Origin of the sequence: Rhodovarius sp., from assembly GCF_040399605.1 — a bacterium.
Lineage (GTDB): Bacteria > Pseudomonadota > Alphaproteobacteria > Acetobacterales > Acetobacteraceae > Rhodovarius > Rhodovarius crocodyli_A.
This window is the reverse complement of the sequence record NZ_JBBARU010000008.1, coordinates 1-86,153: the sequence shown is the minus strand read 5'-3', so window position 1 is coordinate 86,153 and position 86,153 is coordinate 1. Positions and strand designations below refer to the sequence as shown.

General features: G+C 66.6%; 87 protein-coding genes and 1 pseudogene. 45 read left to right on the top strand and 43 right to left on the bottom strand.

The genetic code is table 11. The annotated features are described in order from the left end of the window. Nucleotides 1-46: 46 nt before the first annotated feature. The 6 genes from ABWP84_RS04595 to uraH form a co-directional block, all read right to left on the bottom strand. Complete coding sequence (locus ABWP84_RS04595) at nt 47-1,009, bottom strand: tripartite tricarboxylate transporter substrate binding protein (protein ID WP_353210818.1); 963 nt, start codon at nt 1,007-1,009, stop codon at nt 47-49. Nucleotides 1,010-1,023: 14 nt separating this feature from the next. Further along, nucleotides 1,024-1,605, bottom strand: a complete 582-nt coding sequence (leuD, locus tag ABWP84_RS04590) for a 3-isopropylmalate dehydratase small subunit (RefSeq protein WP_353210817.1) — start codon at nt 1,603-1,605, stop codon at nt 1,024-1,026. 4 nt (nt 1,606-1,609) lie between these two features. Next, complete coding sequence (gene leuC / locus ABWP84_RS04585) at nt 1,610-3,016, bottom strand: 3-isopropylmalate dehydratase large subunit (protein WP_353210816.1); 1,407 nt, start codon at nt 3,014-3,016, stop codon at nt 1,610-1,612. Then, nucleotides 3,013-4,161 carry an iron-containing alcohol dehydrogenase gene (locus ABWP84_RS04580; RefSeq protein WP_353210815.1) on the bottom strand — a complete coding sequence of 383 codons (1,149 nt, stop codon included), beginning with the start codon at nt 4,159-4,161 and terminating at the stop codon, nt 3,013-3,015. The genes leuC and ABWP84_RS04580 overlap by 4 nt, the downstream gene beginning before the upstream one ends. Before the next feature lie 124 nt (nt 4,162-4,285). Continuing rightward, a complete protein-coding gene (locus tag ABWP84_RS04575) occupies nt 4,286-5,473 on the bottom strand; it encodes a urate hydroxylase PuuD (protein ID WP_353210814.1) in 1,188 nt (395 codons plus the stop codon). After that, nucleotides 5,473-5,814, bottom strand: coding sequence for a hydroxyisourate hydrolase (uraH, locus tag ABWP84_RS04570; RefSeq protein ID WP_408904236.1), 342 nt, complete (start codon nt 5,812-5,814; stop codon nt 5,473-5,475). The genes ABWP84_RS04575 and uraH overlap by 1 nt, the downstream gene beginning before the upstream one ends. A 399-nt stretch (nt 5,815-6,213) precedes the next feature. On the opposite strand from uraH, the gene ABWP84_RS04565 reads away from it, so the two are divergent. The 3 genes from ABWP84_RS04565 (at nt 6,214) to ABWP84_RS04555 (ending at nt 9,846) form a co-directional block, all read left to right on the top strand. Further along, nucleotides 6,214-7,482 carry a M20 family metallo-hydrolase gene (locus ABWP84_RS04565; RefSeq protein ID WP_353210812.1) on the top strand — a complete coding sequence of 423 codons (1,269 nt, stop codon included), beginning with the start codon at nt 6,214-6,216 and terminating at the stop codon, nt 7,480-7,482. Then, complete coding sequence (serA, locus tag ABWP84_RS04560) at nt 7,479-8,720, top strand: phosphoglycerate dehydrogenase (protein ID WP_353210811.1); 1,242 nt, start codon at nt 7,479-7,481, stop codon at nt 8,718-8,720. Before ABWP84_RS04565 ends, serA begins: the two co-directional genes overlap by 4 nt. A gap of 586 nt (nt 8,721-9,306) precedes the next feature. Beyond that, entirely contained in the window at nt 9,307-9,846 is a 540-nt protein-coding gene (locus tag ABWP84_RS04555) for a hypothetical protein (RefSeq protein WP_353210810.1), read from the top strand. Between the two features lie 117 nt (nt 9,847-9,963). Here ABWP84_RS04555 and ABWP84_RS04550 read toward each other — a convergent pair whose 3' ends face one another. Next, nucleotides 9,964-10,986 carry an amino acid ABC transporter substrate-binding protein gene (locus ABWP84_RS04550; protein WP_353210809.1) on the bottom strand — a complete coding sequence of 341 codons (1,023 nt, stop codon included), beginning with the start codon at nt 10,984-10,986 and terminating at the stop codon, nt 9,964-9,966. A 115-nt stretch (nt 10,987-11,101) separates the two neighbouring features. Here ABWP84_RS04550 and ABWP84_RS04545 point away from each other — a divergent pair, with 115 nt between their 5' ends. Beyond that, nucleotides 11,102-12,127, top strand: a complete 1,026-nt coding sequence (locus ABWP84_RS04545; protein WP_353210808.1) for a putative sulfate exporter family transporter — start codon at nt 11,102-11,104, stop codon at nt 12,125-12,127. A 100-nt stretch (nt 12,128-12,227) separates the two neighbouring features. Here the strand turns inward: ABWP84_RS04545 and pdxY are convergent, their stop codons facing one another. The 4 genes from pdxY to ABWP84_RS04525 are packed head-to-tail and all read right to left on the bottom strand — an operon-like array spanning nt 12,228 to nt 17,669. After that, entirely contained in the window at nt 12,228-13,073 is an 846-nt protein-coding gene (pdxY, locus tag ABWP84_RS04540) for a pyridoxal kinase PdxY (protein ID WP_353210807.1), read from the bottom strand. After that, nucleotides 13,070-14,011: a tripartite tricarboxylate transporter substrate binding protein gene (locus ABWP84_RS04535; RefSeq protein WP_353210806.1), complete on the bottom strand. Its 942-nt coding sequence runs from the start codon at nt 14,009-14,011 to the stop codon at nt 13,070-13,072. The genes pdxY and ABWP84_RS04535 overlap by 4 nt, the downstream gene beginning before the upstream one ends. Next, the gene (locus ABWP84_RS04530; RefSeq protein ID WP_353210805.1) at nt 14,008-16,044 is read right to left on the bottom strand and encodes a hydantoinase/oxoprolinase family protein; all 2,037 of its coding nucleotides are present in this window, start codon (nt 16,042-16,044) and stop codon (nt 14,008-14,010) included. The genes ABWP84_RS04535 and ABWP84_RS04530 overlap by 4 nt, the downstream gene beginning before the upstream one ends. Then, the gene (locus ABWP84_RS04525) at nt 16,041-17,669 is read right to left on the bottom strand and encodes a hydantoinase B/oxoprolinase family protein (protein ID WP_353210804.1); all 1,629 of its coding nucleotides are present in this window, start codon (nt 17,667-17,669) and stop codon (nt 16,041-16,043) included. The genes ABWP84_RS04530 and ABWP84_RS04525 overlap by 4 nt, the downstream gene beginning before the upstream one ends. A 79-nt stretch (nt 17,670-17,748) precedes the next feature. Between ABWP84_RS04525 and ABWP84_RS04520 the strand changes: the two genes are divergently transcribed. The 8 genes from ABWP84_RS04520 to ABWP84_RS04485 all read left to right on the top strand — a co-directional run bounded on the left by ABWP84_RS04520 (nt 17,749) and on the right by ABWP84_RS04485 (nt 25,340). After that, nucleotides 17,749-18,660: an SMP-30/gluconolactonase/LRE family protein gene (locus tag ABWP84_RS04520; protein ID WP_353210803.1), complete on the top strand. Its 912-nt coding sequence runs from the start codon at nt 17,749-17,751 to the stop codon at nt 18,658-18,660. 34 nt (nt 18,661-18,694) lie between these two features. After that, a complete protein-coding gene (uvrB, locus tag ABWP84_RS04515) occupies nt 18,695-20,902 on the top strand; it encodes an excinuclease ABC subunit UvrB (protein WP_353210802.1) in 2,208 nt (735 codons plus the stop codon). A 264-nt stretch (nt 20,903-21,166) separates the two neighbouring features. Further along, the gene (locus ABWP84_RS04510) at nt 21,167-21,289 is read left to right on the top strand and encodes a hypothetical protein (RefSeq protein WP_353210801.1); all 123 of its coding nucleotides are present in this window, start codon (nt 21,167-21,169) and stop codon (nt 21,287-21,289) included. A 13-nt stretch (nt 21,290-21,302) separates the two neighbouring features. Then, complete coding sequence (locus tag ABWP84_RS04505) at nt 21,303-22,661, top strand: cytochrome P450 (RefSeq protein ID WP_353210800.1); 1,359 nt, start codon at nt 21,303-21,305, stop codon at nt 22,659-22,661. Nucleotides 22,662-22,693: 32 nt separating this feature from the next. After that, on the top strand, nt 22,694-23,380 hold the full coding sequence (locus tag ABWP84_RS04500) for a fumarylacetoacetate hydrolase family protein (protein WP_353210799.1): 687 nt from the start codon (nt 22,694-22,696) through the stop codon (nt 23,378-23,380). A 109-nt stretch (nt 23,381-23,489) separates the two neighbouring features. Then, nucleotides 23,490-24,296 (top strand): exodeoxyribonuclease III, encoded by an 807-nt coding sequence (locus ABWP84_RS04495; RefSeq protein ID WP_353210798.1) that lies wholly within the window; start codon nt 23,490-23,492, stop codon nt 24,294-24,296. A 1-nt stretch (nt 24,297) separates the two neighbouring features. After that, complete coding sequence (gene tsaB, locus ABWP84_RS04490) at nt 24,298-24,912, top strand: tRNA (adenosine(37)-N6)-threonylcarbamoyltransferase complex dimerization subunit type 1 TsaB (protein ID WP_353210797.1); 615 nt, start codon at nt 24,298-24,300, stop codon at nt 24,910-24,912. After that, nucleotides 24,909-25,340 (top strand): GNAT family N-acetyltransferase, encoded by a 432-nt coding sequence (locus ABWP84_RS04485; protein ID WP_353210796.1) that lies wholly within the window; start codon nt 24,909-24,911, stop codon nt 25,338-25,340. Before tsaB ends, ABWP84_RS04485 begins: the two co-directional genes overlap by 4 nt. Here ABWP84_RS04485 and ABWP84_RS04480 read toward each other — a convergent pair. Beyond that, nucleotides 25,327-25,473, bottom strand: coding sequence for a hypothetical protein (locus tag ABWP84_RS04480; protein WP_353210795.1), 147 nt, complete (start codon nt 25,471-25,473; stop codon nt 25,327-25,329). The two genes, ABWP84_RS04485 and ABWP84_RS04480, sit on opposite strands and share 14 nt — an antisense overlap. Before the next feature lie 184 nt (nt 25,474-25,657). Here ABWP84_RS04480 and ABWP84_RS04475 point away from each other — a divergent pair, with 184 nt between their 5' ends. The 3 genes from ABWP84_RS04475 to ABWP84_RS04465 all read left to right on the top strand — a co-directional run bounded on the left by ABWP84_RS04475 (nt 25,658) and on the right by ABWP84_RS04465 (nt 27,482). Next, on the top strand, nt 25,658-26,086 hold the full coding sequence (locus ABWP84_RS04475) for a MucR family transcriptional regulator (RefSeq protein WP_353210822.1): 429 nt from the start codon (nt 25,658-25,660) through the stop codon (nt 26,084-26,086). Between the two features lie 95 nt (nt 26,087-26,181). After that, nucleotides 26,182-26,688, top strand: coding sequence for a Fur family transcriptional regulator (locus ABWP84_RS04470; RefSeq protein WP_353210821.1), 507 nt, complete (start codon nt 26,182-26,184; stop codon nt 26,686-26,688). Continuing rightward, a complete protein-coding gene (locus tag ABWP84_RS04465) occupies nt 26,685-27,482 on the top strand; it encodes a GNAT family N-acyltransferase (RefSeq protein ID WP_353210794.1) in 798 nt (265 codons plus the stop codon). Before ABWP84_RS04470 ends, ABWP84_RS04465 begins: the two co-directional genes overlap by 4 nt. On the opposite strand, the gene ABWP84_RS04460 is transcribed toward ABWP84_RS04465, so the two are convergent. The 4 genes from ABWP84_RS04460 to ABWP84_RS04445 are packed head-to-tail and all read right to left on the bottom strand — an operon-like array spanning nt 27,430 to nt 31,191. Then, a complete protein-coding gene (locus tag ABWP84_RS04460; protein WP_353210793.1) occupies nt 27,430-28,491 on the bottom strand; it encodes a glycosyltransferase family 4 protein in 1,062 nt (353 codons plus the stop codon). The two genes, ABWP84_RS04465 and ABWP84_RS04460, sit on opposite strands and share 53 nt — an antisense overlap. After that, on the bottom strand, nt 28,488-29,501 hold the full coding sequence (locus ABWP84_RS04455) for a glycosyltransferase family 4 protein (RefSeq protein WP_353210792.1): 1,014 nt from the start codon (nt 29,499-29,501) through the stop codon (nt 28,488-28,490). Before ABWP84_RS04455 ends, ABWP84_RS04460 begins: the two co-directional genes overlap by 4 nt. Continuing rightward, the gene (locus tag ABWP84_RS04450) at nt 29,498-30,259 is read right to left on the bottom strand and encodes a glycosyltransferase family 2 protein (protein ID WP_353210791.1); all 762 of its coding nucleotides are present in this window, start codon (nt 30,257-30,259) and stop codon (nt 29,498-29,500) included. Before ABWP84_RS04450 ends, ABWP84_RS04455 begins: the two co-directional genes overlap by 4 nt. After that, the gene (locus ABWP84_RS04445) at nt 30,256-31,191 is read right to left on the bottom strand and encodes a glycosyltransferase family 9 protein (protein ID WP_353210790.1); all 936 of its coding nucleotides are present in this window, start codon (nt 31,189-31,191) and stop codon (nt 30,256-30,258) included. Before ABWP84_RS04445 ends, ABWP84_RS04450 begins: the two co-directional genes overlap by 4 nt. Before the next feature lie 53 nt (nt 31,192-31,244). Here ABWP84_RS04445 and ABWP84_RS04440 point away from each other — a divergent pair, with 53 nt between their 5' ends. After that, a complete protein-coding gene (locus ABWP84_RS04440; protein WP_353210789.1) occupies nt 31,245-32,051 on the top strand; it encodes a folate-binding protein in 807 nt (268 codons plus the stop codon). Nucleotides 32,052-32,054: 3 nt separating this feature from the next. On the opposite strand, the gene ABWP84_RS04435 is transcribed toward ABWP84_RS04440, so the two are convergent. Genes ABWP84_RS04435 through fahA form a run of 3 tightly spaced genes read right to left on the bottom strand, consistent with a single transcriptional unit; the run spans nt 32,055 to nt 35,051 of the window. Then, on the bottom strand, nt 32,055-32,996 hold the full coding sequence (locus ABWP84_RS04435) for a tripartite tricarboxylate transporter substrate binding protein (RefSeq protein WP_353210788.1): 942 nt from the start codon (nt 32,994-32,996) through the stop codon (nt 32,055-32,057). Between the two features lie 2 nt (nt 32,997-32,998). Then, nucleotides 32,999-33,784 carry a cyclase family protein gene (locus ABWP84_RS04430; RefSeq protein WP_353210787.1) on the bottom strand — a complete coding sequence of 262 codons (786 nt, stop codon included), beginning with the start codon at nt 33,782-33,784 and terminating at the stop codon, nt 32,999-33,001. A 4-nt stretch (nt 33,785-33,788) separates the two neighbouring features. After that, a complete protein-coding gene (fahA, locus tag ABWP84_RS04425; protein WP_353210786.1) occupies nt 33,789-35,051 on the bottom strand; it encodes a fumarylacetoacetase in 1,263 nt (420 codons plus the stop codon). A 108-nt stretch (nt 35,052-35,159) separates the two neighbouring features. Here fahA and gorA point away from each other — a divergent pair, with 108 nt between their 5' ends. From gorA to ABWP84_RS04410, 3 genes are all read left to right on the top strand, one after another. Continuing rightward, on the top strand, nt 35,160-36,530 hold the full coding sequence (gorA, locus tag ABWP84_RS04420; protein ID WP_353210785.1) for a glutathione-disulfide reductase: 1,371 nt from the start codon (nt 35,160-35,162) through the stop codon (nt 36,528-36,530). Nucleotides 36,531-36,621: 91 nt separating this feature from the next. Next, nucleotides 36,622-37,968, top strand: coding sequence for a class II 3-deoxy-7-phosphoheptulonate synthase (locus ABWP84_RS04415; protein WP_408904235.1), 1,347 nt, complete (start codon nt 36,622-36,624; stop codon nt 37,966-37,968). After that, nucleotides 37,965-39,107, top strand: a complete 1,143-nt coding sequence (locus ABWP84_RS04410; RefSeq protein ID WP_353210783.1) for a nicotinate phosphoribosyltransferase — start codon at nt 37,965-37,967, stop codon at nt 39,105-39,107. The genes ABWP84_RS04415 and ABWP84_RS04410 overlap by 4 nt, the downstream gene beginning before the upstream one ends. A 4-nt stretch (nt 39,108-39,111) precedes the next feature. Here ABWP84_RS04410 and ABWP84_RS04405 read toward each other — a convergent pair whose 3' ends face one another. Genes ABWP84_RS04405 through pdxH form a run of 9 tightly spaced genes read right to left on the bottom strand, consistent with a single transcriptional unit; the run spans nt 39,112 to nt 45,617 of the window. Further along, nucleotides 39,112-39,552 (bottom strand): DUF1499 domain-containing protein, encoded by a 441-nt coding sequence (locus ABWP84_RS04405; RefSeq protein ID WP_353210782.1) that lies wholly within the window; start codon nt 39,550-39,552, stop codon nt 39,112-39,114. After that, nucleotides 39,549-39,806, bottom strand: a complete 258-nt coding sequence (locus tag ABWP84_RS04400) for a DUF3253 domain-containing protein (RefSeq protein ID WP_353210781.1) — start codon at nt 39,804-39,806, stop codon at nt 39,549-39,551. The genes ABWP84_RS04405 and ABWP84_RS04400 overlap by 4 nt, the downstream gene beginning before the upstream one ends. Then, nucleotides 39,803-40,390, bottom strand: a complete 588-nt coding sequence (locus tag ABWP84_RS04395) for a pyridoxamine 5'-phosphate oxidase family protein (protein ID WP_353210780.1) — start codon at nt 40,388-40,390, stop codon at nt 39,803-39,805. The genes ABWP84_RS04400 and ABWP84_RS04395 overlap by 4 nt, the downstream gene beginning before the upstream one ends. Next, nucleotides 40,387-41,331 carry an FAD-dependent oxidoreductase gene (locus tag ABWP84_RS04390; RefSeq protein ID WP_353210779.1) on the bottom strand — a complete coding sequence of 315 codons (945 nt, stop codon included), beginning with the start codon at nt 41,329-41,331 and terminating at the stop codon, nt 40,387-40,389. Before ABWP84_RS04390 ends, ABWP84_RS04395 begins: the two co-directional genes overlap by 4 nt. A gap of 53 nt (nt 41,332-41,384) precedes the next feature. Further along, the gene (locus ABWP84_RS04385) at nt 41,385-42,086 is read right to left on the bottom strand and encodes a pirin family protein (RefSeq protein ID WP_353210778.1); all 702 of its coding nucleotides are present in this window, start codon (nt 42,084-42,086) and stop codon (nt 41,385-41,387) included. Nucleotides 42,087-42,132: 46 nt separating this feature from the next. Next, nucleotides 42,133-42,675 (bottom strand): hypothetical protein, encoded by a 543-nt coding sequence (locus tag ABWP84_RS04380; RefSeq protein WP_353210777.1) that lies wholly within the window; start codon nt 42,673-42,675, stop codon nt 42,133-42,135. Further along, nucleotides 42,672-43,550, bottom strand: coding sequence for a universal stress protein (locus ABWP84_RS04375; RefSeq protein ID WP_353210776.1), 879 nt, complete (start codon nt 43,548-43,550; stop codon nt 42,672-42,674). Before ABWP84_RS04375 ends, ABWP84_RS04380 begins: the two co-directional genes overlap by 4 nt. 31 nt (nt 43,551-43,581) lie before the next feature. Next, on the bottom strand, nt 43,582-45,027 hold the full coding sequence (locus tag ABWP84_RS04370) for an AAA family ATPase (protein ID WP_353210775.1): 1,446 nt from the start codon (nt 45,025-45,027) through the stop codon (nt 43,582-43,584). Beyond that, the gene (gene pdxH, locus ABWP84_RS04365; protein ID WP_353210774.1) at nt 45,027-45,617 is read right to left on the bottom strand and encodes a pyridoxamine 5'-phosphate oxidase; all 591 of its coding nucleotides are present in this window, start codon (nt 45,615-45,617) and stop codon (nt 45,027-45,029) included. The genes ABWP84_RS04370 and pdxH overlap by 1 nt, the downstream gene beginning before the upstream one ends. A gap of 134 nt (nt 45,618-45,751) precedes the next feature. Here pdxH and fabI point away from each other — a divergent pair, with 134 nt between their 5' ends. Continuing rightward, nucleotides 45,752-46,549, top strand: coding sequence for an enoyl-ACP reductase FabI (gene fabI, locus ABWP84_RS04360; protein WP_353210773.1), 798 nt, complete (start codon nt 45,752-45,754; stop codon nt 46,547-46,549). A gap of 5 nt (nt 46,550-46,554) precedes the next feature. Further along, complete coding sequence (locus ABWP84_RS04355; protein ID WP_353210772.1) at nt 46,555-47,166, top strand: HAD family hydrolase; 612 nt, start codon at nt 46,555-46,557, stop codon at nt 47,164-47,166. Between the two features lie 13 nt (nt 47,167-47,179). Here the strand turns inward: ABWP84_RS04355 and ABWP84_RS04350 are convergent, their stop codons facing one another. Together ABWP84_RS04350 and ABWP84_RS04345 are read right to left on the bottom strand one after the other, a co-directional pair. After that, nucleotides 47,180-47,686 carry a YbjN domain-containing protein gene (locus ABWP84_RS04350; RefSeq protein ID WP_353210771.1) on the bottom strand — a complete coding sequence of 169 codons (507 nt, stop codon included), beginning with the start codon at nt 47,684-47,686 and terminating at the stop codon, nt 47,180-47,182. 190 nt (nt 47,687-47,876) lie between these two features. Next, nucleotides 47,877-48,206: an accessory factor UbiK family protein gene (locus tag ABWP84_RS04345; RefSeq protein ID WP_353210770.1), complete on the bottom strand. Its 330-nt coding sequence runs from the start codon at nt 48,204-48,206 to the stop codon at nt 47,877-47,879. Nucleotides 48,207-48,263: 57 nt separating this feature from the next. Here ABWP84_RS04345 and lgt point away from each other — a divergent pair, with 57 nt between their 5' ends. The 9 genes from lgt to ABWP84_RS04300 all read left to right on the top strand — a co-directional run bounded on the left by lgt (nt 48,264) and on the right by ABWP84_RS04300 (nt 56,807). After that, the gene (lgt, locus tag ABWP84_RS04340; RefSeq protein ID WP_353210769.1) at nt 48,264-49,070 is read left to right on the top strand and encodes a prolipoprotein diacylglyceryl transferase; all 807 of its coding nucleotides are present in this window, start codon (nt 48,264-48,266) and stop codon (nt 49,068-49,070) included. Further along, nucleotides 49,049-50,035: an SAM-dependent methyltransferase gene (locus tag ABWP84_RS04335; protein ID WP_353210768.1), complete on the top strand. Its 987-nt coding sequence runs from the start codon at nt 49,049-49,051 to the stop codon at nt 50,033-50,035. Before lgt ends, ABWP84_RS04335 begins: the two co-directional genes overlap by 22 nt. Continuing rightward, a complete protein-coding gene (gene pgeF, locus ABWP84_RS04330) occupies nt 50,032-50,772 on the top strand; it encodes a peptidoglycan editing factor PgeF (RefSeq protein ID WP_353210767.1) in 741 nt (246 codons plus the stop codon). The genes ABWP84_RS04335 and pgeF overlap by 4 nt, the downstream gene beginning before the upstream one ends. Before the next feature lie 58 nt (nt 50,773-50,830). Then, nucleotides 50,831-51,760, top strand: a complete 930-nt coding sequence (locus ABWP84_RS04325; RefSeq protein ID WP_353210766.1) for a hypothetical protein — start codon at nt 50,831-50,833, stop codon at nt 51,758-51,760. A gap of 87 nt (nt 51,761-51,847) precedes the next feature. Next, nucleotides 51,848-52,780, top strand: coding sequence for a ribose-phosphate pyrophosphokinase (locus ABWP84_RS04320; RefSeq protein ID WP_353210765.1), 933 nt, complete (start codon nt 51,848-51,850; stop codon nt 52,778-52,780). Between the two features lie 22 nt (nt 52,781-52,802). Continuing rightward, nucleotides 52,803-53,417: a glutathione S-transferase gene (locus tag ABWP84_RS04315; protein WP_353210764.1), complete on the top strand. Its 615-nt coding sequence runs from the start codon at nt 52,803-52,805 to the stop codon at nt 53,415-53,417. A gap of 13 nt (nt 53,418-53,430) precedes the next feature. Beyond that, nucleotides 53,431-54,048, top strand: coding sequence for a glutathione S-transferase C-terminal domain-containing protein (locus tag ABWP84_RS04310; RefSeq protein ID WP_353210763.1), 618 nt, complete (start codon nt 53,431-53,433; stop codon nt 54,046-54,048). Then, the gene (locus ABWP84_RS04305) at nt 54,045-54,620 is read left to right on the top strand and encodes a histidine phosphatase family protein (RefSeq protein ID WP_353210762.1); all 576 of its coding nucleotides are present in this window, start codon (nt 54,045-54,047) and stop codon (nt 54,618-54,620) included. Before ABWP84_RS04310 ends, ABWP84_RS04305 begins: the two co-directional genes overlap by 4 nt. Before the next feature lie 135 nt (nt 54,621-54,755). After that, nucleotides 54,756-56,807 carry a glycosyltransferase gene (locus tag ABWP84_RS04300; protein ID WP_353210761.1) on the top strand — a complete coding sequence of 684 codons (2,052 nt, stop codon included), beginning with the start codon at nt 54,756-54,758 and terminating at the stop codon, nt 56,805-56,807. Here ABWP84_RS04300 and ABWP84_RS04295 read toward each other — a convergent pair. The 4 genes from ABWP84_RS04295 to ABWP84_RS04280 form a co-directional block, all read right to left on the bottom strand. Continuing rightward, on the bottom strand, nt 56,787-57,182 hold the full coding sequence (locus ABWP84_RS04295) for a DUF2237 domain-containing protein (RefSeq protein WP_353210760.1): 396 nt from the start codon (nt 57,180-57,182) through the stop codon (nt 56,787-56,789). The genes ABWP84_RS04300 and ABWP84_RS04295 overlap by 21 nt on opposite strands. Further along, the gene (locus tag ABWP84_RS04290) at nt 57,182-58,771 is read right to left on the bottom strand and encodes a phosphoenolpyruvate carboxykinase (RefSeq protein WP_353210759.1); all 1,590 of its coding nucleotides are present in this window, start codon (nt 58,769-58,771) and stop codon (nt 57,182-57,184) included. The genes ABWP84_RS04295 and ABWP84_RS04290 overlap by 1 nt, the downstream gene beginning before the upstream one ends. Nucleotides 58,772-58,931: 160 nt before the next feature. Next, on the bottom strand, nt 58,932-59,624 hold the full coding sequence (locus ABWP84_RS04285) for a pyridoxamine 5'-phosphate oxidase family protein (protein WP_353210758.1): 693 nt from the start codon (nt 59,622-59,624) through the stop codon (nt 58,932-58,934). 40 nt (nt 59,625-59,664) lie between these two features. Beyond that, a complete protein-coding gene (locus tag ABWP84_RS04280) occupies nt 59,665-60,486 on the bottom strand; it encodes an aldo/keto reductase (protein ID WP_353210757.1) in 822 nt (273 codons plus the stop codon). 15 nt (nt 60,487-60,501) lie between these two features. On the opposite strand from ABWP84_RS04280, the gene ABWP84_RS04275 reads away from it, so the two are divergent. The 3 genes from ABWP84_RS04275 (at nt 60,502) to ABWP84_RS04265 (ending at nt 62,123) form a co-directional block, all read left to right on the top strand. Continuing rightward, nucleotides 60,502-61,119 carry a hypothetical protein gene (locus ABWP84_RS04275; protein WP_353210756.1) on the top strand — a complete coding sequence of 206 codons (618 nt, stop codon included), beginning with the start codon at nt 60,502-60,504 and terminating at the stop codon, nt 61,117-61,119. A 115-nt stretch (nt 61,120-61,234) separates the two neighbouring features. Next, nucleotides 61,235-61,435 (top strand): hypothetical protein, encoded by a 201-nt coding sequence (locus ABWP84_RS04270; protein WP_353210755.1) that lies wholly within the window; start codon nt 61,235-61,237, stop codon nt 61,433-61,435. A gap of 115 nt (nt 61,436-61,550) precedes the next feature. After that, on the top strand, nt 61,551-62,123 hold the full coding sequence (locus tag ABWP84_RS04265; protein ID WP_353210754.1) for a nucleotide exchange factor GrpE: 573 nt from the start codon (nt 61,551-61,553) through the stop codon (nt 62,121-62,123). Nucleotides 62,124-62,592: 469 nt separating this feature from the next. Here the strand turns inward: ABWP84_RS04265 and istB are convergent, their stop codons facing one another. Beyond that, nucleotides 62,593-63,420 (bottom strand): IS21-like element helper ATPase IstB, encoded by an 828-nt coding sequence (istB, locus tag ABWP84_RS18530; RefSeq protein ID WP_408904234.1) that lies wholly within the window; start codon nt 63,418-63,420, stop codon nt 62,593-62,595. A 200-nt stretch (nt 63,421-63,620) separates the two neighbouring features. On the opposite strand from istB, the gene ABWP84_RS04250 reads away from it, so the two are divergent. Then, nucleotides 63,621-64,382 carry a transglutaminase family protein gene (locus ABWP84_RS04250; protein WP_353210753.1) on the top strand — a complete coding sequence of 254 codons (762 nt, stop codon included), beginning with the start codon at nt 63,621-63,623 and terminating at the stop codon, nt 64,380-64,382. 255 nt (nt 64,383-64,637) lie between these two features. Here ABWP84_RS04250 and tssG read toward each other — a convergent pair whose 3' ends face one another. The 7 genes from tssG to ABWP84_RS04215 all read right to left on the bottom strand — a co-directional run bounded on the left by tssG (nt 64,638) and on the right by ABWP84_RS04215 (nt 73,081). Next, entirely contained in the window at nt 64,638-65,657 is a 1,020-nt protein-coding gene (tssG, locus tag ABWP84_RS04245; protein ID WP_353210752.1) for a type VI secretion system baseplate subunit TssG, read from the bottom strand. After that, nucleotides 65,654-67,402: a type VI secretion system baseplate subunit TssF gene (gene tssF, locus ABWP84_RS04240; RefSeq protein ID WP_353210751.1), complete on the bottom strand. Its 1,749-nt coding sequence runs from the start codon at nt 67,400-67,402 to the stop codon at nt 65,654-65,656. The genes tssG and tssF overlap by 4 nt, the downstream gene beginning before the upstream one ends. After that, complete coding sequence (tssE, locus tag ABWP84_RS04235; protein WP_353210750.1) at nt 67,402-67,815, bottom strand: type VI secretion system baseplate subunit TssE; 414 nt, start codon at nt 67,813-67,815, stop codon at nt 67,402-67,404. Before tssE ends, tssF begins: the two co-directional genes overlap by 1 nt. Before the next feature lie 45 nt (nt 67,816-67,860). Beyond that, complete coding sequence (gene tssC / locus ABWP84_RS04230) at nt 67,861-69,339, bottom strand: type VI secretion system contractile sheath large subunit (RefSeq protein WP_353210749.1); 1,479 nt, start codon at nt 69,337-69,339, stop codon at nt 67,861-67,863. Between the two features lie 25 nt (nt 69,340-69,364). After that, nucleotides 69,365-69,856: a type VI secretion system contractile sheath small subunit gene (gene tssB, locus ABWP84_RS04225; RefSeq protein WP_353210748.1), complete on the bottom strand. Its 492-nt coding sequence runs from the start codon at nt 69,854-69,856 to the stop codon at nt 69,365-69,367. A 23-nt stretch (nt 69,857-69,879) separates the two neighbouring features. After that, nucleotides 69,880-71,496: a TssA family type VI secretion system protein gene (locus ABWP84_RS04220; protein ID WP_353210747.1), complete on the bottom strand. Its 1,617-nt coding sequence runs from the start codon at nt 71,494-71,496 to the stop codon at nt 69,880-69,882. A gap of 112 nt (nt 71,497-71,608) precedes the next feature. Then, complete coding sequence (locus ABWP84_RS04215) at nt 71,609-73,081, bottom strand: serine/threonine-protein kinase (RefSeq protein WP_353210746.1); 1,473 nt, start codon at nt 73,079-73,081, stop codon at nt 71,609-71,611. Between the two features lie 119 nt (nt 73,082-73,200). Here ABWP84_RS04215 and ABWP84_RS04210 point away from each other — a divergent pair. The 8 genes and pseudogenes from ABWP84_RS04210 to ABWP84_RS04175 form a co-directional block, all read left to right on the top strand. Then, a pseudogene (locus ABWP84_RS04210) lies at nt 73,201-73,494 on the top strand (FHA domain-containing protein); the annotation flags it as partial. A gap of 426 nt (nt 73,495-73,920) precedes the next feature. Further along, nucleotides 73,921-74,925: a type VI secretion system-associated FHA domain protein TagH gene (tagH, locus tag ABWP84_RS04205; RefSeq protein WP_353210819.1), complete on the top strand. Its 1,005-nt coding sequence runs from the start codon at nt 73,921-73,923 to the stop codon at nt 74,923-74,925. 4 nt (nt 74,926-74,929) lie between these two features. Then, nucleotides 74,930-75,454, top strand: coding sequence for a type VI secretion system lipoprotein TssJ (gene tssJ / locus ABWP84_RS04200; protein ID WP_353210745.1), 525 nt, complete (start codon nt 74,930-74,932; stop codon nt 75,452-75,454). A 49-nt stretch (nt 75,455-75,503) separates the two neighbouring features. Continuing rightward, on the top strand, nt 75,504-76,847 hold the full coding sequence (gene tssK, locus ABWP84_RS04195; protein WP_353210744.1) for a type VI secretion system baseplate subunit TssK: 1,344 nt from the start codon (nt 75,504-75,506) through the stop codon (nt 76,845-76,847). Between the two features lie 57 nt (nt 76,848-76,904). Then, nucleotides 76,905-77,660 (top strand): type IVB secretion system protein IcmH/DotU, encoded by a 756-nt coding sequence (gene icmH / locus ABWP84_RS04190; protein ID WP_353210743.1) that lies wholly within the window; start codon nt 76,905-76,907, stop codon nt 77,658-77,660. A 33-nt stretch (nt 77,661-77,693) separates the two neighbouring features. Then, nucleotides 77,694-81,221 (top strand): type VI secretion system membrane subunit TssM, encoded by a 3,528-nt coding sequence (gene tssM, locus ABWP84_RS04185; protein ID WP_353210742.1) that lies wholly within the window; start codon nt 77,694-77,696, stop codon nt 81,219-81,221. Then, nucleotides 81,203-81,841 (top strand): type VI secretion system-associated protein TagF, encoded by a 639-nt coding sequence (gene tagF, locus ABWP84_RS04180; RefSeq protein WP_353210741.1) that lies wholly within the window; start codon nt 81,203-81,205, stop codon nt 81,839-81,841. The genes tssM and tagF overlap by 19 nt, the downstream gene beginning before the upstream one ends. Beyond that, a complete protein-coding gene (locus ABWP84_RS04175) occupies nt 81,838-82,563 on the top strand; it encodes a PP2C family serine/threonine-protein phosphatase (RefSeq protein ID WP_353210740.1) in 726 nt (241 codons plus the stop codon). Before tagF ends, ABWP84_RS04175 begins: the two co-directional genes overlap by 4 nt. Before the next feature lie 95 nt (nt 82,564-82,658). Here the strand turns inward: ABWP84_RS04175 and ABWP84_RS04170 are convergent, their stop codons facing one another. Beyond that, on the bottom strand, nt 82,659-84,194 hold the full coding sequence (locus tag ABWP84_RS04170; RefSeq protein WP_353210739.1) for a type VI secretion system contractile sheath domain-containing protein: 1,536 nt from the start codon (nt 84,192-84,194) through the stop codon (nt 82,659-82,661). 128 nt (nt 84,195-84,322) lie between these two features. Between ABWP84_RS04170 and ABWP84_RS04165 the strand changes: the two genes are divergently transcribed. From ABWP84_RS04165 to ABWP84_RS04155, 3 genes are all read left to right on the top strand, one after another. After that, nucleotides 84,323-84,655, top strand: a complete 333-nt coding sequence (locus tag ABWP84_RS04165; RefSeq protein WP_353210738.1) for a hypothetical protein — start codon at nt 84,323-84,325, stop codon at nt 84,653-84,655. A gap of 3 nt (nt 84,656-84,658) precedes the next feature. Continuing rightward, nucleotides 84,659-85,429, top strand: a complete 771-nt coding sequence (locus ABWP84_RS04160; protein ID WP_353210737.1) for a MinD/ParA family protein — start codon at nt 84,659-84,661, stop codon at nt 85,427-85,429. A gap of 135 nt (nt 85,430-85,564) precedes the next feature. Continuing rightward, nucleotides 85,565-86,068: an Hcp family type VI secretion system effector gene (locus ABWP84_RS04155; protein ID WP_353210736.1), complete on the top strand. Its 504-nt coding sequence runs from the start codon at nt 85,565-85,567 to the stop codon at nt 86,066-86,068. The last annotated feature ends 85 nt before the right edge of the window (nt 86,069-86,153 follow it).

Sequence of the window (86,153 nt, the reverse complement as noted above, 5' to 3'; positions counted from 1 at the left end):
AATCAACCCTCCGTCCGCGCCGCAAGCTTTTTAATAGGTCCTGAGCCTAGCCCAGCGTAATGCCGGCGCTGCGGATCACCTCAGCGGCATTACTGCGCTGCGCCGTCAGCCAATTGGCGAATTCCTGCGGTGAATTGCCGATCATGATGGCACCCGCCGGGTCCATCCGAGCCCGCACCGCGGCCGAGCGGGCCGAGACCGCAGCCACCGCCGCCATCCGGGCCACGATGGGCGCGGGCACGGCCTGGGCGGCGAAAAGCCCGTTCCAGTCATTCACATCGAAGCCAGGATAGCCCAATTCGGCGATGGTCGGCACATCGGGCAGCGAGGGAATGCGGGCCAGGCTGGTCACCGCCAATATCCTGGCCTTGCCAGCCCCCACCGGAGGGCGGACCGATGAGGTGGTGATCAGCACCGCATCAATGCTGCCCGACATGATGTCCCGCGCCGCATCCGCACCGCCGCGATAGGCGGCATGCACCAGGCGAATGCCCGCTGCCTTCTCAAAGGCGGCAAGAGCGATATGCGCCATCCCCGCCGCCGGCGGTGTGCCCACGCTGATGGTACCCGGATGGGCGCGGGCATGGGCCACGAATTCCGCCAGGTTGCGCGCCGGAAAATCCTGCTTCACCGCGATCACCTGCGGGAAGGAACTGATCTGGGTGACCGGCCTAAACGCGGTGAGATAGTCGAAGGGAAGGTCGCGCATCAGCAGCGGGTTGGTCAGTTGGTTCGCCGCATCGACCAGGAAGGTATAGCCATCAGCGGGCGATTGCAGCGTGGCCGAGGCCGCGACCACGGCATTGCCGCCGGTGCGGTTCTCAATGACGATGTTCTGGCCCAGCGCCTCCTGCATATCGGCGGCGATCGACCGCGCGGCAGTATCGGCCGCGCCGCCGGCAGCAAAGGCCACGATCCAGCGAATTGGGCGATTGGGCCATTCGCTTTGCCCCAGCGCCGGGGCCGCGAGCAGCGGCGCGGCCAGGAATGCTCTTCTCGATATCCGCATCTTCGTTCCTCCGTTTAAAAATTTTCCCGCCCGATACGCCGTTCGAACGCGGCGATATCTTCGGCATGGGTCAGGGTAAAGGCCAGTTCATCCAACGCTTCCAGCAGGCAGCGCTTGTTGAAGGGGTCAATCTCGAAATGATGCACGGCGCCATCCGGGCCGGTCACAGTCTGGCTGGGCAGGTCCACGGTGATCTGCGCATTCGGGTCGGCCTCGGTTGCGGCAATCAGGCTCTGCACCACCGCCTCGGGCAGCACCACGGGCAGCAGCCCGTTCTTCACCGAATTGGTGGCGAAGATATCGCCATAGGAGGGCGCGATCACCGCCCGCACGCCATGGTCATACAGCGCCCAGACCGCGTTTTCGCGCGAGGAGCCGCAGGCAAAATTGCGCCCGCCCAGCACGATGCGCGCCGCCTGCCATTCCGGCCGGTTCAGCGGGAAATCCGTCGCCTGCCGCAGGTCACGGAACAGGTATTCGCCGTGATTGTCGTTGCGCGGGCGGGCGAGGTAGCGCGCGGGCAGAATCTGGTCGGTGTCGATATTGTCGCGCGCGAAGGGCACAGCGTTCGAGGTCAGGGTCGAAAAAGCGTCCATCGTCTCAGCCCTCCAAAGCGCGAATATCGGTGATATGGCCGGCCACCGCCGCCGCCGCCGCCATGGCCGGGCTCATCAAATGGGTCCGCACGCCCGGGCCCTGCCGGCCGCGGAAATTGCGGTTGGAGGTGGCGGCGATGCGTTGCCCCGGTGTGCCGATCTCGCCATTGGTGCCCAGGCACATCGAGCATCCGGCCTCGCGCCATTCAAAACCGGCGGCGAGAAAAATCTGGTCCAGCCCCTCGGCCTCGGCCTGGCGCTTCACCGGGGCCGAGCCGGGCACGACCCAGGCCGTCACCCCCTCGGCCACGCGGCGGCCGCGGGCGATGGCGGCAGCCGCGCGCATATCCTCGATCCGGCCATTGGTGCAGGAGCCGATAAAGACGCGGTCCACCCCCAGGCTGGTCAGCGCCGCGCCGGGCGTGAGGCCCATATAGGCAAAGGCGGCCTGCATGGCGGCGCGCCGCGCCGGGTCGGGCGCGGCTTCGGGGTCGGGCAGCATGGCATCCACCGGCAGCGCATCCTCGGGGCTATTGCCCCAGGTCACCATCGGCGCGATGGCATTACCGTCCAGCACCACCTCACGGTCGAACACCGCATCGGCATCACTGGCCAGCGCCCGCCAGCGCTCCACCGCGCGGTCCCAGTCAGCGCCTTTGGGCGCGTATTCGCGGCCCTGGAGATAGGCGAAGGTGGTCTCATCGGGCGCCACCATGCCAGCACGGCCACCGGCCTCAATGGACATGTTACACAGCGTCAGCCGGCCTTCCATCGACAGGCCACGAATGGCGCTGCCGGCATATTCAATGACATAGCCGGTGGCACCCGCCGCACCAATGCTGGCAATGATGTGCAGGATCACATCCTTGGCCGTCACGCCCGGGGCCAATGCGCCATCCACCGTGATGCGCAGGGTCTTGGGCTTGCGCTGCCATAATGTCTGGCTGCCCAGCGCATGCGCCACCTCGGTCATGCCAATGCCGAAGGCCAGCGCGCCCAGCGCGCCATGGGTGGAGGTGTGGCTGTCACCGCATACCAGCAGCATGCCGGGCTGGGTCAGCCCCGCCTCCGGCCCCACCACATGCACAATGCCCTGGCGGCCATCCTTCAGGCCGAACAGCGCAAAACCGCCCTCGGCCGCATTCTGCTCCAGGCTTTCCACCATGCCGCGATATTCATCATTCTCGATGGCGGCGACATCGCGCGTGTCGGTCGGCACGTAATGGTCGGGGGTGGCGAAGATGCGCTCGGGCGCGCGCGGCTTCAGGCCACGGTCGCGCAGCATCTCGAAGGCGGGAGCAGAGCCGTCATGCACCAGATGGCGGTCAACATAGAGCAGGGTCTGGCCGTCCTCGCGCTCCAGCACGCGGTGGCGGTTCCAGATTTTCTCGAACATGGTCTCGGCGGTCATGATGCGGTTCCGTAAAAGGCGGAATGGAGGATGGCGCGGTAATCATCCTCGCGCGCCGTCCGGGGGTTGGTCAGGTGGTGGTGGTCGCGCAGGGCGGCGGCGGCGGCGGGGGCCAGATCAGCCTCGGTGATGCCCATGGCAGCCAGGCCCGGGGGCAGGCCCAGCCTGTGATTCAGCGCGGCAATGGCATCGGCCAGCGCGGCCACATCGGCGCCCGGGGGCAGGCCCATGGCCTCGGCCAGCACCGGCAACACCGCCCCCAGCACCGGGGCATTGAAGCGCAGCACACCAGGCAGCAGCAGCGCATTCAGCGTGCCGTGATGCGGGCTCACCGCCAAGGCCCCCAGCGCGTGGGAGAGCGCATGCACCGCCCCCAGCCCCTTGGGGAAGGCCAGCGCGCCCATCATCGAGGCCAGCATCATCTCCCGCCGCGCATCTGCATCGCTGCCATCTTCCACCGCACGGGGCAGGGCGGCCCAGGCGCGGCGCAGCCCATCCCGCGCTATGGCATCGGCCACCGGATTGAAGCGCGGTGAGCACAGCGTCTCAATGCAATGCGCCATGGCGTCCATCCCGGTGGCGGCGGTCAGGCCCGGCGGCAGGCCGAGTGTCAGTTCCGGGTCGCAAATCGCCGCGCGCGGGATGAGATGCGGCGAGCCGATGGAGAGCTTGCGGCCATCCGCCATCACGATCAGCGCGCCACGGCTGACCTCACTGCCAGTGCCCGCGGTGGTGGGCACGGCGATGACCGGCGCGGCGGCGGCGGTGATCCGGCCCAACCCACCCTCCACCACGGCATAGCGCGCGAGCTGCGTGGCATCATGCGTGGCGGAGAGCGCCACCGCCTTGGCGAGATCAAGCGGTGAGCCACCGCCCAGCCCCACCACCCCATCGCAGCCACCGGCGCGATAGGCTGCGGTGGCTTCCCGCACGGCAGCCTCATTCGGGTTGGGCGGCACAGCGGCATGCACCGCCACACCGGAGGGCAGCAGCGCCAGCAGACGCGCCAATAAGCCAGCCGCCACCACGCCGGCATCGGTCACCACCAGCGGGCGGGTGATGCCGGCCAGCGCCAGTTCCGCTGGCAATTCCGCCAGCGCGCCGGCGCCGAATTGCACACGGTTGATATATTGGATCAGCGCCATGCCCAGCCTTCGGGCCGGGCGCTTGCGCCAATGTGACGACAGGCCTTTGCCATGAAAATTCTTCCCTCGGCGGCGAGCCTCGCCGTTTCACCGGCGGGTGGCAAGCATGGCCGGGGGGGCGCGGTTAATCCCGCCGCGCGCCCGCCGCCACCCAGGCCAGCAAACGGCCACGCTCCTCCGCTGTCAGACCAGTGGCATTATTGGGCGGCATGGCCTCGCTGCGCACCTGCGTCACCCAGGCCTGCGCCTGGCGCTGGATGTGGGAGGGGGTATGCAGCACCACGCCCTTGGGCGGCGCGGCAAAGGCGGGGTTGGTAGGCCGGGGCTGATGGCATTCCATGCAACGCTGGCTCATGATGGTTTGCACCTCGGCAAAGGTCGGCGCCTCGCCCCGCGCCGGGGGCGCAACATGCGGCGGCGCGATGAAAACCGCCACCAGCACCACCACAACCCCGCCGGCCAGCCAGAAATCATAGACCTGGATGCCCTGATGCCGCAGATTGAAGAATTGCCGCACAAGCGCCCCGGCCAGTGCCATGGCCACCAGCAAGAGCCAGGCTTTCTCATGCTGCCAGAACATCGGGTAGTGCGGGCTGATCATCAGGAAGATGACGGGCAGCGTGGTGTAGTTGTTATGGATGCTGCGCTGCTTGCCCATGCCGCCCCATTTGGGGTCGATGGCGGTGCCATTGGCCACCGCCGCCACCATCTTCCGCTGGCCGGGCATGATCACCATCAACACATTGGCGGCCATGATGGTGCCGATCATCGCCCCCACCTGCAGATAGGCGCCGCGGCCGGAAAAAATACGGGTGGTGACGTAAGCCGTCAGCGCCAAACCCAATATGCCGATAATGGCCATGGCCATGCCATCATCGCCCAAGGGCGTGCGGCAAATCACATCATACACCGCCCATGCCGCAACCAGCAGGGCTATGGAAATGGCAATCGCCTCCCATGGCGCCAGATCGGCCACGTCGGGATCAATAAGATAGGTGCTGGCCTGGCCCCAATACATCAGGACAAAGAGCGAAAACCCGCTCATCCAGGTCCAATACGCCTCCCATTTCGACCAATGCAGCTTCTCGGGCAGCTTCTCGGGGCCGGCGATGAACTTTTGCTTGTGGTAGAAGCCACCACCATGCACCGCCCATTGCTCGCCGCGGATCAGCGGATTGCCGTCCTTGGCGGGCTTGAGCGATTGGTCGAGCCCCATGAAATAAAAGCTGGCACCAATCCAGGCCATGCCGGTGATGAGATGCAGCCAGCGCAGCAGCAAATTGGCCCATTCGGCGAGATAGGCGGTGTCCATCAGCTGCCCCGATACGTGGTGTAGCCATAGGGCGAGACCAGCAGCGGCACATGATAATGCGCCGCCGCATCGGCAATGCTGAAGCGCAGGCAGACCTCGTCGATGAAAGGCGGCTCGGCGAGGGGGAAACCCGCAGCACGAAAATAGGTGCCGATCTGATACAGCATCTCATAGCGGCCCAGCCGCAGCTCGTCCTGCGCCAGCAACCAGCCATCCGTGCGGCCATCATCATTGGTGACACCGGCCCGCAATTGCTCCCGCCGGCCATCCTCATGCAGGCGGAACAACGCAAACGCGATGCCCCGGCCAGGACAACCCTGCGCCGTGTCCAGAATATGCATCGACAAACCCATCCGCCACGCCCTCACATTGCAGTGCAACATCCCAGCAAACGCCATGACATCGCAAGCCTTGATCCTGCCCATGCGGGGGCTTACAGGCTGGCAGGAACTGGCGGCGCGAGCTGCCCGCAAGGGGGCTTTGCCCCCCTGCACCCCCCACCAAAGGCCGAAAGGCCTCTGGACACCGGGTGATCGGTGGTTGGGGAGGGGGCATAGAGGTGGTCTAGCCGAAAAGCGACCGCATAGCCCCCTCCCAACCCACCGATAGACTCATTGGGATCAAAGGGCCTTTCGGCCCTTTGCGGGGGGTGTCGGGGGGCAGAGCCCCCTGACGGGCAACCGGGCGTGCCATGTCCCACGGCCCGCAAAGCCGTCGCATTGGCAGGAGCAAGGACTGAGATGGCGGAGATGGTAGCGCCCAACCTGGTGGCGGCGGTGAGTGAGGCCAGGCAGTGGGACCGGCTGATGGAGATGGCCAAGCTGGGTGCCATTCCGGGCGACGGGGTGAACCGCGCCTGCCTGACGCCGCTGGACCGTGAATCGCGCCGCATGCTCATCGCCTGGGGCGAGGCTTTGGGGCTGAGCGCCAGTGTGGACCGGCTGGGCAATCTGTTCCTGCGGCATGAGGGCTCTGAGCCCGGCCTCGCACCGGTCCTGACCGGCAGCCACATGGACAGCCAGCCCAAGGGTGGCCGCTTCGATGGCATTTACGGGGTGATTGCCGGGCTGGAGGCGGTGCAGGCCCTGCGTGAGGCCGGCATCTCCACCCGCCGGCCCATCGAGGTGGTGGCCTGGACCAATGAGGAGGGCGGCCGTTTCGCCCCTGGCTGCATGGGTTCCATGGCCTATGCCGGTTTCGCCGGGCCGGACACTTGGGATGCGATCGAGGACACCAAGGGCGTGCGGTTTGGCGATGCCCTGGCCGAGCATATGGCCCTAGAGGCCGATATCGCCCGCCGCCCGCTGGGTGTGGTCGAGGGCCCAGCCCCGCATGCCTATATCGAGGCGCATATCGAGCAGGGCCCGATCCTGGAGACCCGCAACCTCGACATTGGTGTGGTGACCGGCATTCAGGGCAGCCGCTGGTTCAGCGTGGAGATTCATGGCCGCTCCGACCATGCCGGCACCACGCCGGTCTCGATGCGCCAGGATGCGATGCAGGACGCCATCCGCGCCATCACGGCGCTGAACCAGTTGATGCGCGACCCCACCGATGTGCTGCGCTTCACCGTGGCGCGGATGGAGGTCTTCCCCAACAGCTCCAATTCGGTGGCCGATCTGGTGCGGTTTTCCATCGATTTCCGCCACCCTGACGCCGCCGTGGTGCTGGCGCGTGGCAATGCGATCGAAGGGGTGATCCATTCCGCCCTGCAGCATTGCACGGCGGTGGTGTATGAGCGTTTCAACGCCATGCCCACCGATTTCGGCCCGGCGGTGGTCGATGCGGTGGAGCGTGCAGCCCTGGCCCAGGGGCTGGGCGCGCTGCGCATGCCCTCGGGCGCCTTCCATGATGCGCAATTCATGGTACCGCTCTGCCCGGCGGGGATGATTTTCGTGCCCTGCCGCGGCGGTGTGTCGCATAATCCGGCGGAGTATTCCGCCCCCGATCAACTGGCCGCCGGCACAAGAGTGCTCGCGCAGGTCCTGGCGGAGCTGGCCAACACATGAGCGAAAATTTCTCCCTGCCGAAAGGCCGGATCAAGATCCTGCTGCTGGAGGGCATCCACGACACGGCGGTCAATCTGCTCGAGGAGCAGGGCTATGCCTCCATCACCCGCCTGCCCAAGGCGCTGGATGGCGAGGCGCTGACCGAGGCGCTCAAGGGTGTTCACATGCTGGGCATCCGCAGCCGCACGCAATTGACGCGCGAGGTGCTGGAAGCGGCGGACCGCCTGGTGGTGGTGGGCTGTTTTTGCATCGGCACCAACCAAGTGGACCTCAAGGCCGCGCGTGAGCGTGGCATCGTGGTATTCAACGCACCCTTCTCCAACACCCGCAGCGTGGCCGAGCTGGTGATGGGTGAGATCATCATGCTGTTGCGCGGCGTGGTGCCGAAAAGCATCGCAGCCCATGCCGGCGGCTGGTCAAAAAGTGCCGAGGGCTATCGCGAGGTGCGCGGCCGCACGCTGGGCATTATCGGCTATGGCAATATCGGCAGCCAGCTTTCGGTCCTCGCCGAGGGTTTTGGCATGCGGGTGATCTATTGGGACGTGGTGGCCAAGCTGCCGCTGGGCAATGCCAGCCGCTGCGGCAGCATCGATGAGTTACTGCATTGGTCCGACATCGTCACGATGCATGTGCCCGAGACCCAGGCGACCGAGGGCATGATCGGGGAAGCCGAGATCGCCAAGATGAAGCCCGGCGCGATCTTCATCAACAATGCCCGCGGCACGGTGGTGGACCTCGATGCCCTGGCCGTGGCGCTGCGTGACGGCCGGATTGCCGGTGCTGCTGTCGATGTCTTTCCGGAAGAGCCGGCGCGCAATGGCGATATCTTCACCACGCCGCTGCAGGGCATCGATAATGTGATTCTCACACCGCATATCGGCGGCAGCACGGAGGAGGCGCAGGCGCGCATCGGCCAGGAGGTGGCGGCCAAGCTCGCCGATTATTCCGATACCGGCAGCACGCTGGGCGCGGTGAATTTCCCCCAGGTGGCGCTGCCGATTCAGGCAACCGGCGCCCGCTTCATGCATGTGCACCGCAATGTTCCGGGCATTTTGACCGGCATCAACACCATCTTCGCCAGCCGGGGCGTGAACATCGCCGGGCAGTATCTGCAGACCGATGGCGAGGTGGGTTACGTGGTGGTGGATGCCGGGGCGACGCGCGATGGCGCGGCGATTCTGGAGGAGATGCGGGCGCTGCCGGGGACGATCAGGGCAAGGATCTTGTACGAACGCTAGGCTTTTTGGCGCAGATAGGTTTTTTCTCTCTTTTTTAGTCGAAGGCATGCATAATGGCGATGAGAGGAAATCGCCATGTCACACACGGATTTGCGGGAACTGATCCGAGACCCGCAATATTGGCAGAGGAGCCCTGAGGGTGACGCGCTGCGCGCAAAGGTGGCGCGCGGTTTCGCCGAGAGATAACCTGGCCCCATGCGGCGCGATGCGACAGGCCGGCAAAGCGACAGCGGCGCTGACGGACTGTGGTGCATGTCCGCAGCTATTCCCGGCGGGAGCAGGATGGCGGGACCCACACCGTCCGCGCGCATGACCGACGGGCCGTCGCGCGCGCCTGGGAGCGCCAGCCGAATGCTGATTGGCGGGCTGAAATCGCCCGGGAGGAAAGCTCAGGCGGTTCGCGCCCCGATCATGGATACGGTTTGACCAGAGGTTCCGGGGACACCCGAGCGCTGGGCCGGTCCCAAAAGCCGGCCAATATTCCGGGTTCTCGCACCGATCTATCCGTTTTTAACGCCACCCTAGACCGGCTCACGCGCTTTTCTCAGGTTGCGCTGCCGGCGCCGGGCTTCCGATGAGAACCTGCTTGCTGATGCTCCTGGCCATCCTACTGCTGCCGCATCGCAGCGCCAAGTCTGAGGAGGTCCGGCTGCGTCTCCACACAATGCCCGCATCCATCGCTGACGCCCTTTCGGCGTTTCGCGAAACCTCTCATCTGTTTGCCGATGAGATGGCTCTAAACTTCGAGGGCGACATTCTCGGCAGGGCGGGTAGCAGGCAGTTGCCATTTAATTTCGATCCATCACGGCATTTACGGTACCGTTTGGTCGATTTTAATTCCGATGGCCAGTCTGAGGCAGTATTGGTTTTTTTCTGGGCTCAGTTTGGTTCGCGGGATGGTCTTCCGGCCGTCATCATGCAGCGCGTGCACAATGAATGGATTTTTGCGTGTGAATTCGTCTATGAAGGAAACAGAACCTTTGTTTTGAATATTCGCGATGAAGGTTGGCGACGCTTCCGGTCCGGCCCTTACTTTATGGCGTGGCGTCGCCCTGCAGGTGGGCCGGCCGCCGCGCGCGAATGCTATCCCAAGCCGCCGCGGACCAGACGGGGCACAGGCGGGTGACGCGGCCGCCATCGCGGCGCCTTCTGACGTAGAATACGAAGGATGAACCTGCCGATGGCGGACAGATAAAAATAGATGAGGGGCCCGGGGAGAATACCTTCTCCCCGGCTTCTTCCCTCACCGAATAGGCGGCGCATACATCAACCCGCCCCGGGTCCACAGCCCATTCAGCCCGCGCTGCAGCCCGATAGGGCTCCCCGAGCCCAGGTTGCGCTCAAAAATCTCGCCATAATTCCCCACCGCGCGAATGGCGTTATAGGCCCAGCGCCGGTCCAGCCCCATCATCGGCCCATGGTCGCCCGCCATGCCCAGCAGGCGGCGGATTTCTGGGTTTTGGCTGGTAAGGAAGCTGTCCACATTGGCCTGGGTGATGCCCAGCTCCTCGGCCGTCAGCAGTGCGAAGAAGGTCCAGCGGATGATGTCGAACCATTGGTCATCGCCATGGCGCACCACCGGGCTATGCGGTTCCTTGCTGATGATATCGTCCAGAATCACGTGTTCGGCCGGGTTGGGGAAGCTGGCGCGCAGCCCGGCGAGTTGGCTGGCATCGGTCGAATAGGCATCGCAACGGCCGGCGAGGTAGCTGCGCCGCGCCTCGTCATTCTGTTCGAACACCACGGGCGAGTATTGGATATTGTTGGTCCGCGCCCAGTCGGCCAGGTTCAGCTCATTGGTCGAGCCGGCCACGACGCAAATCGAAGCCCCGGCCAATTGTGTGGCGCGGGTCACGCCAAGGCTGCGGCGGAGCATGAAGCCCTGGCCGTCATAGAAGCTGATGGCGGTGAAGTTCAGCCCATTGGCGGTATCGCGCACATGCGTCCAGGTGACGGTGCGGGCCAGCACGTCGATCTGGCCGGATTGCAGCGCCGGCAGGCGGGCCAGGGTGGTGAGCGGCACCCAGCGCACCTTGGCGGCATCGCCCAGCACGGCGGCGGCGATGGCGCGGCATACGTCATTGTCGATGCCGCGATATTCGCCCCGGCTATCGGGCATTGAGAAGCCGGCCGCTCCGGTGGAGGTGCCACACACCAGCAGATCCCGCGCCCGGACCTGGGCCAGGGTGGGGCCGGGTGAGGCCATTTGCGCCGCGGCAATGCCGGGCAACAGAAGGGCGAGGATGGCCATGGCTGGCTTGAACATGCGGCGCTCCGGATGAAATGTCGGGAGAGCATGGACGGGCCTGGGGTGGCGCGCAACTTGACGGCGCGCGGGCTTGGGCGAAGTGTGGGGGCCTGACATTTTCGCTGGATTCCGCATGGCCGCCCCTATTGCCACCACCGCCCCGCAGCCCTTCATGCAGCGCATGCGCGGGCTGGCGCCGGGCCTGGCCTTTTGCTTTGCGGTGGCGGCGGTGGCGATTGTGGTGCGCAATGCAACCGGGATTGCGGCGCTGAACCCGGTGGTGGTGGCTCTGGTGCTGGGCATCGCCTGGCGGGCGGTGATGGGCCCCACGGCCAGCATGAAGCCCGGCGTGGCCTATGCGGTGCGGCCGGTGCTGCGCGCGGCCATTGTGCTGCTGGGCCTGCAAGTCACGTTGGGCATGCTCTGGGCCCTGGGGCCAGGGGCGCTGGTGCTGGCGGTGGTGGTGGTGGCCACGACGCTGCCCTTCACCATCTGGCTCGGCGGGGTGCTGGGGGTGGACCGCGCCTTGGCGCAGTTGGTGGGCACCGGCACGGCCATTTGCGGCGCCTCGGCCATTGTCGCCGCTAATCAGGTGGCGCGCGGGCGCGATGAGGATGTGACCTATGCGCTGGCGGTGATCACGCTCTGCGGCACGGCAGCCTTGCTGATCTTCCCGGTGCTGGCCGGGCCGCTGGGCCTGTCGGCGCGCGAATACGGCCTGTGGTCGGGCGCTGCGATCCATGAGGTGGTGCAGGCGGTGGGTGCGGCTGCGGCCGGCGGGCCCGAGGCCTCACAGAGCGGCACGGTGATGAAGCTGGCCCGGGTGTTTCTGCTGGCGCCGGCGGTTCTGGCGCTGGGCTGGTGGGTGGCGCGGCAGGCCGGCGGCGAGGCGGCGGCGGTGAAGGCGCCGGTGCCATGGTTCGCCTTTGGCTTTCTGGGGCTGGTGGTGCTCGGCAGCACCGGGCTGGTCCCGGCCGAGGCGGTGCAGGCCAGCCGCTTCCTTGTGCCCCTGATGCTGGCGGCGAGTGTGGCGGCGCTGGGATTTTCCACCGACCTCAAGGCGCTGAAGGCCCGCGGCGTGGCCCCGCTGCTGCTGGGTGTTGGGAGCACGCTGTGGATCACCCTGCTGGCGCTGCTGGGCGTGAAGTTGATCGGATAAAATTCCTGGATTTCCGCGTGTTGTCGTGGCATCAGCAGCGGATCATCGGGGGGTATTGCGGCCACACCGGGGAATTTGTCCGAATACGACGGTTTGCTGGCTAAACCGCTTCGGCCATAAAAACCCGGCTGGGCGCCACGAACTCCTCCTGCGCCGCCACGGTCAAAATCTCCCGCGAGCCGGCCTCCGCCGTGCGCCGCAGTAGGCCGAATACCGAGGATGCGGCGGCGGTGAGCGCCGCGGCTGCACTGCCCGTGCGCATCCGGTGCAGCAGGAACAAGGCGCAGATCGCATCCCCCGCGCCATTGATGGCAATGGGCAGCAAGGGTGTTTCCAGATGCCAGAACCCGCCACCCTCGGCCGCCACCATGCCGATATGGCCGGGCTGGCTCTCAAAACTGGTCAGCAGCACGCAGCGCGGGCCACGGGCCTGCAGTGCGGTGATGGCCGCCTTCGCATCGGCCAGGCAGGCAATGCTGCGCCCGGTCAGCCATTCCAGCTCAAAGCGGTTGGGGGTGGCGATATCGGCGAGCGCCAGGGCGCTGTCGCGGAAGAACTCGGCGATGCCGGGGCGGACATAAACGCCGCGGCCATCATCGCCGATCACCGGGTCGCAGCAATAAAGTGCCGCCGGGTTGGCGGCCTTCACCTGGGCCACGGCATCGAGAATGGCATCGCCAATATCGGCACCGCCGACATAGCCGGAGAGCACGGCATCACAGCGCCCCAGCGCGCCCCGCTCCGCAATGCCGGCAACGCATTCGCGCACGAGATCGCCAGAAAACACCTGGCCGCGCCATGCGCCATAGCCGGGGTGGTTGCTGAACTGCACGGTGTTCACCGCCCAGACCTCGGCACCCAGCCGCTGCAACGGGAACATGGCCGAGGCATTGCCCACATGGCCGTAGCTGACCCAGGACTGGATGGAGAGGATATTCTCCGTCATTCCCGCCACGGATGCTGGTTCCACAACGCCTGATAGCCCAGGCGCAAAGCCTGCAACTCCGCCAGATAGGCGGCGGGGTCGAGAAAGCGCAGCGGCAGGGACTGGCTGCGCGCGGCCTCCTGGAAAGCCGGGTCGTCCACCGTGCGGCGGACCGAAACTGCCAGGCGTGCCACCACCTCGGCCGGCAGGCCCGCGGGGGCGGCCATGCCGCGCATGCTGCCCTCGATCACGTCATGGCCCAATTCGCGCAGGGTGGGCACTTGGGGCGTCATGTCCCAGCGCGTGGCGGCCATTTGCGCCAGGGGGCGCAGCACGCCATGGCGCATATCATTCACCGCCTCGGACATATTCATGCTGCCGAGTTGGAGGGCGCGGGAGATCAGGTTCTGCTTGACCTGGGCGCTGCCGGCGAAGGGCACATGGAGGAATTTCGCCCCCGTCGCCCGCTCCAGCGCCAGCACTGCCAGATGATCGTCGGAGCCGACGCCTGTGGTGCCGTAGCTGATCGTCTCGGGCCGCGCCCGGGCGGCGGCAATGAGGTCGGCAAAGCTGCGGATATCGCTATCGGCGCGAACCCAAAGCCCGCCCGGATCATCAACGATATTGCCGATCAGCGAAAAATCCTCGAGCCGGAACCGCGCCTGGCGTTCCATCGGCAGGGTGAGGATATGCGGCGTGTTGATAAAGCCAATGGTCAGCCCATCCGGCCGGGCGCGGGCGAGTTCGGAAAAGCCGATCTCGCCGCCCGCACCGGGCCGGTTGAGCACGACCACGGACTGGCCCAGGTCACGCTCCATGAAGCGGGCGATCAGCCGCGCCGCGGCATCGGTGCCGCCGCCGGCGGCGAAGGCCACGATCATGGTGATGGCGCGATCGGGCTGCCATTGCGCATGGGCGGCACCTGCCAGCGGCAGGAGGGCGAGGTGGCGGCGTTTCATGGGCTTTCTCCTTCTGGCGGCAGGGCTACCATGAGCCAGCCTCGGCCATCCATCCGGGCCTCGTCGCCTGGCAGCAGCAGGATTGTGGTGGTGGCGCTCTCGACGATGGCGGGGCCGGTGACGCTGGCGCCATCCGCCAGCGCGCCGAAGCTGTGGACGGCAACCTCCTGCCAGCCACCGAGAAAGACGCAACGACGGGCGGGGGCCTCAGGCGGCAGGGCGGGCATGCGCCCGGCATCGCCGGACAGCCGGCCCAGGGCGGCCACGCGCGCATTCACCAGCACCACCTCGTCCTCCGGCAGGTCGTAGGTGAACAGCGCGCGGTGCTGCGCATGGAAGGCGGATTTCACCCGGGCGGCGATATCGGGCGCATCCCAATCCAGCCCGTCGAGATTGACCGAGACTTCAAACACCTGGTCGCCATAGCGCATATCCGCCGAGCGGGTGGCGGTGATCTCGCCCTGGAACCAGGTTTTCATCCGCGTCCGGGCATCGGCCTCCTGAGCGGCGAAGAGGCTGCGGATTTCGGTATCGCCCGGCATGGCATTGACGCTGCGGGTGACCTCGAAGCGCAAATCGGTGCGCAGCATGCCCCAGGCGGAAAGCCCGGCGGCGAAGAGCGGCACGGCGTAATGCCGCATGCCCAGATCGCGCGCCACGGCCGAGGCATGCAGCCCCGCGGCACCGCCGAAGGCCAGCAAGGTGGCGCCGCGCGGGTCCACCCCGCGCCGCACGGTGGCCACGCGCACGCCATCCGCCATGCGGGCATTGACCAGGCGATAAATGCCTGCGGCGGTGTCCAGTGGCGTGATGTTCAGCGCCGTGGCCAGGCTGGCCATGGCGGCATCGGCGGCCGCAACATCCAGCCGCTGCGCGCCGCCGAGGAAACTGCCGGCGTTGAGATAGCCCAGCACAAGATTGGCATCGGTGACGGTGGGCTCAGTGCCGCCGCGGCCATAGCAGGCCGGGCCGGGCCGGGCGCCGGCGCTGCGCGGGCCGACCTGCATGGTGCCGTTGGCCCCCAGGGCCGCGATGGAACCGCCACCGGCACCCAGTGTCACGATATCCAAGCTTTCGAGGGCGATGCGCTCGCCGCCCACCTCGCGCCCACGCCCCAGCGTGGCGGTGCCTTCGGTGACGAGGGCGATATCGGTGGAGGTGCCGCCCATATCGAAGGTGACGAGATTCTCCGCCATGCCGGTATGCGACAGTGCCACCGCCGCCGCAACCCCACCCGCCGGGCCGGAGAGCGCGGTGCCCACCGCCAGCCTGGCGGCATCGGCCAGCGGCGCCACGCCGCCATGGCTGAGAATGACAAAGACCGGGCCGCCATAGCCGGCCTCGATCAGCCGCTCACCCAGGCGGCCGAGATAGCGCGACACGACGGGCCCGACATAGGCATTCACCGCGGTGGTGGAGAAGCGCTCGAATTCCTTGATTTCCGGCAGCACCTCGCTGCTGGTGGTGACAAAGACGCCGGGCAGGGCAGCGCGCACCGCATCGGCGGCGGCATTCTCATGCCGGGCGTCACGCCATGCGTTGAGGAAGCAGATGGCCACCGCCTCGGCACCCTGCGCTGCGGCGATGGCAGCGGCGAGGCTTTCGGGGTCCAGCGGGGTTTCCACCCGCCCATCGGCCCGCAGCCTTTCGCGCACGCCAAAACGGCGGCTGCGCGGCACCAGGGGCGGTGGCGGGGTGTTGCGGAGATTGTAGCGCTCGGGTTTCAGCCCTTCGCGCATTTCCACCACATCGCGATGGCCCTGGGTTGTTAGCATGGCCACACGCGCGCCCTTGCGCTCCAGCAGGGCGTTGGTGGCCACTGTGGTGCCATGGACGATGCGCTCAGTGCCGGCCAGCAGGGTGGCGAGCGGGATACCGGCGGCATCGGCCAGGTTCTGCAGGCCCTGGAGCACCCCTTCGGACTGGTCCGCGGGCGTGCTGGCGGCCTTGGCCAGATAGGCCGCGCCATGGGGCGCGATGGCGACGACATCCGTAAAGGTGCCGCCCACGTCGATGCCGATGCGCCAGCTCATGCCGTGTAGCCTTCTTCGATGTCGCGTGCGGCGGCCTCGGGTAAGCGGCGCGCGCGGTCGCCCCAGCCGCCACCGCCGGCGGATTGCAGATGCAGCACATCGCCGGGCTGGATGGGCACGCCCACCTCCTTGGTGCGCAATATGCGCGCGCTGCCATCGGCGCCGCGCAGCACGTAATGATGCGGCTGGCTATCCTGCCCGCCCATCACCCCGGCCGAGCCGTGCCTTGCGCCATCGCCCGCGGTATTGGCCAAGGCGGTGCCCTCAGCCTCCACCCGCAGCCGAAGCTCAGCCCCGGTGCCGCCGCGATACTGGCCCTCGCCGCCGGAATTGGCGCGAAATTCATGGCTTTCGAAGAGCAGCGGGAAGCGGGCCTCGGCCTGCTCGATGCTGCCGAATTTCAGGCCGCCGGCGCTGTGCCATTCGCCGGCGGTGTTCCAGCCATCGCCATTGGCGCTGGCGCCGCCCCCGGGGCGGGCATGGAAGAGGTGCCAGACGAAGCTCTTGCCCCCCGGCGCGCGGCCCTGGATGGCCACGCGAAAGCGCCGGCCCCAGCCGCCCATCACCCTATCCGGGCAGGCATGCTGCATGGCGCGGATGATGGCCTCGACGATTTCATTGCCGGGATGGGAGGTGCAGAGCGTGACGGGCCGGCCCTCATTGGCCCAGACAATGCTACCCTGCCGCGCCGTGACCCGCAGCGGGCGGAAGGCGCCGTCATTCTTCGAGACATCGGCATCGAGCAGATAGGCAAAGGCCATCGCCACCGCCGAGCGCATATTGGGATAGGAGGAATTGACGAAGCCCACTGCCTCATCATCCGAGGCGCTGAGATCGATATGCAGGTCGCTGCCGGTCTTGGTGCAGGTGGCGCGGATGGCGATATTCTCCCGCCCATGGCCGTCATCATCGAGGATGGCCTCGCCGGCCCAACTGCCATCCGGCCAGGCGGCCAGGATGCGGCGGGCATGCGCCTCGGAGAGATCAAGGATCGCCTCCACCGCAGCCATCAGCGAGGAGTGGCCATGCTGCGCCAGAAGTGCAGCCACCCGCGCTGCCCCCACCCGGGCCGCGCCCACCATGGCCATCAGGTCACCCCGCACATCGCGCGGCACGCGGGTATTGGCGCAGAGCATGCGGATCAGGTCCTCCCGCAGCCCACCATCCTCGCCCAGCCGAATGGGGGGGATGCGCACGCCTTCGGACCAGATATCGGCGGCGCCGGGGTTGTAGCCGCCATGGGTCGCGCCGCCGATATCGGGCACATGCGCCCGCACCACCGCGTAAAAGCAGCGCTGCCCCTCCGAAAAAACCGGCAGCATGATGGTGAGGTCGGGCAGGTGCGAGCCGCCATTATAGGGGTCGTTGAGGAGAAAGATGTCGCCGTCGCGCGGGGTCGGAAACTGTTCCAGCGCCGCCTCCACCGCGAAGCGCAGCGCGCCGACATGCACCGGGATATGGTCGGCCTGGGCGACCAGCCCGCCATCGGCGCCGCAGAGTGCGACGGAGAAATCGCGCGAGGAGTTGAGGATCTGGCTATAGGAGGTGCGCAGCATCGCCTCTCCCATTTCCTCCACGATGGCGCGCAGGCGGTTGTCGAGGACGGCGAGGGTGACGGGATCCATGCCCGCACTGCGCCGCCTGAGGACGCTGGCGTCAAGCCACCGCCCGCGCCATGATGACGGCCAAATAGAGGAAACTGACATGCAAGAACTGTCCAATGGCCTCCGCTTCCCCGAAGGCCCGGTGGTGATGCCCGATGGGGCGGTGGCGCTGGTCGAGATCGAGGCCGGGCGCATCACCCAAATCGCTGCCGATGGCACCAAGACCACGCTGGCCAGGCTGAAGGGCGGGCCGAATGGCATGGCGCTGGGCCCGGATGGCAAGCTGTTCATCTGCAACAATGACGGCTTCATCTGGCATGAGGAGCCGGGGATGCTGCGCCCTATCGGCCAGGCGACAGATTACACCGGCGGGCGGATCGAGGTGCTGGATATCCCCACCGGCACGCTCACGGTGCTCTATGACCGCTGTGGTGACCACCGGCTGAAGGGGCCCAATGACATTGTCTTCGACCCCAATGGCGGCTTCTGGTTCAGCGATCTGGGCAAGTTCCGGGCGCGCGACCGCGATCATGGCGGGGTGTATTGGGCGGCGAGCGATGGCAGCCGGATTGTCGAGGCCGCCTTCCCAGTGCCCGGCGGCGCCAATGGCATCAGCCTCAGCCCCGATGGGCGGGTGCTTTATGTGGCGGAGACTGAAACCGGGCGTCTCTGGGCCTGGGATGTCGAGGGGCCGGGCAAGCTGAAAAAGGCGCCCTGGCCGAGCAGCCATGGCGGGCGGCTGGTTTGCCAGTTTCCTGGCTTCCGGCGGCTGGATTCGTTGGCCGTTGCGGCCTCGGGCAATATCGTGGTGGCGACGCTGGTGAGCGGTGAGATCACCACCGTCTCGCCCGCTGGCGATATCGTCCATGTGGAGAAAATGCCGGAATTGATGCCGACCAATATCTGCTTTGGCGGCGCTGATATGCGCACGGCCTATATCACGCTCTCCACCAGCGGCCGGCTGGTGGCCATGCCTTGGCATGAGCCGGGCTATCGCCTGCCGCATAGCTGATTGTTCCGCCCGGGCAGGGGCATATATTGGGGGGATGAATGTCAGCTTCACGCCGGTCACCTTCATCCCTCCGGCTCGCCCGGCGCCGGAATTCACCCGGCGGCTCGAAGTGGTCAGCCCCTTCGAGCCGAATGGCGACCAGCCCAATGCCATCCGCGAGCTGATCGCCGGCGTTGAGGCGGCGGAGAAGGATCAGGTGCTGCTCGGCGTCACCGGCTCGGGCAAAACCTTCACCATGGCCAAGGTGGTGGAGGCGGTGCAGCGGCCCACGCTGATTCTGGCGCCGAACAAGACCCTCGCGGCGCAGCTCTATGGCGAGATGAAGAGTTTTTTTCCGAATAACGCCGTCGAGTATTTTGTCAGTTATTACGATTACTTTCAGCCAGAGGCCTATGTGCCGCGGACCGATACTTACATAGAAAAAGACAGTCAGATCAACGAACAAATCGACCGCATGCGGCACTCCGCCACCCAGGCGCTGCTGGAGCGCAATGATGCGATCATCGTCGCCAGTGTCAGCTGCATTTATGGTATCGGCTCGGTCGAAACCTATTCGAAGATGGTGGTGAAGCTGGAACAAGGCGGGCGGATCGACCGCGATCTGCTGATCAAGGGCCTCGTGGAGCAGCAATATCGCCGCAATGACATGGCCTTCGCCCGCGGCTGCTTTCGCGTGCGGGGGGAGAATGTGGATCTTTGGCCCTCGCAGCTGGATGACCGCGCCTGGCGGGTCAGCCTCTTTGGCGATGAGGTGGACAGTATTCGCGAATTTGACCCGCTGACCGGTGAGATCACCGCCGAGCTGGAAAAAGTCAGCATTTACGCCAATAGCCACTATGTCACGCCGCGGCCCACGCTCAGCCAGGCGGTGCAGCGCATCAAGGCCGAATTGAAAACCCGGCTGGAGGAGCTGCACACCGCCGGCCGCCTGCTGGAAGCCCAGCGCCTGGAACAGCGCACCATCTTCGACATGGAGATGATGGAGACCACCGGTTCCTGCAAAGGCATCGAGAATTATTCGCGCTACCTCTCCGGCCGCAACCCGGGCGAGCCGCCGCCCACGCTGTTCGAATATCTGCCGGATAATGCCCTGCTGATCGTCGATGAAAGCCACGTCACCGTGCCGCAGATAGGCGGCATGTTCCGTGGCGACTTTGCCCGCAAAGCCATCCTGGCCGAGCATGGTTTCCGCCTGCCGAGCTGCATCGATAATCGCCCGCTGCGCTTCGAGGAATGGGATGCCTTCCGGCCGCAGACCGTCTTCGTCTCCGCCACCCCCGGCCCTTGGGAGATGGAACGCACCGGCGGCGCCTTCACCGAGCAGGTGATCCGCCCCACCGGGTTGGTGGATCCGGTCTGTGATATTCGCCCGGTGGAAGGCCAGGTGGATGACCTGCTGGCCGAGGTGCGGCAGGTGACCTTGCAGGGCGGCCGCATCCTGGTGACGGTGCTGACCAAGCGCATGGCCGAGGATTTGACCGAATACATGACCGAGGCCGGCATTCGCGTGCGCTACCTGCATTCCGATGTGGACACGCTAGAGCGGATTGAGATCATCCGCGACCTGCGCCGCGGCGGCTTCGATGTGCTGGTGGGCATCAACCTGCTGCGCGAGGGGCTGGATATTCCCGAATGCCGCCTCGTGGCCATTCTCGATGCCGATAAGGAAGGCTTTCTGCGCAGCGTGACCTCGCTGATTCAGACGATTGGCCGGGCGGCGCGCAATGCCGAGGGGCGGGTCATCCTCTATGCCGACCGGATGACGGAGAGCATGAAAAAGGCACTCGGCGAGACCGAGCGGCGCCGCACCCGGCAGATCGCCTACAACACCGAACACGGCATCACCCCCACCTCCATCACCCGCGACATCTCCGATGTGCTGAAGGATGTCAGCCAGGGTGATTACGTGACGGTGGAGGCGAGCGAAGGCGATGCCAGCCTCAATTTCGTTGGCAAGGATCTGCGCTCGAGCATTGTCGAGCTGGAGAAGAAGATGCGCGCCGCCGCGGCCGATCTGGAATTTGAGACAGCCGCGCGGCTGCGCGATGAGATCAAGCGACTCGAGTCGCTGGAACTCGGGCTGGGCAGCGGCGGGAGCATAACGGCCAATGAGGCCGGAAGATCGCTGCGTGAGAGCACTCCCGCCAAGCCCAACCGCGGAAAAAAAGAAGCGTGGAAACCCAAGCCCATGGGCCCTGGCGGCGGCGGGTGGGACCCAAAGAAGATGAAGAAGCGCGGATAACGAACTGAATAAACGAGAATAGACTAAGGGGGCTGGCGAGTCTATTTTTTGACAAGGCGGCTAGCGCCACCTATCACTGAACAGTCATGGCGGCTGAATGCGAATCAAGTTTTGCACTATCACGCGACCCGGGCTAAGAGAGTTGTAGCCGGCGCATTTTGAACGTCGGTGGACGATCCGGCTCCCCCGCCGGCTCGCCCTACCAATCCGTTCGGAAGTACAATAATAGGCGCTCGGCCACCCCCCTGGCCGGGCGCTTTTTTGTTGGCCTCCCGTGGCGCGGCGGAGGTCTATCTCCCCTTGGGCCGCCGGGTTATGCACGAGGCAGATGCCCCCGCCGCCCTCGCCGATGCGGGGCTGGCCCAAGCCCGGGATGATGTTGTGTGACGGACCGCCAGCCATGAGCCCTTTGACCACCGATCTGGTGCCGCCGCGCCCTTCGGTGAATGCGCGCTTCCCCGGCCCCATGCGCATCCTCACCGCCACCATTGATGACCTGTTGGGGCTCTTCCCCGAGGTCAGCTTCCGCCACCATCTGATGCCGTTGAAAACGCTGGCGCGGCGGGTGGTGGTGGTGAATGAGCCTGAGCTGGTGCGGCAGGTCTATATCACCTCGGCGGCCAATTATGAGGCCAAGAGCCAGCATTTCCAGCAGGCGCTGGTGCCGCTGGTGGGCGATAGCATGTTCGTCAATCACGGCGAGATCTGGAGCAGCCGCCGCGCGGTGATGGCGCGCCAACTGCACCCCAGCCGCATGGGCGACTTCCATCATCTGTTTGTGGAGGGGGCCGAGGCCTTGGCCGCCGGCTGGCAGGGCCGGGTGGATGTGGCGCCCAGCCTGGGTGCGGCCACAGCGCTTGCGGTGATGCGCGCGCTGTTCGGCGATGGAGCGCGCATGGCGGATGCGCAGCGCCTGGTGACCAGCTTCACCGCCTTTGAGGGCGCGGTGATGGGCGTGGATCTCGCTTATCTTTTCGGCCTGCCGCCACGGTTCTCCGGCTTTCAGTTCCGCTCGGCCAGGCGCCATGCCCGCGATGTGCGGCGCATTTGCAGCGACGCGATGGCGATTGCCGAACCGGGCGGCATTCTGGGCGCGCTGCGCGCGGCGCAAAAGGCGGATGGCGCGGCCTTGCTGGATGAGACCCAGCTGATCAGCGAGGTGGCCATGATGCTGCTGGCGGGCAGCGAGACCTCGGCCAATGCGCTGTCCTGGGCGCTGTATCTGGTGGCGCGGCACCCGCCCACCTTGGCGCGGCTGCGCGAGGAACATGCCAATGTACTGGGCGGCCGCGCGCCGACGGGCGAGGAACTCAACAAGCTGCCCTTCACCCGGGCGGTGCTGCAGGAGACGATGCGCCTCTACCCGCCCGTGCCATATCTCTCGCGCCAGGCCGCCGGGCCTGACCGCATTCGCCATATCGCGGTGCAAGAGGGCGATACGGTGCTGGCCCTGCCCTGGCTGCTGCATCGCCATGAGCGGCTATGGGATGCGCCGCATGCCTTCCGCCCGGACCGCTTCATGCCTGACGCGGCGCGAAAACTGCCCCGCTTTGGCTATATTCCCTTCAGCCTGGGGCCGCGGGTCTGCACCGGTGCGGCCTTCGCCATGGCCGAGATGGTGGTGATGCTGTCGGTGCTGCTGCAACGCCTCGATTTTTCCGCCGAGGGCTGCCCGGCGCCGGTGCCGCGGGCGAAGCTCTCGCTGCGGCCGCGCCATGGCGTGATGCTGAAGGTGACACCCCATGGCGTGGCCTGCTAAGCGCCTACAAATTCTAAGCTGAGGAAGACACTGTGCCTGATTATGTCATAGCCCCGCCCGCCATCGCCGCCCTGCCGATCAAGGGCTCGAATGCGATGTTCCCCGTCCGCCGCATTTTCTGTGTCGGCCGCAACTACGCCGAGCACGCGATCGAAATGGGTTCCGACCCGACGCGCGAGCCGCCCTTTTACTTCGCCAAACCGGCCGATGCCGTGGTGATCTCCGATGCCGATATGCCCTACCCCACCGTCACCAAGTCGCTGCATCACGAGATGGAGCTGGTGGTGGCCATTGGCACGGGCGGTTCCAATATCGCCATCGCCGATGCGCTCAAGCATGTCTGGGGCTATTGCTCGGGCCTGGATATGACCCGGCGCGACATCCAGAACGAGGCCAAGAAGACCGGCCGCCCCTGGGATATGGGCAAGGGTTTCGATAAATCCGCACCGATGGGCCTGCTGATTCCGGCGGAGGGTTTTGACCCTTCAAAGGGCAAGATCGAACTCCGCGTGAACGGCAAGGTCACCCAGACCTCTGACCTCTCCAAGCTGATCTGGTCGGTGCCTGAGGTGATCGCCAATCTCTCGGAACTGGTCGAACTGGCCCCGGGCGACCTCATCATGACCGGCACGCCCGAGGGTGTGGCCGCCGTGGTGCGTGGCGACTTGCTGGAAGGCTTCGTCGAGGGCGTGGGCACCGTCACCACCCGCATCGTCTGAGCATATCGTCTCAGTCTGTGGCGGCGCGGGGCCAACCCGCGCTGCCGAGGCTTCCCAAAGCGGCCGCGAATGGCCAAAGCTTCGGGGCCCCTTTCGCGAGTATCCGCCCTTGGCCCTTCGCATCGCCACCTGGAACATCAACTCCATCCGCCTGCGCATCGGCTTGCTGGCGCGGCTGGCGGAGGAATTGGCGCCTGACGTGATCTGCCTGCAGGAGACGAAATGCCCCGATGAGCATTTCCCCCTCGATGCAGTGCGGGCGATGGGCTTTGAGCACATCGCGATGCGCGGCATGAAGGGCTATAATGGCGTGGCCATCCTCTCCCGCCTGCCCATCGCGGTGCGGGAGCAGGACCCCAATTGGTGCGAAAAGGGCGATTGCCGCCACCTTGGCGCCATGCTGGATGCGCCTGGCGGGCCCATCGAATTGCATGATTTCTACGTGCCCGCGGGTGGCGACATTGCCGACCCCGTGGCCAATCCGAAATTCGCCCATAAGCTGGATTTCGTGATGGAGGCCACCGCCTGGGCCAAGAGCCGGGCCGGGGCACCACGGCGGGTGATGCTGGGTGATCTCAACATTGCGCCGCTGGAACAGGATGTCTGGTCGCACAAGCAATTGCTCGACGTGGTCTCCCACACCCCAGTCGAGACCACGGCCCTGAAGCGCTGGATGGCCGAGGGCGAATGGTATGACGCGATGCGCCATTTCGTGCCAGCAGACCAGAAACTCTACACATGGTGGTCCTACCGCGCGAAGGATTGGGCGGCAGCGGATCGCGGCCGGCGGCTGGACCATATCTGGGTCTCGCCCGACCTCGTCGGCAGCCTTGCGGCCTGCACCGTGCATAAGCCAGCCCGCGGCTGGACCCAGGCCAGCGACCATGTGCCGGTGATGCTGGAGATAAACCTCTAGCATGCGCATTCTGGGGCTCGATGCGGCCGGCGCGCGGCTCTCGGCCTGCCTGATTGAGGATGGCGTCGTGCTGGCCGAACAAGAGTGCCCGGCGGTGTTTGGCCAGCCTGCCATCCTGCCTCGCCTGGTGGCCGCGCTGATGGAACAGCAGGGCGGGGTTGACCATATCGCGGCCGGCATAGGCCCCGGGGGCTTCACCGGCATTCGCACCGCATTGGCGCTGGCGCATGGGCTGGCGGATGGGCTGGGGGTTGGGCTGAGTGGTGTCTCCATCCTGGCCGCGCTGCCCTTTCTGCTGGACAATCCGCAGGGGCGCGTCATCTGGGCCGCCATCGACAATCGTCGCGGCGGGATTTTTCTGCTCCGGCCAGGGGCGGCGCCGGCGAGCCTGACCGAGGCCGTATTGCCGGCGACGGAAGGCCCCACCTTGTTGGGCGGCAGCGGTGCGGCGGCGGCGGCCGCGCGTTTGTTGGCGCGCGGCGCCCCGGTGGCGTTGGGCAGCCTGCGGGGCAGCGTGGCGCGCGGCGTGGCGCTGGCGGCTGCGGCCGGCCTGCGCGCGGGCCAACCCTCGCCCCCGGCCCTGCCGCTTTATATCGACCAGCCTGCGGTCACATGACCGCGCCCGAACTCGCCACCATGGCCGAGGTGGGCGCGCTGGCAGCCATCCATGCAGCTGGTTTTCCTCCGGGCATGGCCTGGCGGGCCGGCGATATCAGCGGCCTGATGGAGATGGGGGGCTGCTTCGTGCTGTGGTGGCCAGGGGACGCCTTCATCATGTGCCGGCTGGGCGGTGATGAGGCCGAGGTGCTGACGTTGGCCACCGCCCCGCCGGCCCGGCGGCAGGGGCTTGCCGGCCGGCTGCTCGATGCCGCGATTGAGGCTTGCCGGGGCTTGGGCGCCGGAGCGCTGTTTCTTGAGGTGGGTGCGGGCAATGCCGCTGCTCAGGCTCTATATTGCGCGGCCGGCTTCACCGAAGTTGCCCGGCGGCCGCGCTACTATGCGGATGGAACAGACGCGATTGTCATGACGCTCAGGCTTTCCTGAGCAGCATGCTGCCATTGTCCTGATGCAGGATTGTATGGCCGAGTTCGATGGCCGAGCGCGGCAGGTTCCGCGCCGGTTCCTCGCCATTGAACAAAACTTCGAGGCAATCGCCTGACCGCATTTTGTCCAGCATCAGCCTGACCCGCACGAATGTCATTGGACACATCTCCTGGCGGACATCTATCGAATGCGTAGGATTTTGCGTTTTCTCTGTCATTAAGCCTCGATCTTTCTCGCTGAATCGTCCCTGCCCGATTGCGATACAGTTACGAAATATAGTATACGGGGGAAACGAGCCGATCAGGGAGAAATTTTATATGTTGGAGAATGAATTGGCACAAGATTTGCTGGGCCTGACCGCAGAAATCGTCTCTGCGCATGTCGCGAACAACCCGGTGGCCATGGCTGAACTGCCGGGCCTTATCAGCCAGGTGCATTCGGCATTGGCTAATTTGGGCAAGGCCCAGCCGGAGCCTGAGGTGAAGCGGCAGGAGCCGGCTGTGCCGGTGAAGAAGTCCATCACCCCGGCCTATATCATCTGTCTTGAGGACGGCAAAAAGCTGAAAATGCTCAAGCGCCATCTGAAGACTGCCTATAATCTCAGCCCAGAGCAGTACCGCGAGAAGTGGGGCCTGCCCTCCGACTATCCCATGGTGGCGGATGATTATGCGAAGCGCCGTTCGGCCCTGGCCAAGGAAATTGGCCTGGGCACCAAGCCGCGCGGCACCGCTGGGGCTGCCACCTGACCCTCATCCCCACAAGGATTCGGGACGCTTTGCCCTGAGGGCCTGACAATACTATGTTGTGGTCCTTCGGGCGGAGCTAGCGATCTTTGGGTATGATGCCGCAGGCAGATGAAGCGCAAGCCGCGTGCGCGGCGAAGGGCCCTCGCGTCATCTCCCGAATCGAGCGGATGTGCATCGAGCGCGGCCTGAAAATGACTGGGCAGCGCCGCACTATCGCGCGCGTCCTCAGCGATAGCGAGGACCACCCCGATGTCGAGGAGCTCTACCGCCGCGCCGCGGTCCTCGACAGCCGGGTGTCCATAGCCACCGTCTATCGCACGGTGCGGCTATTGGAGGAGAAGGGCATCCTCGCCCGCCGGGATTTCGGTGAGGGCCGATCACGCTATGACCCGACCGATCGTGGCCATCATCATCATCTCATTGATGTCGATACCGGCCGGGTGATCGAATTCGAGGATGCGGCGCATGAGCGCATCGCGGCAGAGATCGCAGCCCGGTTGGGCTTTGACCTTGTCGATGTCCGGCTACAACTCTTTGCCCGGCGCCCCGCCGTGGCACCCGTGAAAACGACCCCAGCCAAGGCCGGAAAGAAGGCGAAATGACCCTGCCCTTCGAGGAAATTCGCAGCGGCCGCCTGGGCGTGCGCGTGGCGGTGAGCCAGGACGAGATCGAGGCCGGGCAACGCCTGCGCTATCAGGTCTTCGTCGATGAAATGGGGGCGAAGCCCGATGCCGAGGCTTTGCGCACCGGCCTTGATGCCGACATGTTCGATGCCGTGGCCAACCATCTTCTCGTGCTCGATCACGACCGGGGCGAGGGTGCTTCCAGCGTGGTGGGCACATATCGCCTGATCCGCCGCGCGGCGGCGCAGAAGCTGGGCCGCTTCTACAGCGCTGATGAATATGACATCGGCCCGCTCATCCGCTTCCCGGGCGAGATTCTGGAACTCGGGCGAAGCTGCGTGAACATCGAATACCGCACCCGCGGCACGCTGCAGCTGCTCTGGCAGGGCATCGCCGCCTATGTCTCGCAGCACCGCATTGGGCTGATGTTCGGCTGCGCCAGCCTGCCTGGGCTCGATTTGGACGCCAATGCCGCCGTGCTGTCCTATCTGCATCAGCACCATCTCGCGCCCGAGGAATTGCGGCCGCGCGCCATTGCCGAGCGCTATGTGTCGATGAACCGGCTGCCGCCTGGCAGCTTTGACCAAAAGGCGGCATTGCTGGCTCTGCCGCCCTTGATCAAGGGCTATTTGCGGCTAGGGGGGTTCGTGGGTGATGGCGCGGTGCTGGATGTGCCGTTCAATACCACCGATGTCTGCGTGATCGTGAAGTCCGATCTGATCACGAAGAAATACTCGAGCCATTATGAGCGGAAGAACGTTCCAGTAGCCTGAGATAGGCCGGCAACACGGCCTCCCAGGTGAAGTCGCGCCGGGCGCGCAACTGGGCCGCAGCGCCCATGCGCTCGCGCAGGGCCGGGTCTGCCAGGAGCCTTGCCAGCCCCTCGCGCACTTCGGCGGCATCGCTGCCATCAACCAGCAGCCCGGTTTCATCCTGCAGCACCGCATCTGCCGCACCGCCGGCCAGGCCCGCCAGGCTGGGCACGCCGAACCACGCGGCCTCCAGATAGACCAGCCCAAACCCCTCCACCGAGAGCCCCTCACGGCGCACCGGCATGGCGAAGACCTCTGCCTGGCCCAGCAGCGCGGATTTCGTGGCCTCATCCACACTACCGGCAAATGCCACCCGCTGGGCCACGCCGCATTGCGTGGCCAGCGCCCGCAACCGCGCCTCATCGGGGCCCGCGCCGGCCATCGTATAGCGCGCGCCGGGCAGGCTCGGCAACGCGCGGATCACCATGTCGAAGCCCTTGCGCGCCTCCAGCCGGCCAAGGCTGACAATATGGCCGGGCTGAGGCTCACGCGGTGCGGGCAGCGGCGGGCGGATCGAGGGGTTCACAACCACCACCGCATCATGCAGCCCGGCCAGCAGCCCCGCGGTGAAACGCGAATTCGCCACCACAATATCAGCCCTGGCGAAGGCGCGGGCCATGCGGCCGCCGCGCCCGCCGCTCTGGCGCAGCAACTCATTGCCATGCGCCATCACCACCACGCGCGGGGCGCGGGCCGGCAGCGTCTCCAGCGATTTCCAGCTATCGGCCCAGACCACATCGGCGGCCAGCGCGGCCAGAGCGCGGGCCTTGCGCGCCCGCCGCCAGAAGCGCGGCCCGCCGAAGCGGCGCACCGCGAAGGGCCAATCAGGCTCGGCCATGCCGCCCCGAATATGGTCGGCCAGCACCACCACCCTATGCCCGGCCCCATGGAAGGCCATGGCCATTTCGCCCATCGTGGTCTCTATGCCGCCGCGATCGGGCGGGAAGCATTGCGTCAGCAGCGCGATCATGGCCGGGCCAGGGCGACAAATCGCGCCGCCACCTCAGCCCAATCGGGCGGTGGCGGCTGGGTGAGGGCGGCGTGGTGCATGGCACTCCATGCCGCATCATCGCGCAGGATGCGAATCGCCGCCTCGGCGAAGGCGTCATGGTCGCGGGCCACAATCCCGCTCTGCCCATCGCGCACCCGCTCGGCCACCGCACCCTCAGCGCCCAGAATGCAGGGCAGACCCATGGCCTGGGCCTCGGCCACCGCCAGGCAGAAAGTCTCCCCAGGATCACCGAGATACAGCATGGCCCGCGCCCGGGCGTAGCTTTCGGCCAGCACCGCGCGCGGCTGCGGCCCGCATAGCACGACGCCTGGGGTATGGGCGGCGCGCTCCATCACTGGGGCCGCGCGGTCGGCCAGTTTCTGCGGCCCGCCATAGACACCGGCGCCGGCATAGATATGCAGGCTGGCATCCGGCACGGCGGGCAGGATGCGCGCGGCCCAGATCGCCAGCAGCGCATCGAGATTGCGCAGCGGGTTGGAGGCGAAGACAGCGCGCGGTGCCGGCGGCCCATGCGCCGTGCCGCCGGCGGTGAAGGGTGGCGCCACCGCCAGCGGGATTTCCACCGCGGCCCCGGCGAAGAGCCGCGGCAGGCTGGCCCGGTGCGAGGGCCCCAGCACCACGATACGCGGCCGCGCCAGCAGCAGCGGGATGGCGTGGCGCGGTTTGGCGAGGTAGCGCGCGGGATTGTGCAACCACAGCACCCGTCGCCCCTTAGGAAGAATTTTAAACAGTTTTGGCGCTCGGTTGGCGATCACGAGATCAGCCGCCCCCTCGGCAGAGGGAGCCCAGAGCGCGCCATCGCCATCACGCTCCGCCGCCGCCGTGCCGGCCAGCACGGTGACCGCATGGCCCCCCTGGGCCAGGGCGCGCACCAGCATGGCGGTGGCAATCTCCACGCCGCCGCAGGGTTGTTCCAGGGCACGTTCGGCGGGCAGGCGCGGCCCTTCGGTGGCGAGGATGATCCTCACCGGTGGCGTTCCGGTTCCAGCCGGGCCTTGAGGTGGCTCAGCAATGGAAACAGCCCGGCACAAAAGGCCAGCAGCAGGCCCCAGCCACCTTCCCGATAGCCCCCGCGGGTGACCAGCGCCTTGAAAAAGCGGCTGAAGAAGCGGCGCAGATTGCCAGGCAGGGTGCCGATGTCGCCGCTCTCCAGCAAATCCGCCGCCCTGAGGCTGCTATAGCGGTCCAACCGGCGCAGCATATCGGAGATGTCGCGGTCGACATCATGTCGGATGGCGGCGGCCTCGATCTTGGCCCCTTCGGTGCCGTTCCAATCCAGGCTCGGATGCACGCGCTGCGCCCGCCAATGCTTGGCGCCGCGGCGAAACAGGATGGGCTTGGCGGTGGTGCCGAAGCTGCCGGCCCAGCCATGCCGCACCAGCCGCCCGCCAATATAATTGTCGATCGCCACACGATGGAAACCATGCGCGCTATCGGCGATGGTGGCGCGGATCAGGCTGGCGAGTTCGGGCGGCACGGTTTCATCGGCATCCACCTCCAGCACCCAATCACCGCTGCAGGCGGCGATGCCGGCATTGCGGCGGGGGCCCTCCAGGGCCCATTCGCCCTCCACCACCCGCGCCCCCGCCGCCTGGGCGATCTGCGCCGAGGCATCGGTGCTGCGGTCGAGCACCACCACGATCTCATCGGCAAAGGCGAGGCTGGCTAGGCATCCTTCCAGCCTTGCCGCCTCATTGCGGGCCACGAGCAGGGCGGAGAGCCTCATGCCACGGGCACCGGCGATAGCAGGGCTGTGGCGGCAGCAAGGGCGCGTTCCATCGGCAGGGCATCCATCCGGGCCAGTCTCTCCAATTCAGTTGCGCCGGGGGGGCTGACATGGCGGTCGGCCTCGACCACCCGGGCATGCGGGCCGGAGGGCGCGTATTCCTCGGCATTGGTGGGGCCAAACAGGCCCAGCGTGGGGGCGCCGGCGGCGGCGGCAAGGTGCATCAGCCCCGAATCATTGCCGATATAGAGGCTGGCGCGGGAGAGCAGCGCCGCGGCCTCGGGCAAAGACAGCTTGCCCACCATGTCCACCGCCCCGGGCAGGGCGGCGAGAACGGGGGCCACCATCGCTGCCTCGGCCGCGCCTGGGCCACCCAGGATGACGATGCCATGGCCCGCGAGCGCGCCGCCGGGGCTGGTCAGGGCGCGGGCCAGGGCCACGAAGCGCTCCGCCGGCCAAACCTTATACTGCCAATTGGCGCTGGGGCCGAGGGCGAGGAAGGGGCCGGTCATCGTCGCCGTGCGGGCCGCATCGGCCGCATCGAACCAGGCGAGAGGCAAGGGCGGCGGCGCGAGGCGCAGAATCTCGGCGAGATGAGCAAGCCGGTGCCCAGCGCGCCGACCGCCGCGCATCAAAGCCCGGGCGCGGGTGGGGAGCATGAACACCATGGCCGAACCGCGCAGATCCACCACCAAATCCCAGCGCTGCCGCACCGCGAACCACCACAGCCCCAGCCAATGGAGCGAAAATTTCCGCTTACGCAGCACCCATAGCCGATCCAGCCCCGGCATGCGGGTGAAAACACCCTCGGCCGCCGGGCCACAGGCCACGGTGAAGCGCGCGCCGGGGTATTGGGCCATCAAATGGCCCAATAGCCCAGTGGAGAGCACGGCGTCGCCGATGCGCGTGGAGGAGATGAAGAGGATCCGCACTCGGCGCTTGTATCATGGTTGCACCGGCGCCGCGCCCCCGCCAAGTATCAGCCATGCCGATCTCTCTTTTGCCGCATCGCGGCGTTGTCGAACTGGCGGGGCAGGACCGCGTGGCCTTCCTCCAGGGCCTGGTGTCCAATGATGTGGCGGCCGCTGCGCCAGGCCGCGCCGTCTGGGCCGCGCTGCTGACGCCGCAGGGCAAGTGGCTGGCGGATTTTTTCATCGTCCATCGGCCGGATGCGCTGCTGCTGGAATGTGAGCGCGAGCAGGCACCGATGCTCGCCGAAAAACTGATCAAGTTCCGGCTGCGCTCCAAGATCGGGTTGCGCGATGCTTCGAATGGTTTTGCCGTGGTGGCGGGTTGGGGCGATGCGCCGATGCCCGAGGGCGCGGCACCCGATCCCCGCCTGCCGGAGGCCGGCTGGCGCGCCATCATGCCGCGCGGCGAATACCCCGATGCCAGCATCGCCTACGACCTGCATCGGCTCTCGCTCGGCCTGCCCGATACCGCCGATATGCGCACCGAGCAGACCGTGCTGCTGGAGGCCGGCTTCGACGAGTTGCACGGCGTGAGCTGGGATAAGGGCTGCTATATGGGCCAGGAGCTGACGGCGCGGACGAAGTATCGCGGCCTCGTCAAGCGCCGGTTGGTGCCGGTGCGGGTGGAGGGCGCCTTGCCTTCACCCGGCACGCCGGTGCTGCGTGAGGGTATCGAGATGGGCGAAATGCGCTCGGGCCGGGATGGCCGGGGCATGGCGCTGCTGCGCCTGGGGGCGCTGGAGGGCCCGCTGGCATGTGGCGAGGCAATGCTGCACCCCGAGCCCGCCGCCTGGATGCGCCTGCCGCCGGCGCAGGGGTGAGCCCTATTCCGGCTGCACGCCCAACGCCTGCAGGATGCTGCGATAAGCCTCGAACTCGCTATTGATCATGGCGGCAAAATCGGCCCGGGGCATGTAGCGGATGATGCTGCGCGCGGTGGCAGCCATGCGCCGGACCGTCTCCTGTTCCAGCGCTTCACGGCACAGCGTGTCCAGCCTGTTGAGGACGTGCTCGGGCGTGCCGCGCGGCGCATAGATGCCCACCTGGCTGAATTGCAGCGCATCCACCCCCTGTTCGCGCGCCGTGGGCACATTCGGGAAATCGGGATGCCGCCCCGCGCTGAAGACGGTGATCAGCCGCATCCGGTCCGACAGCACGAATTCGGAGGCCGAGGCGACGACGGCGGTGGAGAAATCCAGCCTTCCCGCCAGGGTTTCGTTCAGGTGCGGCGGGTCACCACGGAAGGCGATATGGGTGAATTCCACCCCGGTGGCGCGGCTGACGCGCCAAACCCCCAACATGGGCAGCGAATTGGGCCCGGCACTGCCATAGCTGAGGTTTCGCGCCCGCCCGGCGGCCAGAAGATCGGCGAGGTTGCGGATCGGGCTGTCACTGCGCACCACGATGCCCAGATGGTTCTCATTGGTGCCGCAGACTGGCGCCACATGGCTCGGGTCCAGGCCCAGATTGCGCACCATATGCGGCTGCACCACCACGGCCGTCATTGGCGTCATCGCGATGGTGCGGCCATCGGGGTTGGAGGAGGCCATGAAGCGCATACCCACCACGCCCGAGCCGCCATCGCGGTTCACCACCGCCACCGGCACACCCAATTGCCGGCCCATATACTCGCCAATGGCGCGCATGAAGGCATCCGACCCGCCGGGGGAATAGGGGCTGACCAGGGTGATGGCGCCCTCTGGTCGCCATTCCTGCCCATGGGCGGGCAGTGCCAGCAGCAGGATCGCGAATAGAAGGCGCATCATTCTCACTCCTCGATAATGGCGACAGCGCGGACCCAGCCGGCCGAAGCACGATGGATTTTCACCGGGAAGCAGGAGACCATGAAGCCATCGCCCGGCAGGCTTTCCAGGTTGCTCAGCTTTTCCATGTGGCTATAGCCGATCTGCCGGCCGGCACGGTGGCCTTCCCAGATGATCGAGGGGTCACCCCCCTCGGCGATGCGCTTCTTGGTGGCGCTGAACGGCGCATCCCAGGACCAGCCATCGGTGCCCACGACGCGCACGCCGCGCTCCAGCAACCACATGGTGGCGGCCAGCCCCATGCCGCAGCCGCTATCGATGAAATCATCCTCGCCATAGCGGCTGCCGGCGCGGGTATTCATCAGCACGATTTCAAGCGGCTTGAGCGTGTGGTTGATGCGCTTGAGTTCGGCCTCCACCTGCTCTGGCTGCACGATATGGCCATCGGGCAAATGGCGGAAATCGAGCTTCACGCCGGGCTGGAAGCACCATTCCAGCGGCACCTCATCGATGCGCATCGAGGGCCGGCCGCCGGGGATCAGCGCCTCATCCTGGCGGGAGAAATAGTGATAGGGCGCGTCCAGATGGGTGCCGTTATGGGTGGAGATATTCACCCGTTCCACCGCGGCATATTCGCCATTCGGCAGGTCGGAAATGGCCACGCCCATATACTCGGCCATGCGCGGCGCCGATTGGTGGTGATCGATATATTCGATCTCGGGCAGCATGTTCGGCGGGTCGGATTTGATGCCCGATTTCAGGGCCACGGAAATGTCGATGATGCGTCGCATGGGATCAGGCCTTATGGGCTGGAAGGATGGTGCCGCGGCATTCGCCGAAGCCGATGGGCGTGGCGCCAGGCGCATGCGCCTGGCCGGTGAAGATGATGGTATCGCCATCCTCGAGGTAACGGCGGCTCTCGCCATTGGGCAGTTGGATGGGGCCGCGCAGCAAAAGCTCGGCGATGCAGGCCTCACCACCCTCGGCTGGGCCGGAGACGGTGCCGCTGCCCAGCAAATCCCCCGGCAGCAGGTTGCAGCCATTGGAGGTGTGGTGGGCGACCATTTGCGCCGGCGTCCAGTACATATTCTCGAACGGCGCCGAGGTGATGACATGCGGGCCTGCCATGGCGGGGGTTTGCAGCGCCGCCTGCATATGGATGCGCAGCCCATCGGGCCTGCCGCTGGTTAGATGCGGCGGGCATTGTGGCGCACCGGCCTGGCGCGGCGGCAGCGCGGTGGCGAAGGGCGCCAGGGCCTCGGCCGTGATCACCCAGGGCGAGACCGAGGTGTGCAGGCTTTTGCCCAGGAAGGGGCCAAGCGGCGGCATTTCGTAGCGCTGGATATCGCGCACGGACCAGTCATTGAGGAGACAGAAGCCGAATAGGCGCTGATCCGCCAGGCTGATCGGCGTGGGTTCGCCCTGCTCATTCTCGCCGGCAATCCAGATGCCAAGTTCCAGCTCGAAATCCATCGTGCCGGTGGGGGCGAAGACGATCTCGCCATCCTTGAAGTACTGCCCCCAGGGGCGGCGCACATTGGTGCCCGATGGGCGCACCGAGCTGGCGCGGGAGTGATAGGCCACTGGCAGATGGTGAAAGGCGGGCGGCAGCGGGTTTTTTGGGTCCCGCGCTGCGCCAAGCCGGGCGCAGTGATCATAGCTGGCCATGAAATCGGAAAAATTCCGCACCTCGCCGGGCAGGTGCATGCGAATGGCGGATTGCGGATGTAACAATTCGGGGCGCGGAGGCGCGCTGGCGGCGAGCAGGGCGGAGACATTGTGCCGGAGCTCGGCCGAGGCGGCGCGGCCCATCGCCATCAATGGCCGCAGCGAGGGGCCGGAAGCGGCCTCTGCCGCCGCCCCGCGCAGCAGGCCATGCGCCATGGCGAGGCCGATATCGAGGACCTGGTCGCCAATCGCTACACCGCCGCGCGGCGTGCCGCCGGCGATGGAGAAAATCCCCAGCGGCAGGTTCTGGATAGGAAAGTCGCAGCCGGGCGCATTGGCGCTGGCCACCCAGCTGGTCAGGCCTGAGGCGTGGGTGTGGTCTATCGGCAAGGGCCGCTTCCTCCTTATTTGCCGCCAGCTTGCCCATCTGGCGGCAAATGGGGAAGGTGCTTATGGCGGTCGACGCTACATTCCCGCAGGCTGCGAAAGGTTCCAGGCATGGCTTATGATTTCGATCTCTTCGTCATCGGCGGCGGCTCGGGCGGGGTGCGGTTGGCCCGCATTGCGGCCGGCCATGGCGCCCGGGTGGGCGTGGCCGAGGAGCGCTTCTGGGGCGGCACATGCGTCAATGTCGGCTGCGTGCCGAAGAAAATCATGGTCCAGGCCGCCGAATACGGCATGTGGGCGGAGGACGCCGCGGCCTTTGGCTGGACCTCCATGGTCAAGGGCGAGCACGATTGGGCGGTGCTGGCCGCCGCCCGCGATGCCGAGGTGGCAAGGCTGTCAGGGATTTACGGCAAGCTGCTGATGGGCGCTGGCTGCCAGGTTTTTGATGCGCGCGCGACTTTTATCGATGCCCATACCCTTGATGTCGGCGGCAAGCGCATCACCGCCGAGCGCATCGTCATCGCCACCGGCGGCCAGGCGATGAAGTTGGATATTCCAGGCGCCGAGCATGGCATGATCTCGGATGGGCTCTTCACCCTGCCAGCCCTGCCCAGGCGTGTGGCCATTATTGGCGGCGGTTATATCGCGCTGGAATTCGCCTGCCTGCTGGCCGGGCTGGGGGCGCAGACCGAGGTTTTTTATCGCGCCCCCCTGCCGCTGACCGGCTTTGACCAGGATATCCGCGAGGCATTGCCCGAGGCGCTGCAGGCCCAGGGCATCGTGATGAATGCCGGCATCATGCCCCGGGGCATCACTCGGTCAGGCGATGGATACAGCCTGGCCCTGAGCAATGACGCGCTCTGCCAGGTGGATGCGGTGTTCTTCTGCACCGGCCGCAAGCCCAATACGGCCGGGCTGGGGCTGGAGGCGGCCGGGGTTGCCATGAATGCCGCGGGTGCGGTCATCGTCGATGACGAGCACGCCACCAGCCAGGCGCATATTTTCGCCATCGGCGATGTGGTCGATAGGCTGAACCTCACCCCCATGGCCACCGCCGTGGGCCACGCCCTGGCCGATACGCTATTCGGCAAGAACCCCCGCCGCGCCAGCTACCTCAATGTGCCCACCGCCGTCTTCACCTCGCCGCCCATCGGCACGGTGGGGCTGACCGAGGCGGAGGCGGCAAGGCTGGGCCCCACCGATGTTTATGTCGCCCGCTTCACCCCCATGCGCCACACCATCAGCAAGCGGCAGGGTCGCAAGACCACGATGAAGCTCGTGGTCGATCAGGCCAGCCAGACAATCCTGGGCGCGCATATGCTGGGCGAGGATGCGGCCGAGATCATGCAGGGTATCGGCATTGCCGTGGCGATGGGCGCAACCAAGCAGGATTTCGACCGCACCATCGGCATTCACCCCACCGCGGCAGAGGAATTCGTCACCCTGCGCACTCGCACCCGGGTTGTAGGGGAGGCACAGTAGCGCCCGACACCATTCCGCCATATTCTGGCAAGCCTTAATGAGCGGAGAGAAACCAATGGCACGCGCATGGACCCCGTCCAGCTGGCGTGACATGCCGATACGGCAGGTCCCTGACTATCCGGACAGCGCGGCCCTGGCCGCGATGGAACAAAAACTTGGCCGCTTTCCGCCGCTGGTTTTTGCCGGCGAATGCGAGCGGCTGAAGGCCGAGCTGGGCCGGGCCGGCGATGGCCGCGCCTTTGTCCTGCAGGGCGGCGATTGCGCCGAGAGCTTTTCCGAATTCCGCACCGATGCCATTCGCGACACGTTTCGCGTGCTGCTGCAAATGGCGGTGGTGCTGACCTTCGGCGCCACGGTGCCCGTGGTGAAGCTGGGCCGCATGGCCGGGCAATTCGCCAAGCCGCGCTCGAGCGATGTGGAAAAGCAGGGCGATGTGACCCTGCCCAGCTATCGCGGTGACATCATCAATGGCGCCGAATTCACGCCCGAGGCCCGCATGCCGGACCCCGCCCGGATGGAATTCGCCTATCTGCAATCGGCCTCCACGCTGAACCTGCTGCGCGCCTTCGCCACCGGTGGCTATGCCGATTTGCATCAGGTGCATCGCTGGAACCTCGATTTCGTCGGCCGCTCGCCACTCACCGCGCAATATGAGGGCCTGGCCCAGCGCATTGATGAGACGCTGAATTTCATGGCCGCCTGCGGCATGAACAGCGAGAATGCGCCGCAAATCCGTGAGACCGCCTTCTACACCAGCCATGAATCGCTGCTGCTGCCGTATGAGCAGGCGCTGACCCGGCTCAGCTCCACCCATATCGGCAAGCATTACGCCTGCTCGGCGCATTTCCTCTGGATTGGCGACCGCACGCGCCAGCCCGATGGCGCGCATGTGGAATTCCTCCGCGGCGTGGCCAACCCCATTGGCATGAAGGTGGGGCCGACGATGGATGCTGGCGAGTTGGTGGCACTGTGCCAACAGCTCAACCCGGCCAATGAGAAGGGCCGCTTCACCCTGATCAGCCGCATGGGTGCAGGGAAAGTGGCCGAAAAACTGCCGCCGTTGGTCCGTGCCGTGCGCGATGCCGGCTGCAATGTGGTCTGGCTGTGCGACCCCATGCACGGCAACACCACCACCCAGGCTGGCTATAAGACCCGCAGCTTCGACGCGATCCTCGATGAGGTGCGTGGCTTCTTCGACGTTCATGCGGCGGAGGGCACGGTGGCGGGTGGAGTGCATGTCGAGATGACCGGCTCGGACGTGACGGAATGCGTGGGCGGTGCCCATCGCCTGACCGCCGCCAATCTGAGCGAAAACTACGCCACCTTCTGCGACCCGCGGCTGAATGCCGAACAGTCGCTGGAGCTCTCCTTCCTGATTGCGGAGGAGTTGAAGGCGCGGCGGGTGGGCATGGAACGTCCGGCGCGCGCCGCCGAATGAGCGGTGTCACCGATCGGGCGATCGCTGATCGCACCGATGTCTATTTCAACCGCACCCGCAGCATCGTCGAGAAATTCGGCGATGCGCGGGTGACCTACGCGGTGTTCCTCCGCCGGCCGGTGATCTCGGCGCCGCGCATCGCGGTGGATTGGTTGCGCGCCGTGGCAGCCGAGCGCGACACCGCCTTCGATATCGAATTGGTGCATGAGGAGGGCGAATGGGTCGGCGCTGGTGACCCGCTGCTCTACCTCACCGGCTCCTTCGCCAAGCTGGCGGATCTGGAGACGCTGTATCTGCAAAAGCTCGGCGCGGCCTGTGTGGCGGCGCACAACGCCTATCAGATGAGCCTGGAATTGCCACAATCCGCCTTCCTGGCGATGGATGCCCGGCACTGCGCCGGGGCCGAGATGCAGGATATGATGGCCTATGCCGCCAGCGTGGGCAGCCAGGCGGCGCAGCGCGAGGGTGCTAAGGGCTTTGTTGGCAATGCCACCAATGGCACGGCGCATTGGTTTGGCGAGAATGCCGGGCGCGGCACCATGCCGCATGCGCTTATCGGCTATGCCGGCAGCACCCTGCGCGCGGCGGAAATGTTCCACGCGACCTTCCCCGATGAGGGGCTGACAGTGCTGGTGGATTATTTCGGCCGTGAGGTGACGGATGGGCTGGAGGTGTGCCACCGCTTTGCCACCCTCGCCGCCGCAGGCCGCATGGCGCTGCGCCTCGACACCCATGGCGGCCGCTTCCTGGAGGGGCTGGACCCGGCGGAAAGCTACGCCGTGCTGGAACGCCACGCCCCGGCTGCGGTGCGCCGTTACCGCAGCGAGACGGAGCTGCGCCACCTCGTGGGCACCGGGGTTTCCGCAGCCGCCGTCTGGCGTGTGCGCGAGGCGCTGGATGCGGCGGGGTTTTCCGCCGTGCGCATCGTCGCCTCCTCGGGCTTTGGCGTGGGCAAGTGCCGGGTGATGGCCGAGGCGCGCGCACCGGTTGATGTCGTGGGCACCGGCAGCTTCATCCCCGATATCTGGAGCGAGACCTACGCCACCGCCGATATCGTCGAATATGATGGCACGCCGCGGGTGAAGCTGGGCCGCGAATTCCTGCTGCGTCACGCCGAGACGCGCGCCCGGCGCGACTGATCCTTCAGGCCGCGCGCATCAAGGCCGCCAGCCAGCGATCCACCCGCGCCCGGTTCACCCCCATATCGGACCAGCCGAACAGGCTGTGCGAATAGAGGAACAGCCCTGCCCCGCCATTGGGCACGGCCACCACCTCGGCCACGATGATGTCGGGGTAGTTCATGATCTGGCTGCGCTCCACCCATTGCGCCTGGAGGCGCTCCGGCCAGTTCCCGCGCGGATAGGTCCGGGGGAATTCCCCGGCGACCCGGCCCAGAACCTCGAAGAGCCGGGCGGTGGAGACCGGGTAGATCGGGGTTTCGAGATGCTTGAAGCCAGGATGCCAGCCCGGCGCGGCCAGGTAGGTATTGGGAGAGCGCGGCAGCACGAGGGAGGCGAATTCCAGCGGGCTTGCGGCCTCCAACCCGGTGGCGCCACGGCTGAGCAGGGCGGTGATCGAGGTCATTCAGGCTCCTTCTGGCGAATGGCGAGGCGGATGACGCCGCGCATATCCTCGGGCGCCACAGGCTTGCCCTTACGCAATATGTCAATCTGGCCCTCGGTGGCCAGGGCGGCGGCAGCCTGGCGCACCAGGGTGAGCAAGCCGCGCCAGGCGTCGGGGGCGAGCGCCTGGGCGACTTCGCTGGGGCAGATGCTTTTGCCCGGGCCGCGCGCCTCGACCTGCCGCATGATCTCTTCCGTGATGGTGGCGGGGTTCATGGCACCAGCCAGGTGGCGATGGGCTGCTGCCCCCAGGTGAAGCGCGCCCGCCTATGGCCATCAGCGGCCAGCCAGAGCCATTCCATCTCGTTGAATATCAATTGAATCACGGCAAAATTCTCTCGTCCTGACACCGCATCGGTGGGTGCCGGTGGCGGCGCTGCGGCTGGGTGGCCGGGGCCTGGGGTGATAGCGTAGCACATGCGGGAGAAATCGCGGCTCGCATTCCAGCCGGCCTCGGCCACAGCGTCATCGCAATGCAGGCTGGCCAGGCATTGCAGGCGAAGCTGGATGCGCTGCTCCGGATCATAGCCATGCAGCGAGACGCGTGGGTCGGCGATGATTTCCGACGCCTTTTCACTTCTGCGGTCGGTGTGCAGGCGCAGGCTGCGGCTGGCGGGGTCAAAGCTGCGCAGCACCAGGGTGCGCAGCCTGGGCGCGCCATCGGCGCCGATGGTGGCCAGGTTTGGCGTGTGAATGGGGCTGCGCCTATCGACCGCGCCGCGCGCCAGCAGGGCGAAGGCGGCCTCGCGCGCCGCCTCCAGATCATGCGCATGGGCGGGGCGGGGGAGTTGGATATTCATGCTATCATGGCCCGCGCCAGCGCCTGGCCGGAGAGGAAGGCCGCCTCCACCCGCCCCTCCAGGCAATAATCCCCGGCCAGGCCGAGCCCGGCCGCGCCATCCCATAGGCAGGGAAGGCCCAGGGCGCGCTCCACCAGGGAATAGCGCCAGCGATGGGTGACCTCGGTGAGTGGTGCCGGGGCGCCGAGTGCGGCGCGCAAGCCCGCCGCCACATCCCCCGCCTTGTCCTCAAGATGGGCGCGTGACCATTCCGGGCCGGCCTGCACCACCCAGGCCTCCTGCGCCTCGCGGCCCGGCTTGGCATTGTTGCGCGCTGCCCAGCCGATTGGCCCGGTCTCTGGCCGCAGCACATCAGGCAGGTCGAGCCGCGCGGCGAATACCGCAAGCCAGGTCCAGCAGGGGGCGTATTCCACCGCCTCCAGCGCGGCGGCGAGGGCGGGCGCCACCGGTTGCAGCAAAGGGGCGGCCTGGGGGGCGGGCAGTGCCACCGCCACGGCATCGAAGGGGCCGGCGGCCTCTGCTGCAAGGTCCGGCAGCGGGCGGCCGGGCCGCACGGCATCGGCCGGCAGGTGCTCGATCATCCATTGCCCGCCTTGGCGGCGCAGCGCTGAAACATGCCGGCCGAGTTGGATATCCAGCCCCTCGGCCAGTGCCCGTGGCAGGGCCGACATGGCGGGCAGCGGCACAAAGCGCCCTGCCTCTGGCCAGGCGGCGATACCCTGGCCCTGCAGCAGCGCGGCAAAGCCCGCATCCCGTGCGGTGATGTATTGCGCGCCGTGATCCATGCGGATGGTCGCCTCGCCCAGCGCCATGCGCTTGGTGGCCATTCGGCCGCCGGCGGCGCGGCCCTTGTCGAAGAGCACCACCTGGCGCCCCGCCTCACGCAGCGCCCGGGCGCAGGAAATGCCGGCCATGCCGGCGCCGATAATCGCAATGCTCATGCGCCCCGAGTTGGGGCAAGCCCGTGCCGCTGGCAAGACCCGTTCGGGTCGGCTCAGCCAGCGGCCTCCACCATCACCAACTCGGCCTCGTCCTCGGCAATGATGCGCAACTCCGCCTCGTCACGTATCGCCGCCCCGTCCCGCGGGTTCAGTGTCACGCCATTCACCGTCACGCTGCCACGGGCAGGCACCAGATAGGCCACGCGCCCCGGTGCGAGGGGTTGGATAAGGGTCTGGCCGGGGCTGAGCGTCGTGGCCATCACCGCGGCATCGGCGTTGATGGGCAGCGCGCCCAGATCGCCATCACGGCCGCTGGCCAGCACCTCGAAGCCGGCCTCGCGCGCCGCCTTGGGGAAGGTCTTGGCGCCCCAGTTCGGCGTGGCGCCGATGCGGTCGGGCATGATCCAGATCTGGAAGATTTTGGTGGTCTCGGGTTCGAGATTATACTCGCTATGCGTCACGCCGGTGCCGGCGGACATGATCTGCACGTCGCCCGCCTCGGTGCGGCCCTCATTGCCCATATTGTCGCGATGGGTGATGGCGCCCTGGCGGACATAGGTGATGATTTCCATGTCGCGATGCGGGTGCGGCGCAAAGCCCTTGCCTGGGGCGATCTCGTCATCATTCCAGACACGCAGATTGCCCCAATGGTCGCGCGCGGGGTCGCGGTAATGGCCGAAGGAGAAGTGGTGCTTGGCCTTCAGCCAGCCGAAATCGGCCGCGCCGAGGGTGTTGAAGGGCCTGATGTCGATCATGCTGCTGGTAATCCCCTGCTGTGCTTGGTGGCCGTGATCGCGGCATTCATCCTGCGCCTCCGGCCGATAGCGTGATGCCATAGCGAAGGCCCGGCCCGCCAGAATAGGCGGCATCCTTAGTGAAGGTCTCGATAAAAACCCCGCCATTGGCCTCGATCACCGCGATGGAGCCGGTATTCTCGGGCTCTGTCGTCACCTCGACATAAGGCAGCCCCAGCGCGCGGGTGGCAATACCCTGCCGGCGCTTCCAGCCCACCACATTATAGCCGATATGCCCCAGGATATGGGGCGGCAGCGCCGGCGTGCCGTGCTGCCAGCGAAAGTCGATCGCGCCGCAGAACCCGCCATCCCACATCCAACGGCGGAAGCTGGGCAGGCGCGGCCTGGTGCTGCCGTCTGGAAATGTCACCGGGCCGTTTTTAGCCGACGGATCATCGAGCGCGTCGAGAAAGCCCTCCGGGTCCTCGGCGATGAAGCGCAGTTCATGCAGCGCCGTCTCGCGCGGGGTGATCAGGTCTGGTGACCAGCCGCGCTCCATCGCCGCCCTATAGGCCGGCAGGTGCTCGCGCGCCGGTCGAACCAGAATCACCGACACATCAGGACGGGAATCTCGCTCTTCTCCAGCACATGCCGCGTCACGCCGCCCAGGATCAGTTGGCGGATGCGCGAATGGCTATAGGCGCCCATGCAAAGCAAATCGGCATTGTAATCGGCCACCGCCCCTAGCAGCCCAGCGCCGACATCCCTGTTGGCTGGCTTGAACATCTGGCTGCCGGCATCCACGCCATGCCAGTGCAGGTAGGACATGATGCCCTCCACCTTCGGCCCACGGCGCTGGTATTCATCGGCATAGAGCACGCGGCAGGCATTGCTCTGATGCAGCCAGGGCAGGGCTGCGGCCATGGCGGCGGCACTCTCGGCCGTGCCATTCCAGGCACAGCAGATGCGCGTGCCGATGGAGGCGGGTGCGCAGCGTGGCGCGATCAGCACCGGCCGGCCGGAATCGAACAGCACGGCGTGCAGCGCATCGGAGGAGGAGACATCCTCATCGGCCTCCGGATGCGGCACCACGGCCAGGTCATAAAGGCGCGATTGCTGCGCCACCACATCCTCTTCCCGCCCGGCAATGCTCTCGAAGGAGAGGGTGACGCCATCGGTCTTATTCGCCACCTCGGCGCTGTCAGCCAGGGTCACATCGCCCAAAGCGCCGGCCATGCGGTCGAACAGCGCCTTCACGCGGTTGGCGCGTTCGCCGGATTCGCGCTCGGTGGCGGCCATCATCTCCTCGATCATCGCGCCCGAGAGGCCTTCGCCTGCCAAGGGTGCGACATCGCGCGCATCCACCCGCACATGCAGGCAATGCACATGCGCGCCCCAGATGCGCGCGGTCATCAGCGCGGTCGCGATGGCGGCCTCGCCCGCAGCGGTGCCGGTCAGCGGCACCAGCAATCGACGGAATGCCATGTTTTTCTCCCTCGAACCCTTTGAGCAGCCGTTATGACGAAGCGGCAGGGGGTGCGTCCAGCAGGATCTTGCGGGCCGCGGCCTGCGCATCGGCGGTGGCGTCCAGCCGGGCCCAGTCGATGGGCCCGCAATCGCGCGCGGCGGTGGCTTGCAGAACGGCGATGTTCGCGTCCGATGCGTCATTGTGCCGGGCTTTGATCCGCGCCTGCAGCACTGAGAGCGGTGCCTCCAGCCAGAAACCCTGGAAGGGGGTGAAGAGGGCCGCGAGCGCATCGCGCTCCGCCGGGCGCTGGAAGACAGCATCGGCCACCACGGCATGGCCGGCGGCGAGCGCCTCGGCAGCCTCGGTGCGCAGGGTGGCGAAGACGGCGGCGCTCTCCTCGGCGCTGTAGGCCTCGGGCGGCAGAGGCGTTTCGGGGGCGATTCCGGCGCGGCGTTTGCGCAATTCATCGCTGCGCAGGACCAGCGCGCCGGGGGCGGCGCCCAGCCCCGGTGCCAGGGCGCGCGCCAGGGTGGATTTACCGGTCCCCTGCAGCCCGCCAATGGCCACCAACCGGGGCGGCGGCGGGTTGACATAGGCCAGGGCGGCGGCCAGCCGGGCTTTGGCATCAGCACCGCTGCGCGCCGTGACATGGGCGCGGATGAAGGCGCGCATCGAAAGCCAGAGTGGCAGCCCGCGCAGCAAGCCCACATCGCCGCTGCGGGCGATGTAGCGGTTCATCACCCGATTGGCGGCGGCGCGGCCCCAGCGCTGGTCAAGGTCCATCAGCAGGAAGGCGAGGTCATAGCCGGTGTCGATGCTGGCCAGATCTTCGGAAAATTCCAGCGCGTCGAAGGGCGTGGGCCGGCCCTCGATCAGGCAGAGATTGCCCAGATGCAAATCGCCATGGCAGCGGCGCTGAAATGCCCGGCGCGAGGCCAGCCATGGGGTGAGGGCCTGCAGCTGCGCGATGGCGGCCGCCGCCCATGCCGCCACCGCCTCGGGCGGCAGGCCGGCGCTGAGGCCGGATTGGCGATTGCCCTCCAGCAGCGTGCCAGGGTCGCCGGCTGCGCGCTGGGGCGCGGCCTGGTGCAGCGCCACCACCGCATCGGCCAGCGCATCGAGCCCTGGCCCGTCGAGCGGGGCATGGGCATCGAGGAAGTCACCCGCTGGCAGCCGGCGCATCCGCAGCACCCAATCCACCACCTCGCCCGCGCCACCCAGCGCCAGGGCGCCATCGCGATCGCGGGTGATGGCCACCGGCCCGAGATAGAGCCCTGGCGCCGCGGGGGCATTCAGGGCCTGCTCATGGGCGATCAGCCGGCCGCGCTCGGCCAGCGACAAAAAATTCAAAAAACCGAAATCAACCGCTTTTTTGAGTTTCAGCACCTCATCCCGGCCAAGAAACACCGCCGAGATATGCGTCTCCACCACCCCCTGGCCGGTGATACCGGCGAGGAAATCCGCCACCTCCCGCTGGGCGGCGGGAATGGCCATCAGGGGAAGAGCGCCTCGGTGCCCCAGCCATCGGCAGTGGCGGTGAAGACCCGCCGCTCATGCAGCCGGAAGGGCATGTCGCGCCAGAACTCGATTCGCGCCGGCAGCACCCGAAAACCCGACCAATGCGCCGGCCGGGGTATCTCGCTGATGCCGAATTTCATCGTGTATTCCGCCACCGCCTTCTCCAGGGCGAAGCGCCCCTCCAGCGGGCGGGACTGGCGCGATGCCCAGGCGCCGATCCGGCTCCCGCGGGAGCGGCTGGCGTAATAGGCATCGGCCTCGGCCCCCGTCACCTTCTCCACCTGGCCTTCCACGCGAATGGAGCGGGCCAGGCTTTTCCAGTGAAAACACAGCGCGGCCTGCGGATTTATGGCCAATTCCGAGCCCTTGCGGCTTTCGAGATTGGTATAAAAGACGAAACCACGCGGATCGACGCCCTTGAGCAGCACCATCCGCGCACTCGGCCTTCCATCAGGCGTGCAGGTGGCCAGGCACATGGCATTGGGGTCATTCACCTCCGAGGCCGTGGCCTCGGCCATCCATTCGGCGAAGATCGCATAGGGGTCGGCGGGCGGCGTGGGGCTCATGCGAAATATCCAGAAATGAACCGGGCCTTGCCCGGACCATGGCCATGTGCCACCACAACCCCACCTCTTCAACCATAGCCGCGAGCACCATGCCGGACACTGTCAGCCAAGCTGCTATCCCAACCGGAAATTTGATGGCCGGCCGCCGCGGCCTGATCATGGGTGTGGCGAATCATCGCTCGATCGCCTGGGCCATCGCCCAGGCCTGCGCCGCGCAGGGGGCCGAACTCGCCTTCACCTTCCAAGGTGAGGCGCTGGAGAAGCGGGTGCGCCCGCTGGCCGCCTCGGTCGGCTCCGACCTCGTGCTGCCCTGCGATGTGGGCGATGACGCGCAGATCGACGCCACTTTTGATGCACTGAAGGAACGCTGGGGCGAGTTGGATTTCCTGGTGCATGCCATTGGCTTCGCCAATAAGGATTACCTGCGCGGTCGCTTCATTGATACGCCGCGGGAGGCGTTTCTCCAGGCGATGGACATCTCTTGCTATTCCTTCGCGGCCACCGGGCGGCGGGCGGCGGCGATGATGAAGGAGGGTGGCTCCATGCTCACCCTCAGTTATTTGGGCGCCGAGCGTTGGGTGCCGCATTACAATATGATGGGCGTAGCCAAGGCGGCGCTGGAGGCCTCGGTGCGCTATATGGCGGCCGATCTGGGTGAGCGGCAGATCCGCGTGAACGCGATTTCCGCCGGCCCGATCAAGACCTTGGCTGCGAGCGGGATCGGCGATTTCGGCTATATCCTCAAATGGAACCAGCATAATTCCCCCATGCGACGGAATGTGACGCTGGAGGAGGTGGGCGGCTCGGGGCTGTATTTCCTCAGCCCGCTCTCGGCCGGGGTGACCGGCGAGGTGCATCACGTGGATTGCGGCTACCATCTGGTGGGCATGAAGCACCCCGATGCGCCGGATTTGACCATCGAGAAGAGCTGAGCGCCTTGCCGCCGGCCGAAGCCTGGTTCGTCTTCGATGTCGGCGGCGTTCTCGTTGATGAGACCCGCGTCTGGCAGGGCTGGGCCGCGCATCTGGCGGTGCCTTATGAAACGCTTTGGGGCGCCCTGTGCGAGGATATCGCCCAGGGGCTGAGCCACCGTCACACCATGCAGCGCCTGGCCCCGGGACATGACATCATGGCCATTCGCCGCGCCAGGCTGGCGCAGGATGCACCGCTGGAGGCCGACCTCTACCCCGATGTCCGCCCCGCCTTCGCCGCATTGCGGGCGCGCGGCTTTCGTATCGGCATCGCCGGCAACCAGCCCCTCGAGGCAGGGCCCGCCCTTGAGGCGCTGAATCTGGGCGCCGATTTCATCGCCACCTCCGCCGGTTGGGGGGTACAAAAGCCCGATCCGCGCTTTTTCGACCGGGTGATCGAACATTGCGCCGCCCCGCCCGCGGCGATTACCTATGTGGGCGACAGGGTGGATAATGACATTCTGCCCGCCCGCGCCGCTGGGCTGGCAGCGCTCTATGTGCCGCGTGGGTTATGGGCCGCGGTGGCACCTCCCGATGCGCCGCTCCCCCTGGCCTCGCTGCTGGATATTTTTGCCTGAGGCGAATAGGCGCTCAGGCCTCGCCGACGCAATCCAGCATCGCCGCTTCCAGCGCATCCTTGGGCGCCTTGCCGCCCCAAAGCACGAACTGAAAGGCGGGGAAGAAGCGCTCGCACTCGTTCAGCGCGATATCGACCAGATCTTCCAGGCTTTCAGCGCTGGCCCCGGGGGCGCCGCGCAGCAGCACGGCATGGCGAAACACCGGCACGCCATCATCGCTTTCCAGCCCGAAATGGCCGATCCAGAGCCGCTCATTGGCCAGCGCCAGCAATTCATAAAGCGCGCCGCGCCGATTGGCCGGCACCTTGATATCGAAGGCGCAGGAAAAATGCATGGCGCTGATCTCCCGCGCCCAGGAGAAGAACATGGCGTAGCTGCCCCATTTGCCGGGCGCCTCCGCCACCATCTCCCCGTCCGATTGCCGCTCGCAGGCCCATTCATTGGAACTGAGAATCTGCTCAAGCACATCGAGCGGATTGGTCGCGGTTTCGTGGAATTCCTGGGTCAACATGGAGGTCATCGCAGAACCCTTCTCAAGCGTGATGACCGAGGGCGAAATCACCCAAGGTCTGAACCACGTGCCACCGCGATGCCGGGCTTTGTCGCCACTCTCCCCCTGGGCCCCAGACCCAGGTATTGGGGTTAACGACGCCCTGCACCACCACACCTAGCGTATGAGGCCTGAATCCCGCGCCGCAAGAGGGGAAATGCTACGCTTCTGTGGACGAATCGGCCCGCGCAATCATGATGTTGCCCGCCGCATCGCCCCGGCCGGCCTCCAGTCGGGAGAGCCGGGCCTCGAGTGCGGCCAGCTTCTCGGCCAGAACCTCCGTCTCTTCGCGCGCGCGCCGGGCGAGTTCGAGGGCAGCCTCGAACTCCTCCCGCCGGACCAGCTCCATGCGCTGGGCAAAGGCATCGGCGCGGGATTTCGCCAATTGCCCGGCCTCATTCTTCAGCCCGGCCAGAACGCTGAAAGCGCCACCGGCCATTCCCGCCAGATCGTCCAGCCGCTGCCGAACGCCGTCTTTGCTACCCGCCATGATGATCTCCTTGCTGCAATCGCCTATACCGCACTCCGTCACAGCCCACGAGGCCGCATGATTCCCGCCATTCTGCCCATCTGGGCCTTCCCGATGATCGACCCGGTCGCCATTCAGATCGGACCATTGGGAATCCGCTGGTACGCCCTGGCCTATATCGCCGGCATCATTGCCGCCTGGCGGCTGGGGCGGCGGCTGGTGCAGACCTCCCCTGCGGTGGCCACGCCGCAGCAGATGGATGATTTCATCTCCTGGGCCACGCTGGGCATCATCATCGGTGGCCGGCTGGGCTATGTGTTGTTCTACCGACCCGGCCATTACCTTTTCGCGCCATGGGAAATTCCCATGGTCTGGCAGGGTGGTATGGCCTTCCATGGCGGCGCCCTGGGCGTGATCGTGGCGGCCTGGCTATTCTGCCGGGCGCAGAAACTCTCGCCGCTGGGCTTTGGTGACAGGGTGGCGGTGGGCGTGCCGCTTGGGCTTTTCTTCGGCAGGCTGGCCAATTTCGTCAATGCAGAACTGTATGGCCGGCCGGCGGATGTGCCCTGGGCGATGGTCTTCCCCACCGACCCCATGGCCCTGCCGCGCCACCCCAGCCAGCTTTATCAGGCAGGGCTCGAGGGTGTGGCGCTGTTCCTGCTCATGATCACCCTGTTCTCGCGCCCTGGCCTGCGTGAACGCCGGGGCTTCCTGACCGGCGCGCTGATCGCCGGCTATGGCGCGGCGCGCTGCATCGGCGAATTTTTCCGCCAGCCCGACGCGCATCTGGGCTTCCTGCTGGTGGGGACCACGATGGGCCAATTGCTCTCGCTGCCGATGATGCTCATCGGCATCGTGCTCATGTGGCGCGCCCGGCGGCCGTGATGGAGCGGCTGGACGCCTTCATGGCGCGCGCCAATGCTGCGTTTTATGCCCAGCCCGACCCGCTGGCGCATTTCACCACCGCGCCGGAGATCTCCCAGGCTTTCGGTGAATGTCTGGGCCTTTGGGCCGCGGTGACGTGGCAGCAAATGGGTGCCCCCGCGGCGGTCTGGCTGGTGGAGCTGGGGCCGGGCCGCGGCACCCTGATGGCCGATGCCTGGCGCGCGGTGGGTGAGATGGTGCCGGGTTTTCAGGCGGCGGCGCGGATCGCGCTGGTCGAGAGCTCGGCCAGCCTGCGGGCGCGGCAGGGCGCGGCGCTGGCCGGCACCCCGGCGCAATGGTTTGACCGGGTGGAGGATGTGCCGCCCGGCCCCGCCATCATCCTGGCCAATGAATTTTTCGATGCCCTGCCGGTGCGCCAGTTCATTCGGCGGGCGGAGGGCTGGATGGAGCGCTTCGTCGCCCATGGCGCCTTCGTCGAGCAGCCCAGCGAACTGCGGCTGCCCGAGGCCCCCGAGGGCAGCGTGCTGGAGCGGGGCGAGGCCGGCCAGGCGCTGGCCGCCCATCTCGCCGCGCGCATCGCCGCCCAGGGCGGGGCCGCGCTGCTGCTCGATTACGGCCCGGCCGAAACCGCGCTGGGCGACAGCCTGCAGGCGCTGCGCGCGCATCAGGCGGCTGACCCGCTGGGCCCGCCGGGCAGTGCAGATCTGACCGCGCATGTCGATTTCGCGGCGCTGGCGCGGGCGGCGGGCAGCGCGGAGGCGCATGGCCCCATCCCGCAGGGGCTGTTTTTGCAAAGGCTGGGGCTGATGAGCCGGGCCGCGATACTGGCGCAATCGGCGCCGCAACAGGCGGGCATGATCCTCTCTGGCGCGCAACGCCTCGTGACATCCGAGGGCATGGGCCGGCTCTTCAAGGTGCTTTGCCTTTGCAAGCCGGGCCTCGCTGTGCCAGCAGGCTTCGCATGATGATCCTCCATCCTGGCCTGGCCGGCACGCGGCATGGTTTCTTCACCCGCCAGGGCGGGGTGAGCGAGGGCGGCTTTGCCGCGCTCAATTGCTCCGACCGCAGCGCCGACCTGCCCGAGCGGGTGGCCGAGAACCGCGCCCGCGCCGCCCGCAGCCTGGGTTTTGCGCCCGAAGCCCTGGTGGGCGTGCATCAGGTGCATGGCGTGGCCGTGGCGGTGTGTGATGGCCCCTGGGAAAGCCGGCCGGTGGCCGATGCGCTGGTCACGGCACGGCCAGGGTTGCTGCTGGGCGTGGTCACCGCCGATTGTGGGCCGGTGCTCTTTGCCGATGCACGGGCCGGCATTGTGGGGGCTGCCCATGCCGGCTGGCGCGGCGCCGTCGCCGGGGTGCTGGAAGCGACGCTGGAGGCCATGCGCGCCCTGGGTGCACGGGATATCACCGCCGTGGTGGGGCCCTGCATCGGCCAGGCGAGCTATGAGGTGGGTGCCGATCTGCGCGACGCCGTGCTGGCCCAACCCGGCGATGGCGAGGCCTTCTTCATCCCCGGCCAGCGGCCAGAGCGCTGGCAATTCGACCTGCCCGGCTATTGCCTGGCCCGGCTGCGCGCGGCAGGCGCCGAGGCCAATGCCACCTCCGATGATACCTTGGCGCAGCCGGCACAATTCTTCAGCCATCGCCGCCGCACCCTGGCGGGCGAGGGGCCGATCGGCCATCAGCTCTCCGCCATTGGGATCTGAGCTATGCCCTATGTCGTGGTTTTTCTTTTCCTTTGCATTCTCACCATGGTGGCCACCTGTGCGATTCTGTAGCGCCTGCCTTGCCGTTTTGCTGCTGCTGACGGGTTGTGGCGATCTGCCGCAGCCCTTCCGCGGCAATCCTGGCCGTCAGGCCCGCAGCCTGGCTATTCCCCTGGCCATCCGCCTGGCCGTGCCGCCGCCGCCGCAGGCGCTGCTCGACGAGGCCAATGCCAGGCGCCTGGCCGAGGCGATGACGGCCGCCTTGCAGGGCGAGGAGGTGCCGGCGATTGCCATCGACAGGCCCTTGCCGCTCGATTGGCAATTGCTCATCACCGCCGAGAGCGCCGGCAATGTCGTGCGGCCGCGCTTTGAGCTGGTCAATGCCGATGGCCGCTCGCAGGGCGAGCATGAGGGGGCGGGGGTGCCCATCCGCGCGTGGGCCGAGCCCACGCCGCCAATGCTCGCCCAGGTGGCCGCCCAGGCCACGCCGGGGCTCACACGGCTCCTGCTCTCGGTGCAGGCCGCCCGCGCTTCGGCCACCCCGGGGGCGATTTCCTCCGGGCCACCCCGGGTGCGCTTTCTGCCGGTGCGCGGCGCGCCGGGCGATGGCGCCCAGGCCCTGGCTGCGCGGATGCGCGAATTCATGTCCAATCTCGGCTTCGTCGTGCAGGATGCGGCGGAGGGCGCGCAATATGGCCTGACCGCCGAGGTGCGCATCACAGCCCCGGCCGACAATGCCCAGGTGGTGGATCTGCAATGGATCGTCACCCGGCGCGATGGCGAGGAGCTGGGCCGGGTGGTGCAGGTCAATGAGGTGCCGGCGGGGCGGCTGAACCGCTTCTGGGGCGATATCGCCTATGTCGCCGCCGAGCAGGCCAGCGGCGGGGTGCAGACCATCATCCGCAATGCGACCACGCCGCAGCTCTCTGCACCAGCACAGGAGATACCGGCCGCGGGCGGCGCCCCACCACCGCCTGGGCTCCGCTGAGCCCAACCATCTCATTGGATGCCCCGGTTGCCATGGCGGCGTTACGTTGATACGTCACTCCCGCCGAGGCGGAGTTCTGGAGCCTGCATGAAAATCGTCGCCTGCAACAGCAACATGCCCCTCGCACAGGCCGTTGCCGATAATTTGGAACTGCCTTTGGTCAAGGCCTCCATCCGGCGCTTCGCCGATATGGAGATCTTCGTCGAGTTCCATGAAAATATTCGTGGTGAGGATGTCTTCGTCATCCAATCCACCAGCTTTCCGGCCAATGACCACCTGATGGAGCTGCTGATCACGCTTGACGCACTGCGCCGTTCCAGCGCGCGGCGGGTGACGGCAGTGATCCCCTATTTCGGTTACGCCCGTCAGGACCGCAAGAGCGGCCCGCGCACGCCGATTTCAGCCAAGCTGGTGGCCAACCTCATCACCGAGGCAGGGGCCGACCGTGTGCTGACAATGGATTTGCACGCCGGCCAGATTCAGGGCTTCTTCGATATTCCGGTCGATAACCTGATCGCAGCCCCCCTCTTCGCCAAGGATATCCAGGAGCGCTATGCCGGGCGGGACCTGATGGTCGTCTCCCCCGATGTTGGCGGCGTGGTGCGCGCCCGCTCGATCGCCACCCGCCTGCACACCGACCTCGCCATCATCGACAAGCGGCGCGAGCGCGCTGGCGTCTCCGAAGTGATGAACGTGATCGGCGATGTGACGGGGCGCGACTGCATCATCGTCGACGACATCATCGACAGCGGCGGCACCCATTGCAACGCGGCGGATGCGCTGATGCGCAATGGCGCGCGCTCGGTCTCGGCCTATGTCACGCATGGGGTTTTCTCGGGCGGCGCCGTTGCCCGCGTGGGCGCAGCCCCCATCGAGATGATGACGGTAACCGACAGCATCGCCGCCACCGAAGCGGTGCGCAATTCCGCCAATACCCGGCAATTGCCCATCGCCGCCCTGCTGGCCGAGGCGATGCGCCGCATCAGCGAAGAAAGCTCGGTCTCGTCGCTGTTCGACTGATAATCCTGATGGGGAGATGAGGATGAAGCTGCTCTATTCACCCGGCGCCTGTTCGCTGGGTATCCATGTCATCCTCGAGGAGATCGGCAAGCCCTTCGCCGCCGAGCGTTTCTCCACCCGCGATGGCGGAACCTATACGCCCGAATTCATCGCGATGAACCCCAAATCGAAGGTGCCCACGCTGCTGCGCGATGATGGCTCAGTGCTCACCGAATTCCAGACCATCGCCTTCTGGCTCGCCAAGTCCAACCCCGCCGCAAAGCTGATCCCCACCGATCTCGAGGGCGAGACGCGGGTGCTGGAAATGCTCGACTATATTTGCGGCACCATCCATCCCCAGGCTTTCACCCGGCAGTTCCGCGCGGTTAATTTCGCCCGCGATGCCGAGGATGAGCCCCGCGTGGTGGCCCAGGGCAAGGCCCTGGCCGAGAAATACCTGGCCCTGCTGGCGCAAAGCTGGAAGGGCTCGGACTGGCTGCTGCCCAGCGGCTTCTCGGTTGCCGATTGCGCGCTGTTCTTCCTCGAGCGGTGGTGCCTGCGCGCCGGCATCACGCCGCCCGCGCGCATTGCTGCCCATTATGAGGCCATGATGGCCCGCCCCGCCGTGGCCCGCGCCCTGGCCGCCGAAGCCGCTTGAAGGAGACCACACGATGAAGCTGTTCTATGCCCCCGGCGCCTGTTCCCTCGGCATTCACCTGCTGCTCGAGGAAATCGGCAAGCCCTATGAGGCCGTGTTGCTGAACCTGCGCGAGGGTGCGCAGTTCAAGCCGGAATTCACCAGCATCAACGCCAAATCTAAGGTGCCGACCCTGCTGCGTGATGATGGCTCGGTGCTGACCGAATACCCCGCCATCGCCTATTATCTGGCGGCGACCAACCCCGAGGCGAGGCTGCTGCCGGCTGACCCCGCCATGGCCGCCCGCGCGCTGGAATTGACCGATTTCGCCGTGGCCACCGTGCATATGCAGGGCTTTTCCCGGATCTTCCGCCCGGCGAATTTCGCCCCCTCCGAGGCCGACCACGAGGCGGTGAAGGCCCGCGGCCGCGAGATCTATGAGAAGGGCCTGGCGGTGATGGACCGCGCGCTGGAAGGCCAGGACTATCTTTGCGGCGAATTCTCCATCGCCGATAGCGCGCTGTTCTATGTTTGCTTCTGGTGGGCGGCGCGGCTGGGCCATGCGCTGCCGGCCAATGTCGCCGCGCATTATGACCGGATGAAAGCCCGCCCCGCCGTCGCCCGCACCATGGCCGCCGAAGGCCTGGCGTGAGCCTCAACCCCATCCCCTTCTGGTTCCTCCGCCATGGCGAGACGGATTGGAATGCCCGCGGCCTCTCCCAGGGGGTGACGGATATCCCGCTGAACGCCGTCGGCCGCGCCCAGGCAGAGCGTGCGGCGCGCAGCCTGGCCGGCCATAGCTTTGGCAGCATCATCGCCTCGCCCCTCTCCCGCGCGCGTGATACCGCGGCGGCGGTGGCGGCGGTGCTCGGCCAGGGCTTCACCATCGACCATGACCTGCGCGAGGTAGAGTTCGGCGAGCAGGAAGGCCAGCCCATGGGCGATTGGTACGATAGCTGGATCGCCGATGAATATACCCCAAAAGGTGCCGAGAGCTTCGCCGCCCTGCGCGCCCGCACGGTGGGCGCCATCAACCGCGCCACGGCGTTGCCTGGGCCGGTACTGGTGGTGGCGCATGGCGCGCTGTGGCGGGCGTTTCGCTACGAGGCGGGCCTGCCCTCCAATGTGCGCACCCCCAATGCCCTTCCGCTCTTCGTCGAGCCGCCGCAGCCATCCTGGCCGGAATGGCGGCTGACGGCACTGGAGCTTGCGCCCGAGCTTTGAGCGGTCAATCGCCGAGCCGCCCCACCGGCGCCTTGTCAGGCTAAGCGCCCGCAGCCATACGCGATGACGCTGATATCGTAATAATGCTCAGGAATTATATTCTTCTCCCGCAGCCTGCAGCGGGAGAATACAAACTTGGCCATAGATCCTGTGGACCTCTGGCGCCTCGTCATTGCCCGCCAATCATGGCGCCTGCGCAGTGCCAGGCTGCGCAAAAAGGCCGAGGAGGCGCGCGTCAAAGGCAGGCTCAGGCTCGCCCAGGCGCTGTATCGGCGCTACCTCCGGCTGCGGCCGGATGACCCCATCTCGTGGTATGTGCTGGGCCAGGTCTATCGTGACCGCCATCGCCCGACCCTCGCCGAGCCCTGCTACCATCACGCCCTGACCCTGGCGCCGGATTATTGGCGGGTGCATGCCGCCCTCGGGCGCTTTCTCCGCAGCACCGGGCGCGCTCGCGAGGCGCATGCCGCCTTCACCCGCGCGGTGGCCCTGGGCGCCAATGAACAGACGCGGCGGGCGCTGCTGGACCTCTCCGCCCCCGGGCTTCGCCCCGATGCCGATGCCGCGCCCGGCGCTGCCACCATCTGGATCGATATCGCCGATCTGCTGATCTTCCTGCGCGATAACCGTCACCCCAGCGGCATCCAGCGGGTGCAGCTGGAGCTGCTGCGCCAGGCCATATCAAGGCCGGGGCTGGCCGCCATCATCACCACCATGCCATGGGACCGGCGAATCTGGTGCCTCTCGCCCAGCAGGATAGCGGCGATGCTGCAGCTGCTCGACAGCAAGGGCGGCGGCACCGAGGCGATACGCGAAGTGATCAAGGATGTGCTGGAGACAGCGGCGGAGGCCGAGCCTCAATCAGGGCTGGTGCTGTTCCAGCCCGGGGCCTTCTGGATTGGTGGCGGCAACCCGCCGCTGCATCACCGGGTGCGTGCGGCCGGCATGAAGGTGGTGCCGCTGATCCATGACTTGATTCCGGTGCGCATGCCCGAGGTCTGCGTGCCAGAGCTGGTGGAGGAGTTCAGCGTGGCGCTTGGCGAGGCGGCGCATAGCTTTGACGCCATCATCGCCAATAGCGCCCATACGGCGGCCGATATCGGCGCCTTCATGGCCCGCCATGGCTACCCGCTTGTGCCGGTCGTGGCGGTGCCGCTGGCGCATCGGCTGGCCGAGGCGCCGCCCGGCGCCCCTGTCTGGACCCGGCAGATTGCCAGCCTTCGCGACAAGCCCTTCGTGCTATGCGTGGGCACGATCGAGCCTCGCAAAAACCAGATACTGCTGCTGCAGGTCTGGGAGTCGCTGCTGGAACAGGGGCTGGAGCCGCCGCTGCTGGTCATCGCCGGCAAGCGGGGCTGGCTGACCGATCAATTCGATGCCGAACTCGAATGGTCGCCTGCCCTGCGCAAGCGGGTTCGGATTATGTCCGATCTCTCCGATGCCGAAATCGAGACGCTCTACACCCAATGCCTCTTCACTGCGTTTCCCAGCCTGGCCGAGGGTTGGGGCCTGCCGGTGGGTGAGAGCCTGGCGCGCGGCCGCGTCTGCGTCTGTTCGAACCGCGACTCGATGCCCGAGGTGGGCGGTGCAGCGGCCATCACCATCGACCCGCTGGATGTGCCCGCGGCGGCGGCGGTGTTCCGCCGCCTGCTCTTCACCCCAGGCGCATTGCGCGAGGCCGAGCAGACCCTGCGGGAGAATTTCCGGCCACGCGGCTGGCCCGAGGTCACCGAGGCGATGTTCACAGCGCTCGCAGGGCTGGCCGGGCAGCCGGGGGGTGGATTGGCCGCGCCGCTGTTGCGACCGGGCATCCGGTACCGGCCATCCAGCCGCTTCGAGGATGACTGGCCGGAGCCCTTCGCCTTCCAGCCGCGCCTCATGCTGGCCGAGGGCTGGTGGAAGCCGGGGCCGGAGGGTGCCTTCATGGCGGGCGATCGCGCCACGTTGCACCTCGCCGTGACCGAAGATGGGGAGCTGGGCCTGCGTTTTGTGGCGCGCGAGCCGGCTGAAGTTTCGGCCGGTGGCGTTACGCTGTCGCTGACACTGGCCCAGCCGGGCGGCATGCTGATCGTGCCGGTCAAGGCCGGGCGGCTCCGCCTGGAGCTGCGGGCGCGCACCGGGCTTGGCCCTGAGGTGCCGCCCGGGGTCTGGCTGACTGCCGTCGAGCTACGCCGCGTGAGCCTGTAAATCCTCCAGACGCACCACCGCCAGCGTGGCGGCATGGGTGGCGGCCAGATTGACCAAGGGCGCATGCCCGGCCTGGCGCGCCTCCTCCCAACGCCCGGCGCAGAGGCACCAGGATTGGCCGGGGGCGAGGCCGGGAAAGCCATATTCCGGCCGCGGGGTGCTAAGGTCATTGCCCACGCTGCGGCTGAATTCCAGAAATTCCGCCGTCAGCACAGCGCAGACGGTGTGCAGGCCGATATCGCGCGCATCGGTGTTGCAGCAACCATCGCGAAACCAGCCGGTGAGCGGGGCGAGGGAGCAGGATTCGAGCACACCGCCCAGCACATTCAGCGCGCTGGGCTTTTCCGGCCGGCGGAAGCTTGAGCCGTCGGGCATCAGGCTGCGGCGCGAATGGCCGCCGCCTTCACGCTGTCATCCACCGCACCGGCAAAGCTCTCGAAATTCTTCTCGAAGAGGCTCACCAAATTCTGCGCCGTGCGGTCATAAGCCGCCTTATCGGCCCAGCCATCGCGCGGGTTCAGCACGCCGGCGGGAATGCCGGGCACGGCCTTGGGCATCATCAGGCCAAAGAACGGGTCACGCTCGAACTCCACCTGGGCCAGGCTGCCATCCAGCGCCGCGCGCAGCAGGGCGCGGGTGTGCTGGATGCTCATGCGTTGGCCGGTGCCATAGGCGCCGCCGGTCCAGCCGGTGTTCACCAGCCAGCAATCGGCGCCATATTGCGCGACCAGATCATTGAGCATCCGGCCATAGACTTCAGGGTGGCGTGGCAGGAAGGGGGCGCCGAAGCAGGTGCTGAAGGTCGCCTGCGGTTCTTTCCCCAGGCCCTTCTCTGTGCCGGCCACGCGCGCGGTATAGCCTGAGAGGTAGTGATACATCGCCTGCGCGGCCGAGAGCTTGGAGATCGGCGGCAGCACGCCAAAGGCATCGGCCGTCAGCATCACGACATTCTTCGGCAGGCCGGCCCGGCCGCCAACATGGATATTGGGAATGAACTCAACCGGGTAGCAGGAGCGGGTATTCTCCGTCAGGCTGCCATCATCGAGGTCGAGATGGCCGCGCGCATCGGCCACCACATTCTCAAGCACGGCGCCGAAGCGGTGCGAGGCATCCCAGATCTGCGGCTCAGCCTCACGCGAGAGGCGGATGACCTTGGCGTAGCAGCGGCCCTCGAAATTGAAGACACCATTGGCCGACCAGCCATGCTCGTCATCGCCGATCAGCGCGCGCTCAGGGTCGCTCGACAGCGTGGTCTTGCCGGTGCCCGAGAGCCCGAAGAACAGCGCCACGTCACCAGCCTTGCCGACATTGGCCGAGCAATGCATCGGCAGGATACCGCGGGCCGGCAGCAGCCAGTTCATCACGGTGAAAATGCTCTTCTTGATCTCGCCGGCATAGCTGGTGCCGGCAATGCAGATCACCCGCTTGGCGAAGCTGAGCGCGATGCAGGTGGCGGTGCGGCAGCCATCGGTGGCCGGGTCCGCCTCGTATTCCGGCGCGTGCAGGATGGTGAAATCGGGCGTGAAGCCGGCCAGCTCTTCCACCGGCGGGCGGATGAACATGTTGCGGGCAAACAGCGCGTGCCAGGCATTGGTGGTCACCAGGCGGACGCGGATGCGGTGCTCAGGATCGGCACCGGCATAAAGGTCCTGGGTGAAGAGCACGGGCCGCTCGCCCAGCCAGCCCCTCACCTTGGTGGAGAATTTGTCGAAATTCTCCACCGACATCTTCTGGTTGATCTTGCCCCACCAGATCTCCTGGGTCGCCTCGGGGTCATCCACCACGAACTTGTCCTGCACCGAGCGGCCGGTGTGCTGGCCGGTGATCGCCATGAAGGCACCGTCGGCGGAGAGTCGGCCCTCGCCGCGCTGCAGGGCTTGGGCGTAAAGGCCGGGCGCCGTCAGATTGGAATGGACGGGGCCAATGGCTTCAACGCCAGTACCGGCAAGGGCGGCTGCACTCATAAAAGCAATTCTCCAATCTGCGGGGCGGGACCCCGGTCCCGACAAAGGCGGGCGCATTAGGCCCGCTTCTGGGCGGAATTACGGCTGCGGCTTCACAATGGTCAATCTTACCGGCGGCAGTATTCGTCGCGTGCAGCGCACAAAATCGGGACCGAAACGGTTACTGCGCGCGCGCTGCCCGGGCAGCAAGGATCAGGGCGCGGCGCACGCCATCGGCATCGGCCACCGGGCTGGCAAAGGCGTGGCGCTGCACCAAATCACCCGCCGCCATGTCAAAGCCGTCGCAATCCAGCGCCACCATGCGCCAGCCGGCATCACTGCCCCCCAGCAATGCCAGGGTCTGGGGATGGTCGGCATTCACATGGGTGATGATATCGTCCTCGGCCGCGGCCAGCGCGGCCACCGCAGCGGCATCGGGTGCCAGATCAGCCCCGCGCAGCCTATGCGCGGCGGCGAAGCCACCCACCAGCAGCCCCGATTGCGGCACCACACGCCATAGGCCGAAATCACCAAAATCGGCATAGAGCGCGGCATACGGGTGCCGCGCCAGCCAGCGCGCCTTCAGGGCGGGGTCTTCAATCTGTTCCGCCAGGCCGGTGATGGTGGCGCGCGGCGCTGTCTGCGGGTTGGGGCTGGCGGGCTGGCCTTGCGCCATCAGGGCGCAGCGCGGTTCGCGCGCCAATTGCCTGGTGTGCTGGGAGAGGGTGGAGAGCCAGAGCAGCAACGCGCCATCGGCGGCCATGGCATGGGTGACCAGGCTGGCAAAGGGCTGGCCATCACCCTGGGTAGCGAGGGTGGAGGCTGAAGCGGCGCGGAAAAGGCAGCGGGCGGCAAAGCCGTGATCAGGGTCCATGGGGCGATTCTGGCGCTCTGGCGAAACTTCGCAAGCGCGATCACAGCATGGCCAGCGGCCGCTTGCGCCGGGGCGGGGGAAATGCCGCATCCAGGCCCGCATGATCCTCGGCCGAAAGCTGCAACTGCCGCGCCGCCGCATTCTGCCGCACCCGTGCCGCATCGCCGGTTTTGGGAATGGCCACCACGCCAGGCCGGCTGAGGCACCAGGCCAGCGCCACCTGCGCCGGCGTAGCACCCAGCCGCCGGGCCACCCCAACCAGCGCGGGGTGGAGCAGCAGCGGTCCCTGGCCGAGCGGCGAATAGGCCATCAGCGGCATGGAGCGCGCCTGCATCCAGGGCTGAAGTTCAAATTCGGGGCCACGCTCAGCCAGATTCAGCAGCACCTGATTGGTGGCGCAATCCGGCCGGTCCAACGCCTCCATGTCATCGACATCGAGGTTGGAGACGCCCCAGGAGCGGATATGGCCCGCCTCGCGCATCCGCTCCATCGTCGCCGCCGTATCGGCCAGGGGCACAGCACCGCGCCAATGCAGCAGGTAGCAATCGAGCACATCGGTCTTCAGCCGTTTCAGACTCCTCGCCAGCGCCTGCGGCAGGCGGGTCGGCGAGGCATTGTGCGGATAAACCTTGGAGACGAGAAACACCTCATCCCGCCTTCCGGCCATGGCCTCGGCCACCACCTCCTCGGCCGCGCCCTCGCCATACATCTCGGCGGTGTCGATCAACGACAGGCCTTCATCAAGCCCAGCCCGCAAAGCGGCGATCTCCCCTTGCCGGCGGCCCCTATCCTCCCCCATTTTCCACGTGCCCTGACCCAGGGCCGGCACCAGGCTGCCATTCGGCCATGTCACCATCTGCATCTGCGGGAGCTCCCTATGCGCGTCACCCTTGCCATTCTAGCGCTGATGACCGGGCCGGTGGCAGCCCAACTGCCGGTGGCCGAGGAGATCGGCACCTGGCGCCTGGGCTGCGTGACCGACCGGATGACCGACCGCGCCGCCTGCCAGCTTCGCCATCGCGACTGGGTGGAGCGGCCGGGAACGGGCCTTGCCAATGCCGCGGGCCTTGCCTTGGAAATTCAGGACCGCGGCGGGCGGCTGGTGCCCGTGGTCACCGCCCGCGATCTGGGCCTCGATGGTGCCTCGCGCGGATTGCTGGCGCTGACCGGCCGGGTGCAAATGCGCTTTGGCGCCAGCGCCATGTTCGAGATGGCCTGCGCGCTGGAGGGACGCAGCCTGGCCTGCTTCCCCAGCGCCGGCGAGGCGGCTGCCATCGAGCGCGATTTCGCCACCGCCGAGCGGCTATTGGTGCGCGTCAGCAGCCTCGGCGGCGGCGTTGGCAGCACAACCGAGCCCACGGAGTTGCGCCTCGAGCGCACGCGTGACGCCATGGCCGCGCTGCGGCGGCAAATTCCGGCCAGCCCCCAGCAGCCCGCCCCCGAGGGCAATGATCTGCGTGACTTGCTGGGCCGCGTATTGCGTATTTTGCCCTGAAGCATGGCGGGCATGACGGATGAGACTTGCAGCCGGCCCGCTCGCCGCCTAGGTGGAGGGCGATGACCGGCCCACTTAGGCGCGCGCGGACCCTTCAAGCACCTGGATAGCACGCATGACCGACCAGACCCCCACACCTGACCAGCAACCCCAGACCACTGCCGAGGGCCAGGAGATGACCCTGGAGCAGCGCCTGCAGCGGCTGGCGGAAGAGTTGAGCGCGATGCGTGAAGTTGCGCCCGGCACCGAGGAGCCAGCAGCCGAGGGGCGCGACATGAGCGAATTGCTGAGCCGCGTGCAGCGCCTATTCCCCTGAAAGAGTATAAGAACGGGGCTTGAGACTTGCGGCGGCCCCCCTCGCCGCCTAGGTGACGGCCCATATTTCGCCCTCCTGGGCGCGCGCGGACCCTTCAAGGACCTAGACAGCACGCATGACCGAACAGACCCCAACGCCCGACCAACAAGCTGAAGCCGCGCCTGAGGCGCAGGCCGAGACGCAGGAGATGAGCCTCGAACAGCGTTTCCAATTGCTGGCGGAAGAGCTGAACACCATGCGCGACAAATGGCTGCGCGCGGAGGCCGAGACGCAGAATGTGCGCGCCCGCGCCGCGCGTGAGGTGACCGATGCCCGGGCCTATGCGGTGCAGAAATTCGCCGCCGACGTGGTGGAGGCGGCGGAAAACCTCCGCCGTGGCCTTGCCGCCCTGCCAGCCTCCAGCGAGGCGGAGCCTGAGTTGCTGACAAAACTGCGCGGCGGCTTCGAGGGGGTGGAGAAGAGTTTTTGGGTGATCCTTGAGCGCAATGGCGTCTCCCGCAAGGATCCTTCGGGCGAGGCCTTCAACCCCGAACTGCATCAGGCGATGGCCGAGCAGCCCGCACCGGAAGGCGTGGCGCCAGGCACCGTGATTCAGGCCTGGAGCGCAGCCTGGACGCTGAATGGGCGGTTGCTGAAGCCAGCCATGGTGGTGGTGGCGGCAGGTGAGGCGAAGCCAGACGCGGCGTGACGCGGCCAGCGCAGCTGGCCGATGCCGCGCTGTAGGTGATATTTCGGTTCTCGGACCGGCGCCAAATGCTGCGTGTGCTGCAAGTGGCGTGTCTGCTGGCAATGGCCGCCGCCGCCAGGGCTCGGCCTGTCTTGACTGCGGGAATACATCGCCCGAGCCTTTCTGCGGCAGACTATCGACCTTGATGGCGAAGGGGTTTTCATCGCCACCGAGACCAATCAACTCTCAGGCTGATATAGCCCTCGCCGATTGGTCATCACGGCCGGAAAATGGGCCGCGGGTGATGTGTTTGATAACAATCGCGACAGCCGAGACGCGCGCACCCAATTCATGAACTGGCCGAGCTTCTCTCTGAGACTGTCAATCGGCGCCCAAAAAGGACCCCCTTTCCAGGGTTCATCGACCCACGGTATCGCCCGGCGCGGAGCCGTAAGCGTAGCGGCGGGCGATACCGTGGGCCGGCCCTCCTTCACACCCGGTTCTTGAACCGCCAGCTCTCATTGCCGGTCTCGACGATGTCGCAGTGATGCGTCAGCCGGTCGAGCAGCGCCGTCGTCATCTTCGCGTCGCCAAACACGCTCGGCCATTCGCCGAACGCCAGATTGGTCGTGACGATCACCGAGGTCTGCTCGTAGAGGCGGCTGATCAGGTGGAACAGCAACTGCCCGCTCGATTGCGCGAATGGCAGGTAACCCAGCTCGTCCAGCACCACGAAATCCATCCGGCCTAGATACTCCGCCATCCGGCCCTGGCGGCCCGCGCGCCCCTCCGCCTCCGACCGGTTCACTAGGTCCACCACGTTGAAATAGCGGCCTCGCACCCCGCCACGGATGCAGGACCTGGCGATTGCGATCGCCAGGTGCGTCTTGCCCGTCGCCGTGCCGCCAACCAGCACGACATTGCGCTGGTGCGCCACGAAGTTTCCGCCCGCGAGGTCGCGCACCAACGTCTCGTTGATCGGCGTGCCGTCAAAGACGAAGTCATCGATGTCCCTGCCCAGAGGCAGCTTGGCGATGGTGTCGTGGTCGGGGTGCAGGGTCGCCACCAAGTAGCGCACGCCGATGTCGCGATGGGTCGCCCGTTCAATACGGCGGGAGGAGAAGATGCCGTGGGCGTAGCTGTAGATCAGCAGCGCCAGCATCAGCCGTGGATGATACTGCGCCTTGCCACCGCAGATCGCACGCGCCGCGAAGGCGCTCAGCGGCAACCGCTCTACCGCCTCCACCACGAAGTGAGCAACGTCATCCGCCGGCAGCAGGAACGCCTGGTCCCGGCTGAATGCAATGAATATTGTCATGCCCAGCGGATTCGCCGATTTCAGGGCCGCTGGGAATCCGACAGACTGCTAGAGCCAACTTCGCCTAAACTCTGCCGAATATCTCGACCGCTTACCCGCCATGATACGCTGCCATCCCGATCCAGAGCCTGCCAAAATATAAATCCCTAGGCTAGAAAGATCCCTGAAGATGTCGGAGAGCTGCAATGGGACACTGGTTGGTGCGTCATGAGCTTGAATACAGCTTCGAGAGCCCTCGTCTTGACTGTACCATCGATGCATTGTTGCGGCCCCGCGCCATGCCCGGCCAGGTCGTGCATTCCGCTGATTTGGCCTGTGCGGGTGCTGCCATCGCAGCCGGCACCGACGCATTGGGCAATGAGCGCGACAGGCTTACCCTGGCCGGGCCGGTGAGGCGGATCAAGATGTGCGCGGAAAGTCGGCTGGAATGCCTGGACCTGCCGGACCACACGCCACCGGATACTGCGGAGGTCACCGCCCCGCTCGAGGCCACGCGGCGGCCGTCCTCGCTGTGGTCCTGGGCGGCGAAATTCCTACCCGATCACGCGCCCGGCCCCGGCGCCGTCGCCCGCCTGACCGCTGGCCTGGCTCGCGACTTCGCCTATGACCCTGCAGTCACTGCGGTGGGAACGCCGATCGAGGCGCTGCTCACCGCAAGTCGTGGCGCTTGCCAGGATGTCGCCCGGCTGGCCGTCGCCTCGCTGCAGGCCCGCGGCGTGCCCGCACGCTATATGCTGGGCTACGCGCCTGGGGCCAGCGCCGAGGTTGCTCTGCATGCCTGGTTTGCCGCTTGGTTCGACGGTCAGGGCTGGCTGCAATTCGATTCCGTCTTGCCCTCGGGCCCGCGGATCGTGCTGGGCTTTGCGCCCGATCAGCAGGGCGTGCCGGTGGTTCGCGGTGGGTGCTCCGGCCCCCCCTGCCGGCATGTCCTGGCCAGCCGCATCACCATCACCCCGGCCTAGAGCCTGTTCCGTTCGCCTCGGCTCACTGCACAGGCTCTAAGCTTTTGTTTGCCGAGCATCTTTATCCGCTCAAACGAGTCCGTTTGAACGGATGATGCTCTAGGCTGCAGACCAAATCCGCTATCGCGCTGGCTCGGCCCGTTGTGATTCATTCTCTGTGTTACGCGGAGCAAGTATGGACGCGGCTGCGGATAAGCTTCTCCTGTGCCGGAGCCGGCTTGGTCACCACGGTGATAATGGCCAACTGGAGTTGGCCTATGACGGCGCGAAGGCGCGGCAGCGCACTTCGCCCGATTGCGATACACCACCGATCCGGCTTGTCAGCCCCAACCGGGCTCCGAGCTGGCCCAGGCGGAAGGGGGCTGGGTCGGGCCCCTGTAGGATCAGTTCGACATTGAGGGCCGGCGGCGAAAGCTTACGGAGCAGTGCTGCCAGTCGAGCATGTCCATGCGTACCCGGCAGCAGCGCCGCACGCTGGAGGGCATCCAGCCCCTCCAGCCGCAGCCGAATGCCGCCGCCCGGGTCGATCGCGCCGCGCCCCATCACCAGCGAGCCCAGCTTGGTCGCAGTCCGGCCTAGTCTGCTTAGCTGCGCATCGGGCAGCCGCACCGACCGTGGCTGCCATTGCTCCACTTTCGCGCTCACGCCGCCGAGATAGAGGCTGATCGCCGCCTCCATCTCGCCTGCCGTGCCGCGTCGGAAGGCGAGCAGGCCGGCCATGGCCAGCAATTTTGCGGCATCTGACCCCTGTGGCGCCGCCGCTGCCTCGCTGAGCGCGGGCAGGCCACCCAGCCGGTAGAGGTTGCGCGCCGCGCGACCTTGCGCGGTGGCGGCGCCGGCGCCTCGCAGCTGCGGTTGCAACAAACGGCCGCCCTGCCGCCAGGCCGCACCGGGCTCCAGCAGCGCGCGCGCGCGGCCGCGCACCCGCAGCAGCAGGCCGATGGCGACATGATTGAAGATGTCGAGAAAGTCCTGCAGATTTTGGCCAGCCTGATCGCGGCCCAACAGCCGTTCCGTATAGAAGCTGGCCAGCGGCGAGGCCGGGCCGTAGAGCCCGAGGAAGGGCACAGTCAGGGTGAGGCGCCGCCCCTCCTCCAGCCCCGCCTCCCACTGGACTGAGGCGATCTCATGGGCTGGGAAGCCCAGCGTGGCGGCGGCGCGAAAACGCAGTATCGGCGGCTCTGCCGAATGGCCCAGCATATCCACCGCCTCGAAGAAGGCGATGCGGCGGAAGCGCGCCAGCACCGCCTCGGCGACGTCTATCGGTGAGTTCACAGGCTGGGCGCCGTGCCGTCATGCACCGCCCAACGGAAGCTGCGTTCAGCGGCCAGGCAGACAATCTCGGTTTGGAAGCAGGTGTTCATCGGCGCGCGTGCAGCCAGGAAGCCATTCAGCACCCCGCCCAATAGCCAAGCCTCGCCCATGCCGCCGATCTCGCGTTCGGCGATGTCGAAAGTGATGCGCTGGCCTCGCACCGGGCGGCCGGCCACGAACCAGTCCAGTGGGCCGGAGCGGACCTCGCGGATCGCCGCGAGGCGGAGCCGCAGCGCCCGCTCGGCCGCACTGTCGGTGCCGATGCGGAACTCGAAAGCGGCAATGGTGCGGCGCAGGGTTTCAAGGTCGGTGATCGGCGCTGCGGCGCCGGCCAGCACCGCTACCACCGGTGCGAGAAGACCCGCCGCCAGCGGCGGTTCTATCTGCCTGGTGATCGGATCGATGTTACGGAAACTGGCAAATCGCGGGGTTTCGGCGTCGGGCACATCAAGGCCGCCGGCTGGCACTACATCAGCCAATTCGCCATTGGTGCAGAGCAGTCGGGCGGAGACGACGCAACCGCGAAGCGCATCCTCGGGCCGTTCAAAACCAAAGCTCACCATAGTATCAGTACCATCGCCCACTGTAGCCGGCGCCAGGCGCGGCCGAAACACCGGCTGGCGGCTGCCGGCGGGGGCTGTCAGGTGGCCAAAGCTGGTGAAGGGCTCGAAGGTGATGCGCTGGCCGCTACCTTGCAGCCAGCCCCACATTGCCTGCACGCGGGCGATCACCGCATGGCCGGACGGATAACCCTGCGGGCGCATTGTGTATTCGCCGCGGCTGCCATCGACGGTCAGAGGTTCCGACTCGGCCTCGAAAAGGTTCACCGCCGGCGTGCAGTGCAGGCGGAACGTCGAAGGCTCCAGCCGCGGCAGATCGTCCAGCGAATGGTCGAGACGGATGGAGAGCTCAAACCCCTTCGCATCACTGCTCGCCAAAGCCTCCAACCCGGTGACGTCGAGGTAGAGAAATTTCTGCGGAAAGATGAGATATTCTTGCAGCAGCCGAAAGCTCTGGTTGGCAGTGGCGGGGAGCGGCAGCACAGCATCCTCGGCGCCCAGGCCACCGGCGCGCAGTGCCGCTGGCCCCAATTCGCGCGCAATGCCCCCGGCCGTGACCTGCACAGAGAGTGCATCTGTCAGCAGCCTGCGCAGCAATTCGGGCCCCAGGCCTGACCTGCTGCCCCCTGCTATGTGCAGCCGCAGCCGGCTCAGGCCGAGGCGGGCCAGCGGCACGGGCTCGGTGGCTTCGAAGGAAAGGCGCAGCGTCGCCCCGCGTGGTCCCTCATCTACCGTGACCCCCGCGACCCGAAGCGGTGCCAGCAGCACGTCAAAGCAGGTGGTGAAGCGGCAAGCGGTGCCGGCCACAGGGCGTGAGCGCAGCTTGGTGCCGCGGGCAATGAGCTGTGGCGTGGTTACCGCGCGCGGTCGGGGGAGCCATTCTACCGTGGTGATCGGCGGCACCGGCGCCAGCAATTGTGGTGCCAGAACGGCGATGAGGTCTTGCAAAAGCTCCGGCAGATCCTCGTCCATACGCTGGCGCAGCTTGGCGGTGAGGAAGGCGAAGCCCTCCAGCAGCCGGCGCACATCCGGATCGCCGCCCTCCTCGGCCAGCAGAGGTGCCAGCGTAGGATTGGCGCCGGCGAAATCGCGTCCCACCTCCTGCAGGAAGGCAAGTTCGTCGGCGAAGAGACGGGCGAAGTTCATTAGGTCTCCAGGCGCCAGCGGCCGTCATCGCCGACCACGGTGTCGAAGCGCACGCGCCTATTGTCATTGGGAAGCCGCAGAACAGCCGAGATGTGCATGCGCAGCGCCAGCGGGTCCATCGTGTCAGCCTCGTGCCGAACCTCCACCTCCGACAGGCGCGGTTCAAAGGTCTCGATTTGCTGTCGCACTTCTGCGGCCAGAATATCGATGGCAACGGGAAAATTATTCACCAAGTCGTTGAAATCGGGCATTCCGCAATCCATCCGCGCGGGCACACTGCCGCGGCGAACATTCAGCAAGTCGCGAAGATGGCGAAGTATGCTCTCAGCCACATTTCCAGGATCCGGGCGCACGCTGCGCGCGCCCGGCGGGTCTGGATGGGCTATGCGTTCCAGGAGGGAGCGTTCGAACATTTATCCCAGGCTTCAAGGCGGCGTGTCAGCGCCGCCCCTTATGGCTCAGCTCTTATCGAGCTTGCCCTTTAGTGACAGGGTGAAATCAGCACCCATATATTTGAAATGCGGTTGCACTGCCATGGCGACGCTGTACCAGCCTGGCTCGCCCTCGACATCTTCCACGGTGATCGATGCCTTGCGCAGCGGGCGGCGCGAGCGGACTTCCGCAGAGGGATTATCCTGGTCCGCCACGTATTGCATGATCCACTTATTGAGCTCTGTGTTCAGCTCGTTCTTGGTCTTCCAGCTGCCGATATTCTCGCGCTGCAGAACCTTGATGTAGTGGGCCAAGCGGTTGATAATGAACATATAAGGCAGTTGGGTGCCCAGCTTATAGTTTAGCTCCGCATCCTTGCCTTCAGCAGAGTTGCCGAAATTCTTCGGCTTCTGCACCGAATTGGCCGAGAAGAACGCGGCGTTGTCCGAGCCTTTGCGCATGGTCAGGGCGATGAACCCCTGCTCCGCCAGTTCAAACTCGCGACGGTCTGATACCAGCACCTCGGTCGGAATTTTACTCTGGGTCTGACCCATGGCTTCGTAGTTATGGATGGGCAGATCCTCGACAGCGCCGCCGCTCTGCGGGCCAATGATATTTGGCGTCCAGCGGTACTTAGCAAAGCTCTCGTTCAGCTTGGCGGCGAAAGTGAAAGCGGTGTTGCCCCAGCTATAATTGTCGGTATTGCCCTCGGCCGCTTCCTGATAGTCAAATGACTTGACGGGGTTGTCCTTGCCGTAGGGCAGGCGGAGCATGAAGCGGGGCAGGGTGAGGCCGACGTAGCGCGAATCCTCGCTCTCACGAAAGCCGTTCCACTTTGCGTACTTCGGCCCCTCGAAAACCGATTTGAGATCCTTCAGATTGGCGACATCCTCAAACTTGTCCACGCCAAACATTTCGGCACTCGCCGCCGCGATGAACGGGGCATGCGCCATGGCAGCGACGGATGCCGTGTATTGCAGCAGCTTGATGTCCTGCGCGCCGGGACCAAAATCATAATTGCCGATGATTGTGGCGATAGGCTGGCCACCGAACTGGCCGTACTCTTCGGTGTAGACATGCCGGTAGAGGCCGGATTTGGCGACTTCGGGGCTATCCTCGAAATCGGCAAGCATATCCTCCTTGGAGACGTTGAGGATCTCGATCTTCGTATTCTCGCGGAAATTGGTCTTGTCCACGAGATATTTCAGCCCGCGCCAGGCGCTTTCCATCTCCTGAAAAGCGTCGGCATGCAGCACCTCGTCGATCTGCGAGGAGAGCTTGCGGTCAATATCGGCGATCATAATATCGATTGCGTTGGCGTTCAGCTTCTCGCCGGCGTTGCTCGGCTTGAGCAGCTCGGCGATGAAGGCCGAGACGCCTTGGCGGGCGACGTCATAGCCCTCATCTGCCGGCCGCAGCCGGGTTTCCTCCATGATTTGGTCCAGCAGTGATGTCTCTGTCTCGCTGGCGGCCGCGGCCTGGGCGCCGCTTTGGGTTTCACTCATTCGTTTGTCCTCGTCCGTGCCGGGGTTATTCGGGCTTGCCGCCAAGTTCGGCGAGAAGTTTCTTGCGTGCCTCTTCGTCAGTCAGCGCCGCTTCGATGGCGCGCTTGAAGGCCGGCACGTTGCCGAGCGGGCCCTTCAGGGCCGTCAGAGCCTCGCGCAGTTCTAGCAGCTGGCGCAACTCGGGCACTGCGCGGGCGATGGCTTCGGGCTCCAGATCCTTAAGGGAGTTGACCTTCAGTGAGACAGCCATCTCGCCCGGCTCCTCGCCCTCGGCCAGCTTGTTGGCGACCTTGAGGTTGAGGCTGAGGCCCTGGCTGCGCATGACGTCGTTGAAATTGTCCTTATTGACGTCGATCCGGCTGCGTTCGGCCAGCGGCGTCTCGTCCTCGCGCTGGGTGAAATCGCCCACGACCAGCAGCTTCTGCGGCAGTTCGACTTCTTCCTTGGCGTCGCCTGTGGCGGGCTTGAAGCGGATGTTCACGCGCTCCTTGGGGGCGACCGATGAATCTTTTGACATGCTGCGTCTCCGTATACTGGTTGTTAACTCAGTGGTGCCTCGCGGAGCACATGCTGCGCCAGGGCAATATCGACACTACAAAGCCTGTCATGCGCTTGGGCATAGTCGGCACGACGGATGTCAGCGCCTACCAAGCCGGCCGAGGAGGGCGCCGCTAGGACTCTACACTGCAATGAGAGCATAGCCGCAGCAAGGTCGGGCTCCCATTGGTCGAGGCTGTGCCGCTGCGCCTCAGCATCCAGATATCGCAGCAACGGCAAGGCCAAACTTGGCATTTCCGCCGCAAGGGCGATCTCGGCCTGCGCAAGTTGCCACGAAAACTTCTCACGACCGGCCGGCGCGCCACGGCCGCCGGCAGCGAGGATCGCCAGCGCACGCTCGGCTTGGCCGCTGGCGAGAAGCGCTTGCGCCTGGGCGCGGGCGGTGCTGAGCGGGGTCTCGATGCTGACCGGTGGCGCCACCTCGGCAGCGACCCATGCCTGGGTGGCCTCATCGGTCATCGCCATGCCGTCGGCGCCGACTGCGCGCACCAGATCCGGCTCCAGCGCCAGCAGCGTCCGGGTGGCGGCGCGCAGCGGCAGGGCTGCTGCGGGCTCGACAGCCTCAGCGTCCAGCAGCCGCCAGGCGGGCAGGCTATGCGGCGCCGCACCGAGCTGGGCCGCGGCCGCGCTGGCATCGGGAGGTATTTCCCGCGGCGGCGCGGGTAGGGCGGTGCGGCCGGCCTCGCGGCGCAATACGCTGAGCCGCAGCAATGCCGCGGTGGCGACGAGCAGATTGGTCTCGAAGCCACGATCACCCTGCGCCAGACGGCTTTGCGACAGGGTCAGCAAAGCTGCGGCGACGGCGGCGAGCTGGGCCTCCGGCGTGCTGGCGCCGGCACCGCCCAGGGTTGCTAGCGCCGCGCCGGTCTCGCGCTCCACAGCAGCGGCTTCCTCCTGGGCAGCGGCGGCGCGGGCCTCGGCCTCCAGCGCTTCCTGCTCTGCACGGCGGGCGGCCTCGGCGGCGGCGGCCTCGGCAGCGACGCGCCGAGCCTCGGCGGCGGCGGCCTCGGCCTCGCGCTTGCGGCGCTCTTCCTCGGCGATCCGACGGAATTCCTCGACATGCCGGCGCAGCGGGCGGAGCAAATCTCCCAGCGCCACCTGTTCCTTTTGTAGCAGCGTGGCCAACCGTTCCTCGCTGCGGCGCAGCGCCTCATAGGCGGCTTCGAGCGGCGCGGCATCGGCGGGGCCGGGGGTCAGCGCTTCCATGGCCGGGGCAAGCCGACCCACGACCCATTCGAGCGCCGCCACCCTGGCCCGCTCGCGCGGGGGCGTCAGCCCCGCCCAATGCGCCTCAATCATGCCGTCGATGATAGTGAGGCCCACGGCAACGCCCCGCACACCCTCCTGCCGCCAAAGGGCGAAGCTGCCATAGGCTGCGACCAAGAGATCTTTCGAGCGGTTCTGCAGAAAGGCGATTGCGTCCGGCGCAACCTGCTGCCAGCGAACCGCGTTCGGCCCCTCGGATTCCACCCGGCGGACCTCCGCCTCGATCGCCTCGAAATCCGGTTCATAACGCAGTGACGGGCCGGCGGGCAGATCGCCGATGATGGGCACCGCACCCGCTGCCATGCGTGGATCGTGGAAGACGATGCCTGACAATCGATCCCTCCTCAGCGGCAGAGCTGCGTCGGTATTGGTTTTGGAGTTTGGATGTTTTTTGGGCAAGTCCTTATTGGCGAGAAAAGCGCAGTAATTTGTTGTGTCAAATAAATTACCAATTCCCGAAGATGCCCAGCCTTGGACGGCCGGCGGCAAAGGCCTCGGCCAGGGCGAGGGGCGTTTCCAGGCGCGTGGCGCGCCGCAGCTCCAGGCCGCGTTCCAGTGCAGCCCAGGGCCCGCGCGCCAGTCCCTCTGGCCGTGGCGGCCGAAGTCCCGCCGCTAGCGCCTCGGTGGCCGGTCGGCGGTCATAGGGGTGGTGGGAGGTCAGCACGGCGTAAACTGTGCAGGCCAGGCCGAAGACATCATCGCGCGGGTCGGGAGGTTGGCCCTGCAGCATTTCGACGCTAGCATATGCCGGGGTCAGGTTCAACTCTGCTGCGGCTTCCCCTGGCGCATCGCGCAGCGCCCGGGCAATGCCGAAATCAAGCACCTTTACCTCGCCATCGCTGCTGACAAACACATTGCCTGGCTTGAAGTCATAATGGACGATCCCACGCGTGTGGGCATGCGCCAGCGCAGCGCACATCGCGCCGATCAGCCCGCGCACTGCTGGCTCTTCGGCGCTGCGGGCGCCCAGCGCGGCGATTTCGGCCGTGAGCGTCTGGCCATCAAGGCATTCCATGGCGACGAACACCGCATCACCATCGCGGTCGAAATCATAGATGTTCACGATGTTTGGATGCGAAAGGCTTTGTGCTCGTCTCGCTTCGCCCTCCAGCGCCCGCAGAGCCTGCGTGTTATAGCGCAGCGTTGCCGGCAGCAGCTTGAGCGCAACATAGGGCTCGGCCTGGCCGGCTTCCAATCTGCGGCGGTCCACTGCGCGCCAGACCTCGCCCATGCCGCCCTTGCCGAGCAGCCTGTCGAGCACGAAGCGGTCCTTTAAAATTTGCCCCGGGCGGCTGGCCTGAACTGCGCCTGGGGAGAAGCGGCTCGGCTTGTTGGGGGTGCCCGGTGCTCGGCCGGCACGCGCCCTATCGCGCAGGCCACGCCAATTGGCGAGTGCGGTGTCCAGCGCGCCATCGCCCTTGGGCGGGCCGGCCTGCCGGCCGGACTGGATGGTGCGGAAGCGGTCGATCAGCGCGCCGAGGTTGGCGGCATCAGAAATTGTGGCTGCGTCGCTTGTCGGGGGCGCGGAATCGGTCGGTCCCAGGATCGGCGGGGCGGGCAGGGGCAGGGCGAAGCTGCGCGGGGCCGCGGGCACCGGGGCGGGGATGGCGGGAGCGCTGTGATAGGGCTGTGTTGCATCGTCCAGGACATGGGTTACGGCCGCCGCCGCCCCATGCGATGAAGCAGCCCTCGCGGGGGCGGCCAATTCTCGCTCGACCTCGGGGGTGAGCCTGCCGCTGCGCCGGCGCTCCTCCAGTGCCTCCAATAGCCCAACCGCCGAGGCCGGGTCGCATCGCACCAGCCGGTCCAGCGCTATTACAGTGGGCTGCAGCCTTTGCTCGCCGCCGAAAAAAGAGTTGAGAATCTCATCGATCCGAGAGGCGCTTGGCGCTGACGCAAGTTTGTCACGCGAATTCATGGTTTTGCACGGACGGGCATTGTCCGGTAACTCTAGGCAACGCGCATGGGTTCCGCTAGTCTTGGCTTTGAAGGTACTTGTGCGTCGCGAGCCGGTCGCCGCTCCGGTGCCTCAATGGCATGGGATGTCGAAGAATGCGCCTAACCCTCTCGGTCAGTGGCCTTCGTGCCGGGCTGCTTGGGTCCTCTGCTATTCACGTTTTCGGCCGCGAAGGCGGGACAATCGGGCGGTCGCCGGAGGCTGATTGGGCTCTTCCAGATCCGAACAGGTATCTTTCACAGTTCCACGCCCGCATCATCTGGCTGCACGACGCCTTCTGGATGGAGGACACCAGTAGTAACGGCACCTTCGTGAATGGTGCGGCCTCGGCCCTGGGGCGGGGCGCCCGGCACCGTTTGGCCGAGGGGGACAGTATTGCCGTGGGCGACTATGCCATCATCGCCTCGGTCGGAAGCGCGGCCTTGACTTCCCCTTTCGAGCCCCCCGCCGGGTTAGCCGAGGCGCCAATCGATTTCGGGGCGGCCGCTCCCATCCCACCAGCCCCTCAGTTCCCGATACTGCCGATACATCCCGAAGCTCCGCCTGCGCCTGTCAGCGGCGCCGCACCTGCAAAATCTGCCGCCGCGGGGGCTTCACCGGCGGGCTTGGAGGCAGAGTTGGCGGCGCTCCTCGCTTCGCTCGGCGCGGCGCCGTCAGCGACCGTGCAGGACCCATTCCAACGCATCTCTCCCCAGGCTGTTACCCCTGTGAGCCTGCCCGCCGCCACCATGCCGGCGCTGCCCTTGCCCATCTTGTCCGCGCCACCGCCGGCACCGTACCTTGCGCCCAGCATGCCGCAGATGGCCGCCGTCACAAACCCAGTGCCACCCGCCGTGTCGCAACTGGCGCTGCCCCAGGCGGTTGAGGTGGCAATGCCTGCGCTGGCGCTGCCCGATCCCGTTCATCTGCCCGGCGGCCAACCACCTGCCGCCATGGTGACGGAGGCGCTGCCCTCGGCCGCGCCAACGCCGCCGCCAGCGTCAGGCATCCCCGCCCCGGCCCTCGCCATGGTCATGCCGCTGCCCCGTTCGACGAACACGGCACCAGCCCACCCTGCACCGGCCAAACCCGCCATGCCAATGGTCGCCATGCCCAGCGAATTGCCGCCCGAATTGCTGGCAGACCTGACCGACCTGCCACACGTCGGGCCCGAGGCCGCTGGTGCCGCCATCCCTGTGCCCCGCCGCGCCAGCCGCCCGCCCCGCCAGTCAGGCCAAGGCGAGAGCTCCGACATTGCCTTCTGGCGTGGCCTGGGCATCGAGCCTGACAGCTTGTCACCGGAGGAACGCGCGGCGGCTCTGGAGGCCTTCGGCCGTGCCATGCGCACCGCCGCGGATGGGCTTGTGGCGCTGCTCGGCGCAAGGCGCTTCGTCAAGTCGGAGGTTGACCTGGAACAGACCCAACTCGCCGCCGCTGACAACAACGCCTTCAAATTTTCACCCAGCGGCGAGGCCGCGCTGCGGCGCCTGATGGATAACGAGACCGGCTTCACCCCCGTCGACCTCGCCGTGAGTCGTGCCTTTGACGATCTGCGCGCGCATGAGCTTGGGATTGCCGCGGGCATGAAGGCGGCCCTTGGCGCAATGCTCGAGCGGCTCGCCCCCGCATCCATTGAGCGGCGCTTCGCACCCATCCGTGGCGGCCTTTTCACCTCCAAGAAAGCCAGATTGTGGGAGTTGTACACCTCTTTGCACAGCGAGATCGCGGATGGCGCTGAGAGCCGTTTCAAGGACGCGTTCTCTCGCAGCTTCGCCACCGCCTATGACCAGCGCGCCCGTGAAGCCTCGCGGCCAGGGGATCGTTGACACCATGCATCGTCAGCAGTCTGTGAGCGAGCACCCGTTGCCGATGGCCAGCTCTCCCAGGCCTTTTTCCGCACGCCGTGCCCTGCTGGCCGCCCCGGCGCTGATACTGGGCGGCTGTTCGATCTTCGGCACTTCGCCCACCGAACTCGTACTGCAGATCACCGTGGGCGCGCGTGTGAATGTGAACGAGCTGGACCAGCCCTCGCCGGTCGTGCTGCGTTTGTATGAGCTGAAGGTCAGCGAGGGATTTCTCGGTGCGGATTTTTTTGATCTTTACGACCGCGAGACCACCCGCCTGGGCGGCGACTTGCTTGGCCGGACCGAGACCATCCTCGTGCCCGGCCGCAACGTAGAGCAGGCCCGACGCACAGTGCCGGAGGGGGCGCGCTTCCTGGGCGCCGTCGCCGCCTATCGGGAGATCGAGGGTGCGGATTGGCGTGTTTCGACAGCGCTTCGTCTCAACGCAGTGAATAATCTGACATTGGTGGTGGAGCAACGATCCATCAGCCTTCGTCAGACGCGACGCTGATGAGCAAGAATGATCATGGGGGTCGCATGGCACGATCGTTGACAACTTGATGAGTGGCGCCCTCGCACCGCTTTGGCTTGAAGGGATGGTGATGCAGCCGCATCACCTGCAACAGCTCGAACGCAGTTGGGCTGCGCGGCTGGAAGATCGGGTCGCTGGGCTGGTGCCGGGCGCCTGGGGCCTGCGGAGCATCGCCTTCGATAGCAGCCTTCTGCCGCTGGGGCGGGTCGGCATCGTCGCCTGCCACGCCGTGCTGCCTGATGGCACCGTGGTGAACCTGCCCGATGATCTGGGCGGGCCGCTGGTGCGCGAAATCCCGCCCGGCACCTCCGAACGCCTACTCAAGCTGGCGCTGCCGTTGGGCGGCGGCGACCGGCCGCTGACCGAGCCCGCCGGGGCGCCGCAGGGGCTGGGTCGTTTCCGCGCAGAGGAACGCCCGGTGCGCGATGCGACTGCGGCCGACCGGCGGGTAGAGACCCTCAGCCTGGCCGTCCCCCAGCTGCGTCTGCTGATCGAGGGCGAGCCAGAGAGCGAGATGGCCACGCTGCCCATCGCCCGCATCCGGCGCGAGGAGGGTGCCACCAGCGTTACCCTGATCGACGAATGGCTTCCTCCCAGCTTGGACTGTCGTGCCAATCCGCGGTTCGGCCGCATCTTCCGCGAGATCGAGGCGCTGCTGCGAAGCCGCGGCGATGCTCTCGCTATGCGGCTCGACCCCAATCAGGCTAGCGCCGATATCGCCGGCATGATCGATCTGGCCATGCTAATGGCGGTCAACCGCGCCCAGCCCATCTTCAACGCCATGGCCGAAGGCGGCGGCGTGGCGCCCGAGACCGCCTATCGCGAATGTTTGCGCCTGGCCGGCGAACTTTCCACCTTCACCGCCAACCGTCGCCCCGCTCCCCTGCCGGCTTTCCGCCATGAGGAACCGACGGGCTGCTTCACGGCGGTGCTGGGTGCCATCACCGCGGCACTGGGCCGGCTGGCCGATGCCGCCGCCACCGCCCTGCCGCTGGCCCGGCACGAGCATGGCGTCTGGGTATCGCAGCTGCGCGACCGGCCGCTGTTTTTCGAAGCCAGCCAGCTGGTCCTCGCCGTCACCGCCGCGCGCGACGCAGAGGAACTGCGCCGCGGCTTTCCGGCTCAGGTCAAAATCGGCCCACTTGAGGCTGTCCGCGACCTGGTCAGCCTGCAACTGCCCGGTCTTGCCATCTTGCCAATGCCGGTAGCTCCGCGGGAAATCCCCTATCGAACCGGTACCGCCTATTTCGAGATCGAGCGCAGCGGCGAGATGTGGCGGCGGTTGCAATCGTCTGTCGCCCTCGCGCTGCATGTCGGCGGCGAGTGGCCGGAGCTTTCGATGGAACTCTGGGCGATCAGGCGGGTGCGCTAGGTGTCTGGCAGGGGAGCGTCAGGCGAGCTGCAGCTTGGTATCGATCGAGAGCCCACCGTGCTGCGCTCGGCAGTGGCCGAGCCCAGGGGCCTCACGGGCCCGGGCTTTGAGCTGCCTGCGCTGCCTCCCCTGCCGCTCGACAATCGCCTGGTCGCGGTGGCCATCGAGATGCTGCTGATGCTGCCGCTTCTGCGGCAATCTGCCTGGCACCCCGACCCGCAAGCGCTGCAGTCGGATTTGCTGGCGCGGCTGCGCGCCTTCGAAGGCGCAGCATTGGCGCGGGGCGGCGAGGCCAATGATATTGGCCCGGCCCGTTACGTGCTCTGCGCGGCGCTGGACGAGGCGGTGCTCTCCACCCCCTGGGGCGGGGAAAGCGTCTGGGCGCAGAAAAGCCTGCTCAACCAGCTCCACCAGGAGAATTGGGGGGGCGAGAAGGTGTTTTCTATCTTAGAAAACATTCGCCGTGACCCTGACCGGCATTTCGAACTGATCGAGCTGATCGATCACTGCTTGTCGTTGGGCTTCCAGGGGCGCTACCGACTGCTCGACAATGGTCTGGTCCAGCTGGAGGATCTGCGGCAAAGCCTGGGCCGCACCGTCACGGGCCGCAAGCGCGAACGGCCGCAGAAGCTGGGGCCAATATGGAGCGCAGAGATCCGCGGCGGTCGAATTCGCGGCTGGGTCCCGCTCTGGGTCGTGGCTTTGGCGGCCCTGGCCGCCGGGCTGGTGGCCTATACAATCTTTCTTGCTGTTATAACGACGCGGATCGACGAGGTGGTTACCACCATCCGGCTGATCGCGCCGGGAAGCTGAGCGATGCTGGCCAGTCTTCTAGCCCCGCGTCGCTTGTTCGCGCTCCTTGGTCTGGCGATCGCAGCGCTGGTGGTATGGTTCTTTGGGCCGTGGATGCAATTCGACGGCTGGGCGCCCTTCGCCCCCGAAGAAGCCCGCATCGGGGTCGCTATCGGCCTTTTCATCCTGTGGCTGGTTTGGAATTTTGTTGCCTATTGGCGGGCGCGGCAGGCCAACCAGCGCATCCTCAAAGGGTTGCTAGACAGCGAGGATCTCGTCGCCCTTTCCGGCAACGGGCTGCCCGACGACAATGCCGCTCTGCGAGAAAAATTCGAACGTGCGGTGGAGGCCATGCGCGCCACTGGCACCGGCGATATTTACGCCATGCCCTGGTATGTGCTGATCGGATCACCCGGCGCCGGTAAGACCACACTGTTGCGCAATTCCGGACTAAAATTCCCGGTCGCTGAGCAGATGGGCGCAGATGCTATCGAAGGGATCGGTGGCACTCGCAACTGCGACTGGTGGTTTGCCGAGGATGCTGTGCTGCTCGACACCGCCGGCCGCTTCACCAGCCAGGACAGCGACCGCGCCGCCGACGCTGCGGCATGGCGCGGCTTTCTAGATCTGTTGCGCCGCTATCGCCCGCGCCAGCCGATCAACGGCGTGCTCGTGGCGATCGGCGCCGAACAGCTTCTTGATGACCGGCAAGACCGGCGCGACAATCTGGTCGAAAGCATCCGCGGCCGTCTGCAGGAATTGCAGCGCGCCTTCGGGTTGCGCCTGCCGGTCTATCTCATCGTTACCAAGGCCGATTTGATACCTGGTTTCAACGAGACGATGGATGATCTGGACCGCGCGATGCGCGAGCAGATCGTGGGCGTTACCCTGCCACTCAACGCCAGCAGCGATGCCGAGATTTCGCGGCGGCTGGCCGAGGGCTTCGCAGAGATCGAGCGGGTTGCGCTGGCCCGCATGGTCTGGCGGTTGCATGAGGAGCGCGACCTGGGGCGGCGCGGTGTGATCTTCGGCTTTCCGCACCAACTCGGCCGGCTGCTGCGCAGCTTTGGCGCGCTGGCGGAGGGAATTTTTCGAGTGGGGAGGCTGGATATAAGGCCATTGCCGCGGGGTGCCTTTCTAACCTCGGCGACGCAGGAGGGCACCAGCGTTGACCGCCTCATGGGTGGTTTGAGCCGCACGCTGGGCGCCCCGGTTGCGGCGCCGATTGCGGCCTCGGCCGCGGGCGCGCCGCAGGGCAAAGGACGGGCCTATTTCATCCAGGAGTTGCTGACCGGGCTGGTGTTCCGCGAGGCGCCGCTGGCCGGGCGCAATCCCCGGCTGGAGGCTCGGCTCGCGCTTGCCCATTCGCTAGGTTATATGGTGGCTCTGGGCGGACTGGCGGCGTTGGTGCTTGGCTGGGTTCTGTCCAGCGCGGGTTCCACCGCCCGGCTTGAGGGCGTGGATCGGCAGGCCAATAGCCTGGCCTCCGAACTGCGCCGCGCCGATGCTCGGCCGCAGCTTGAAAATGAATGGCCGCTGCTCGATCGCGCTGCACAGTTGGCTGAATATACTGGTCGTGGCGGCGCGCTGGCGGCCCTTGCGCGTCTTGGCCTGCCCGGTACTGGAAGTACCAATGACGACGCCGCGGACGCCTATCGTCGCCTGCTGGAAATCCGCCTGTTGCCCGCTCTGCTCGCCGAGGCCGAGCGCGGCATCAATGAGGCGCAGAACCGCGGCGACATGGCGCGCCTGCGCCAGCTCCTCACGGTCTACCTCATGCTCGGCACGCCTGAGCGTTATGACCGCACGCTGGTGCGCGCCTGGGTGCGCAGCGTGATCGACCAGCGCTTCGCCACTTCGCCCCCTGCCCGCACCGCGCTTCTGGCGCATTGGCAGGCACTGGAGCAGATCTTCCCGATGGCGGCACCGATCGATAACCGCGTTGTGGCTGGCGCCCGGTCGCGGCTCTCCGATCGGCCTCAGGCTGAGCGGATCTATGATCAGTTGCTTCGGGAGGGCGATGCAGACCCAGCGACGCCGCGCATTGACGTGACGCGCAGCATTGGCACCGCCGGCGCCCAGCTCATCCTGCTTAGAGCGCAGGCCGGGCTGCCGGTGGTGGTGTCGGGCTTCTTCACCCGCGAGGGCTTTTTTCGCAACTTCATCGGCCGTCTGCCCGGCCTGACATTCGCGCGCGAAAGCGATGACTGGGTGGTGGGGGCCATGGGTGCCGAGGACCCCGGCGCCCTTCAACGCTTGATTGATGACGTCACCGCCCGCTATGTGCGCGATTACTCCATGGCTTGGCAGACCGTGCTGGAGCAGACGGGGATGCGCGACTTCCCCGATCTCGCCTCCGCCACAGCAGCCATTGGCCAATTGGCCTCGCCCGAGAGCCCGGTGGCACGGCTGATCGATCTCTTGCGGGTGCACACCGACCTGGCTGCTCCCGCCATCCCTGCGGCCGGCGCGTTGACGGCGGCAAGCGACGCTGCGGCACGGGCCGGGGTTGAAACCCCCGTCGCCCGGCTGACCCGGCTGCTCAACGGCGATACTGGTCCGGGTGGCCGGCGCAACTGGCCCGGAGACCGCATCCGCGCACCCTTCGCCAATCTTATTGCTCTGACCGATGCGCGCAATGGCGCGGCACCGATTACCCGCGTGCAGGATCTCGCTGCCGCAGCATTCGCCATGGCCAATGGCATCGAGACGGCACAGTCGTCGCCCGCGGCAGCGCATGCCGCGGGCGTGCGCAAGGTTGCGGGGCAGACCAATGACGCGCTGTCCAACCTCCAGGCGCTGGCGACCACACTGCCCAGCCCTGTCTCGCGCATTATGTCGGACCTCGCGGCCCGGACCTGGAACCAGATCATGCGGCAGGCACTCGAGCACGCCAATGCGGCCTGGACGCGAGAGGTGGCGCCGGTCTGCGAGCGCGCCATCGCTGGCCGTTTTCCGGTCGAACGCGGTTCTGATCGCGATATTCCACTGCAGGATTTCCGTGGGTTCTTCGGCCCCGACGGCACGGTGAACTCTTTTGTGCGGGGCTATCTGGAACCCTTCGTGCAGTGGCGCGGCACAGGCTATGTTCCGACCTCGGCCGAGGGCGTGACGTTGCGCCTCTCGCGCGATGCGCTGGAGAATCTTGGCCGTGCGCGGGCGGTGCAGCAGGCCTTCTTCGGCGCCGGGAACTTCCAGTTCCGCTTCGCCTTAGCGCCCCGTTTCCTCGATTCCGCGGCGACCAGGGCAGTGCTGGAAATCGACACTGTGCGCATTGTCCACGCCCATGACCCGCCGCGTACCGTGGAGGTGACCTGGCCGGCCTCCGGCGATGCCTCAGTGGTGCAACTGACGCTCACCGCAATCGGCGGCTCCATGCGGACCACGCGACTTACCGGGCCGTGGGCGCTGTTCCGCGTGCTCGCCCGAAACGCCACCACCACGGGGCGCGGCGGCGAAACTTACAGCCTCAACTTCGACATCAACGGCATGACAGCACGCTATGCGCTCAGCGGGGGCAGCGTGGTAAACCCTGTGGACATGCGAGAGCTGCAGGAATTCCGGTGCAACCCAAGACTCTAGACCCCGAATCTGCCGGCTTCTACGGCAAGTTGCCCAGCCGTGGTGACTTCATCCGGCGCGGCCTGACGCGCGATTTCCTCGAGCCCTGGCACCGCGCCATGGCGGTCGCGCTGGCTGACCAGACATACCCATTGGATGCGTTGTGGCAGGCCGCAGCCGGTGTGGAGCTGCGTTTCGTCCTCGGTCCCGGTTGCGCGGGCGCCTTCGCCTGGTGCGGCGTGGTGGTGCCAAGTTGCGATTCAGTGGGCCGCGCCTTTCCACTCGTCTGCGCCCTGCGCCTGCCCCATGTTGCAGCAGCGGGAAGCATGCTTGATGCCGGCGGCCTGCTGGACCAAGCCGCCCAACTGGCCCGGCATTGCGCCGCCGGCGGGGTCGAACCCGATGCTCTCGAACCCGCCCTCGCGCAGTTGATGGCGGCGGCTGCGCAGATGCCGCGCCCGAATGTCGAATTGTTGGGAGAGGCGTCGCTGCTCTTCGATGGCTGCCCGCCGCTGGCTGCGGCGCTCGCTGTCGGGCTGGAGGGCGCGCGCAGCTTTTGGTGGCGCCCCGGCGGTTGTCTCTTTGCCCCTGGACTGCCCTTGCCGATCGGCTTTGCTGGGTTACTCGGGGCCACCGCGTGAACGCAGCCTTGGCTTGGCATTCCGGCGCCGCCGGGCAGCCTGGCCCGGGTCGGCCAAGCAGCGAGGACAATCACCTTAATGCCCCGGAGGCGGGGATTTGGGCGGTGGCCGATGGCATGGGCGGGCATCGTGATGGCGCGCTGGCCAGCGCCATGCTGGTGGAGGAGCTGCATGCTGCGCTGCTCCCCCTCGCGCCGCTGGGCCAGCGGGTGGCCGCTGCGCAAGCCGCAATTGGCGAGGCCGCCAACCGGCTATCCAAAATGGCCGGCACCGGCCGCTCGCCTGGCTCCACCATAAGCGTACTCCTGTTGGGCGAGAGCCATGCCGTCTGCCTTTGGGTGGGTGACAGCCGGATTTATCTGCGCCGCAACGGGACATTGTTCCAGCTCACGCGTGACCATAGCCTCGCGCAGGAAATGATCGATAGCGGCCTGATTGCCAGTGCCGAAGAGGCACGGGCAGCCCAGCGCAGCGGCTTGACCCGCGCGGTCGGCGCCGGCGCCACCCTGGCAATTGACCGCGTCGTGGTGCCTGTGCAGGCCGGCGACCGTGTGCTGATTTGCACCGATGGCGTCAGCACCGTGGTGCCGGCAGCAGCCATGGTAGCAGCGCTGGACAGCACGCCGGTGGAGGCCGCGCAGGCTCTTATCAAACTCGCCGCCGAAATGGGCGGCTTCGATGACGTGACCGCGCTGGTGGTGGCGATCGATGCTGCGCTTTGACCTCCGGGCGATCAAGTCGACCAACCCGACCTCGATCTTCGATCGTGCTGCGCTCGGCGCTGGGACCGTGGCGCAGCCCCCAGCGCCCCCGCAGCTCAGCCCAGCGGAATATCCATGGCCAACTCCATGCCGCCGGCCACTGCTGCGCCCAAGCGCAACTGCACCTCGAGCATGCAACCACCGGGTTCCTCGGGATCGGGCTGGATGGTGACCTGCACCTCGGCGCCAGGGCCAGTATCGACGAGCAGGGCGCGCAGCGCGGCCGCGCAGGCCTCGGCCGGATCGGCGCTGGCCGCCACCTGCGAATGCATGGTGGTGATGGCGCGGGTGATGCGGCTGCTGGCCAGGATGAAGGGCAGACTGGCGCGCTGGCGTGCCGGCTCGCCCTCGCCGCCAATGCGGCCTGGTAACTTCACGCTTTGTGCCACCGGCAGGGTGATGGCCCGCCCATCGGCCGAAGCCGCCAGCGCCAGCAACCCGGCGCCGGCCAGCAGCGCGGCGGTCTCGCCGCTGATCGCGGCCTCGAGCGGCCATGCCGCGCGGCTGCCATCGGCAAGCGTGATCTCTGCCAGCGTTGCGCCCGCGACGCGCTGCATGGTCAGCGCGCTGGGCCAGCCCGCCACGGAGGCCGAGCCCATGAGCGCGCCGATGGCCGCAACTGCCGGGCCCGGCAGCCTCTCCCCGGCGAACCCTGGAAGGTCGAGCTGCTGCCGCAGATCATGCGCCAGGCGCAGCCACGGCCGGTTCCAAGCCAAGCCGAGCCAGCGCGAGGCTTCCTTCTGCCGCAGCCCGCGCCATGCGTTCCAGGCCGGGGCCTCCATCGCAGCCGTCGGGTCATGGCGCTTGGCCACCGCTTCCAATGTCAGGCCGGTCATATTGGCCGGGGCCTCGGCGATGAGCGGGACCGAGGCAGCCTCTGCCGCCATGGCCAGCTGGCCCAGCATGGCGGCGTCAGGGCCGCGAGGATCGAAGGTTTCGGCCAGCAGGACGGCGTCGGGCGCCAAGGGGTCCTCGGCGTCCAGCGCCTCCAGCGCCGCCATGACCTGGCCGGCCAGATCGCTGCGCGCGGCTGAAATCAGCCGGATCTCCACCCCGGGGTCGAGACCCTCCAGCAGCAGGGCGAGACCGCGCCAGGCCGCCTCTAGCCGCAGCAGCGCCGGGTCATCCAGCAATAACGCGATCTGCCGCGCCAGCAGCGTATCGGCCAAACCATCCGCAGCCGGCGCGGCCTCGCCCAGGTCGAGCATGGCGAAGAGCCGGTCCACCGATGCGTCGCCCGGCTTCGCAGGAGGCGGCGCCAAGGCGGCGATGAATTGGCTGAGCGCGGGGAATTCCTCTTGCAACCTTTCCTCGCCGGCGCGCGCGCGGCATTCCATCGCCGCTGCCAGGAAGGGTGTCGCCGCCACCAACGCCTTGGGCGAGAGATCGCCAAGCCCGCCGGGCGTCAGGCGGATAGAAAAACCCTGCGGTTTTTCTCCGAGCAGATTGGGCATCGCCAGATCGAGCTTGGCGCCCATCCCGGCCAGAACCCGGTCGCGACTTTGCGCTGTGATCGGCACGAGCATCGCGGCGCCGCCAAGATCGGCGGCATACCAGAACACCGCGCGCGGGCCTGTCTTGGTTTCGTCCATCGTCACTCTCCGTGCTTTCGTGCCAGACTATCCCGCAATCGATTGGAGCGCTCGCAGTGAACGGAACCGACCTTGCCACGATGCTAAAAGGCATCTGCGCAGAGATAGCGCAAGGCCATTACGACGCGGTGGACCGCTTCTTTATCTTTGCCGAGGCCGAGGGCGGCGATAGCCTGTCCGAGCTTGCCGAGAGCTTCGGCCTGATGGTGGTCCAGCTGGAGGCGCGCGAGTTGCGCATGAAGGCTATGGTGGGAGAATTGGAGGAGGCCGGCCGCCGGCTGCGTGAGGCGCAGGGCCGCATGGCCGCCGAAAATGACGGGCTGCGCCGGCAGATGACGCGGCTTGAGGTGCAGATTGACCAAAAGGGCCGCGCCGCGGCGGTGGCCGAGATCATCGAGAGCGATTTCTTTGTCAGCCTGCAGGCGCGCGCACGCGCCATCCGCAACCGCGAAGGCGCCTGAGCCATGACCCGTATCCTCGCTCTGCATTCCTACCGGGGCGGCACCGGCAAATCGAATCTGACGGCCAATCTGGCGTCATCGCTCGCGATGGGCGGCGCGCGGGTCTGCATCATTGACACCGATATCGCCTCGCCCGGCGTGCATGTGCTCTTCGGCCTGGAGCCCGAGCAGCTGGGTATGACGCTCAACGACTATCTGTGGGCGCGCTGCGGCATCGAGGAGGCGGCAATCGATGTCGGCCGCAGGCTACGCGGGCCTGAAGGCCAGGCCGCCTTGGTCGGGCCCGGGGCGCTGTTCCTGGTGCCCGGCAGCATGCGCGCGGCCGATATCGCCCGCATCGTCCGCGAGGGCTATGATATCGAGCGGATGAATGCAGGCTTCCAGGCCTTGGGCGAGGCGCTGGAACTCGACTGGTTGGTGATCGACACCCATCCCGGCCTGAATGAGGCAACCCTGCTCTCCATTGCCATTGCCGATGTGCTCTTTCTGCTGCTGCGCCCGGACCGGCAGGATTATCAGGGCACCGCCATTACCCTCGACGTGGCGCGAAGGTTGGAGGTGCCCAGGCTGGAATTGCTGGTGAATAAAGTTCTCTCCTCGGTCGACTTCGCCACAGTGCGTGAAGGCATCGAGGCCGGCTTCGCCGCCACCGTCGCCGCCGTGCTGCCGCTGTCGGAGGATTTGCTGCGCAATGGCAGCGAGACGGTGCTGGTCGCGGCCAGCCCCGCGCATCCTGTTTCTTTGGTTATCAGCGAATTGGCGCGTGGGCTATAGCAACACCACCCGCTTCTATGAAGTTCCAATTGCATCAGCGCGATGCGATGAAACGAGCTTGCGATTTCGCCTAATGGCTGGCAACAATCGTTCTCAGGCGTGAGCAGGTCGCCACGCTGATACAAGGAGGCCGTGATGCCAATTCCCGCTTACATGAAAATCACCGGTGCCAAGCAGGGCGACATGTCTGCTGGTGCGTCCACGGCCGATTCGATCGGCGCGCTGTCGCAGAAGAGCCATGAAGACGAGATCATCGTCCAGCAGCTCACCACCCATGTGAATGTCGGCACCAACGTGCAGACTGGCCAGGCCGCTGGCGTGCGCCAGCACAAGCCCGTCGTCTTCACCAAATACATGGACAAGTCGTCGCCCCTGCTGTGGCAGGCGATCTGCAGCGGCGAGCAGCTGACCATCGAGCTGACCTTCTTCCGCACCGCCCAATCCGGTGGCGTTGAGAAGTACTACACCATGAAGTGGAGCGAGTGCGTGCTGGTGGATGGCAAAGCGCATTTCCCGCTGGCGCTGCGCACGGAAAACGATGGCATCAGCCACTTGGAAGACTGGTCCTTCGTTTACAAGAAGGTGGAATGGACGCACGAGATCGCTGGCACCAGCGGCGCGGACGACTGGAACAGCTAATATCTGCCCAGCCACGGTCCGCGCCTTCGAGTTCTTGCGCATGGCGTCGTCCCATGCGGCTGGCTGATTGAGATGAGCTAACCCC

Excerpts from the sequence above, each read along its gene's own strand:
- ABWP84_RS04595 (WP_353210818.1), bottom strand. The coding sequence starts at position 1,009 with ATGCGGATATCGAGAAGAGCATTCCTGGCCGCGCCGCTGCTCGCGGCC.
- leuD (WP_353210817.1), bottom strand. The coding sequence starts at position 1,605 with ATGGACGCTTTTTCGACCCTGACCTCGAACGCTGTGCCCTTCGCGCGC.
- leuC (WP_353210816.1), bottom strand. The coding sequence starts at position 3,016 with ATGACCGCCGAGACCATGTTCGAGAAAATCTGGAACCGCCACCGCGTG.
- ABWP84_RS04580 (WP_353210815.1), bottom strand. The coding sequence starts at position 4,161 with ATGGCGCTGATCCAATATATCAACCGTGTGCAATTCGGCGCCGGCGCG.
- ABWP84_RS04575 (WP_353210814.1), bottom strand. The coding sequence starts at position 5,473 with ATGGACACCGCCTATCTCGCCGAATGGGCCAATTTGCTGCTGCGCTGG.
- uraH (WP_408904236.1), bottom strand. The coding sequence starts at position 5,814 with ATGCATATTCTGGACACGGCGCAGGGTTGTCCTGGCCGGGGCATCGCG.
- ABWP84_RS04565 (WP_353210812.1), top strand. The coding sequence starts at position 6,214 with ATGGCGGAGATGGTAGCGCCCAACCTGGTGGCGGCGGTGAGTGAGGCC.
- serA (WP_353210811.1), top strand. The coding sequence starts at position 7,479 with ATGAGCGAAAATTTCTCCCTGCCGAAAGGCCGGATCAAGATCCTGCTG.
- ABWP84_RS04550 (WP_353210809.1), bottom strand. The coding sequence starts at position 10,986 with ATGTTCAAGCCAGCCATGGCCATCCTCGCCCTTCTGTTGCCCGGCATT.
- ABWP84_RS04545 (WP_353210808.1), top strand. The coding sequence starts at position 11,102 with ATGGCCGCCCCTATTGCCACCACCGCCCCGCAGCCCTTCATGCAGCGC.
- pdxY (WP_353210807.1), bottom strand. The coding sequence starts at position 13,073 with ATGACGGAGAATATCCTCTCCATCCAGTCCTGGGTCAGCTACGGCCAT.
- ABWP84_RS04535 (WP_353210806.1), bottom strand. The coding sequence starts at position 14,011 with ATGAAACGCCGCCACCTCGCCCTCCTGCCGCTGGCAGGTGCCGCCCAT.
- ABWP84_RS04530 (WP_353210805.1), bottom strand. The coding sequence starts at position 16,044 with ATGAGCTGGCGCATCGGCATCGACGTGGGCGGCACCTTTACGGATGTC.
- ABWP84_RS04525 (WP_353210804.1), bottom strand. The coding sequence starts at position 17,669 with ATGGATCCCGTCACCCTCGCCGTCCTCGACAACCGCCTGCGCGCCATC.
- ABWP84_RS04520 (WP_353210803.1), top strand. The coding sequence starts at position 17,749 with ATGCAAGAACTGTCCAATGGCCTCCGCTTCCCCGAAGGCCCGGTGGTG.
- uvrB (WP_353210802.1), top strand. The coding sequence starts at position 18,695 with ATGAATGTCAGCTTCACGCCGGTCACCTTCATCCCTCCGGCTCGCCCG.
- ABWP84_RS04505 (WP_353210800.1), top strand. The coding sequence starts at position 21,303 with ATGAGCCCTTTGACCACCGATCTGGTGCCGCCGCGCCCTTCGGTGAAT.
- tsaB (WP_353210797.1), top strand. The coding sequence starts at position 24,298 with ATGCGCATTCTGGGGCTCGATGCGGCCGGCGCGCGGCTCTCGGCCTGC.
- ABWP84_RS04485 (WP_353210796.1), top strand. The coding sequence starts at position 24,909 with ATGACCGCGCCCGAACTCGCCACCATGGCCGAGGTGGGCGCGCTGGCA.
- ABWP84_RS04480 (WP_353210795.1), bottom strand. The coding sequence starts at position 25,473 with ATGCTGGACAAAATGCGGTCAGGCGATTGCCTCGAAGTTTTGTTCAAT.
- ABWP84_RS04475 (WP_353210822.1), top strand. The coding sequence starts at position 25,658 with ATGTTGGAGAATGAATTGGCACAAGATTTGCTGGGCCTGACCGCAGAA.
- ABWP84_RS04470 (WP_353210821.1), top strand. The coding sequence starts at position 26,182 with ATGCCGCAGGCAGATGAAGCGCAAGCCGCGTGCGCGGCGAAGGGCCCT.
- ABWP84_RS04465 (WP_353210794.1), top strand. The coding sequence starts at position 26,685 with ATGACCCTGCCCTTCGAGGAAATTCGCAGCGGCCGCCTGGGCGTGCGC.
- ABWP84_RS04460 (WP_353210793.1), bottom strand. The coding sequence starts at position 28,491 with ATGATCGCGCTGCTGACGCAATGCTTCCCGCCCGATCGCGGCGGCATA.
- ABWP84_RS04450 (WP_353210791.1), bottom strand. The coding sequence starts at position 30,259 with ATGAGGCTCTCCGCCCTGCTCGTGGCCCGCAATGAGGCGGCAAGGCTG.
- ABWP84_RS04440 (WP_353210789.1), top strand. The coding sequence starts at position 31,245 with ATGCCGATCTCTCTTTTGCCGCATCGCGGCGTTGTCGAACTGGCGGGG.
- ABWP84_RS04435 (WP_353210788.1), bottom strand. The coding sequence starts at position 32,996 with ATGATGCGCCTTCTATTCGCGATCCTGCTGCTGGCACTGCCCGCCCAT.
- ABWP84_RS04430 (WP_353210787.1), bottom strand. The coding sequence starts at position 33,784 with ATGCGACGCATCATCGACATTTCCGTGGCCCTGAAATCGGGCATCAAA.
- gorA (WP_353210785.1), top strand. The coding sequence starts at position 35,160 with ATGGCTTATGATTTCGATCTCTTCGTCATCGGCGGCGGCTCGGGCGGG.
- ABWP84_RS04415 (WP_408904235.1), top strand. The coding sequence starts at position 36,622 with ATGCCGATACGGCAGGTCCCTGACTATCCGGACAGCGCGGCCCTGGCC.
- ABWP84_RS04410 (WP_353210783.1), top strand. The coding sequence starts at position 37,965 with ATGAGCGGTGTCACCGATCGGGCGATCGCTGATCGCACCGATGTCTAT.
- ABWP84_RS04405 (WP_353210782.1), bottom strand. The coding sequence starts at position 39,552 with ATGACCTCGATCACCGCCCTGCTCAGCCGTGGCGCCACCGGGTTGGAG.
- ABWP84_RS04400 (WP_353210781.1), bottom strand. The coding sequence starts at position 39,806 with ATGAACCCCGCCACCATCACGGAAGAGATCATGCGGCAGGTCGAGGCG.
- ABWP84_RS04395 (WP_353210780.1), bottom strand. The coding sequence starts at position 40,390 with ATGAATATCCAACTCCCCCGCCCCGCCCATGCGCATGATCTGGAGGCG.
- ABWP84_RS04390 (WP_353210779.1), bottom strand. The coding sequence starts at position 41,331 with ATGAGCATTGCGATTATCGGCGCCGGCATGGCCGGCATTTCCTGCGCC.
- ABWP84_RS04385 (WP_353210778.1), bottom strand. The coding sequence starts at position 42,086 with ATGATCGACATCAGGCCCTTCAACACCCTCGGCGCGGCCGATTTCGGC.
- ABWP84_RS04375 (WP_353210776.1), bottom strand. The coding sequence starts at position 43,550 with ATGGCATTCCGTCGATTGCTGGTGCCGCTGACCGGCACCGCTGCGGGC.
- ABWP84_RS04370 (WP_353210775.1), bottom strand. The coding sequence starts at position 45,027 with ATGGCCATTCCCGCCGCCCAGCGGGAGGTGGCGGATTTCCTCGCCGGT.
- pdxH (WP_353210774.1), bottom strand. The coding sequence starts at position 45,617 with ATGAGCCCCACGCCGCCCGCCGACCCCTATGCGATCTTCGCCGAATGG.
- fabI (WP_353210773.1), top strand. The coding sequence starts at position 45,752 with ATGGCCGGCCGCCGCGGCCTGATCATGGGTGTGGCGAATCATCGCTCG.
- ABWP84_RS04350 (WP_353210771.1), bottom strand. The coding sequence starts at position 47,686 with ATGACCTCCATGTTGACCCAGGAATTCCACGAAACCGCGACCAATCCG.
- ABWP84_RS04345 (WP_353210770.1), bottom strand. The coding sequence starts at position 48,206 with ATGGCGGGTAGCAAAGACGGCGTTCGGCAGCGGCTGGACGATCTGGCG.
- lgt (WP_353210769.1), top strand. The coding sequence starts at position 48,264 with ATGATTCCCGCCATTCTGCCCATCTGGGCCTTCCCGATGATCGACCCG.
- pgeF (WP_353210767.1), top strand. The coding sequence starts at position 50,032 with ATGATGATCCTCCATCCTGGCCTGGCCGGCACGCGGCATGGTTTCTTC.
- ABWP84_RS04320 (WP_353210765.1), top strand. The coding sequence starts at position 51,848 with ATGAAAATCGTCGCCTGCAACAGCAACATGCCCCTCGCACAGGCCGTT.
- ABWP84_RS04315 (WP_353210764.1), top strand. The coding sequence starts at position 52,803 with ATGAAGCTGCTCTATTCACCCGGCGCCTGTTCGCTGGGTATCCATGTC.
- ABWP84_RS04310 (WP_353210763.1), top strand. The coding sequence starts at position 53,431 with ATGAAGCTGTTCTATGCCCCCGGCGCCTGTTCCCTCGGCATTCACCTG.
- ABWP84_RS04295 (WP_353210760.1), bottom strand. The coding sequence starts at position 57,182 with ATGCCCGACGGCTCAAGCTTCCGCCGGCCGGAAAAGCCCAGCGCGCTG.
- ABWP84_RS04290 (WP_353210759.1), bottom strand. The coding sequence starts at position 58,771 with ATGAGTGCAGCCGCCCTTGCCGGTACTGGCGTTGAAGCCATTGGCCCC.
- ABWP84_RS04285 (WP_353210758.1), bottom strand. The coding sequence starts at position 59,624 with ATGGACCCTGATCACGGCTTTGCCGCCCGCTGCCTTTTCCGCGCCGCT.
- ABWP84_RS04280 (WP_353210757.1), bottom strand. The coding sequence starts at position 60,486 with ATGCAGATGGTGACATGGCCGAATGGCAGCCTGGTGCCGGCCCTGGGT.
- ABWP84_RS04275 (WP_353210756.1), top strand. The coding sequence starts at position 60,502 with ATGCGCGTCACCCTTGCCATTCTAGCGCTGATGACCGGGCCGGTGGCA.
- ABWP84_RS04270 (WP_353210755.1), top strand. The coding sequence starts at position 61,235 with ATGACCGACCAGACCCCCACACCTGACCAGCAACCCCAGACCACTGCC.
- ABWP84_RS04265 (WP_353210754.1), top strand. The coding sequence starts at position 61,551 with ATGACCGAACAGACCCCAACGCCCGACCAACAAGCTGAAGCCGCGCCT.
- istB (WP_408904234.1), bottom strand. The coding sequence starts at position 63,420 with ATGACAATATTCATTGCATTCAGCCGGGACCAGGCGTTCCTGCTGCCG.
- tssF (WP_353210751.1), bottom strand. The coding sequence starts at position 67,402 with ATGAACTTCGCCCGTCTCTTCGCCGACGAACTTGCCTTCCTGCAGGAG.
- tssE (WP_353210750.1), bottom strand. The coding sequence starts at position 67,815 with ATGTTCGAACGCTCCCTCCTGGAACGCATAGCCCATCCAGACCCGCCG.
- tssC (WP_353210749.1), bottom strand. The coding sequence starts at position 69,339 with ATGAGTGAAACCCAAAGCGGCGCCCAGGCCGCGGCCGCCAGCGAGACA.
- tssB (WP_353210748.1), bottom strand. The coding sequence starts at position 69,856 with ATGTCAAAAGATTCATCGGTCGCCCCCAAGGAGCGCGTGAACATCCGC.
- ABWP84_RS04215 (WP_353210746.1), bottom strand. The coding sequence starts at position 73,081 with ATGAATTCGCGTGACAAACTTGCGTCAGCGCCAAGCGCCTCTCGGATC.
- tagH (WP_353210819.1), top strand. The coding sequence starts at position 73,921 with ATGGCCGCCGTCACAAACCCAGTGCCACCCGCCGTGTCGCAACTGGCG.
- tssJ (WP_353210745.1), top strand. The coding sequence starts at position 74,930 with ATGCATCGTCAGCAGTCTGTGAGCGAGCACCCGTTGCCGATGGCCAGC.
- tssK (WP_353210744.1), top strand. The coding sequence starts at position 75,504 with ATGAGTGGCGCCCTCGCACCGCTTTGGCTTGAAGGGATGGTGATGCAG.
- ABWP84_RS04170 (WP_353210739.1), bottom strand. The coding sequence starts at position 84,194 with ATGGACGAAACCAAGACAGGCCCGCGCGCGGTGTTCTGGTATGCCGCC.
- ABWP84_RS04160 (WP_353210737.1), top strand. The coding sequence starts at position 84,659 with ATGACCCGTATCCTCGCTCTGCATTCCTACCGGGGCGGCACCGGCAAA.
- ABWP84_RS04155 (WP_353210736.1), top strand. The coding sequence starts at position 85,565 with ATGCCAATTCCCGCTTACATGAAAATCACCGGTGCCAAGCAGGGCGAC.